This window comes from Pseudomonas laurylsulfatiphila, assembly GCF_002934665.1.
GTDB classification, from domain to species: Bacteria; Pseudomonadota; Gammaproteobacteria; order Pseudomonadales; family Pseudomonadaceae; genus Aquipseudomonas; species Aquipseudomonas laurylsulfatiphila.
The window spans coordinates 229,849-345,191 of record NZ_NIRS01000006.1; the positions used below are offsets into that span (position 1 = coordinate 229,849).

Here is a 115,343-nt window from a genome sequence, read left to right on the forward strand (position 1 = left end):
GACTTCGCCAATGACGGTGCCTCGTTCACCTTCACTACCGGCGTACTCAGCCACGACCCGATTCGCAGTGGCGTCTCGGCGGCGCTGGTCAACGGTGCACTGGACAGCTTCGTTCGCGCTGCCGCCATCGAGCTGCCGCGCGGCCTGCGGGTGAATTCGATCAGCCCCAACGTCCTCGTCGAAGCCATGGGCAAATACGCGCCGTACTTCCGTGGCTTCAAGCCGGTGCCTGCAGTAGATGTGGCCTTAGCCTACGCCAAAAGCGTAGAAGGCCTGCAAACGGGTCAGACCTTTCACGTAGGCTGAGTCGGTTCAAGCTCAATCAACCAACGTGGGCAATAGGTCTTTGGCGATGGCTTTCGGGATGGACACCTGGAACTGCGCGCCCAAGGCCGATTGCACTGTTGCCGTAGAGATCTTCCAGCCATTGATCGACAGCGTCAATTTCTGGCCTATCGACTCATGGGTAATGCGCTGCATATGCTCAGCTGCTTCAGGACTGAGCGTGACATTCATTTCAAATGCCGAATGAAGTCTGTCGTGGTCCTTCAACAGCAACTCCATCCGGGTGAAGTCGGTTGCCGAAGACAAATTGATCTCGGCAGCGTGACTGCCCGTGGCCCCCGTCATCACCATCAGAAACAACCCGATCTTCCAGCCCATTGCCTGTTTCATGTCCGCCCCCTGCAAAAAAGCGGCAGCTTACCTCTGGCATCCTGAGACTCGGCATTGGAATAATTCACAAGATGTTGCCGCAAATCGCCATTCACCGTGCCAGAGACCCACTCCAGCCTTGTGATGAACGGTCAGCCTGAGTAACGTGACGGCACTTGTCAGGAGACCCCAAGATGCGTGTTGCCCGTTCCTTAGTCCTCGTTGCCCTGCTTCCGCTGTTCGCCGCTTGCCAGTTGTTCGAGGGTGAGCGGCAGAACGCCTCCCATGTCGGCCAGACACGCATGCAAGGCCAGTTGATCGCGGCGGACGGCAAACTAGTGTTCCAGCCGTGTAACCAGGTAAACCGCTACGTGGTCAACGACACCGGCGGTACCAGTGTCCTGCAGCAGGCCGCCAGCCTGGCGGACAAGCAAAGCAAGCTGTTTGCCGACGTGCGCGGACGGGTTGTGGCCGGCAGCGGTGGTGACGGCCAGCTCGATCTGGAGCAGTTGTACCGCGTCGAGCGCTCGGGCAACGCGTGTGAGGATCCGAATTTCAAGCTGCTGATCCTGCGCGCCGCCGGCCACACCCCGGAGTGGAGCGTGAAAGTCAGCGGCAAAGGCATGGTCCTCGACCGGGCCGGACAGCCACCCTTGGCCGTACCTTACGTCGAAGAGCAACTGGGCGATGGCCGTTTCAACCTCAGCACCGAAGCCAACAACCAGCACATCGAACTGTGGGTTGCACCGCAACGCTGCGTCGACAGCAGCACCGGCAGCATCCAGCACATGAGCGCCGAGCTGCGCATCGACGGTCAGGTACAACGCGGCTGCGGGTATTTCGGCGGATCGCGCGACGACTGATCGTTTAAGCCTCACGGGCCTGCGCCTTTGAGGCTTATAATCGCGGGTTTCAAACGCCCTGGCGCAGTTGTGCGCCCCGCGAACCGGATCCCGCCATGTTACGAATCACCGAACTCAAGTTGCCGATCGACCATCCCGATGAAGACCTGCGCCCTGCCATCGTGCAGCGCTTAGGGCTCGCCAGCGATGATCTGCTCGACTTCACCTTGTTCAAGCGCAGCTACGATGCGCGTAAAAAGTCCTCCGAGCTGTGCTTCATCTACACCATCGACCTTGAAGTTCGCGACGAGGCGGCGGTGCTGCACACATTCGCCGATGACCGTAACGTCAACGTGGCGCCGGATGTCAGCTATAAAATGGTTGGCCAGGCACCGTCCGACCTGAGCGCACGTCCGATCGTCGTCGGCTTCGGTCCGTGCGGGATTTTCGCCGGGCTGCTGCTGGCGCAAATGGGCTTCAAGCCGATCATCCTCGAACGCGGCACCGAAGTCCGCCAACGCACCAAGGACACCTGGGGCCTGTGGCGCAAAAGTGTGCTCAACCCGGAATCCAACGTGCAATTCGGCGAAGGCGGCGCGGGGACGTTCTCCGACGGCAAGCTCTACAGCCAGATCAAGGACCCGAAGTTCCTCGGTCGCAAGGTCCTGCACGAATTCGTCAAGGCCGGCGCACCGGAAGAAATCCTCTACGTCAGCAAGCCACACATCGGTACGTTCCGTCTGACCGGCGTGGTGGAAAACATGCGTGAGCAGATTCGCGCCCTGGGCGGCGAAGTGCGCTTCCAGCAGCGTGTCACCGACGTGTTGATCGAAGACGGCCAACTGGTCGGCGTCGAGCTCAATGGCGGCGAACAGATCCATTCGAAGCACGTGATTCTGGCCCTCGGCCACAGTGCACGCGATACCTTCCGCATGCTCCACGGCCGTGGCGTGTACATGGAGGCCAAGCCTTTCTCGGTGGGTTTCCGTATCGAGCACCCGCAGTCGCTGATTGACCGCGCACGGCTGGGCAAGTACGCCGGACACCCGAAACTCGGCGCCGCCGACTACAAACTGGTGCACCACGCCAAGAACGGCCGTTCGGTCTACAGCTTCTGCATGTGCCCGGGCGGCACCGTAGTGGCGGCGACGTCCGAGCCGAACCGCGTGGTCACCAATGGCATGAGCCAGTACTCGCGTAACGAGCGCAATGCCAACTCAGGGATCGTTGTCGGCATCACCCCGGAAGTCGATTATCCGGGCGGCCCGCTCGCCGGTATCGAACTGCAGGAACGCCTGGAATCCCACGCCTTTGTGCTGGGCGGCAGCAACTACGAAGCCCCGGCGCAACTGGTCGGCGATTTTATCGCGGGCAAACCGTCCACCGAACTGGGCAGCGTCGAGCCGTCCTACAAGCCAGGCGTTGCCCTGGGTGATCTGGCCCTGGCACTGCCGGCGTTCGCCATCGAAGCGATTCGCGAAGCCTTGCCGGCGTTCGAGAAGCAGATTCGTGGTTATTCGCTACACGACGCGGTGTTGACCGGCATCGAGACCCGCACCTCCTCGCCGCTGCGTATTACCCGCAATGAGTCGATGCAGAGCCTGAACGTGAAAGGCTTGTTCCCGGCCGGCGAAGGTGCCGGTTATGCGGGCGGGATTCTGTCGGCGGGTGTGGACGGGATTCGGATTGCCGAGGCTGTGGCTCGGGATATCCTTGGCCTGGAGGTTTAAGGTTTAAAGCAAAAGATCGCAGCCTCCGGCAGCTCCTACAGGGGATGGTGTAAATCCTGTAGGAGCTGCCGGAGGCTGCGATCTTTTCATTTCTGTCAGATATTGGCGCGCAGCACGCTCGCCGGCAGCGGCTCACCCCGCTCCACCGTCGCCGCGACCGCAGCCATCAAACCACTCAACTCATAGCCCTGGGCCTTGAGCCACTGCAGATCGTAATAGGTCGTGGCGTAGCGTTCGCCGCTGTCACACAGAATCGCCACCATCGACCCCGTCTCCCCTGCCGCTTTCATATGCTGAGCGGCCATCAAGGCGCCGATCAGATTGGTCCCGCTCGACCCGCCCACATGACGCCCCAGGCGTTCCGCCAGGTAGTGCATGGCCGCCAGTGACAGGGCATCCGGCACCTTGACCATGGCGTCGATCACCTTGGGCAGAAACGACGCTTCCACACGCGGCCGGCCGATGCCCTCGATGCGCGAACCGTGGTCCAGTCGCAGGCTGGCATCGCCAGTCTGGTAGTAATCAAAGAACACCGAACGCTCGGCATCGGCACACAGCACGCGGGTGCAATGCTGACGATAACGCACGTAGCGACCCAGTGTGGCCGTGGTGCCTCCGGTACCGGGGCTGGAAATCAGCCAGCTCGGCTCGGGATGCTGCTCGAATCGCATCTGCTGAAAAATCGACTCGGCAATGTTGTTGTTCGCTCGCCAGTCGGTGGCGCGCTCGGCGTAGGTGAACTGATCGATGAAGTGCCCGTCGTGCTCACGAGCCAGGCGCTCGGATTCGGCGTAGATCTGGGTCGGGTCGTCGACCAGATGACTTTGGCCACCGTAGAAGGCGATCTGCGCGATCTTTTCCTTTGAGGTCGTTGCCGGCATCACCGCAATGAACGGCAAGCCCAGCATGCGCGCAAAGTACGCCTCGGAGATCGCCGTGGACCCGCTGGAAGCCTCAATGACCGGCGCACCGGGTTTGAGCCAGCCGTTACACAGCGCATACAGGAACAGCGAACGGGCCAGGCGGTGCTTGAGGCTGCCCGTGGGGTGGCTGGACTCATCCTTGAAATACAACTCGATGCCCGGAAAACCCGGGAGCGGCAAGGGGATCAAGTGGGTGTCGGCGCTGCGCTGGAAATCGGCTTCGATGATCCGGATCGCCTCGCGGGACCACTGTCGATTGTCGCTCATGATGGTTTTCTCGTTGAATCGGGCAGGAGTTGGCCTTTGTACGAGGCCCATCCAACAAGCTTAGGAAAAATCCTGCATCCGGCACAGGTACAGCTGAGATCCAATACGTCCGACAACTGCTAGGCTCAGCTCGCTGGCGACGGATCACTCTGTAACGGGATATAACAAAAAAGAATATAACTTTTGTTTTAACAACTAACGGTACTTGTTAGGGTGTAACACCTTTTGAATTCACAGATGGAGAGCGACCTTGCCTCTGCGTAGCACTTTCACGCGTTTCTTTCAGTTGGAAGCTGCCAGCGGTCTGTTACTGATCGCCGCTGCCGTTCTGGCTCTGATCATCAACAACTCACCGCTGTCGTGGCTGTACAACGGCCTGCTGGACACTCCGGTGGTGGCCCAGATCGGCGCACTGAAAATCGCCAAGCCGTTGCTGCTATGGATCAACGACGGCCTGATGGCGCTGTTCTTCCTGCTGATCGGCCTGGAAGTGAAGCGCGAAGTCCTCGACGGCCAGTTGTCCAAGCCTTCGCAAATCGTCCTGCCTGGCGCGGCGGCCATTGGCGGCATGGTGGTGCCGGCGCTGATCTACTGGTACCTCAACCGCGACACGCCACCGGCCCTCAACGGCTGGGCTATCCCGACCGCGACCGACATTGCCTTTGCCCTTGGCGTGCTGGCGCTGCTTGGCAAACGGGTTCCGGTCTCGCTGAAACTGTTCCTGATGACCCTGGCGATCATCGACGACCTCGGCGCGATCATCATCATTGCGATCTTCTATTCCGGTGCGCTGTCGACCCTGTCCTTGGCGCTGGCCGCAGCCTGTATTGCGGCGCTGATCGGGATGAACCGGCTTGGTGTAGTCAAGCTCGGGCCGTACATGATCATTGGCCTGATCCTCTGGGTCTGCGTGCTCAAGAGCGGTGTCCACGCTACGCTGGCCGGCGTGACCCTAGCCTTCTGCATTCCGCTGCGCACAAAAAATGCCGAGCCTTCGCCACTGCTGAGCCTGGAACACGCCCTGCACCCGTGGGTCGCCTACGGCATCCTGCCGCTGTTCGCCTTCGCCAACGCCGGCCTGTCCCTGAGCGGCGTCACCGTCGAAAGCTTCACTCATCACGTTCCCATGGGCATCGCCATCGGGCTGCTGCTGGGCAAGACTGTCGGTGTCTTCGGCCTGACCTGGCTGGCCGTGAAAACCGGTATCGCCGCCCTGCCCCAAGGCGCCAATTGGGGCCAGATACTGGGCGTAGCGATTCTCTGCGGTATCGGTTTCACCATGAGTCTGTTTGTCGGCTCGCTGGCCTTTGAACCGGGCGTTAGTGATTTCGCCGGAATGGATCGCATGGGGATCCTGACCGGTTCGATTCTTGCCGCGCTGATCGGCTATGCGGTGACGGCGATGGCGAGTCGCAAGAGCTCCGGTCTGGCCCCCTGATAAACCGCGAAAACAAAAAACCCGATCAGTCACCTGATCGGGTTTTTGTTTATCCGGTGTTTGCGCTTAGTGCGAAACGCGGCTGGTGCCATTCACACTGGCGATGCGCACACGCTCGCCAACACGGAACACTTCGTTCGGCTGAACTTCCTGAACGTAGGCGCGCATGCTGCCATCGTCTTCGCGCACGGTGATTTCCACGCCCTGGGTGCGGGTCATGCCCTCTTCTGCGGCCGAACCGATCAGGCCGCCAGCGACTGCGCCGATGACCGCAGCAACGATACTGCCTTTGCCGCCACCGATGGCGCTGCCGCCAACGCCGCCAACCACTGCGCCGGCAGCGCCGCCGATCGGGGTTTTGGTGCCTTCGATTTTCACCGGGCGCAATGCTTCGATGGTACCCATGCGAACGGTCTGCACGCGACGCGCCTCGTCACGGGAGTAGGAGTCACCGGTCAGGCTCGATTGGCAACCAGTGAGCAACATCGCCATCGTGGAAAAGGAAGCAACCAGCAGAACAGACTTACGCATAGCATCAACTCCAAAGAAACAGATGTTCATTAAACCCCGCAGCTTGACGCCTGTCACGGCACCGCCCGGGTAAAATTGCTTTGATTCAGGCTCCGTTAAGGTGCCTCCACGAACTCACACAGTAGCGGCAAAATCGGAAAACTGCCCCACCGGCCAAGGATTTTCATGGACTACTTTATCATTTTCGTTACTACCGTCGCTGGACTGTACTTCCACTGGTGGCTGTACGTGCGGATCAAACGCTGGATGGACCGCGACCTGGCGCTAGCGCTGGCGGGCAAGGACGAGCAGAAAAAGGCCTTCATGCTCGAACAGTTGGCGAGTGCCCAGACGCAGAAAATCAAGCGTCGAGACCTGCCGAAGTGGCTGGAGGCCGCTGAGGCAGGCTATCCCGATCGGTAGACTGCTCAGGGTGCCAGACGTTCAAGAATCCAGTTGGCGCCCTGCTGGCGGTAATTGAGGCGGTCGTGCAGGCGGCTTGGGCGGCCCTGCCAGAACTCGATGCGCTCCGGCAACAGGCGATAACCGCCCCAGTGTTCCGGGCAATGGGGCTGGGTGTCGCTGAAACGTTGCTCGGTGTCCTTGAGCAGCGCTTCGAGCTCGCCACGATCGGCGATCACCCGGCTCTGCGGCGATGCCCAGGCCCCCAGGCGACTGCCCAATGGACGGACCTGATAATAGGCGTCGGACTCCTCGGGCGTCACTTTCACCACCCGCCCTTCGATGCGCACCTGGCGCTCCAGCGCCGGCCAGAAAAACGTCATGGCCGCGAACGGATTCGCGGCCAGGTGCTGGCCCTTGGCGCTTTCGTAGTTGGTGAAAAAGGTGAAGCCCTGCTCGTCCAGGCCCTTGAGCAACAGAATGCGACAGTGCGGTCGACCGTCCTGGTCGACGGTGGCCAGGGTCATGGCGTTGGCTTCTACCGGCGCCTGCTCGGTTTTCACCGCGTCGGCGAACCACTGGTGGAACAGCGCAAACGGCTCGGCCGGGGCTTGTGCCTCGGTCAGGCCGTCACGGGTGTAGTCACGACGCATATCAGCCAGGCCCTGGGTCATGGCGCATTCCTTTTGGTTAACGAATCACTGCTTTGCAGTATCAGTGGCGGCGACTTTCTTGTCAGCCGTGGAGGCTTTGGCTGGCGTGGTTTTCTTCGCCGGCGTTGCGGTTTTCGCAGGTGCTTTCTTGGCCGCCGCTTTTTTCGCCGGGGCTTTTTTCGTCGCTGGAACAGCAGCCTTTTTAGTCGCCGGGGCTGGTGTCACCGGCTTGGCGACCGGTTTGACGTCAGCGGCTGCAACCATGCTCACAGGGGCTGGGGCCGGCATGTTGTACTTGCTCAGCAGCGCGACCATGGTGTTCTGCGGGGTCACCAGCAGTTCCACGCGGCGGTTCAGCGCACGCCCTTGCACGCTGTCGTTGGCGGCACGCGGCGCATCACCACCCAGGCCACGCAGCATCAGGCGATCACGCTGCAAACCACTGAGACGGAAAATCGCCGCAACGGCCTGGGCGCGTTCCTGGCTCAGTTTGACGTTGGCAGGCGCCGCGCCGGACGTATCGCTGTGGCCGAGGATCAACACAGCGGTCTTTGGATCGGCTTCAAGGATCTTGGCAACGCGGGTAAACGGACCGAGCGTGACCGGCAGCAGCATGGCCGGACGATCAGGGTTGAACGAGCCTTCGACCGGCGCCGTCACCACCAGCACGTTTTCGCGGCGCTCGAGTTGCAGGTTGCTGTCCTTGACCGCCTCGCGCAGACGCGGTTCGTAGTCGTCAAGCCAGGCCTGGGTGACCTTCGGGTCGGGCATCGGCACGGCCTTGGCGGCACTCTGCTCGTTACTGCCGAACGGCCACCACCACTTGCTGCCGCTATCGGTTTCGGCCTTGGCCACCGCCACGGGTTTGACTTCAGGTTTCACTTCCGGCTTGGCCACGGGCTTGCCGGCGCTGTCGTCGGAACCGAACGGCCAGTACCAGTGGCTGGCGCTTTCAGTCTTGGCGACAGGTGCCGTCGCGTCTTTCTGTGGAGTCTGTGCGCAACCGGTAATGGCGAAGCACAGGGCCAAAGCGAGGGTTTTATTGGATGACATTGGATATCCACAAAAATGAAGTCGAAAAAATCAGGCCACGTCGGCCCGCACAAACTGACGGTTTGAAACTGAAAAGGCTATCGGGTTCCAGCCCTGGGGACCGACAGCCGCTTTTACAGACAAGTGGCCAGAACCCGCACCAGCTTTTGCGCGCGCGGGTCCATCAAGACGTAGGGGCCCAGGGTATTTGTCACAAATCCGAAGGCTACATCGTGCTCCGGGTCGGCAAAGCCGATGGAGCCGCCGGCACCCGGATGACCAAACGCCCGCGGGCCAAGGCCGAAGGTGGCATTGGCAACGTCCGGTTGATCGAGCATGCAACCCAGGCCGAAACGGGTCCGGGTCAGTAAAGTCTTGTCCTCGCCGAGGCTGTGCTCACGAGTCAACTCATCGAGCATTTCGCTTTCCAGCAGGCTGCCGTCGAGCAGGCCGGCGTAGAAGCCGGCCAGGCTACGGGCATTGCCATGGCCATTGGCGGCCGGCTGCTGCATGCGTCGCCACTCGGGTTTGTTGGTGCTGGTCATGATCGACGGTGGGTTGGTGAACGCCCGGGTCGTCATGGCCGTTGGCTCACGCATGGTCACTTGCAGCAGGCGCTGGGCGGCGGCATCGCCGACATTGCCCTTGCCCCGCGCAATGTGGGCCACGCGATGGAACTCTTCGTCGGCCAGCCCCACATGGAAGTCCAGGCCCAACGGTTTGGCGACCCGCGCGACAATGGATTCCCCCGGTCCACGACCATCGGCACGGCGCAGCAATTCGCCGACCAGCCAGCCATAAGTGATCGCCGCGTACCCGTGGCCTTCGCCCGGCGTCCACCACGGCGTTTCGGCAGCCAGGGCGTCGACCATGGTTTGCCAGTCGTAGAGGGCTTCGGGGGCCAGCAACTCACGCAATGCCGGAAGGCCGGCTTGATGGCAGAGCAGTTGACGCAAGGTGACGGACGCTTTGCCGGCAGCGGCAAATTCGGGCCAGTAGCGCGCCACCGGCGCATCCAGTTGCAGCTTGCCTTCGGCCACCAGTTGCAGCGCGGTGACGGCGGTAAAGGTCTTGGTGCAGGAGAACAGGTTAGCGATGGTATCACTATGCCAGGCCTCGGCCCCGTCCTTGTCGGCGGTGCCTGCCCACAGATCGAGGACGGTTTCGCCACCAATCTGAATGCACAATGCTGCGCCACGCTCCTGGGGATCGTCGAACAGCGCCGCGAAAGCCTCTCGCACCGCTTCGAACTTAAGCTCGTAATGACCCTGAATCTGCACCCGCAACTCTCCGGATTAACGCTCTACAAAGTGGCGGGCATTGTTCCAGCCCTTGAGGGTTTTGGGAACAGGGGCGGGCTGGGCGGTTGTTTCGCCGCGGCCGAAAAATGTAGGAGCGCTGCGCGCTCCAACGGGGGCAAGCCCCCTCGCCACAGGGTTTCAGCTTTTAATGACCTTTGCCGGAATGCCCACCCGCGCCCTTCCCCGGCCCCTTGCCGGCCTCGGCCTTGCGACCGCCCTCCGCATCGTGGCTGGCTTTGTCGGCGTCAGCCGTAGCCTTCCCGGCCTCTTTGCCCAATTGTTCGACCGTCGCCAGGTTGCTCTTGCGCACGCTGTCGACAAAGCCCTGGAACGGCAGATCCGTGATGCCCACCAACCCGAAGTGACCGTTTTCACCGTCAAGCAAGCGCCCGGTGACCGGTTGATCGAGGTACTGGAACCAATGAACACCGACAATCGACGGCTCGCTCATTGCCTGCTTGAGGAAGTTGGTATACGCCGTACCACGGTCCTCCTCTTTCGCCAACGGCGTGACGCCGCCCCAGAACGGCCCACGATCAGTCGAACCGACATTGAACTCGGTGATCAGCACCGGTTTGTCGAGACTGCGCAACTTGGCGAAGTCGTAACCATCCTGGGGTTGCAGGGTGTACATGTTGAAGCTCAGCACGTCGCAATACTGGGCGCAGGACTCCACGGCTTCCGGCGTGCTGATGGCGAAACGGCCACCGAGCAGCAACTGGTTTGGTGCGTGCCACTTGAGTGAGTCGGAGATGGTCTTGAAGTAAGTGTCGGCGAAGACCTTCTGGAAGTATTTGAAGTCGGCTTCGATTTCCGGGTGCTCGGCGCTCGGCAGCGGTGGCACGAATCCCGGATCCTCCATCAGTTCCCAGGCGGGCAGATCAATGCCCCAGGCATTCGACAGGCCCGCCTGATTGCGGTACTTGTCCCGCAGTTGCTTGAGGAATGCACGTTTGGCCGGCACGTCGGTGGTCATTTTCAAGGTGCCGTAGGCCAGGGCATAACGGGCTTTCGGATCATCCCCGGGACCGGCCCAGGCCAGTTCGTTGTCGGCGTAGTAACCGATCAGCCACGGATCGTCACGATGGTCGCGGGCGGCAATCGCCACTGCACGCTCGGTGGCCATGGCAAAACGCGGGTCGAACGGGTCGGGCATGCCGCCCCACCAGTCGGTACCGGTGCTGATGCTGGCGTAGTCGCCGACGATCGACAGCGGCAAGGTGTATGGCACGCGATCGGCGTTGCCCAGTACCGGGGCGCTCCAGTTGCCGATGGTGTTGAAGCCCCAGGCCTGCAGGCGATCAAGGGTGTGGCTGGCCCAGCGTTGCTCGTCGAACAACGCTTTGCACGGTTCGACCGATGTTGGCTGTGCCGCTGTTGCTACCGTCGCTTCAGTCTTGGCGGCTTCGGCGACGCCGGACTCGGCGGTTGCAGGAGCGACGGGTTGCTCCGCAGCCTTGGTCGCTGTCGCTTCAACCGCATCCGCCTTGGCCGCAGCGGCGACGCCCGCTTTGGTTTCGCTGCCCAACGCGCAAGGATCGCCATACAGACGCTGCAGGTTGGCACCGTAGAAGTCGTACCAGCGCCCGGCATTGTAGCCGCGCCCTTGATCGGCACCATTGCCGCCACGATTGTCGCCTTCGCCGTAGTGGCTGGCCAGCACCTCGTCAGCCTTGGGCAGGGATTCGAACATCCACTCGCGACCGGCCACATAGGTCTGGTTGACATCCGGGGCCACGGTATTGACCCCAAGGGAATAGAACGGGTGGCCTTCAGGCGTCACCAGATACCATCGACCGTTGCGCTTCTCCGTGCGGAAAAAGCCGCTGGCCTTGAATGACGGGCCTTTGCTCAAACCACCGAACTTGTCCAGGGAAGACTTCTCGCGCTCAGCCAGCCAGGTTTTCAGTTGTTGCTGTTCCTTGGCGGCGGCGCTTTTGAGCTGCTCGTCGTTGCTGACTTTTTCCGGCCATTTGGCCCGGGTCGACTGGCCGTACGCATCCACCAACCCGCCATACACGGCCTGGCTGACCGACTCACTGTCCTGCACACCAAAGCGCTCCAGCAGGATGCTTTGCGCGGCTTTGGGCTGGTCCATCGACAACGTCACGGACACCACCTGGCTGCGATCCAGCTCACCGGCGCTGCTGGCCAGCAACACACGCTGGCCCTCAACGGTCATCGGCATCGGCGGGCCGGCCTTCATGCCCTGGCTCAACGGCGATGTTGCTTGCAGCGGCACCAACAGGGTTTGCGCAGGCCCGGCCGGCAGATCGACGCGACTGACCAGGGTCTTGCCGTCGTTGCTCTGGATGGTCACATACAGGGTCAGCGCCCAGTTCATCGCGCTCTGGATTCGCAGGCTCATGACGCCCGACTGCGACCAGTCCCAGGCACCGGTTTGCGGGGCCAGGCGCAACGTCGGCCGGGCGACCGGGTTGAAGGTCACCCGGCGCAGCACTTCGCCTTCAGGAGTTTGCTCGGCGTTGGATTGCGGCAGGCTGGCGTCCTGTGTCGCCACCTGGACCACGTCGGCGGGGCGCACGAAGTTGAACAGCGTCTGCTGGCTGGCAGGTGCGGCCAACAGCGGTGTTGCGAACAACAGGGCAAATACGGCAGGCAACGAACGGCAAATCATGAGAACGAAATTCTCCCTAACGACCTTCAATGGGCCAGTGAAAAAGCGGTGGCAGAGAGATAGACAACGCGGTGGGCAAAACTGCCCACCGGTGCTTCAGGAAATTTCTCGACGGAACGGCGGCAACGCGTTGAGGATGGCTTTGCCATAGCGCTGGGTCACCAGGCGCCGGTCGAGCAAGGTGATGGTGCCGCGGTCTTCTTCGGTGCGCAGCAAGCGACCGCAGGCCTGGACCAGTTTCAGCGAGGCGTCCGGTACGGAGATTTCCATGAATGGATTGCCGCCCCGGGCTTCGATCCATTCCGACAGCGCCGCTTCGACGGGATCATCGGGTACCGAGAATGGAATCTTGGCAATGACCACGTGCTCGCAATAGGCACCGGGCAAGTCGACCCCTTCGGCGAAGCTCGCCAGGCCGAACAGCACGCTGGAATCCCCGCCATCGACCCGCGCCTTGTGCTTGTTCAGGGTCTCCTGTTTCGACAGGTTGCCCTGAATGAACACTTGCTTGCGCCAGTCGCGGTCCAGGCCATCGAACACGTCCTGCATCTGTTTGCGCGAGGAAAACAGCACCAACGTGCCCCGCGAGCCCTCGACCAGTTCCGGCAGGTCACGAATGATCGCCGCGGTATGTGCCGCTGCATCACGGGGATCGGCGTTCAGGTTCGGCACCCGCAGCACACCGGCGTCGGCATGATGGAACGGGCTTGGCACCACCGCCGTCACGGCTTTTTTCGGCAGTCCGGCACGCATGCGGAAGCGGTCGAAGGTACCGAGGGCAGTCAAGGTCGCCGACGTCACCAGGCAGCCATACGCCACGTTCCACAGATTACGGCGAAGCATTTCCGCCGCGAGGATGGGACTGGCGTTGACCTCGATGTCGAACAGCGATCCGCTTTCGGCCAGGGTCAGCCAGCGGGCCATGGGTGGGTTGTCTTCCGGGTCTTCGACGGTGAAGGCGGTCCACAGCTCCCAGTTACCGGAAGAACGCGACAACAGGCTGCCGAACAGCGGGTACCACTCTTCAGCCTGGTTGCTGGCGATGCCAATGTTGACCTCGCCGTCCATGCCTTCCTTGAGCAGCTCGGTCAGGCGGGTGAACAAGTCGGTCAGCCGTGCGAAGCCTTTCTTCAGTTCGATGCCCATTTCACGCATGTGCTCGGGAATCACCCCGCCGACAAATCGGTGACGCGGGCGCTCGCGGCCTTCGACGTCTTCGCCGGGTTTGAAATCGGCGATCTGCTCGCACGCGGTGAACATGAACTGCTGCTGGGTCTTGATCTCCCGCGCCAGCTCCGGCACCTGCTCGATCAACTTGCCCAGGTCGCCCGGCAACGGGTGCTGGGCGAGCAATTTGGTGAGGTTCTTGGCGGTGGTTTCCAGCCAGTCGGCGGTGGAGCGCAGGCGCGTGTAATGGGCGAAGTGGCCGATGGCCTTGTCCGGCAGGTGATGGCCTTCGTCGAACACGTAGATGGTGTCGCGCGGGTCCGGCAGTACGGCGCCGCCCCCCAGGGCCAGGTCAGCCAGGACCATGTCGTGGTTGGTGACGATCACGTCGACTTTGCCCATGCCTTCGCGGGCCTTGTAGAAAGCGCACTGGCCGAAGTTCGGGCAATGACGGTTGGTGCACTGGCTGTGATCGGTGGTCAGGCGCGCCCAGTCGGCGTCTTCCAGGGCGGTGGACCAACTGTCGCGGTCGCCGTCCCACTTATTGCCGGCGAGCTTCTCGATCATGCTGGTGAACAGCTTCTGGCTGGCCTCGTCGACCTCGATCTTGAAGCCTTCTTCTTCGAACAGTTGCGCAGTGGCCGTCTGCGCGTGGCCTTCCTGGAGCAACATGTCGAGTTTGGACAGGCACATGTAGCGCCCGCGCCCCTTGGCCAGGGCGAAGCTGAAGTTCAGCCCGCTGTTGCGCATCAGGTCGGGCAAGTCCTTGTAGACGATCTGCTCCTGCAGGGCCACGGTGGCCGTGGCGATCACCAGGCGCTTGCCGGCGGCCTTGGCCGTGGGAATCGCCGCCAGGCTGTAGGCCACGGTCTTGCCGGTACCGGTACCGGCTTCCACCGCGACAATCGCGGGGTCGCCACTGCGCCGGCCTTCGTCGTCGGTGTCGATGTCACCCAGGACCTTGGCGATTTCGGCGATCATCAGGCGTTGGCCGTAGCGCGGCTTGAGGCTCTTGGCTTCGAGAAAACGCGAGTAGGCGCCCTGGATCGTGGTTTTGAGTTCGGTGCTGATCATGGATTGTCGGGCGCAAAAAACGCTGGATAAATTTTCAGTGGTTCGGATCGACGGCTATCATACCCCGCTAATGAATCCTGCGCAGAACGGAGTACCCGAATGACACCTTTTAGCCTCATATATAGCCTGCATGTACTGGCGGCCCTGGTCTGGGTCGGCGGCATGTTTTTCGCCTGGATGGTCCTGCGCCCCGCCGCGATCACGGCACTTGAAGGCCCGGCCCGGCTGAAGTTGTGGGTAGAAGTGTTTCAAGGTTTTTTCCGCTGGGTCTGGGTGGCGGTGGTGCTGTTGCCGGTCACTGGCGTAGGCATGCTGCATATGCACTTCAACGGCTTTGAAGCCGCACCGCGCTATGTGCAAGTGATGATGGGCCTGTATGTGGTGATGACCGCGCTGTTTATCCGCATTCAGGCGCTGATGCTGCCGGAGCTGCGCACCGCCGTGGCCGGACAGGATTGGCCGGCGGGTGCTGCGATACTGGGGCGGATTCGCCGGTTGGTGGGGATCAATCTGTTGGTGGGGTTGGCGGTGGTGGCGATTGCGGCGGCTCGGCCGATGTTTTGAAGTACCTGTGGCCGGAGTTGCTGTTGTGGCGAGGGAACTTGCTCCCGCTGGGTCGCGAAGCGACCCAGATTCGGTATCCGCAATTTCTCTGAAGGTATGCGGTGCCCGGTTTGCGACGGCTTCGCCGCCGAACGGGGGCAAGCCCCCTCGCCACAGGGTTCTCGGCGTTTCTTACAACCGCTGGACCGTCACCGAACCCGCGGCGCCTTCAGACCCCGGCTGCCCGTCGGCGCCAGGTTTACCGCTCTTGCCGCCATCGGCCTTGTAGACCAGGCAGCCCTTGGCCTTGCCGCCCGCCCCCGGCTTGCCGCCCGGGCCGGCCAGGCCACCGGCGCCGCCAGCCACCTGCACCTTGATCCGGTCTGCCGGAAAGTCGTGCGGCACTGCCAACTTGACCAACGCACCCGGCGCGCCGGGTTGACCATTGCTGCCATCACTGCCATCGGCACCGCGACCGGCCTGGCCCCAGGTGCAGCCAGGGTCCTGACCGTTGGCGCCATCCAGGCCGACAAATCCCGGTGCGCCTGCGCCGCCTCGTGCGTCCACCAACAACTGCGGTGCATTCAGTGTCTTGATCTGCAAATCAAGATTGCGCCCGGAGCGGGCGGCCTTCTGATAGGTTCCGGGCGCGCCACGCGCGGTGATCTGGCTGCCTTCGGACAAATCAGCGCGACGGACCTTCAGCGCCAGCGCCTGCTCTCCCGGCACAATGGCGATGCGCGCTTCACGTCCCAGATGCAACTCACCCACGGTGACTTCGGTGACGTTCGAAGGAATCAGCAAAGTGCCGTAATCGGCCACTTCCAGGCGTTCCAGTTGCAGGGTGCTGGCGGTGTTGGGCAAGCGCATCAGCGAGTTGGGTTCGACACTCACCACCTGTGCGCTGGCCAATGGACTGATGAGTGCGGCGAGCAGACAGAGTTTACGCATGGGAAGCCTTCGAAGCGCTGGGGGCTGGAATGGTTTGCAGGTGGAATACACCGAAAATGACGATCCTCAGGCGGTCAAGCCAGGGATGGGCCCGACCTCGCAGGCTGCGATAACACAACAGTGCTTCCAGAAGATGGATGAACCCCAACAGGCCGCCGGCCAGATTGACCAACAGGTGCAGCGGAAAGACAAATGGCGTGAGCTGATTGACCAGCACCACCAACCAGAACAGCAGGGTCAATAACCGCCCCAGCCCCCATAAGACCTTCATACGCTCCCCCGATGAGAATTATTGTTTGGGCGCACAGTAACGGCTTCCGCGCGGGATAAGCCAGAGGGCAATGGAAAAATCTTCATGAAGGCCGCCGAACGGCCGTCGCAGCGCTCACAACTGTCGCTCGACGGCTCTATCTCTTGGCTCAGCGGTTTATATGCAGCTCTACGCGACGGTTTTTCGCACGTCCTTCTTCCGTTTCATTGTCGGCAATCGGCTGACTTTCGCCCCTGCCTTCGCTGGTGACTTTGTTCGGCGCCACACCTTGGCTGATCAGGTATTCCGCCACGCTGCTGGCGCGTCGCTCCGACAAGGCCTGGTTATAGGCATCCGACCCCACGCTGTCGGTATGGCCGACCACCTTGATGCTGACCACATCGGCATCCTCGAACTTGCTCATCAACGCATCCAGTTGACTCTTGGCCGTCGGGGTCAGGTCGGATTGATTGAAGACAAACAGTACATCGCTCAGCGTAATGACTTCGGTTTGCGCAGGCTCGGTCTGGACCCTGTCCGGGTACTGTGGCACCGGGCAACCGTGATGGTCGACCGAGGTATTGGCGGGAGTATCAGCGCAACGGTCGCGTCGGTCGAAAACGCCGTCGCCGTCTTCGTCGCCATCCTGGGCATAGCAGATCAAACCGCCGGACAAGATACCCAGCGCCGCCCCACCCGCGGCCCAGGCGCCACTCTCGATTGCGCCCAGGCCACCGCCGACCAGGCCGCCGATGAGGCTGCAGATTGGCCAGGTGCGTTGATTGAGGGGGGCAGTGCCATCGCTGTGGGTCGCGCAGCCGGTCAAGAGACTGCCAAGTAGCAGAACCGGCAAGACGGTCCTTGTGAGAACGATCATATTGAAAGCTCCTGTGTCACCGGCCCATACCGGTTACACAGGAGTAAAGACCCGCATCCGCGACTGCACAAGGCGCGGATGCGAGGGGGGTTAACGCTGGATTTTGATTTCCGTACGACGGTTCTGTGCGCGACCGTCAGCGGTTTTGTTGTCCGCAACCGGCTGGCTTTCACCGGCACCGACCACCGACACGAAGCTGCTGCGAGGTACGCCTTGCTCGATGAGGTATTCAACCACCGAGTGAGCACGTTTATCCGACAGTTTCTGGTTGTAGGCGTCGCTGCCCACGCTGTCGGTATGACCGGTTACGGTCAGTTGAGCAGTCGGGGCTTCGGCTTTCAGGCGAGTGGCAATCTTGTCGAGGACCTGTTTATCGGACGAGGTAAGCGTGGCTTTATCAAACTGGAAGTGAACATCGCGAATGACGATGGTTTCTTCCTTGACCACAACCGCCTCTTCGACCACAGGCGCTGGTGGTGGGCAACCGTTGGCATCGACATGAACGCCTTTAGGCGTGCCCGGGCACTTGTCGCGACTATCCGGCACACCGTCGCCGTCTTCGTCGCCATCGCCGTGCACCCAGCAATAAGCCGCTGCCGTACCGCCGACGAGCAGAGCACCATACCCTGCCCATGCCGAGCTTTCGGTCGCACCGAGGCCCGCACCCACGACACCACCAACCGCCGCACAGGTCGGCCAGTCGGTTTTCTGCAAACCTGCGCAACCAGTCAACACACTGGTTAGCAGAACCAAGGGTAATGCTGTCCGAACTATGCTCATCTAGTTTTCTCCTGAAGGATCGGCTTAGAACCGATTCAGGTAGTAAAGACCCGAGTATTAAACTCCGCCAGCAATAGGCCATGCTGTTTATTCAGGCATTAACGGCAGCTTGGCGCTTTTGTCGCCAAGCCGCTCTAGGCCCGAACGTCCGGGCAGGCTAGTCTTGGCAGATCTGAATGAGGATCTTCGATGATTGCAGGTATTTCTACACGCACGCCGCAGCAGGCACTGGCCGCGTTACTTGACCGATATGCCCCCGCGCGCCTGTTGTTGATTGGCGCCAGCGAGTTCCCGGCACTGGAAGCATTCAAACTCGCGCACCCGGACAGTTGCGTTGCTTTCGCGGCCCCTGGCCCATTGCCCGACGAGTTGGCGGCCCGCCGATTCGACCTGGCCCTGGTGGTCGATTGCCTGGAGCATTTGCCCAAGCGCGACGGCCTGAACCTGTTGGGCGGCATCCGCAACCTCAACGCCAGTCGCATCGCCGTGCTGGCGGATCTGCCGGCCTGTGGCTGGAAGGAAACGGACTTTTTCTCCCTGGCCCTGCAAGCCAGCGAACGCTTTCAGCGGGACGAACAGGTCTTGACCCTGTTTACCTACGATCTGCTTGAATACAAACAAGTCCCTGACTGGCTTAATTCGCGCTTCTGGGCCAATCCGGAAAACTTCGGGAAATACTGGTGGTAATGTAATGATCGCGGAGCTCCCAGGCACCCGCGAAGTTATGGCGATTTAGTCTTCGTCCGTGAGAAATCAGTGCTCGCCATTAATCTTTCGTGAACATACGCCTCAAATTGTTCGGCTGGCAGTGGCGGGGAAAACAGGAAGCCCTGGAAGGTCTGGCAGCCATGCTTGACCAGAAAGGTGCGCTGAGCTTCTGTCTCCACACCTTCTGCAATCACCGAAAGCCCCAATATCTGGCTCAGGCTCACAATCGCGCAGGCGATGGCGGCGTCGTTGGAATCAACCAGCACATCTCTGATGAAGGACTGGTCGATCTTGAGTTGATCCAGCGGAAGGCTCTTCAGGTATGACAGTGACGAGTAGCCGGTTCCGAAATCATCCAGCGAAAGGCCTATGCCGATCTCTTTCAACTCAATCATTTTGGCGACAGTACTTTCCATATCCTCTATCAGCAGGCCTTCGGTCAGTTCCAGTTTCAATTTCTTCGGATCGGCCCCCGTGTATCTCAGTACTTGCAGTACCTCCTCGACGAAGTCCGGATGGTGAAACTGGCGGGCGCTGACATTCACAGCCATACCCAGTCGGGCGGTTTCCGAATGCCTTGCCCAGGCAACCAGCTGAGTGCAGGCCGCCTGCAGCGCCCAACGACCTAACGGCAGAATCAACCCCGTTTCCTCTGCCAATGGAATGAACTCGCCTGGAAACACGACTCCGCGCTCAGGATTCTGCCATCTCATCAGTGCCTCTGCGCCAATGATACGGCCCTCACTGTTCACCTGCGGCTGGTAATGAAGAAGGAATTCGTTGTCCTGCAAGCCTTGGCGCAAATCGACTTCCAGTCTGGCGCGTGCCGTGGCAACCGCCTGCATTTCCGGATCGAAGAAGCGCATGGTATTGCGACCCGCCGCCTTGGCGCGATACATCGCTAGGTCAGCGCGCTTCATAATATCGTCCACTGTGCTCAGCTGCCCCTGGAACAGCGCAATGCCGAGGCTGGGGGTGCTGTGGTGCTCATATCCATCCAACTGGTAGGAAATGTTCAGAGAGTTGAGAATCTTTTCGCCAATAACCTTGGCCTGGATAGCGGCTTCTCGAGGATTCTCATTAAGGCTATCCATCAGGACGACGAATTCGTCTCCGCCCAGACGAGCCACGGTGTCGCTCTCGCGTATGCAGCCGCAAAGGCGCAGAGCAACTTGCTGCAGCAACATGTCGCCTCTGTCATGCCCCAGCGTGTCGTTCAGTGCCTTGAAGTTATCCAGGTCAATGAGAATTATCGCGCTCGTATGCAGGCTACGGGAGCTGCCCGCCAGCAGATGCTGTAACCGGTCCAACATGAGCCGCCTGTTGGCCAGCCCGGTCAACTGATCGTAGAAGGCCAGACGCTGGACCTCTTGCTCAGCGGTCTTACGGTGGGTGATGTCAGTATTGATCGACAGAACGGATTGCGGCTGGCCATCATCGTCTCGCACCAGGGTTCGATGACTTTCGAGCGTGATGGTGCAGCCATCCCGGCGTCGAAGTGTAACTTCGTCCGCCCAGTCACCCGTTTCTATCAAGCTGTTAGTGGCCACATTGAAAGCGGCGCTACCCTGGTAGATCAACTCCTGTGCCGATTTGCCGAGAGCCTCTTCCTTTGACAGACCGTAGAGACGCTCGGCACTTTTGTTCCAGTACAGGATGCGGTTATCCATCCCGTGAACGACAATGGCGTCCTGGGCCTTGTCCAGCAGCGATGCTTGCTGGCGGGCCTGCTTCTCGCTTTCGCGCAGCACTGCCAGATAACCTTCCCTTTCAGCTGCTTGCGACTCCATTTCGCGCCTGATCTTGCCCCCATAGATCATGGCCGCACTGACCATCAGCAGCACGAACACCATGATCGCGTATTCGACCCGGCGCAGTTCTTCGACCGACTCAAGCTCCTCCTCCAGGAGCTTGCTTTGAATCAGGCCAACGCGATCCCGCACGGTACTGAGTGAGGCGAGCAACAGGGCATACTTCCTGTCCATCGTTGCCATGCGTTTGCCGGCATTATCCGACTGCCCCTCCCTGAAGTAGGAAAAGATCAGCAAGGCCTCGTTCACCATTTCGACCATCGCGGCATCAACTGCACCCACCTCATCCTTCAATGCAAGGGTAAAGGCTTGTATATCTGCACTGTGTTCAGCCTCATGGGCGATCCGTTCTTCCAACTGTTTTTTGGCCATTGCCAAATGCTCGTTGAAGGCGCGCAAAGCTTCATTCATGTTCCGCGATTCGGCTTCAACATGATGTGTATCGAACACATTATTGCCCGGCGCATTGACTGTGGAAGCCAGGCTGCCCAGCGTTGAATAGCTCGACAGCTGTTGGACCCACGACTGGTTTGCCTTTATGGAGCGGTGATAGGTATCGACGATCAGGTGATTCAATAGCACGCTCAGCACAACAACCAGCACGTCGAATCCCGCAAGAAAGAAGTACATGCGGTGCCATTTGGTCGAGCGCGGCTTATTTGAACGGCTGGGTATGGCTTGCTTTGCGGCGCCTTTATTCCTGAAAAAATCCATTTCACAATCTCCAAACATAATCCTTCTAAATTGACCAATAGAAGCGGTATTCGGAAACCAGAGGCTATACGTCTTAAGTGTCACGCCAACCAACTATTCGACACTAAGCAATGCATTTGGCGATGCTAAATTTCATGGTGAAATTTTTTACTCTCGCAAGTGCCCAGCCGCACCGTAGCGAAAGTCGATTCGATCCTGAGTGATCCCGACAGATCCAGTCCAAACCCTGCGCCTGCAGGTGCAGGGTTTGCTGCATGTCTTCCCGAGTGTCGTTGCGGATTTGCGCCCCTGAACTGGATGCTTCACGCAGAATAGTCGGGTGACATAGGGCACGTTGCGGGTCATTTCCGCGCAGCCTGCCGGACTGCCTGATCCGTTTCGACAGCAATTCAAGCATAGCCACTAATTTGCAATTATTCTGTTCGCCAACCGCTCCAGGTCGGTAGCAGCCCTTGATGGTCGGCAGCTTTCGGCCATGAACTGTCGTTCGCTGGCACCCACTTTTTGATAGAGGGCTGGCTGGCCTCCAAAAAGCGGACGCCCCCGCGCTCCGCGACGACTGCCTGATCGTTTCATTTAAAGCGGCAAGCCCGCGCCTTGACGCTGACCGTCATAGACTAATCTCCACCTCTGACGAACGCTCAAATGAAGGGTTGCCATGGGATTGCAATGAGGCAGATTGGCAGTCGCTCACTTGCCCCACGCGTAAAAAACACGTGAAAAAAATTAGATTAGGTAAGTAATTGATTTATTAAAGATAAAATACATATAACTGTTAACAAGGCTCCGGAATAACATGAGTACATCCATTTGCCCTTGCGGCAGCGGCACCCTGCTTGACGCCTGCTGCGGTCACTACCATGCCGGACATCCGGCGCCGTGCGCCGAAGCCTTGATGCGCTCGCGCTACAGCGCCTACGTGTTGGGGTTGGTCGACTATCTGGTGGCCACCACCCTGCCCGCCCAACAGGCCGGCCTGGACCGTCAATCGATCAGTGACTGGAGCGCGCAAAGTACGTGGCTGGGGCTTGAAGTGGAAAGCTCCGAAGTGCTGGGTGGCCAGCCTGAACACGCTTTCGTGACCTTCACCGCGCGGTGGCACGATAGCAGTGGCGAGCACAGTCATCGAGAGCGCTCATCGTTCGTACAGAACACCGGGCGCTGGTATTTCATCGACCCGACCGTGCAACTCAAACTCGGGCGCAATGACCCCTGCCCGTGTGCCAGTGGACAGAAGTTCAAGAAGTGTTGTGCGGGTTACTTCAGCAGCTAATACATGGAATGACCGTCCACCACGCAGGCGCTGTCGAAGGCTGCGATCCTTTGGGTCTAGACTGGAACTCAAGGGGGAAACACCTCGATGATCATCCGCCGCTACGCACGCTGTCTGCTTACCGTATTCCTGACACTGGGACTTGGCGGCTGTGCGTCGTGGTTCGACGACGACTTGCCGGACCCCGAGGTCCATCTAGTGAAGGTCGAGGTGATCAGCGCCAAACTGCTGGAACAGAAATTCCTCCTGCATTTTCGCATCGACAACCCCAACGACAGCGACCTGACGGTGCGCAGTCTGGAGTACCGCGTTCACCTGGGTGACATACTGCTGGCCGACGGCGAGTACGAACACTGGTTCACCATCAGCCCCAGGCACAGTGCCTACTTCAAGGTGCCGATCCGCACCAACCTGTGGTCCAAGGTCCGGGATCTGGCCAAACTGCTGAAAAAATCCGACCAACCCATTCCCTATCGTCTGGAAGGTGAACTGGAAACCGGTATATTCATCGCCCACTACGTGCACCTGGCGCGCAATGGCGTGATAATCGCCGCCGATTTAATTCCGGAGCAACACCGATGACCCAGCAACCCCATGTCCACGGCCCTGACTGCAACCACGATCATGACCATCACCACCATGATCACGACCACGGCCATGTCCACGGTCCGAACTGCGGCCACGCTCACCAGGAACCGGTGCGCAATGCCCTGAAAGACGTCGGCCGCAACGATCCGTGCCCATGCGGCAACGGCAAGAAATTCAAGAAGTGCCACGGCGCTTGATGGTTCGGGCGAAGACTTGCTTCGCCTGTTGAATCGCCATCCTCTCCTGGGGGAGCAAGCTCGCTCCCACAGGGGCTTAGTCGGCTGACAGGATCTGCGCGCTGCTTACAACCGTCGCATACTCGCCGTGCAGATTCCCCAGCGACATCGCATGCACCACTTCGGCGCTATGGGCATGGCCGAAAAAATCAGCCTTGTCGAAGGTAAAGCACGCATCCTCGGCCACCCAGGTATCAAACCCCAGGTTGCCCGCGGTGCGCGCCGTGGACTCCACCGAGTTGTGGGTCGCGACGCCCACGATGATCAACTGCCCGATCCCCGCCTCGCGCAACTGCGTCTCCAGCCCCGTCGAACAAAACGCATCCGGCACCTGCTTCTGGATCAAGCGTTCACCGGCCATTGGCGCGAACCGCTCCTGAAACTCCACTCCCGGCTGCTGCGGCCAGAACACCGAGTCCTCCGAGCGGGACAGGTGCTGCACATGAATCACTGGCCGAGCGGCGCGCCGCCAATGACCGAGCAATTCCAGCATGCGCTCTTCGGCCTGAGGATTATTCCTGCGGCCAAGCCTGGGGTGAAGGATGCCTTTTTGTTGATCGATGATGATCAGTGCCGCGTTTGCCTTGAGCTCCATGCCGGTTTTTCTCCAGGATTGTTGACCGTGTCGCACTTCAACATCACCGGTTACGGCTGACAAGCCACCCTTGAGAGTCAAAAGATCGCAGCCTTCGGCAGCGCCTACTGAGATACGCCGATCTTTGACAAATCCTGAAATAACCTCTTACCCCGCTTGCGCGGCCATCGCCTGCTCACTAACGTAGCGCCTTTATTGCGCCCCACCGCCTCTACCCCCCGCAGGAGCTTTGCCATGGCCTCGCCAGCCCTTACTCATTTTCTACCCCGGTTCGGCGTTGCCGCAGCAGTGGCGGGCGTCTTGAGCCTGACCGGTTGTCAGAACTTCAATGCCCAGGACACCCTCCCGCCGACCTCCGGCGTGCAACCGCTCAAGGGCCTGGCACAGAACGTTTCGGTGCGCCGCAATGCCATGGGCATGCCGCTGATCGAAAGCAACAGCTTCCACGACGCGCTGTTCACCCTCGGTTACGTGCATGCCAGCGACCGCATCACGCAGATGGTCACCCTGCGCCTGCTGGCCCAGGGCCGATTGGCCGAGATGCACGGTGCGGACCTGCTGGATGCCGACCGTTACATGCGGGCGGTCAACCTGAAGAAAAATGCCGGCGAGTTGTACAAGGCCTCTTCGCCGCGCCTCAAGCGTTTCTTCGAAGTCTACGCGCGGGGCGTCAACGCCTACCTGTTCCGCTACCGCGACAAACTGCCGGCGGACCTCGCGGCCACCGGCTACCAGCCGGAATACTGGCAGCCGGAAGATTCGGCGCTGATTTTCTGCCTGTTGAACTTCAGCCAGTCGACCAACCTGCCGGAAGAGATTTCCTCGCTGGTACTGGCCCAGACCGTCACCACCGACAAACTGGCGTGGCTGACGCCGTCCGCCCCCGATGAAAAACTGCCGGTCGCCGAGAGCGAAAAACTCCAGGGCCTCAAGCTCAACGGGCAAGTACCGGGCCTGGCCGAACTCAGCAAAGCCACGGGACAACTGTCGGACCTCAACCTGCTGGGCGCCACCTCGTCGAACAACTGGGCCATCGCCGCGCAACGCAGCCGCAGCGGCAAGAGCCTGTTGGCCAGTGACAGTCACGGCCCGCTGGGCGTGCCTTCATTGTTCAGTTACGTGCAGATTCGCGCGCCGAAGTATCAGGCGTCCGGCGTGACCATCGCGGGCCTGCCGATGGTGCTCGGTGGTTTCAACGGTAAAGTGGCGTGGAGCATGGCGTCCGTGATGGGCGACAACCAGGACCTGTTCCTGGAGAAGATCAAGCGCCAGGGCAACGGGCTTACCTACGAAAACGCCGGGAAGTGGCAGCCGGCGATCGTGCGCAACGAAACCTATTTCGTCAAAGGCCAGCGGCCGATTCGCGAAGCGGTGTACGAAACCCGCCATGGCCCGCTGCTCAACAGCGCCCAGGGCACCACGCTAGCCAATGGTTTCGGCCTGGCCCTGCAGATGCCGAACTTCACCGATGACAAGACCCTGGACGCGTTCTTCGACCTGTCCCGCGCCCAGAGCGCCGAGAGAGCTTCGGATGCCAGCCGCGAAATCCGCGCCATCGCACTGAACCTGGTGTTTGCCGATGCCAGCCACATCGGTTGGCAGGTCACCGGCCGCTATCCGAACCGCCGCGAAGGCGAAGGCCTGCTGCCCTCGCCGGGTTGGGAAGGTCGCTACGACTGGGACGGTTATGCCGACCCGATGTTGCACCCGTACGACCAGGACCCGGCTCAAGGCTGGCTCGGCACCGCCAATCAGCGAGTCATTCCCCATGGCTACGGCATGCAGTTGTCCAATTCCTGGGCCGCACCGGAGCGCGGCGAGCGTCTGGCCGAACTGGCCGGCGCAGGCAAACACGACAGCCGCAGCCTGATCGCCATGCAGTACGACCAGACCACGACCTTCGCTGCCAAGCTGAAGAAAATGTTCGAAGCGCCGGGCATGGCCCAGCCACTCAAACAAGCCATCGACGCCTTGCCGGCGGCCGATCGCGCCAAGGCACACGAAGCTTACAGCCGCTTGATGGCATTCGATGGCAAGCTCAGCCCGACCTCCACCGATGCGGCCATCTACGAACTGTTCCTGCAGGAAAGCACCCGGCAGATCTTCCTCGATGAACTGGGCCCGGAAAGCAGCCCGGCGTGGAAGGCCTTTGTCGCCGACGGCAAGTTGTCCTACGCGGCCCAGGCCGATCACTTGCTCGGGCGTGAGGACAGCCCGTTCTGGGATGACGTGCGCACCGCGCAGAAAGAAGACAAACCGGCCATCCTCGCGCGCAGCCTCGCTGCAGCGATCAGCGCAGGCGACAGTCAATTGGGCGGTGATCACAAGGCCTGGCAGTGGGGCAAACTGCACCGCTATGAGTGGAAGAACAGCAGCGGCCAGACAGTACGCGGTCCGCTGCCGGCCGGTGGCGACCACACCACCCTCAACACCGCCGCGTTCGCCTGGGGCCAGGACTTCAACACCACGCTGGCGCCCGCCATGCGCTTTATCGTCGACTTCGGCCAGTCCGAACCGCTGATGGCGCAGAACGGCACCGGTCAGTCCGGCAACCCGGCCAGTGCGAACTACCTCAACAGCATCGAACCCTGGCTCAAGGGCCAGTACATGAGCCTGCCGATGCAGCCGCAGAACTTCGACAACGCCTATGGCAAGTCGCGGTTGACGCTGACGCCAGGAAAATAACCAGTCCCCCTGCCTGTGGGAGCGAGCCTGCTCGCGAAAGCGGTCTGACATTCAAAATGAATGTTGATTGTTGAATCGCCATCGCGAGCCTGCTCGCTCCTACAGGGGCTGTTATTGGTCCCCCTAAATCAAATAGAACTTCTCGCCCCGCGCCAACCTCATAGCTAACAAGTCTCTCCACTCTGGCAACGCCATGGACCTTGTTATCTCGCGTCCCGAAGGTTTGTACTGCCCCGCCGGCGACTTCTATATCGATCCGTGGCGACCGGTCGAACGCGCCGTGATCACCCACGCCCACGGTGACCATGCCCGCGCCGGCAATCAGCACTACCTGGCAGCAGCGCCCGGCGAGGCCATTCTGCGCGTGCGACTGGGCCAGGACATCAATCTGCAAACCCTGCGCTATGGCGAACGCCTGCTGCATCACGGCGTATTCCTCAGTTTCCATCCCGCCGGCCACGTACTCGGCTCGGCGCAGGTACGACTGGAATACGGTGGAGAAGTCTGGGTGGCTTCCGGGGACTACAAGACCGAGCCCGATGGCACTTGTGCAGCGTTTGAACCCGTACGCTGCGACACCTTCATCACAGATTCGACCTTTGGCCTGCCGATCTACCGCTGGCAACCCCAGGTGCAAGTCTTTGCCGAGATCAATCAATGGTGGCAAGCCAACGCGGCGGTCGAAAAAACCAGCGTGCTGTTCTGTCATTCCCTCGGCAAGGCCCAACGCATTCTCCATGGCATCGACGCACGACTGGGCCCCATTCTCGTGCATGGCGCCGTGGAACCCATCAACCGGATCTACCGCGAAGCGGGAGTTCATTTGCCGGCCACGATTGATGCCGCCGACATCAAAAAGAGCGACCCGATGATGCGCAAGGCGCTGGTGCTCGCACCGCCTTCGGCGGCGAACAGCAGCTGGATGCGTCGCTTTGTCGATTACAGCGATGGTTTAGCCAGTGGCTGGATGCGTTTGCGCGGAACACGTCGGCGGTTCGGTGTAGACCGAGGTTTCGTCCTGTCCGACCACGCCGACTGGCCAGGTTTGCTGTGGGCCATCGAACAGACCGGCGCCGAACGGCTCATGGCGACCCACGGATCGAGCGGCGCACTGGTACGTTATCTGCGCGAACAGAGGCTTGATGCCATGGCGTTCGATACTCGATACGGTGAAGACGAAGAAGAGAACCCTGCCCCCGCCGAGGCCGAACTGGCCGCGGTGCTGCCATGAAGGCATTCGCTGAGCTGTATGCCAGGCTCGACGCCTCGACATCGAACAACGCCAAACTGGCGGCGATGCAAAACTACTTCGCCCAGGCCGCACCGGAAGATGCCGCATGGGCAGTGTACTTTCTGTCGGGAGGACGTCCCCGGCAATTGGTACCCGTGCGGGTACTGCGCGAACTGGCGGTGGCGTTTTCCGGTTTGCCGCAATGGCTGTTCGAAGAGAGTTACCAGGCCGTCGGTGACCTCGCGGAAACCATTTCGTTGGTCTTGCCGCAAGTGCCGTACCGTTCAACCGACGGGCTGGCCACGTGGGTCGAGGACAAGCTGCTGCCATTGCGCGACGAAACACCGCAATCCCTCGCGCAAAGGTTACCGGAGCTGTGGGCGCAACTGGACCGGGTGAGCCTGATGGTCTGCATCAAACTGATCACTGGCAGCTTTCGCGTCGGGGTGTCCAAATTACTGGTCACCCGCGCCCTGGCAGCCATGGCCGGTCTGGACAGCAAACGCGTGGCGCAGCGGCTGGTGGGTTACACCGATCAGGCCCACCGCCCCAGCGCCGCCAGCTACCTGAAACTGATCGCCGCCGAATCCCCGGATGAACATGCCCAGCGTGGCGGCCAGCCCTACCCGTTTTTTCTCGCCCATGCCTTGTCGTCGCCCGTGGAACAATTCGAAGCGCTGCTCGGCCCTGCCCGACACTGGCAGGCGGAATGGAAATGGGATGGCATCCGCGCCCAGGTGATCAAGCGCGGCGGGCGACTGTGGATCTGGTCGCGGGGTGAAGAGTTGGTCACCGAACGCTTCCCTGAACTGGACAGTTTGATTCTGGGCCTTCCCGACGGGACAGTGATCGACGGCGAGATCGTCGCCTGGAAGTCTGCGCCAACCGGCGCCGAAAAGGCTTTTGAACCCGCAGTGCAACCTTTCGCCCTCCTGCAGCAACGAATCGGTCGCAAGAACCTGGACCGGAAAATCCTCGATGAAGTGCCGGTGGTGCTGTTCGCCTTCGATTTGCTCGAATGGCAGGGAGAAGACTGGCGCAACCGGAGTCAGGCCGAGCGTCGTGCACAACTGGAACGGGTGGCCGGTGACTGCGCCAACCCGCGGTTGCGCCTCTCGCCATTGTTGACCGGCGACACCTGGCTCGATTTCGCCCGCCAGCGCGAGGCATCCCGCGTCCTCGGTGTCGAAGGCCTGATGCTCAAGGCGCGCGATGCCCTGTACGGCGTCGGCCGGACCAGGGACATGGGCGTGTGGTGGAAATGGAAAGTCGACCCGTTCAGCGTTGACGCCGTGCTGATCTATGCGCAACAGGGGCAAGGACGCCGGGCCAGCCTCTACAGCGATTATACGTTCGCCGTCTGGGACGGCCCGCCAGAGGCCAGTGAACGCACCCTGGTGCCGTTTGCCAAAGCTTACTCAGGGCTCAGCGATGACGAAATCCGCCAGGTCGACAACATCGTGCGCAAGACCACAGTGGAAAAATTCGGCCCCGTGAGCAGCGTCCAGCCAAGCCTGGTGTTTGAATTGGGCTTTGAGGGAATCGCCCTCTCCCGTCGTCACAAGAGTGGCATTGCCGTGCGCTTTCCGCGTATGTTGCGCTGGCGCAAGGATAAGTCGGTCGACGAAGCCGACAGTTTGACGACCCTGCAAAATCTGCTCAGCTAACCCCTCTATCCGTCCTCAAATATTTTTCTTTTTGAGTCGAACTGGTGCGGCCATTTCCCTGCGCCCGTTTTCGTGCATAAATCTGTCTCCGGCTATTTCCAGACACCTTTTAAAACGCTTGTTCGGCACTCTGGTTCGGAAATTGCTACTTTCAACAGGTCTTACGCTTTCCAGTAACAATAATTCTGCGCCACGAGCGCTCATATTGGTTTTAGGGATTGAATAATGAAAAAAGCATTGCTGACCCTTTCTGCACTGGCGTTGTGCATGGCTGCTGGCTCCGCCATGGCGAAAGAATACAAAGAACTGCGTTTCGGCGTTGACCCTTCCTACGCACCGTTTGAGTCGAAAGCAGCCGATGGCAGCCTGATAGGCTTCGACATCGATCTGGGGAACGCGATCTGCGCCGAACTGAAGGTCAAGTGCAAGTGGGTCGAAAGTGACTTCGATGGCATGATCCCTGGCCTCAAAGCCAACAAATTCGACGGCGTGATCTCGTCGATGACCGTTACCGAAGCCCGTGAAAAAGTCATCGACTTCTCCAGCGAGCTGTTCTCCGGCCCAACCGCCTACGTGTCCAAGAAAGGTTCTGGCGTGACTGAAGACGTCGCCTCGCTCAAGGGCAAGACCGTCGGCTACGAGCAAGGCACCATTCAGGAAGCCTATGCCAAAGCCGTTCTGGACAAGGCCGGCGTGAAAACCCAGGCCTACGCCAACCAGGATCAGGTCTACGCCGATTTGACTTCCGGTCGTCTCGATGCAGGGATTCAGGACATGCTGCAAGCCGAACTGGGCTTCCTGAAGTCGCCACAGGGCGCCGACTACGATGTCAGCAAGCCGGTCGACAACGCTTTGCTGCCAGCCAAGACAGCCATCGGCATTAAGAAAGGTAACACCGAGCTGAAAGCACTTTTGGATAAAGGTATCAAAGCGTTACACGATGATGGCACCTACGCCACCATTCAGAAGAAACACTTTGGCGATCTGAATCTGTACAGCGGCAAATAATGCCCGGCGCCCATCTCGCGATGGGCGCTTTTTTCATCCGATCAGGTTGCTGATTTATGTTCGAAAACCTATTAGAAAATCTGGGGCTCTCTGCCTTCAGCCTCAAGGGCTTCGGTCCACTGCTGATGCAAGGCACCTGGATGACGATCAAGTTGTCGGCGTTGTCGCTGTTGGTGGCCGTGTTGCTCGGGCTGCTCGGCGCCAGTGCCAAGCTGTCAAAAGTCAAACTGATGCGCGTGCCTGCCCAGCTCTACACCACCCTCATTCGCGGCGTTCCGGACCTGGTCCTGATGCTGCTGATCTTCTACAGCCTGCAAACCTGGCTGACCTCCTTTACCGATTACATGGAATGGGAATACATCGAGATCAACCCGTTCAGTGCCGGGGTCATTACCCTGGGCTTCATCTACGGTGCGTATTTCACCGAAACCTTCCGTGGCGCGATCCTCGCCGTCCCACGGGGTCAGGTCGAAGCGGCCACCGCCTATGGCCTCAAGCGCGGCCAGCGCTTCTGGATCGTGGTGTTCCCGCAGATGATGCGTTATGCCCTGCCGGGGATCGGCAACAACTGGATGGTGATGCTCAAGGCCACCGCCCTGGTGTCGATCATCGGCCTCGCCGACCTGGTCAAGGCTGCCCAGGACGCCGGTAAAAGCACCTATCAGCTGTTTTACTTCCTGGTGCTTGCGGCATTGATCTACCTGGTGATCACCAGCGCGTCCAACTTCATTCTGCGCTGGCTTGAGCGTCGTTACTCCGCCGGTACCCGGGAGGCCGTACGATGATCGAACTTCTGCAGGAATACTGGAAACCCTTCCTCTATAGCGACGGCAATAACATCACCGGCCTGGCCATGACGATGTGGCTGCTCAGCGCGTCGATCTTCTTCGGTTTTCTCGTGTCGATCCCGCTGTCCATCGCCCGTGTATCGCCGCACTTCTACATCCGTTGGCCGGTGCAGTTCTATACCTACCTGTTCCGTGGCACGCCGCTCTATATCCAGTTGCTGATCTGTTACACGGGGATCTACAGCCTGGCCGCCATTCGGGCCCAGCCAGTACTGGACGCATTCTTTCGCGATGCGATGAACTGCACGATCCTGGCCTTCGCCCTGAACACCTGCGCCTACACCACGGAGATTTTCGCCGGGGCAATCCGCAGCATGGCCCACGGTGAAGTGGAAGCGGCCAAGGCTTACGGCCTGACAGGCTGGAAGCTGTATGCCTACGTGATCATGCCGTCGGCCCTGCGTCGCTCGTTGCCGTACTACAGCAACGAAGTGATTCTGATGCTGCACTCGACCACCGTGGCCTTCACCGCGACTATCCCGGACATCCTGAAAGTCGCGCGGGACGCCAACTCGGCGACATTCCTGACCTTCCAGTCGTTCGGCATCGCCGCGCTGATCTACCTGACCGTCACTTTTGCGCTGGTCGGCCTGTTCCGCCTTGCCGAACGCCGATGGCTGGCCTTCCTCGGGCCGACCCACTAGGTCTCAACCTGCTTCAGGAACAACAGATGCGCCACCAGAAACATGACCTGCTGGCCCCGCTGCCGGGGACCGCACGACAGATCCACAGTTTTCACTTCGGCCCACAACCGGCCAACGGCAAGATCTACATCCAGGCCTCCCTGCACGCCGACGAAATGCCCGGCATGCTGGTGGCCTGGCACCTCAAGCAACGCCTGGCAGAGCTGGAAGCCGCCGGTCGCCTGCGCAGCGAAATCGTGCTCGTGCCCATCGCCAACCCGGTGGGCCTGGAACAGGTGCTGATGGATGTGCCGCTAGGCCGCTACGAGCTGGAAAGCGGCCAGAACTTCAACCGCTGGTTCGTCGACCTCAGTGAAGAAGTCGGCAACGCGATCGAGGGCAAGCTCGGTGACGATCCGCAGCACAACCAGCAACTGATCCGCAGCAGCCTGCGCGAAGCGCTGGCCCGGCAGACTGCCGACACCCAATTGCAATCCCAGCGCCTGACCCTGCAACGACTGGCCTGCGACGCCGACATGGTGCTTGACCTGCATTGCGACTTCGAAGCGGTCGCGCATCTGTACACCACCCCGGATGCCTGGCCGCAGGTCGAGCCGCTGGCCCGTTACATCGGCGCCGAAGCCAGTCTGCTGGCGACGGACTCTGGCGGTCAGTCGTTCGATGAATGCTTCACCCTGCTGTGGTGGCAGTTGAAAGAGCGCTTCGGCGAACACTTCGACATTCCGCCGGGCAGTTTTTCGGTGACCGTCGAATTGCGCGGTCAGGGCGACGTCAATCATCCGCTGGCGAACCGTGATTGCCAGGCTCTGATTGATTACCTGATCCATTTCGGCGCGATCGCCGGCGAATCCGCACCCCTGCCCGACCTGCCCTATCCGGCGACACCGCTGGCCGGTGTAGAACCAGTAGCCACGCCTGCCGGCGGGCTGCTGGTATTCACCGCGCTACCGGGGCAATACCTGGAAGCCGGGCAACTGATCGCCGAGGTCATTGATCCGATCAACGATCGCGTCACTCCCGTCCACTGCTCCGCCGCCGGGCTGATGTACGCCCGCTCGCTGCGCCGCATGGCCACTGCCGGCATGGTGATCGCCCACGTCGCGGGCACCGAAGCCTATCGCAGCGGCTATCTACTTTCGCCTTGAGGATGCACGCCCCATGTACAAATTGACCATCGAAGGCCTGCATAAAAGCTATGGCGACCATGAAGTCCTCAAAGGTGTTTCGCTCAAGGCCAGTACCGGCGACGTCATCAGCCTGATCGGCGCCAGCGGCTCGGGTAAAAGTACCTTTCTGCGTTGCATCAACTTCCTGGAACAACCCAACGACGGCGCCATGAGCCTCGACGGGCAGAACATCCGCATGATCAAGGATCGTCACGGCATGCACGTGGCCGATGCCAATGAATTGCAGCGGATTCGCACCCGTCTGGCCATGGTGTTCCAGCACTTCAACCTGTGGAGCCACATGACGGTGCTGGAAAACATCACCATGGCGCCGCGCCGGGTACTGGGCTGCGACAGGAAAGAAGCCGAGGACCGCGCCCGACGCTACCTCGACAAGGTGGGGTTGGCCTCCCGTGTGGCGGATCAATACCCGGCATTCCTGTCCGGCGGCCAGCAACAACGGGTGGCGATTGCCCGCGCACTGGCCATGGAACCGGAAGTCATGCTGTTCGACGAACCGACCTCGGCCCTGGATCCGGAACTGGTAGGCGAAGTGCTCAAGGTGATCCAAGGCCTGGCCGAAGAGGGCCGGACCATGATCATGGTGACCCACGAAATGAGCTTTGCCCGCAAAGTATCGAGCCAGGTGCTGTTTCTGCACCAGGGCCTGGTGGAGGAAGAAGGCGCGCCGGAAGACGTGCTGGGCAACCCGAAAAGCGAGCGGTTGAAGCAGTTCCTCAGTGGCAACCTGAAATAACCACCGGCAGGAAGAGTGGAAGCCGGCTGGCCCGGCTTCCACCATCCATCAACCGTTATGCCCCAGCTTCGTTTTCCAACCTGAAACTGCCATTACTCACTTGCAGGCCATTAGCGTCCGTCCCGCTGAAGCGCCCGGCAAACTGCGCGTCACCTCCCACCGTCAACTCGAGCGTTCCCGGATAAAGCTCTGCCTCCGAGTTGCCGCTCACATGGATGACCATGGGAGTTGTCCCGTTGAGCTCCAAGCTGAAGCTGCCACTCTGGATGCCTATCGGCAAGTACACTAAAAACGCTGTCCCCTGACCGTTATCCGCCTCAATGCAATGAATGTTTGACTGCTGGTAAAAATCGAGTCCATCCGTTACGCGAAACTGCATGGAGCCGTCTGTCGTGATGACCTCGGCACTCATATGTCCCGATCGATTTGCACTCATCTGAATGTTCCTTTTCATATTCGTCGTTAACTGACTGGCGCCCCTTTGCCGATGGGCACAGGGCACGCAGCTCACAGATAGAACCACGGCCATACCCGTCGATTGGTTTCGACGACAGACACAGTTACTTCCGAATATGTGCAGGCTGATTCAGATGCTTCGTTCGTGAATGGCAAAACAGGCGCAGACCTGCTTGCTGAAGACAACCAGCGCCGTTCACCGGCCATGAATGGCGGACATCGAAAATCAGGCAACAGGCGCAGGCGGTGGCTCATCCGGCAGAGTAGGCTCACCTGGCTCGTTAGGCTGTTCGTTAGGGGTATCAGGATCAGGCTGGCCGGGAATACCCCCTGCCATGCTGACGGGCGGATGTGCCAACAATGACCAGGCCAGAACGCCAACCTGATTGGGTTCAAGCCTTGCCAGTTCGGCACTGATTCGCGGATCGATCTTCATTCGGCACTCCTGGGCGATGGCCCGACCCGCCTTGCGCAGATCGGAACAGTACACTCCATAGAGTGTACGCCCGCCCAGGAATTCCCGACATTTCTCGGACGGTTGACTCAGGTGCGTGGCAGGGTCACGCCACGCTGGCCCTGATACTTGCCGCCACGGTCCTTGTAGGACACTTCACACTCTTCGTCCGACTCGAGGAACAGCATCTGCGCCACACCTTCGTTGGCGTAGATTTTCGCCGGCAGATTGGTGGTGTTGGAGAACTCCAGGGTCACGTGACCTTCCCACTCAGGCTCGAGCGGCGTGACGTTGACGATGATGCCGCAGCGCGCGTAAGTGCTTTTACCCAGGCAAATGGTCAATACATTGCGCGGAATGCGGAAGTATTCGACGGTGCTGGCCAGGGCGAAGGAGTTCGGCGGAATGATGCACACGTCGCTGTGGATGTCGACGAAGCTGCCGGCATCGAAGTTTTTCGGGTCGACGATGGCCGAATTGATGTTGGTGAACACCTTGAAATGATTGGTGCAACGCACGTCGTAGCCGTAGCTCGACACGCCGTAGGAGATCACACGGCTATCGTCGCTGCCGCGCATCTGGCGCTCGACGAAAGGCTCAATCATGCCGTGTTCCTGCGCCATGCGGCGAATCCACTTGTCCGATTTGATGCTCATGGCGGGTGTCCTGAATTGCGAGGTCGAAAAATTCTGTCCGGCATCTTACCGGGCGCGCCGCCGGGTTCAAAGTCCGGGGTGCAATTCTCGCCGAACAGGCAGGAATTACGCGCGTTGGCGACGAACCGTCACACCGCCGATCCTTAAAACAGAGAAACCTTCGCAAGAAGCATTGGCACGTCTCGGAAAAAGGGTTAAGGTGGCGTCACTGTGCTGCTTGTGTCACTGAGAATCTCTACACGATATGTTGAATTTCGATCCAACCATCTACAAGAATTTTTCCTGCTCTTTGCACTCAGTCTCGGCCAGGGTTCTTCCTGAGTCGCAGTTATCTTTGTTCAAGGAGTTACACCATGTCTAATCGCCAAACCGGTACCGTTAAGTGGTTCAACGATGAAAAAGGCTTCGGCTTCATCACCCCACAATCCGGTGACGACCTGTTCGTTCACTTCAAAGCTATCCAGTCCGACGGCTTCAAAAGCCTGAAAGAAGGCCAACAGGTTTCTTTCATCGCTACCCGCGGTCAGAAAGGCATGCAAGCTGAAGAAGTTCAAGTTATCTAACTTGTACTTGCTTTAGTAAAAAGCCCCGCCCTCAACAGCGGGGCTTTTTTGTGCCTGTGTGTTTTTCACAGGTAAAAAAGATCGCAGCCTGCGGCAGCTCCTACAGAGCTGCCGCAGGCTGCGATCTTTTAGCGTCTTACCAGGTCACGCCAAACCCTGCGGTGTAACGTGTCTTGTCCAGATCCGCATCGTCGGTGCCACTGATGATGTCCCGCTCCGCCTTCAGGTTCAGCGAAGCCCAGTCAGTCACTTTATAGCGCAACCCCATCTCGGCATCGAGTGCGTAGTCGGCCACACCCGACAGCGGCTTGCCGACCTCACCATTGGTGAAGAACTCGACACGCTTGCCGATCAGGTAGCGGTTGTAGTCCCACGTCATGGCCAGGGCGTAGAAATTTTCCTTGCTGCCATCGGCGAACTCATAGTCCGTGCGGTTGATCAGCGAGCCCAGGGAGAACGCCCCGAGTTCGTTATCCCAGAACTGATAGCCGGGGCCCGTACCAACGGTTCGCTGACGGGAAAGGTCTTCGACCTTGTCGCGCTTGTACACCAGGCGTCCCTGCCAGAACCATTGCTCGGTCAGGAACCGGTCGATGGAGTACTCGGCCCGCCAGTTGTCCGTGGTCACCACGCCGTCCTGGAATTCGCGGTTGTATTCGCCTTCGGCGGTATGCCGCCAGCGACCGTGGCGCGCAGTGGTCTTGAAATCGATGTCGTAGTCATCAGTGTCGTTTTCCGCCCGTTGATAATCCAGCGCGACATCGACATTGCCTTTCCACACCAGATCCTCGACCACCGGTTTTGGCTTGAGAATCTGCTGAATGCTCGCCAGTTCGACCGTCTTCGGCGCCTCGCCATTGGCCAGCGTGACCTTGCCGGCGTCTGCCGCTTTCAGCGACTTGGCTTTCTCGCCCTTATAGGCATCCTGCTTGACCAGCAACTCCTGATCGCTGTCCAGGGTCTTGACCTGCTTCCAGTCGATCGTCACCGCACCGGCATAGTCGGTCTGGATCAGCAGCTTGCCGCCATCGAACAGCGTGATCTTGCCACTGAGCTTGTCACCGTTCTTCAACCACACGGTATCGGCTAGCAAGGGAGTGGAGGCGCCAAGAACAGCGAGACATAGCAGGGATCTGGACAACAACATATGCAAAATACAGGCTCGGGATTGCGAAAAAATCGGCATTATCCGTAGGAATAAGGCCCTGACAAGGACTGACCCGACTATTTCTGTTGAGTTCATTTCTCAAGCGCCCGTACAGGAATTACTCTACAGACGGTAAAGCAGACTTCTTCAGGACTGACGGACGTGACCGATCCAACCGATGACCCCGAGAGCGCAGCGCAAATCCGACGCACGGCGCTGTACCTGACTCTGGCGCAAGTTCCCGAGGGCAAAGTCGTCAGCTACGGCCAGTTGGCCGAGCTTGCAGGATTGGGTCGCGCCGCTCGCTGGGTGGGCCGCACACTCAGCCAATTGCCGAGCGACAGCAAGCTGCCCTGGCATCGCGTTCTGGGCGCAAACGGGCGTATCAGCCTGCCGGTCGGCAGCCCTTCAGGCGATGAGCAGCGCGCACGATTACGCATGGAGGGCATCAGTGTCCTGAATAATCGTGTTGATATTCAGCGCCATGGCTGGCGCCCGGTAGAGCACAGCGGTTAGAGTGCGCGCTTTGTTTCCGTATTTCTTGAGGCAGACTCCAGCCCATGCCCCGTAAAACCTGGCGCGCCGCGCTCGCCGCTTATGCCAGCCCCTCGACACTCGTGCTGTTGCTGCTTGGCTTCGCCGCCGGCCTGCCCTACATGCTGGTGTTTTCGACTCTTTCGGTCTGGCTCCGTGAAGCCGGCGTAGCTCGTGAAACCATTGGCTATGCAAGCCTGATCGGCCTGGCCTATGCCTTCAAATGGGTCTGGTCGCCCTTGCTCGACCAATGGCGACTGCCATTGCTCGGCAAACTCGGCCGACGACGATCCTGGCTGGTATTGTCCCAGGCACTGGTCATCCTGGGCCTGATCGGGATGGGTTTCTGCGACCCGCAAAAGCATCTGTCCTGGCTGATCGCCATTGCCGTGGTCGTCGCTTTCGCATCAGCGACACAAGACATTGCAGTGGACGCCTACCGCCTGGAAATCGCCGAAGACAATCGCCAGGCCGCCCTGGCCGCCAGCTACATGTCCGGTTACCGGGTCGCCGCGCTGCTGGCTACCGCAGGCGCGCTGTACTTCGCCGAAGGCTTTGGCTCCACCGGCTTCAACTACAAGCATTCGGCCTGGGCCGGCACTTACATCCTGTTCGGCGCGCTGATGGTCCCGGCACTGCTGACGTCCCTGTTCATGCGCGAGCCACCCGTGCCGTTGCGCACGCAACTGCAGGCCGGGCGCTACAGCTTCATGCATCAACTGGCCTCGGTGTTCGTGCTGATCATTTTGCTGGTGTCCGTGCCCGCCATGTTCACCCAGCTCTACAACACCGACTTCGCCAGCGTACTGTTCGAAGGCGTGAGCCTGCTCGACCTGCTGCTCGAAGACCGCGCATTCCTGCGGGCCATCCTCTACATCACGCTGACCGCCCTGTGCCTCTCGGCCATGGGCCGTCGTGGCTTGGCGCCGGTGCTGACGCCGGTCAACGACTTCATCCTGCGATACCGCTGGCAAGCGCTGCTGTTACTCGGCCTGATCGCCACCTATCGGATGTCCGATACGGTCATGGGCGTGATGGCCAACGTGTTCTACATCGACCAGGGCTTCACCAAGGACCAGATTGCAAGCGTGAGCAAAATCTTCGGCCTGATCATGACCCTGGTCGGCGCCGGCATGGGCGGCCTGCTGATCGTGCGTTTCGGCATCCTGCCAATCCTGTTCATCGGCGGCATCGCATCCGCGGCGACCAACATCCTGTTCCTGATGCTCGCCGACATGGGCCCCAACCTGAACATGCTGGTACTGACCATCTCCCTGGACAACTTCAGTTCAGGCCTGGCCACCTCGGCCTTCGTGGCCTACCTGTCGAGCCTGACCAACCTCAAGTTCTCCGCCACCCAGTACGCCCTGCTCAGCTCGATCATGCTGTTGCTGCCACGCCTGATCGGCGGCTACTCAGGGGTCATGGTGGAGAAGTTCGGTTATCACGACTTCTTCCTGATTACCGCCCTGCTGGGCGTCCCGACCCTGCTATTGATCGCCCTGCACTGGTTCCAGGAGAACCGCCGCGCAGGTCCGACACCCACCCCGGAACCGCTGCAGACCCCGGTCGCCGAAGAATCGTAGGTTTATTACGCAGGAAGAATCGCGGAGGGCCGCGTGAATCGCGCCCTCCTGCCACACCACCGACCGCACGCCTGTACGCCAGCGGATCTCGCCCGTACAATGCTCCGTCATTTCTCGTCATCAGCAATCGATAACGGCCAACCATGCGCACCAGTCAATTTTTGCTCGCCACACAAAAAGAAACGCCTTCCGACGCGGTCGTGATCAGCCATCAGCTGATGCTGCGCGCCGGCATGATCCGCAAACTTGCCTCGGGCCTGTACACCTGGCTGCCGATGGGCTTGCGGGTAATGCGCAAGGTCGAAGCCGTCGTTCGTGAAGAAATGAACGCCGCCGGCTCTCTCGAAGTGTTGATGCCGAGCACGCAACCGGCCGAGCTTTGGCAGGAATCCGGGCGCTGGGAAGAGTACGGCCCTGAATTGCTGCGCTTCAAGGATCGCCACGGCCGCGACTTCTGCGCCGGCCCGACCCACGAAGAAGTCATCACCGATCTGATGCGCAACGAGTTGAGCAGCTACAAGCAGCTGCCGATCAACCTGTACCAGATCCAGACCAAATTCCGTGACGAAATCCGCCCACGCTTCGGCTTGATGCGCGGCCGCGAATTCATCATGAAGGACGCCTACTCGTTCCACGCTGACCAGCCTTCGCTGCAAATCACCTACGACCGCATGCACCAGGCCTACTGCAACGTGTTCACCCGCCTGGGCCTGAAGTTCCGCCCTGTTGAAGCCGACAACGGCTCCATCGGCGGTGCCGGCTCCCACGAGTTCCACGTGCTGGCCGAGTCCGGCGAAGACGATATCGTGTTCAGCAACGGCTCCGACTACGCCGCGAACATCGAGAAAGCCGAAGCCGTGCCACGGGAAACCTCGCGCGCCGCTGCGACCGAACAACTGCGCCTGGTCGACACGCCGAACGCCAAGACCATTGCGCAACTGGTCGAAGGCTTCAACCTGCCGATCGAGAAAACCATCAAGACCCTCGTGGTGCACGCTGAAGAGAAAGGCAAGCTGATCGCCCTGATCATCCGTGGCGACCATGAGCTGAACGAAATCAAGGCCGCCAACCAGCCTGGCGTGGCCAGCCCTCTGGTCATGGCCTCGGAAAGCGAACTGCGCGAAGCCATTGGCGCCGGTGCCGGTTCCCTCGGCCCGCTGAACCTGCCGCTGCCGATCATCATCGACCGCTCGGTCGAACTGATGAGCGACTTCGGCATCGGTGCCAACATCGACGACAAACACTACTTCGGCGTGAACTGGGAGCGCGACCTGCCTGTTCCGACCGTTGCCGACCTGCGCAACGTCGTGGCCGGTGACCCGAGCCCGGACGGCAAAGGCACACTGGAAATCAAGCGCGGCATCGAAGTCGGGCACATCTTCCAGCTAGGCAACAAGTACAGCAAAGCGATGAAGTGCGAAGTACTGGGCGAGAACGGCAAGCCGGTCACCCTGGAAATGGGCTGCTACGGCATTGGCGTGTCCCGCGTGGTGGCGGCTGCCATCGAGCAGAACAACGACGAAAACGGGATCATCTGGAGCGACACGCTCGCGCCGTTCCAGATTGCCCTGGTGCCGCTGCGCTACGAAACCGAGCAGGTTCGCGAAGCCACCGACAAGCTGTACGCGGAACTGACCGCTGCCGGCTTCGAAGTGCTGCTGGACGACCGTGACAAGAAAACCAGCCCGGGCATCAAGTTCGCGGACATGGAACTGATCGGCATTCCACACCGGATCGTGGTCAGCGACCGCGGCCTGGCCGAAGGCAACCTGGAATACAAGAGCCGTACCGAGGCCGACGCACAAGCGCTGCCGGTCGCCGACGTGCTGTCCTTCCTTCAGGCCCGCATCCGCCGCTGATAGCAGATATAGAGACGTCATGTTCAAGCGAAACACCTTAGGCCTCGGTGGCGCCGCCTTGTGCGGCGCCCTGCTGGTCAGCGGCTGTGCCAATCACATGTCACAACGCAGCGAGCACGAGGAACGGGTCGAGCGCAAATTGCTCGATCACAGCCTGCAGATCGATGTCGGTGAGCCCAAGGTGCTTGAGCTGCCGCAACGGCGGGTGAAAATCCACGAGCAGAAGACTTTCGAAGTCACCGAGTACGAAGTCACGCGTCACTATGACCGCTATACGCCGTACCAACCCTGGCGGGAGATCTACGAAATCCCGCTGGGCGCGGTGGCCGTGGTGGCGGGTGTCGGTGCCAACGTGGTCAATGTGTTCGCCCTCGGCAATCTGCCGGACAGCGTGACCAAGGACTGGCTGAGCTACGGTTTCGCCGGGCTCAACCCGTTCATGAACGTGCAGTCCCATGGCCGCGCGCAGCAGAACCTGGCCGGTATTGATGAAGTCCAGCGCGACAAACGCACGGAGTACTCAAGCCTGCCCTGGAGCGAGCGCCCGGTCGAGGTCAAGGCCGGCAAGGAAACCTTCGAACTGACCACCGACAAAAACGGCGTGTTGCGCCTGAATCTGTTGGATAACCCGTTCGCCGAACATGACATCAATCATCTGAGCCGCTTGCTGATCCGTGTTGAGGCTGCCCAGGACAACGTGCACAGCGATTCCACCCTGGCCGTCAGCAGCACCTTGCGCAGCAAGCTCTATGAGGCCCACGGGCTGATTTATGACGATCTCGAAGGCGACGAAGTCAGCCAGTGGGTCCACCGGGTCAAACGCCTGTCGGAGCTGGGTCTTGAAGAAGAAGCCAGTGAGCTGGAACAGAGCCTGATCGAGCTGACGCGCAACGACCCAGAATTGCAGACCGAGTTCCTGAAGTCGCTGGCCCGCAATGGCGAGCGGCTGGTGGCGAATCCGGGGCTGAACTAAGAGCCAAAAAGCTTCGTCGGATCGCCGCCCGGAGCAGGCTCGCTCCCACATTGGATTTGTGAACACTCAAATCCCCTGTGGGAGCGAGCCTGCTCGCGAAGAGGCCCGCAAATTCACCACCCAACTACCGCTCAAACAACTCCATCTGCTCGAACCCGCCCCGCAAGTCCTCCAGCCGCACGCCCACACCCAACAACCGCACCGGTTTACCGCCACGATTGAAGGCCTGGGTCAGCATCAACTGATAACTTCCCAGATCCCGCCCTGCCCCGGCCTGCTCCAATGTCGTCTGCGTGAAGTCGTGAAATTTCACTTTGACGAATGGCTTGCCCGGACGATAACTGCTGTCGATTCGCGCCATGCGACCGGCCAGGGTCTCCAGCAGCTCGGGCAACTTATCCAGGCAACTCCTCAGGTCCGGCAGGTCAACGTCGTAGGTATTTTCGACACTGATTGACTGACGACGACTGTCGTTGTGCACTACACGCTCATCAATCCCACGGGCCAGGCTCCAGAGTCGTTCGCCAAAGCTGCCGAACTCACGCACCAGCGCCAACTTGTCCCACTCGCGCAGTTGCAGGCAATCAGTGATTCCCAGCTTGCCAAGCTTGTCGGCGGTGACTTTGCCGACCCCGTGCAGCTTGCTCACCGGCAAGCCACTGACAAAGTCCTCGACCTGGTCCGGAGTGATGACGAACAGCCCGTTGGGCTTTTTCCAGTCACTGGCGATCTTGGCCAGAAACTTGTTCGGCGCCACGCCCGCCGACACGGTGATGTGCAACTGATTGGAGACCCGACGCCGGATGTCCTGGGCAATTCGCGTTGCACTGCCAGCAAAATGCGCGCTGTCCGACACATCGAGGTAGGCCTCGTCGAGCGAGAGCGGCTCGATGATCTCGGTGTAATCGCGAAAGATCGTGTGGATTTCCCTGGACGCTTCTCGATAGGCATCCATGCGTGGCTTGACGATGGTCAGGTCCGGGCACAGCTTCAAGGCATGCCCTGAAGACATCGCCGAACGCACTCCGTACGCCCGCGCTTCATAATTGCAGGTGGCGATCACCCCGCGCCGGTCCGCCGACCCGCCCACCGCCAATGGCTTGCCGGCCAGACGCGGGTCATCACGCATCTCAATGGCGGCGTAGAAACAGTCACAGTCGACGTGGATGATCTTTCGCTGAGTCATGGCAAAGCAGAGTTCATGGCAAGGAAAAGGCGTGTTGGTGTGACGGACATCCAGTATCTCACCGACACCTGTATATAGCACCAGTAGTCTGAATGTTCTTTTCGAGGGGTGGGAAATGTCGTTGGTAAATTTATTTTTTCAATCAGAAAAACATTCCCGATAGAGCCGCAGGCCTTGCCCCGCCTGCCTCACAGGCTGACAAACCCGCTCATCGGCAAGCTAACCGATTGAAGATGAACAGGTTTTATCTGAATTGAAGGTTGACACCCCGGCGTATCTCTATAGAATGCCGACACACAGACGCGGGATGGAGCAGTCTGGTAGCTCGTCGGGCTCATAACCCGAAGGTCGTCGGTTCAAATCCGGCTCCCGCAACCAAACATCAAAAAAGGCTACTCGAAAGAGTGGCCTTTTTTGTGCGTGCCTGTTTTGTAGCGCCGGCACCGAAACCCGCCATCCCTGCTGGCCCGAGCGATCAGCAGAAATCGTTCTGATTCCGAAACTTAGCCAAAGGCTGCGACCGTTCGCCGCGCTTTAACGTTTATTTGAGCTGGTTCTGGATTAACGGTTGACACCCTGACGATTCTCTATAGAATGCCGCCACACAGACGCGGGATGGAGCAGTCTGGTAGCTCGTCGGGCTCATAACCCGAAGGTCGTCGGTTCAAATCCGGCTCCCGCAACCAAACATCAAAAAAGGCTACTCGAAAGAGTGGCCTTTTTTGTATCTGTTGAAAAAGTCCTTTCGCAACAATGATCTGTCACTGTGCATCAAGCCGTTTGGGGCCACCCATGCGCCGGGTTCAGACTATGCTCTATCGCAGGCTGAAGCCTTCACGACTGATGTCGCGCCGTCCCCGCGCCCGGTGATAGGCGTTAATATTTGTGATTATTTTTTTCTACAGGGATTGGTAACTTGGCTGGATACCCCCATCCTGTCGCGCACAATCCAAGAGGTGATTGATGCGCGCCAACTCGTCTGATTCACAAGACACTGTCACAGCGACACAACCGATCAAGGCTGAGCGTTTGCGCCTGCTTGATCGATTGAGCAAATACCGTCAACCCATTGGCCTGGCGGTCACTCTGCTGTTGTTCGCGATCGCGTTGATTGCCTGTCGCCACCTGCTGAGCGAGCTCGACCTTTACGCGCTGCACGACTCGATCCTCGAAGTTCCGAAACCTGCCTTGTTGGGCGCGCTGGGCGCAACCGTGGTGGGCTTCATCATTCTGCTCGGCTACGAATGGTCGGCCAGCCGCTATGCCGGGGTGAGCCTGGCGCCGCGCACGCTGGCACTGGGCGGTTTCACGGCCTTTGCCATCGGCAACGCCATCGGCCTTTCAATGTTGTCGGGCGGCTCGGTGCGCTATCGCCTCTATGCCCGTCATGGCCTGGGAGCGGCTGAAGTCGCCCGCATGACGCTGTTCGCCAGCCTCTCGCTGGGTTGCGCCCTGCCGCCGCTGGCCGCCCTGGCGACGCTCAGCGACCTGCCGGCCGCGGCCACCGCCCTGGGACTCTCCGAGACCTTGCTTGGCGTAGTGGCGAGCGCCGTGCTCGTGCTGTTTTCGGTGCTGGCCATCGGCATCTACCGTCGCCGACTGCCGGAACAGCCTTACCCGGACAACCTGCTGGTCAGGATCGGGCGCCGCACCCTGCGCCTGCCCGGGACTCGCCTGACGTTCCTGCAATTGATCATCACCGCCCTGGACGTTGCCGCCGCCGCAACGGTGCTCTATCTGCTGCTGCCGGAAACGCCGCCCTTCGGTGCGTTCCTTTTGGTGTACCTGCTGGCTTTGGCCGCCGGTGTGCTCAGCCACGTGCCGGGCGGTGTCGGGGTGTTCGAGGCGATCTTGCTGGCGGCCTTTTCCGACACCCTGGGTGCTGCGCCGCTGGCGGCCGCCCTGCTGCTCTACCGCTTGATCTACGTGGTCCTGCCCTTGCTGGTGGCCTGCCTGCTGTTGCTGGTCAACGAAGGTCAGCGCCTGTTCCAGACGCGCCAGACATTGCGCGCGGCCTCGGGCCTGGCGGCGCCGATACTGGCGGTGCTGGTGTTTCTGTCCGGTGTTGTCCTGCTGTTCTCCGGCGCCACCCCGGAAATCGACACCCGCCTGGAACACATCGGTTTTCTGATCCCCCATCGACTGGTCGATGCTTCGCACTTTGGCGCCAGCCTGGTCGGCGTGCTTTGCCTGTTGCTGGCCCAGGGCCTGCGCCGCCGGTTGTCGGCCGCGTGGATGCTGACCACTATCCTGTTGCTGGTCGGCGCCCTGCTCTCACTGCTCAAGGGTTTCGACTGGGAAGAAGCCAGCCTGATGGTGCTCACGGCGAGCCTGCTCGGGGTATTCCGCCGCTCGTTCTACCGCCCCAGCCGCCTGACCGAAGTACCGTTCTCGCCGCTGTACCTGGTGTCCAGCCTGTGCGTGCTCGGGGCGTCGATCTGGTTGCTGCTGTTTGCCTACCAGGACGTTCCGTACAGCCATCAACTCTGGTGGCAATTCACTCTGGACGCCGATGCCCCTCGTGGCCTGCGCTCGCTGCTCGGGGCTGCCGTGCTGCTGGTCGTGGTCTCGCTGACCTGGTTACTGCGCACCGCGCGCCCGGTCATTCACCTGCCGACACCCGAGGAGTTGGAGCGCGCCAGCAAGATCCTAATGGCCTCCGCGCAACCCGATGGCGGCCTGGCCCTGACCGGTGACAAGGCGCTGCTGTTCCACCCCAACGACGAGGCGTTCCTGATGTACGCCCGTCGCGGCCGCAGCCTGGTGGCGCTGTATGACCCGATCGGGCCGGGCCAGCAGCGAGCGGAAATGATCTGGCAGTTCCGCGACCTATGCGACATCCACCACGCCCGTCCTGTGTTCTATCAGGTGCGCGCAGAGAACCTGCCGTACTACATGGACATCGGCCTGACCGCGATCAAGCTCGGCGAAGAAGCCCGGGTCGACCTCAAGCGTTTTGATCTCGAAGCCAAGGGCAAAGAGATGAAGGACCTGCGCTACACCTGGAACCGTGGCACCCGCGATGGCCTGTCGCTGGAAATCTTCGAGCCGGGCCAGGCACCGATGGATGACCTCAAGGTGATTTCCGATGCCTGGCTGACCGGCAAAAACGTCCGCGAGAAGGGTTTTTCGCTGGGCCGTTTCAGCGATGACTACCTGAAGTATTTCCGCATCGCGGTGATTCGTTTCGAAGGTCGCCCGGTCGCGTTCGCCAACTTGCTCGAGACCTACGGCCATGACCTGGCCAGCCTCGACCTGATGCGCGCGCACCCGGACGCCCCGAAGCTGACCATGGAATTCATGATGGTCGGCCTGATCCAACATTATAAAAACCATGGATACGCGCGTTTCAGTCTGGGCATGGTGCCGTTATCGGGGTTGCAACCCCGTCGCGGCGCGCCATTGACCCAGCGCCTGGGCTCGATGGTATTCCGCCGTGGTGAGCAGCTGTACAACTTCCAAGGCTTGCGCCGCTTCAAAGACAAGTTCCAGCCTGATTGGGAACCCCGTTATATGGCCGTGCCCGCCGGACTCGATCCGCTGGTTGCGCTGGCCGACACTGCTGCCCTGATCGCGGGCGGCTTGACCGGATTGGTGAAACGCTGATGATTCAACGCTCCTTGCGGTATGTATTGGGCACACTGGTGATAGTGGCCCTGATTCTCGGTGGCGGTTTCTGGTACCTGAAACGCCCGGCACCGGAACCGACCCTCGAATCGCTGACCCCGGCCGACGGTGCGGCGATGACCCGCGTCATCCCCGGCACCACGCCACGCGCCCAGGTGCTGGTGGCGGTCAACGAAGACCAGAAACTCAGCGACAAGCAATTGATGACCCTGAGCCGCAGTGGCTCGGCGCAGATTGTCCAGGTGATCCTGCCCAAGGACTGCCTGCTGCAAAGTCGCGCCCTGCAATCGGGCCTCAGAGAACTCAAAGGCCCGGCGACCCTGGTCAGCGGCATCGGCCCGGGTGCAGTGCTGGCCTGGCGCTGGTTATCCGAGCAAAAGGACGACAAGGCTTACGCCGTCTCGGTCGACCTGGCCCTGGAAAAGGGTGGCTGCACTCACCTGCTGCCCAAAAGCGCGGCCCACGGCCACTGGCTGGCAGCGTGGAACGACAACCCGGACGACACCAGTGCCGGCTTCGTGCGTGATCAACCGAACGCCGAAACCAGCATCAGCGACTACGACATCAACCTGCCGCAAGTGCTGAACAACGAACTGCGCAAGATCCTCGTCGGCGGCGACAAAGCCGCTGGCGGCCTGCAGATTCCGGTGGTCGAAGTGCCTGCCGGTCAGGCCAGGGACACCGTGACCCTGTTCCTGTCCGGTGACGGCGGCTGGCGCGACCTCGACCGCGACGTGGCGGGCGAGATGGCCAAGATCGGCTACCCGGTGGTGGGCATCGACACCCTGCGCTACTACTGGCAGCACAAGAGCCCTGAGCAAAGCGCGCTGGACCTGGCCGAACTGATGCAGCACTACCGGCAGAAATGGGGCACCAAGCGCTTCATCCTGACCGGTTACTCGTTCGGTGCCGATGTTCTGCCGGCAATCTATAACCGCCTGGCCGAATCGGAACAGCAACGCGTCGACGCGATCATCCTGCTGGCCTTCGCCCGCACCGGCAGCTTCGAGATCGAAGTCGAAGGCTGGCTCGGCAACGCCGGCAAGGAAGCCGCCACCGGTCCGGAAATGGCCAAGCTGCCAGCCGCCAAAGTGGTGTGCATCTACGGCGAAGAAGAAACCGACGAGAGTGGCTGCACCGACAAGACGGCGGTAGGCGAAGCCATCAAGCTGCCTGGCGGCCACCACTTCGACGAGAACTACCCGGCGCTGGCCAAGCGTCTGGTGGAGGTGATCGAGAAGCGCCAGCCGAAGGAAGCCGAAGCGACCGCTCAGGAATGATCCGGGCCCGCTGAACAGGAGCCCTCGCTACTTCACGGTAGCGGGGGCTTTTTCATTCTTGCGTGCTCCACACATTCCCTGTGGGAGCGAGCCTGCTCGCGATAGCATTCTTTCAGGCACCTTAAATGCTGAATGTCAGTCCGCCTTCGCGAGCAGGCTCGCTCCCACAAGGGTTCTTCACTGGCCTCAGAAATTGCATTGAGCACAAAAAAGCCCCCGCTACCGCAATGGCAACGGGGGCTTTTTGATGAGGCTTACATCTCCACCTGCGTCCCCAACTCAATCACCCGGTTCAGCGGCAGATTGAAGAAACGCAGATTGCCGTTGGCGTTCTGCAACATGAAGGCAAACAGCGCCTCGCGCCAACGAGACATGCCTTCGAGCTTGGAAGCGATGACCGTTTCACGACTGAGGAAGTAAGTCGTGCGCATCGGGCTGAAGTCCAGCTCATCGAGGTGACACAGCTTCAACGCCTTCGGTACGTCCGGCTCGTCGGTGAAGCCGAAGTGCAGGATCACCCGGAAAAAACCTTCGCCATAGGAATCCACCTCGAAGCGCCGCGTCGGCGGAACCCGCGGGATGTCTTCGTACACCACCGTCAGCAGCACCACCTGCTCGTGCAGCACCTGGTTATGCAGCAGGTTGTGCAACAGCGCGTGGGGCACGGCATCCGGCCGCGCCGTGAGGAACACGGCAGTACCCTGAACGCGATGGGGCGGTTGTACCGCGATGCTGCTGATAAAGATCGGCAGCGGCAAACCACCCTCATCGATGCGCTCGACCAGCAACTGCTTGCCGCGTTTCCAGGTGGTCATCAGCACAAACAGCGCGAAACCGGCGATCACCGGAAATGCACCGCCCTGAACGATTTTCGGCACGTTGGCGGCGAAGTACAAACCATCTACCAGCAGGAAACCCAACAGGATCGGCACCACAAGGACCGGTGGCCACTTCCACAGCAGCAGGATCACTGCGGACACCAGGATAGTGGTCATCAGCATGGTGCCCGTCACTGCCACGCCGTAGGCCGAAGCCAGGGCGCCAGAGGATTCGAAACCAATCACCAGCAGAATCACGCCGACCATCAACGCCCAGTTCACCGCACCGATGTAGATCTGGCCCTGTTCGGCACTGGAAGTGTGCCGGATGTGCATGCGCGGAATGTAACCGAGCTGGATCGCCTGACGGGTCAGGGAGAACGCACCGGAAATCACCGCTTGCGAGGCAATCACCGTGGCCAGGGTCGACAGGCCGACCAGCGGGATCAATGCCCAGCTCGGTGCCAACAGGTAGAACGGGTTACGGGCAGCTTCCGGATCGCCCAGCAGGAGCGCACCCTGGCCAAAGTAGTTCAGCACCAGCGCCGGCAGCACGAGGATGAACCAGGCACGAGCGATCGGCTTGCGACCGAAGTGGCCCATGTCCGCGTACAGCGCTTCGGCACCGGTCAGTGCGAGCACCACGGCACCGAGAATCGACAGGCCCATGCCCGGATGGACCATGAAGAAACGCACGCCCCACACCGGGTTCATCGCTTCCAGGACTTCCGGGTGCTGGCTGATGCCATAGACGCCCAGTGCACCCAGCACCAGGAACCAGGTGACCATGATCGGCCCGAACAGAATGCCGATGCGCGCGGTCCCGTGACTCTGAATCAGAAACAGCGCGACCAGCACCACCAGCGACAATGGCACCACCCAATGGTCGATGCCTTCGAATGCCAGCCCCAGGCCTTCGATCGCCGACAAAACCGAGATCGCCGGGGTGATCATGCTGTCACCATAGAACAGCGCCGCGCCGATCAGCCCGCAGACCACCAGAAAGCCGCGTAACTTCGCGTGGCCCGCCGCCGCCCGCCGGGCCAGTGCGGTCAGGGCCATGATCCCGCCTTCGCCCTGGTTGTCAGCGCGCAGTACGAACATCATGTACTTGATCGATACGACCCAGATCAGCGACCAGAAAATGAGTGCCAGAATCCCCAGCACCCCGTCATGGTTGACCGGCACGCCATAGCCTCCGGAAAACACTTCCTTGAGGGTGTACAACGGACTGGTGCCGATATCGCCATAAACCACCCCGACTGCCGCGACCAGCATACCGATCGGCTTCACCGCCGAATGCTCGGCACCGGCAGCCTGACTACTTGCCTGACCCATCCACCACTCCTACTTCTCAGACCCGGGCTTCTTTGAAAGAAGCACTATGCTTTATCGTGCAGCATGCGCTGTTTTACTTCAGGTTACAGACGTTTTGTTGACTGTAAAAAACCAGTAAAGCGTAACGGCGCGAAGCATAGCGCAGCACTCGTCGTATTTCCCTGCATAAAGCTGGTCAAGTGGGCTTACCATCGCTAGAATTGCGCACTTTTTGACCAGAGGCGCCAAATAAGCGCCCGTCCGTCGTCTTGCCGCACTCGGCACGAGGCGTCACAAAATACCGAGGTTAGACATGTCCACCACTCCTGCGTCGGCCAATCCAAAGGTTGGCTTCGTATCCCTGGGCTGCCCCAAAGCACTGGTCGACTCCGAGCGCATCCTTACCCAGCTGCGCATGGAAGGCTATGACGTCGTCTCCACTTACCAGGACGCCGATGTCGTGGTGGTCAACACCTGCGGCTTCATCGATTCGGCCAAGGCCGAGTCTCTGGAAGTGATTGGCGAAGCCATCAAGGAAAACGGCAAGGTCATCGTGACCGGCTGCATGGGCGTCGAAGAAGGCAACATTCGCGACGTACACCCGAGCGTGCTGGCCGTGACCGGTCCGCAGCAGTACGAGCAAGTGGTCAACGCCGTGCACGAAGTCGTACCGCCACGCCAGGACCACAACCCGCTGATCGACCTGGTGCCGCCACAAGGCATCAAGCTGACTCCGCGCCACTACGCCTACCTGAAGATTTCCGAAGGCTGCAACCACAGCTGCAGCTTCTGCATCATCCCGTCGATGCGCGGCAAACTGGTCAGCCGTCCGGTGGGCGACGTGCTCGACGAGGCCCAGCGCCTGGTCAAGTCCGGCGTCAAGGAGCTGTTGGTGATCTCCCAGGACACCAGCGCCTATGGCGTCGACGTGAAATATCGCACCGGTTTCTGGAACGGCGCGCCGGTGAAAACCCGCATGACCGAACTCTGCGAAGCCCTGAGCACCCTCGGCGTCTGGGTTCGCCTGCACTACGTTTACCCGTACCCGCACGTTGACGAGCTGATCCCGCTGATGGCCGCCGGCAAGATCCTGCCGTACCTGGACATCCCGTTCCAGCACGCCAGCCCGAAGGTGTTGAAGTCGATGAAACGCCCGGCCTTCGAAGACAAGACCCTGGCACGCATCAAGAACTGGCGCGAAATCTGCCCGGACCTGATCATCCGTTCGACCTTCATCGTCGGCTTCCCGGGCGAAACCGAAGAGGACTTCCAGTACCTGCTGAACTGGCTGACCGAAGCCCAGCTCGACCGTGTCGGCTGCTTCCAGTACTCGCCGGTTGAAGGCGCACCGGCCAATGATCTGGACCTGGAAGTCGTCCCGGACGACGTCAAACAGGACCGTTGGGAGCGCTTCATGGCGCACCAGCAGGCCATCAGCTCGGCGCGCCTGCAAATGCGCATCGGCCGCGAGATCGAAGTGCTGGTCGATGAAGTCGACGAGCAAGGCGCCGTGGGCCGCTGCTTCTTCGACGCCCCTGAAATCGACGGCAACGTATTCATCGACAACGGCAGCAACCTCAAGCCAGGCGACAAGGTCTGGTGCAAAGTGACCGACGCCGACGAATACGACCTGTGGGCTGAACAGATCTAAACGCAAAAAATACAAAAAGCCCCGCTCTCTTGACGAGATGCGGGGCTTTTTTACGGCTATCGTTTGCACATGGAAGGATTCCTATCAACCACTGCATAAGAGGCAGACGGGCATGCGTCAGCATTCGGTCATCCACACGCCGAAACTCGGCGACTACGAAGAATTGACCCGGGTCTGGGAGGCCTCGGTGCGCGCCACCCACGACTTCCTGCCGGACAGCTACATCGAACTGCTGAAAAACCTGGTGCTGACCCGCTACCTCGACTCGGTGATGCTGATCTGCACCAAGGATTCGAGCCAGCGCATCACCGGATTCGCCGGCGTCGCGGCAGGCAAGATCGAAATGCTCTTCATCGACCCCGACCATCGCGGCCAGGGCCTGGGCAAGAAATTGTTGCGTTATGCCCTGGAACACCTGAACGCCGATGAACTGGACGTCAACGAACAGAACCCGCAAGCCCTCGGCTTTTACTTCAAGCAGGGTTTCGAGGTCATCGGTCGCTCGGAAGTCGATGGCATGGGCCAGCCGTATCCGTTGTTGCACATGCGTATGCGTCAAAACCAGCAACACTCCCGACATGGCTGACACAACATCGACAACTGTAGGAGCTGGCTTGCCAGCGATGGTGGCTAACGATAACGCGCCGTCTCAGGAAAAAAGCGGCGCACTTGAATCCATCGCTGGCAAGCCAGCTCCTACAGTAAAAGCCACACGGTGCAAATGGAACCGGGATTAACCGGCGCCAGGCAGGTACAATGCCCACCCCCTTTTTGTTACGGCCCTGACATGACTGACCCGATTCGTCTCTCCAAACGCCTCATCGAACTCGTCGGCTGTTCCCGTCGGGAGGCTGAGCTGTTCATCGAGGGCGGCTGGGTCACCGTCGACGGCGTGGTCATCGACGAGCCGCAATTCAAGGTCGACACCCAGAAAGTCGAGCTTGACCCAGAAGCCAAGGCCACCGCGCCGGAACCGGTGACCCTGCTGCTCAACGTGCCGGCCGGCATGGACGCAGACACCGCCATGGCCACCCTCGGCGCCGAGACCCTGAGCGAAGAACACCGCTACGGCAAGCGTCCGTTGCGCGGGCACTTCCTGCGCCTGACCGCCAGCACCGACCTGCAGGCCAACGCCAGCGGTCTGCTCGTGTTCACCCAGGACTGGAAAATCCTGCGCAAACTCACCGCCGACTCCAGCAAGATCGAGCAAGAGTATGTGGTCGAGGTTGAAGGCGAGATGGTGGCTCACGGCCTCAACCGTCTGAACCATGGCCTGACCTACAAGGGCAAGGAGTTGCCGGCGGTCAAGGCCAGTTGGCAGAACGAAAACCGCCTGCGCTTTGCCATGAAGAACCCGCAACCGGGCATCATCGCCCTGCTGTGCCAGGCCGTCGGCCTGAAGGTCGTCGCCATCCGCCGCATCCGCATCGGCGGCGTGTCCATCGGCAAAGTGCCCGTGGGGCAATGGCGCTACTTGTCCGGCAAAGAGAAGTTCTAAGGCGTTCCGCGCCGCCACACTTTTCGGTGCTGCTGTTTTCGGCGGCACCCATAGCTGAATTATCAGGACTGAACACATGATTCATAACGACGTACTGCGCAGCGTGCGCTACATGCTCGACATCAGCGACAAAAAAGTCATCGAGATCATCAAGCTCGGTGGCCTGGACGTGACCCTGACAGACCTGGTGACCTATCTCGACAAGAAAGAGGAAGACGAAGAAGGCTTCGTGCGCTGCCCGGACGAAGTCATGGCACATTTCCTCGACGGCCTGGTGATCTTCAAGCGCGGCAAGGACGAAAGCCGTCCGCCGCAGCCGATCGAAGTGCCGGTGACCAACAACATCATCCTGAAAAAGCTGCGGGTCGCATTCGAGCTGAAAGAAGACGACATGCACGCGATCCTCAAGGCCGCCGAGTTCCCGGTGTCCAAGCCTGAGCTGAGCGCGCTGTTCCGCAAGTTCGGCCACACCAACTATCGCCCTTGCGGCGACCAGTTGCTGCGCAATTTCCTCAAGGGCCTGACCCTGCGCGTTCGTCCGCAATAAATCACCCCCCCCTGTAGGAGCTGCCGCAGGCTGCGATCTTTTGATCTTGTTTTTAAAAATCAAAATCAAAAGATCGCAGCCTGCGGCAGCTCCTACACAGGAGGTTCAGGGCTTGGCCGTATGGCCATTCATTCCGCGCAAAAATAGTGGCTCCGTTTCGAACGGCTGACAACTAGGGTGTAAAGACCTCAGCTCTCAGGATTCGCCATGCATCCCTACTTTTCCCTGCAAGGCCGCACCGCCCTGGTGACCGGCGGCACCCGTGGTATCGGCAAGATGATCGCCAAGGCCTACGTCGAGGCGGGCGCCACCGTGTACGTATGCGCCCGCGACGCCGAAGCCTGCCGGCAAACCGCCGACGAACTCGGAGCGCTTGGACACTGCCACGCCATGGTGGCCGACCTCGCCACCGAAGAGGGCGTCCTGCAACTGGCCACACGCCTGGGCGAGCAGATTTCCCATCTGGACATCCTGGTGAACAATGCCGGCACCACCTGGGGTGCACCACTGGAGAGCTACCCGATCAAGGGCTGGGAAAAAGTCATGCAGCTCAACGTGACATCGGTATTCAACTGTATCCAGCAATTCCTGCCCCTGCTGCGCAAGGCCGGTTCAGCGCAGAATCCCGCGCGGATCATCAACATTGGTTCGGTGGCCGGGATTTCATCCTTCGGCGAACAGGCGTATGCCTACGGGCCGAGCAAGGCGGCGCTGCATCAACTGTCGAGGATTCTGGCGCGCGAACTGGTGAGCCAACACATCAACGTCAATGTGATCGCCCCGGGTCGCTTTCCGAGCAAGATGACCCGGCACATTGGCGATGATGAACAGGCACTGGCCGAGGATACGGCGCTGATTCCAATGAAGCGTTGGGGCCGCGAGGAAGAGATGGCGGCGCTGGCGATCAGTCTGGCGAGCACCGCGGGGGCCTACATGACCGGGAATATCATTCCTTTGGATGGCGGATTCAGTCTGTAGATCGGCCGCGCGCCCATCGCGGGCAAGCCACGCTCCCACAGGGCTCTAGAGCGCACACAAAATTTGTGTCCATCACAGAACCTGTGGGAGCGTGGCTTGCCCGCGATGACGGACTGACAGGCGCCATCGGGCTAGAGGTCACGTGGGTTATCATGCCTGCCTTCATTCCGCCTCGACCTCAAACCATGACCTACAGCGTTTCCCCTATCGGCTTCGTGCGCTCCTGCTTCAAGGAGAAATTCGCCATTCCGCGCCAGCCACAACTGGCCCCGGCCGCCCGTGGGGTGCTGGAACTGGTGGCTCCGTTCGATCAAGGGGACGCAGTACAGGGCCTGGAGCAGGTCAGCCATGTGTGGCTGCTGTTCCTGTTCCACCAGGCCCTGGAGGAAAAGCCTCGCCTGAAGGTCCGCCCTCCTCGCCTCGGCGGCAACAAATCCATGGGCGTGTTTGCCACCCGCGCCACCCACCGCCCTAATGGCATCGGGCAATCAGTGGTGAAACTGGACAGGGTCGAAGCCAACCGCCTGTGGATCTCGGGCATCGATCTGCTGGATGGCACGCCGATTCTCGATATCAAGCCTTACGTGCCCTACGCCGACATCATTGATACAGCCGCCAACAGCATCGCCAACGCTGCGCCGCCGCTGATTCCCGTGCAGTGGACGGACTCAGCGCTGCTGCAGGCTCACGAGCACGCCCGGCGCCTTGATGAGCCTTTGGTTGAGCTGATCGAGCAATGCCTGGCGCAAGACCCACGCCCGGCCTATCAAACGCCTGCACCCGAGCGGGAATACGGCGCGCAGTTCTGGGATCTGGATGTGCGTTGGCATTACCCGACACCGGAGCTGATCCGCGTCCTGGAAGTCATTCCTGCAAAGGGCTGAACGCTGGAAACGAATAAGCCCGCATGACCTTCCCAAGTCATGCGGGCTTTTCAGATGCGCTGCAAATCTACTGTAGGAGCGAGCCTGCTCGCGAAAAACCTGAGGACGCCGCTGGGTATCAAGCTTCCCGCGTTATCGTTGACCTCCATCGCGAGCAGGCTCGCTCCTACACGTGACCGGCGGTCACTTCTCGACGAACGCACGCTCGATCAGGTAGTCACCCGGCTCGCGCATCCGCGGCGAAACCTTCAGGCCGAAGCTGTTCAGCACTTCGCTGGTCTCGTCAAGCATGCTCGGGCTGCCGCACAGCATGGCGCGGTCGTCCTGCGGGTTGATCGGTGGCAGACCGATGTCGCTGAACAGCTTGCCGCTGCGCATCAGGTCGGTCAGGCGGCCTTCGTTCTCGAACGGCTCGCGGGTTACGGTCGGGTAGTAGATCAACTTGTCACGCAGGGCCTCGCCGAAGAATTCGTTCTGCGGCAGGTGCTCGGTGATGAACTCCCGGTAAGCGACTTCGTTGACGTAACGCACGCCGTGGCACAGGATCACTTTTTCGAAACGCTCGTAGGTTTCCGGGTCCTGGATGACGCTCATGAACGGCGCCAGACCGGTACCGGTGCTGAGCAGGTACAAATGTTTGCCTGGCTTCAAGTCATCCAGCACCAGTGTGCCGGTAGGCTTCTTGCTGATGATGATCTCGTCGCCTTCCTTCAGATGCTGCAACTGCGAAGTCAGCGGACCATCAGGCACCTTGATGCTGAAGAACTCGAGATGCTCTTCCCAGTTCGGGCTGGCAATCGAGTAAGCGCGCATAAGCGGGCGGCCGTTGGGCTGTTGCAGGCCGATCATCACGAACTGACCGTTCTCGAAGCGCAGGCCCGGATCACGGGTGCACTTGAAGCTGAACAGAGTGTCGTTCCAGTGGTGAACACTGAGGACACGCTCGTGGTTCATGTTGCTCATGTACGTGGGACTCCTGGAGATTGGTCTGCGCGTGTTCGGTGTGCTCTGCAAGAAAGCCAGCTCTGCGCAATTGCATCGCATTCTAAAGGCAGAGACAATATCTGTTAAATGGATTATTAAGATAAGGGTTATCGGTTATATCGATATGCGATTTACTCTCCGTCAACTTCAAGTATTCGTCGCCGTCGCCCAGCAGGAAAGCGTGTCCCGTGCTGCGGGCCTGCTCAACCTCTCGCAATCGGCGGCGAGCACCTCGATCACCGAACTGGAGCGCCAGTGCAGCTGCCAACTGTTCGACCGCGCCGGCAAACGGCTGAGCCTGAACGCCCTCGGTAAACAACTATTGCCGCAAGCGGTCGCCCTGCTGGACCAGGCCAAGGAAATCGAAGACCTGCTCAACGGAAAGTCCGGTTTCGGCTCGCTGGCCGTGGGCGCGACCCTGACCATCGGCAATTACCTGGCCACCCTGCTGATCGGCAGCTTCATGCAGCGCCATCCGGAAAGCCAGGTGAAGCTGCACGTGCAGAATACTGCCAACATTGTGCAGCAGGTGGCCCACTATGAAATTGACCTGGGTCTGATCGAAGGCGACTGCAGTCACCCGGACATCGAAGTGCAAAGCTGGGTCGAGGACGAACTGGTGGTGTTTTGCGCCCCTCAGCATCCGCTGGCCAAGCGCGGCACGGCCACCATGGACGAGTTGAGCCACGAAGCCTGGATCTTGCGCGAACAGGGTTCCGGCACACGGCTGACCTTCGATCAAGCCATGCGCCATCACCGTTCTTCCTTGAATATCCGCCTGGAGCTTGAGCACACCGAAGCGATCAAGCGCGCGGTGGAATCAGGTTTGGGGATTGGCTGCATTTCCCGGCTGGCTTTGCGCGACGCATTCCGCCGCGGCAGCCTGGTGCCTGTCGAGACGCCGGATCTGGATCTGGCGCGACAGTTTTATTTCATCTGGCATAAACAGAAATATCAGACCTCGGCGATGCGCGAATTCCTCGATCTGTGCCGCGCCTTCACCGCCGGGGTTCAGCGCAGCGACGAGATCGTGCTGCCGACGATCGCTTAGAGCAGGATGACCGCCCACACCAGGGCAATCATGCTCAATGCCACGAACTGGGCGGCACTGCCCATGTCCTTGGCATTCTTGGACAGCGGGTGCCGCTCAAGGGAAATGCGGTCGATGGCCGCTTCCACGGCCGAATTGAGCAACTCGACGATCAACGCCAGCAGGCATACCGCGATCAACAACGCCTGTTCGACCCGGCTGACATTCAGGAAGAACGACAATGGAATCAGGATGACGTTGAGCAATACCAGTTGCCGAAAAGCGGCTTCGCCGGTGAAGGCTGCGCGCAGGCCGTCCAGCGAATAACCGGAGGCATTGAGAATACGTTTCAGACCGGTCTGGCCTTTGAAAGGTGACATAGAGTGGGCAACTGACAAAAAAGGAAGTGGGAAAGCTAGTTCAACCAAAGTCAAAAAAGCGTGAAGTTGCCAGCCTTTAATGGCTGGAAGTTGACTCAAGTTGTTGCAGGAGCAGCGCGGCCTGGGTCCGGGTCCGCACATTCAGTTTACGGAAAATCGCGGTCACGTGCGCCTTGATAGTCGCCTCGGAAACACTCAGCTCGTAGGCGATCTGCTTGTTCAGCAAGCCTTCGCAGACCATGGTCAGCACCCGGAATTGCTGCGGTGTCAGACTGGCAAGGCCTTCGCTGGCCGCCTTGGCCTCTGCCGAAACGCTGACCGCTTCGAATGCCTGCGGCGGCCAGAACACATCGCCATCGAGGACCGCACGCACGGCTTTCTGGATCACACCCAAGTCGCTGGATTTGGGAATGAAGCCACTGGCGCCGAACTCACGGGACTTGACCATGATGGTCGGCTCTTCCTGGGCCGAGACCATGACCACCGGAATCTGCGGGTACTGACCGCGCAGCAGGACCAGCCCGGAAAAACCGTAGGCCCCCGGCATGTTCAGGTCCAGCAGTACCAGATCCCAGTCGGATTTTTCCGTCAGGCGGACTTCCAGTTCGGCAATGCTCGCCACCTCCACCAGACGGACATCCGGGCCAAGGCCCAGGGTCAACGCTTGATGCAAGGCACTACGAAACAGCGGATGGTCATCGGCAATCAGGATTTCGTATGTGGCCATTTTTCAAATGATCCTGTTTTTCATGGGACGCCCGATGCATTCGGACCTCGCCAAAGCACCTCAAGGCACAGCCATGGAGTTGCACTCACCAGGCACGTTCAACGCAAGAAACGCCATTGCAAACGCTGGCCGCACCCTGATCGGCGCCAAGCATGCCCAGCGAAGCCGGGGTGGTCAAGCCGCATGCCCGGTACAGTTTATTGCAGTATGAGCGACAATCAGTCCACCAAAGGAGTGACCGACTGGACATAGGGCATCAACTCGGCATGCGCCGGGGTCGAAACGTTCATGTCCAACTGATGTTTGGCGTCGAGGTAATGCTGGCTGAACACATCAAAGTAGGCATCCAGCGCCGAGGCTGCGTCGACATCGCCCGCAAGGTCGAGACACAGCGCCGCCACTTCCGCCGTGCACAGATGCTCGCTGCGGGTCGAGCGGCGCAACCGGTAGCGCGAGAGTTTTTCAGGCAACAGGCTGAGGATCGGCAATCGATCGAAATAGGGGCTCTTGCGAAAGATCTTTCGCGCTTCGGTCCAGGTCGCGTCCAACAGAATGAACAACGGACGCTTCGTGCCATCGACATCCACACTGTTTGTCACCCGCTCAGGCTCGACATATTCACCCGGAAACACCAGGTACGGCAGCCATTGCGGGTCGGACAACAGCGCCAGCAACTTCGGATCGACCTCCGTACGGGACCAGATGAAGGCGTGGTTGTCAGGGACCACGTCGGCGATCAGCCAACCGGTGTTGCTCGGCTTGAACACTTCCTTGTTGGTCATGATCAGGCACACGCCGGAGCGGGTCGCGACCTGCGGACGCCATGCGCACAGGCAGTGGCTCTCGATCACCCGGCAGTCACGGCAACGCGGCGCACGCCAGCCACGGGCCTGAATCGGCTTGATGCCCTCCTCCTCACGCTGATCGCGCAAGCGGGCTACGGCATTCAAGGCAAAGCGCGCGGGGGTGGGGCTCATAGCGGGCAACGCCCACAGAGAAGGAAACTCGACACGAAACACACTCGACAGGGTAAAAAGTGCCAGCAGTTTACCAGACCGCCCGGCGCAAGCCTGTACCGTCCAGCCCGCCTCCCCTATAATTCGCCGCCACTGAACGCACAGTCACGTGACGGGTCAAACCCCCATCACTGAACCAGGAGAGTTTCATGCTGCGCCTTATCGTTCCTACCGCGGCCATTTTGCTGGCGTCGTCCCTCAATGCCCAGGCTGCGTCCTTGAAAGACACGGAACTGAACAAAATGCTGCAAAACGTCGCCACCCAGAGCAGCGTCGGCACTCCACGAGCGATCAACGAAGACATTCTCGATCAAGGCTACACCGTTGAAGGCAAACAACTGATCAACCACCTGAGTGTGCAGAGCAGCCACGCCGACAAGATGCGTGCAGACCCGAAGGCGGTGTACTTCCAGTTGGGCGCTTCTGTCTGCAGGAACGAAGGGTTTCGCAAGCTGATGGCCAAGGGCGCGATCATGCGTTACGACTTCACCGAGGTGAAGACCAACCGTCCGGTCGGCTCCGCCAGCTTCCAGGAATCGGATTGCCTGCAACCGGCCAAGAAGAAAAAGTAATCACCGGGAATTGGCGCGCCGCTGTTCATCTTCGGCGCGCAATTCTGCCAGCAGCGCCTGCAAGTAATGCGAACGGCGTTCGCCGCCACGCAAACGCCGGCAGCACTCCTCTTCGAGGCTCAAATGATTGGCCTCGGCTGATGACTTCAACAATCGATACAGTTGCGTATCGACCTCCAGAACGACTCTGGCCATGGTTTCCCGCCTCCCTGCACTTCACTCATGTTTGAGCGATTAAATCCTTGAACTGCATGTGCCGTGCGCCCTGCCGTTGACGCAAAGTTGTCGTGTGGCACCTGTAACTTAGTAAATCAGAGTGCGGCACAGGCGACGCCTGTTCAGACGAGCGGTGAAACCACCTTGCAAATCGTCAATAAGCGGTTGCCAGCAAAGACGTTGTGGCGCAATGATCAATCAGCGCAAATCATTGTGAAGGTCTAGATTTCAGGTATCCACGTTCACTTTTTCAGGGCTGGAAAGGGGCTGGCCGTCGCTTGCCGTGTTGTGCGATTGTTTCTTTCATCCAAGGGAAAAACAGAACCTGTTTGGATGATCCGATGTCTTTCGGGTCAAGTAGATCGCCCAGGCATGGGCCTGGGCAGACAGCGACACATGAAGTGTCGTGGCACCGGCGTACGTTGTCGGGCCGAGGGTTCTGTGCAGAAGGAGAAGTTGAATGCCTTACCAACCGAATGACCTCCTGAGCCGTCATTTCGAAGAAAGCGGCCACGACCTCCTCAGCAAGGTCGAAGAACAACTCAAGCTGATTTCACCCAACAGCCCGAACATCCCGATCTACCGTGACATGATCCTGACCGTGCTGCGCATGGCCCAGGAAGACCATAACCGCTGGAACGCCAAAATCACCCTGCAAGCCCTGCGCGAACTGGAACAGGCCTTCCGCGTGCTCGAACAATTCAAGGGACGGCGCAAGGTCACTGTTTTCGGCTCGGCCCGTACCCCCATGGAACACCCGCTCTACAGGATGGCCCGGGAACTCGGCGCCGCTCTGGCGCGCTCGGACATGATGGTCATTACCGGCGCCGGTGGCGGCATCATGGCCGCCGCCCACGAGGGCGCCGGCCTGACACACAGCCTGGGGTTCAACATTACCCTGCCCTTCGAGCAGCATGCCAATCCCACTGTCGACGGCACGACCAACCTGCTGCCCTTCCATTTCTTCTTCACCCGCAAGCTGTTCTTCGTCAAGGAAGCCGATGCCCTGGTGCTGTGCCCGGGCGGCTTTGGCACGCTGGATGAAGCCCTGGAAGTGCTGACTCTGATTCAGACCGGCAAGAGTCCATTGGTGCCCGTGGTGCTGCTCGACGCGCCGGGCGGTAAATTCTGGCAAGGCGCACTGGACTTCATTCACCAGCAACTGGAGCAAAACCATTACATCCTGCCCACTGACATGAAGCTAGTGAGACTGGTCTACAACGTCGAAGAAGCGGTAGAGCACATCAACCAGTTCTACAGCAACTTCCACTCCAGTCGCTGGCTCAAGCATCAGTTCCTGATTCGCATGAATCACTCACTCAACGACCAGGCACTTGAGTACATGCAGGAGGCTTTCGCCGACCTGTGCCTGAGCGATCATTTCCATCAGCACGCTTACAGCGGTGAAGAACACGACGAAGCCGAATTCAGCCATCTGGCGCGACTGGTCTTCAACTTCAACGCCCGCAATCATGGCCGGCTGCGCGAACTTGTGGACTACATCAACCTGCCGGAAAACTGGGCACAATCAAAAACCCAGGCACAACAACGCACGCGGGAGCCGTCAAAGGTTACGTGAGGCATAAAAAAACGGCCCGCTATCGAAATAGCGGGCCGTTTCAGTTCAGTCGTCCATCCCTCGACCGCTGAACAGTCGGTTGATCATTTCCATGGAGTATCCCCGATACGCCAGGAATCGGCCTTGTTTGGCTCGCTCCCGGACATCTGCCGGCAATTGCCCGGAGAATTTACGTCGCCAGGTGTCGGCCAACTGCTCCTGCCAGTCGATACCGCTCTCACGCAGGGCGAGTTCAATGTCGATGCGTTGCAGGCCGCGCTGGCTCAACTCTTCACGAATGCGTAAAGGGCCATAACCGGAACGGGCGCGGTAGGAAACGAAACTTTCGAGGTAACGGGTTTCAGACAACAACCCCTCTTCCGTCAACCGGTCGAGTGCTGTTTCGATCATTTCAGGGAGGGCGCCGCGCTGACGCAGTTTACGCGTCAGCTCGACTCGACCGTGCTCGCGTCGTGCGAGCAGGTCCATTGCGGTTCGCCGCACCGCGACGAGTGTATCGAGTACGGCGGTCATCGCTTCGATCAGATATCAGCGTCAACCAGGTCGTCTTCGGTCTCTTTGACCGCAGAAGCTTTGGCGTCTGCTACGGATGCCGGGGACAGGAGCTTGTCACGCAGTTGCTTCTCCAGCTTTGCCGCGACGTCCGGGTTGTCCGCCAGGAACTTAGCCGAGTTGGCCTTGCCCTGACCGATCTTGGTGCCTTCATAGGCATACCAGGCGCCGGACTTCTCAACGAAACCGTGCAGAACACCCAGGTCGATCATCTCACCGTTGAGGTAGATGCCCTTGCCGTAAAGAATCTGGAACTCGGCCTGACGGAATGGCGAAGCCACCTTGTTCTTCACGACCTTGACGCGGGTTTCGCTACCAACGACTTCATCACCTTCCTTCACCGCGCCAGTACGACGGATGTCCAGACGAACCGATGCGTAGAACTTCAGCGCGTTACCACCGGTGGTGGTTTCCGGGCTGCCGAACATCACGCCGATCTTCATGCGGATCTGGTTGATGAAGATCACCAGGCAGTTGGCGTTCTTGATGTTACCGGTGATTTTACGCAGCGCCTGGGACATCAGGCGGGCTTGCAGGCCCACGTGCATGTCACCCATTTCGCCTTCGATTTCAGCCTTTGGCACCAGGGCGGCCACGGAGTCGACGATGATCACGTCAACCGCGTTGGAACGCACCAGCATGTCGGTGATTTCCAGGGCCTGCTCGCCGGTGTCCGGCTGGGAAACCAGCAGGTCGTCGACGTTGACGCCCAGCTTGCCGGCGTACTCAGGGTCGAGGGCGTGTTCGGCGTCGACGAATGCGCAGGTCGCGCCGGCTTTTTGAGCCTGGGCGATCACGGACAAGGTCAGCGTGGTTTTACCGGAAGATTCAGGACCGTAGATTTCAACAATACGGCCTTTTGGCAGGCCGCCGATGCCGAGAGCGATGTCCAGACCCAGAGAGCCAGTGGAAATGGCCGGGATCGCCTGACGGTCCTGATCGCCCATACGCATTACGGCACCCTTGCCGAATTGACGTTCGATCTGACCCAGGGCCGCAGCCAAGGCTTTCTTCTTGTTGTCGTCCATTAAAGTCCTCACGTAATCAATAAGGCCTGACGGCCAACACCTGTATAAGTAGCCAGTATTATTCCACAGCGATTCCGGATCGCCTACCCCTGATTTGAGATTTCTGCCGCGGTATAGCGCAGCAGCCCCTCTAGCGCGGCCTTCACCGTTTGTCGGCGCACCTCGTCGCGGTCACCGGCGAAGTGTTGCAACTCGCTGAACACTCGCTCGCCCACGCCCCAGGCCAGCCAAACCGTCCCCACCGGCTTGCTCGGCGAACCACCGTCCGGCCCGGCTACGCCACTGACCGCCACGGAAAAATACGCGCGACTTTTCTCCTGCGCGCCCCTGGCCATCGCTTCGACTACCTCGCGACTGACCGCCCCCACCGTGGTGAACAACTCCACAGGAACATCCAGTTGCAGGTTCTTCTGCAGATTGGAATAGGTGACATAACCGGCCTCGAACCACGCCGAGCTGCCCGGAATACGGGTGATCGCCTCGGCAATCCCGCCTCCGGTGCAGGACTCGGCCGTGGAAACGTGGGCATTGAGAATCTGCAATTGCCTGCCAAGGTCAGCGGCGAGCTGGGTAATTACTTTCACGGTCATCTCCTGATGGGGCGGGATGGGTTAACCGTACACCAGCAGACCGCACTTGCAAGCGACAGGCCCGATCAAAATGTAAAGAACCAGAGGCTCTGGAAAAGGCCTGCCGAGGGATTCAATCTTCCACGTCACTGGATTGAACATGACCGACACCCATGCGCTTGGCCGCCCAACGCTCATACAACCCTAAAACTACGTCTGTCCCGGCCATCGCCGTTAAACAACCACCCGCACAAGCTGCCCAAATGGAAACATTGGCGGCGTGCAGCAGCATGATGACCGAGGCGCCGCAGATCATGCTGGAGCCAGACCGCAGGCTCAGGCGCCGGACAAGGGGCCAGCCACGAACACCCTCTTTATCGGCACGCCACATTTCACCGGTAACGCCACCAAGTATTGGCAGGCTGATGACCAGCCAAAGAGGCATGTCCAGCAACGCATATTGCTCAGCGGTCATTTCATGCCTCCTTGAGTGAACGGTCATTCCGTGTTCTTGAATAGACAGAAAACAAGACTATGCATTTACGCATAGACAGTCAATGCGCAAACGCATAAACGAAGACCATCCGATGCTTTCAGCAAACGAAAAAAAACCCGCTCAGGAAGCGGGTTTTATCTGAACGCTGAGGGTGTTAGCGGGCGTACATGCCCCACCAGAAGACATGTCCGAGGATAACAATCGGCTCCTCCTGGATGTCCTGAAAGGTGTAATCCTCGTCTGGGTGTTCATCGCGATTAAAGCTGCGCAGGCGTATCCCGGTCGGCAGACGATAAAGCTGCTTCACCCGAAGTTGGCCGTTGTGATTGATTGCATAAAGGTCGCCGTCAACGATATCGCCAATGCCGCACTTGCCGGCATTCACGCCGACCGTGGCGCCATCGCGCAGTACTGGCAGCATGCTGTTGCCCCGCACCGTCACGCATTTCGCCTGATCGAACTGCACACCGTTATGGCGCAGACTCCGCTTTCCAAAGCGCAGGCTAGAGCGCTCGCTTTCCTCGATAACGAATCTTCCCGACCCTGCGGCCAACTCAACCTCACGAAGAAAAGGAACCGACACCTCATCGTCATCGATAGGGGTATCGTCGTCCCACAGACTTATATCCTTGAGTTCCGAATGCACAGGAGCACGCCCGGCATTGGTGGCGGGCGCGACGTCCGCGCGACCTCGCAACTGGTCGGTGCTCACGGAAAAATAGTCGGCAATTTTCGAAATGTGCCGATCCGAAGGATCGACGATCTTCCCGCTGAGAATGCGCGAGAGCGTGGATTGAGGCACGCCGGTACGACGGTGAAGCTCCGTGGGGGAGATCCCGTGCTGATCGAGCAATGCTCTTAATACGGTAGATACGTTGCGTTTTTGCATAACCCGCATAGTGCTTGCTCTACTCGAAGAAGACAATGCCGATTTGCATAATCGATGCATAACACCATTTTGCATCGTAAAAGATGTCACCCGGCCGCGATGCCTGCGTCAGGTAGAGCGCCCATGGTAACCTTGCGCCCATCGCGGAAAAGCCTGGCCATTGCCCCGCTTTTGCCCCACCTCTTTCAACGAGCTTCCTGACAATCCGATGAATAAAGCCGTCTCCGACCTGTCCTCCCACACACCCATGATGCAGCAGTACTGGCGCCTGAAAAACCAGCACCCGGACCAGCTGATGTTCTACCGCATGGGCGACTTCTACGAGATCTTCTATGAAGACGCGAAGAAGGCCGCCAAGTTGCTGGACATCACCCTGACCGCCCGCGGGCAGTCGGCGGGGCAGGCGATTCCGATGTGCGGGATTCCTTACCACGCCGCCGAGGGTTACCTGGCAAAACTGGTGAAGCTTGGCGAGTCGGTGGTGATCTGCGAGCAGGTCGGTGACCCGGCCACCAGCAAAGGACCGGTAGAGCGGCAGGTGGTGCGCATCATCACGCCGGGGACGGTGAGTGACGAGGCGTTGCTCGACGAGCGTCGGGACAACCTGATCGCTGCCGTTCTGGGTGATGAGCGTCTGTTCGGCCTGGCGGTGCTGGACATCACCAGTGGCAACTTCAGCGTGCTGGAAATCAAGGGCTGGGAAAACCTGCTGGCGGAGCTGGAACGGGTCAACCCGGTGGAACTGCTGATCCCGGATGACTGGCCCAAGGACTTGCCGGCGGAAAAGCGCCGCGGTGTACGTCGCCGTGCGCCGTGGGATTTCGAGCGCGATTCGGCGCTCAAAAGCCTGTGCCAGCAATTCTCGACCCAGGATCTCAAGGGCTTTGGCTGCGAAAACCTGACCCTGGCCATCGGTGCCGCCGGTTGCCTGCTGGCCTACGCCAAGGAAACCCAGCGCACCGCCCTGCCTCACTTGCGCAGCTTGCGTCATGAACGCCTGGACGACACCGTGGTGCTCGATGGCGCCAGCCGTCGCAACCTGGAGCTCGACACCAACCTGGCCGGGGGCCGCGACAACACCCTACAATCAGTGGTGGACCGTTGCCAGACCGCCATGGGCAGCCGCCTGCTGACCCGCTGGCTGAATCGCCCGTTACGCGATCTGACAGTGCTGTTGGCGCGTCAGACCTCGATCACGTGCCTGCTCGACGGTTACCGCTTCGAAAGACTGCAACCGCAACTCAAGGAAATCGGCGACATCGAGCGGATTCTTGCGCGGATCGGCCTGCGCAATGCTCGCCCGCGCGACCTCGCCCGCTTGCGTGACGCCCTCGGCGCACTGCCCGAACTGCAAGTGGCGATGACAGAGCTCGAAGCCCCGCACCTACAGCAACTCGCCAGCATCACCAGTACCTACCCGGAACTGGCGGCACTGCTGGAGAAGGCCATCATCGACAACCCGCCGGCGGTCATTCGGGATGGCGGCGTACTGAAAACCGGCTACGACAGCGAACTCGACGAACTGCAGTCGCTCAGCGAAAACGCCGGGCAATTCCTGATCGACCTCGAAGCACGGGAAAAGGCCCGCACCGGCCTGTCCCACCTGAAGGTCGGCTACAACCGCATTCACGGTTACTTCATCGAGCTGCCAAGCAAGCAGGCGGAGTCGGCACCGGCCGACTATATTCGCCGCCAGACGCTCAAAGGTGCCGAGCGTTTCATTACGCCGGAACTCAAAGCGTTCGAAGACAAGGCATTGTCAGCCAAGAGCCGCGCCCTGGCGCGCGAGAAGATGCTGTACGAAGCACTGCTCGAAGACCTGATCGCCCAACTGCCGCCCTTGCAGGACACCGCAGGCGCCCTGGCCGAACTGGACGTCTTGAGCAACCTGGCCGAGCGAGCACTGAACCTCGACCTGAACTGCCCGCGCTTCGTCAGTGAACCATGCATGCGCATCAGCCAGGGACGCCATCCGGTGGTCGAGCAAGTGCTGACCACGCCGTTCGTGGCCAACGACCTGAGCCTGGACGACAACACGCGCATGCTGGTGATCACCGGCCCGAACATGGGCGGTAAATCCACCTACATGCGTCAGACCGCTCTGATTGTGCTGCTGGCGCATATCGGCAGCTTCGTGCCGGCGGCCAGTTGCGAATTGTCCCTGGTCGACCGCATCTTCACCCGAATCGGTTCCAGCGATGACTTGGCTGGCGGGCGCTCAACCTTCATGGTGGAAATGAGCGAAACCGCGAACATTCTGCACAACGCCACCGAGCGCAGCCTGGTGTTGATGGACGAAGTCGGGCGCGGTACCAGCACCTTCGATGGCCTGTCGCTGGCCTGGGCGGCAGCCGAACGCCTGGCGCATCTGCGTGCCTACACGCTGTTCGCCACCCACTACTTCGAACTGACCGTCCTGCCGGAGGCCCAGCCGCTGGTGGCCAACGTGCACCTCAATGCCACCGAGCACAATGAACGCATCGTGTTCCTGCACCACGTGCTGCCGGGACCGGCCAGCCAGAGTTATGGCCTGGCCGTGGCACAGCTGGCAGGCGTACCGACTGAAGTCATTACCCGCGCCCGCGAGCATTTGAGCCGCCTGGAAGACACCGCCCTGCCCCATGAGTCGCCAGCACCTGCCAAAGGTAAACCGGCGGCTCCACAGCAAAGCGACATGTTCGCCAGTCTGCCGCACCCGGTGCTGGATGACCTGGCCAAGCTCGATCTGGACGACATGACGCCACGTCGTGCTCTCGAAATGCTCTATACACTGAAGACACGGATCTAACGCAGCGGCTTGCAAGCTGTTAGAATCTCGCGCGGTTTGGGATGCTGCTGGCTAATAGCCTGGCCAGCAGACTATCGCTCCCGAACCTGGCGACCCCTACGAGAAGGGGCGCAGCAAGCCGCGCCTGAGGAGAAAATTAGAAATGACCTTCGTCGTCACCGACAACTGCATCAAGTGCAAGTACACCGACTGCGTAGAAGTCTGTCCGGTGGACTGCTTTTACGAAGGCCCGAATTTCCTGGTGATTCACCCGGATGAGTGCATCGATTGCGCGCTGTGCGAACCTGAATGCCCTGCCGTGGCTATCTTCTCCGAAGATGAGGTTCCGGCCGGCATGGAGAACTTCATCGAGCTGAACGCTGAGTTGGCCGATATCTGGCCAAACATCACCGAACGCAAGGATCCAATGCCCGATTCCGCAGAATGGGATGGCAAGCCAGGCAAGATCGCAGACCTCGAACGCTGATTACCCCCGCGTTCGCGAAAAAGGCCCCACAAGGGCCTTTTTGCTTTTCTGCGGGCAAAAAAAGGGGCGGTTTGACCCGCCCACATTTTTTCCCTATTCCCTGTGTTCCTTTTCATCATCCTGATGAATCGCGTCCTGCGATTTCCATATCCCTCATCCTTGAAGGACGTGTCTGTCCCTCGACACAACCTCAATACTAGAGTGTTCCCCTGCGGGATCAATCGCCCCTTGGCGCGAAACCCAGTTGTCACACGTCATTAATAATAAAAAATAGCCATATAAATCAAAAAGATAAAAACGAAAGACGTTCAACATGGACGATTGCCAGGGTGTAAAAATAACGAACACTTACGCAAGTGTAAGCCTGGGCTTACAGCACGAAACCGAAATCCCGAGGGGAATCGGTCTTCTGGCCAGGCAATAAAAAACCCCGAGTCAGTCGGGGTTTTTCATGCCATCGCAGTGAGTGTCTTATTGGAACAGCGACTCACTCGACAGACCATTTTTTTCCAGGATCTCGCGCAGTCGCTTCAAGCCTTCCACCTGAATCTGCCGGACCCGCTCACGGGTCAGGCCGATTTCCAGGCCGACGTCTTCAAGGGTGCTGCTTTCATGACCGCGCAGGCCGAAGCGGCGTACAACCACTTCGCGTTGCTTGTCGGTCAGTTCCGAGAGCCATTGATCGATGCTCTGGGACAGGTCGTCATCCTGCAACAGTTCGCATGGATCGGTCGGGCGGTCGTCAGTCAGGGTGTCGAGCAGGGTTTTATCCGAATCCGGACCCAGCGAGACGTCGACGGAGGAAACCCGCTCGTTAAGGCCGAGCATACGCTTGACCTCTCCCACCGGTTTTTCCAGCAGGTTGGCGATTTCTTCGGGTGAGGGTTCATGGTCGAGTTTTTGCGTCAGTTCCCGCGCAGCCCGCAGGTACACATTCAGCTCTTTGACCACATGGATCGGCAGCCGGATGGTCCGGGTCTGATTCATGATTGCGCGTTCGATGGTCTGGCGAATCCACCAAGTCGCGTAGGTCGAGAAGCGGAAGCCGCGTTCCGGATCGAACTTCTCCACCGCCCGGATCAAGCCGAGGTTGCCCTCTTCGATCAGGTCCAGCAGCGACAGCCCACGATTGACGTAGCGTCGGGCGATTTTCACCACCAATCGCAGGTTGCTTTCAATCATGCGCTTGCGCCCGGCCGGATCGCCACTTTGCGACAGGCGCGCAAAATGAACTTCCTCTTCGGGTGATAGCAGGGGAGAGAAACCAATTTCATTGAGATACAACTGCGTGGCATCGAGTGCCCGCGTGTAGTCAATGTACTTGTGTTGTTTCAACGATGCGGAGTGTTTGGATTTGGCACGAACGGAAGGTGGAGCCGCCCCTTCATCATTCGACATCGAATCCGTATCGATGCTGCTCTCCATCAGGAGAACCTCATCGTCGATGTCAAACTCCGGCACTTCTTTACTGAGAGCCATTGTTATAGTCCTTTGGTGAGTTCGACCTCAAGCTCAAGCGGCGCCTTTCTCCCTGGCAACGCTGGAGCCTGTCCCCTCTACGTGAGGAACAGGCTGGTAAGCGATCAACGACGTGGCAGGAATTGCAGCGGATCTACAGGTTTACCTTGGCGGCGAATCTCAAAATGCAGTTTCACCCGGTCTGTACCCGTTGACCCCATTTCGGCAATTGTCTGTCCGACCTTGACCTGCTGCCCCTCCCGAACCAACAACCTGCGGTTATGTCCGTAGGCACTTACGTAGGTTTCACTGTGCTTGATGATCACTAATTCGCCGTAGCCCCTTAAGCCACTCCCGGCGTATACCACCGTCCCATCAGACGCAGCTAAAACAGGCTGTCCCAAATCTCCGGCGATATCAATTCCTTTATTCAAACTACCGTTTGAAGAGAATTTTCCAATCAGAATGCCATTAGATGGCCATCCCCAGCCGGTCGGGGCTGGTCCCGGAGGAGGCAACGGAGCGGGGGCAGGCTTGCTCGCGACGGACGGTACAACCGTCGTTGTGCTGGTGGTCGTACCGTTTGCCGAACGACGGATGACCGTGGTTTTACTCGACGACGAAGGTGTTGAACTGGACGAACTGACCACAGCCGTCGACGTTGAATCGGTTCGACCATCAAAGCGAATCGTCTGACCCGGATGGATGGTGTAGGGCGCTGGAATATTGTTTCGGGCCGCAAGGGCCTTGTAGTCCCAGCCGTAACGGAAGGCAATGGAAAACAGGGTGTCCTTGGGACGCACCACGTATTGCCCGGTGGTCACGGCCGGACGCTGAGCCGCGGCATTGTTGCGATCCACGACACGAACATCGCTGGATTTGTTGCTGGAACAACCGACCAGCAATGTACTCAAGACAAGGCCAGTCACCAGGCGCTGAAAGCTCGTTTTACTCATACGCTGCGCAATGACTGTGAGACTCACCCGCCGCTCCCTCTGTGGTGGCTGAAAATGTGAAATACCGGAGTCCGGTATGAACTGTCGCAAGTATAACGGGCCGTGCACGCTTTACCTTTAATGTGGCGAATCGCTGTCGCGCACACGTTTGCTGCCTGAAGATGAATCCCGTTGAAGCAATCGATGCCGCTGTAAGACAAAGGCAATCGAAGAGAATTCAGCGCGCCGAAACAAATGCTCAGGCCAGTGGCCCATTGAGCAATGGCACGAAGCGCACAGCCCCCAGAACATGCCTGGAAAAACCTTGTTCCTCGCGGATGATCAGCATCAATTGCTGGACTTCGCCGGCCCCGACCGGGATCACCATTCGGCCTCCGGGTGCCAACTGGTCAAGCAATGCCTGGGGCACGTCGGTCGCCACAGCGGTGACGATAATCCCGTTGTACGGCGCCAGTGCCGGCCAGCCTTCCCAACCATCGCCCCAGCGGAACACCACGTTGCGCAGGTTAAGTTCGACCAGGCGTTCCTTTGCCCGATCCTGCAGAACCTTGATGCGCTCGACCGAGAACACTCGCTCGACCAGTTGCGACAGCACCGCCGTCTGATAACCCGACCCGGTGCCGATTTCCAGCACCTTGTCGAGAGGACCGGCCTCCAGCAGCAGCTCGCTCATGCGCGCCACCATATAAGGCTGGGAGATGGTCTGGTTGTTGCCAATCGGCAGCGCGGTGTCTTCATAGGCACGGTGCGCCAGCGCTTCGTCGACGAACAGGTGGCGCGGGGTCCGGCGAATGACCTCCAGCACCTTCGCGTTGGAGATGCCTTCTTCATACAGGCGCTGGATGAGCCGCTCCCGGGTTCGCTGGGAGGTCATGCCGATGCCGCGACGCAGCATATCGTCTTGTTCGCGACCCATCAGCGCAGCCCCTCCAGCCAGCCGTCCAGACTTCTGAAGGCATCATTGAAGGTGCGATCCAGTTGCAACGGCGTGATCGAAACATATCCCTGCATCACCGCATGGAAATCGGTCCCCGGACCACCGTCCTCGGCATCCCCGGCGGCGGCGATCCAGTAACCGGACTTGCCCCGTGGATCTACCACCTTCATCGGTGCTGCGGCTCGGGCGCGATGCCCCAGGCGAGTCAACTGGATACCGCGGATACGGTCCAGCGGCAAATTGGGAATGTTCACATTCAGTACCGTTCGCGGTGGCAGATCCAGCTCGGCATGGGCTTCGACCAGCTTGCGCGCGAAATGGGCAGCTGTGGGAAGGTTCTCTACCTGGCGTGAGACCAGCGAAAAGGCAAACGAAGGGCGTTTCAGGAAACGCCCCTCAAGGGCCGCCGCCACCGTGCCGGAATACAGGACATCGTCCCCCAGGTTCGCGCCCAGGTTGATACCGGAAACCACCATGTCCGCTTCGCGCTCCAGCAGGCCGTTGAGGCCCAGGTGCACACAATCGGTTGGCGTGCCATTGATGCTGATAAAGCCGTTGGCAAGGGTTTGCGGGTGCAACGGACGGTCGAGCGTCAGCGAACTGCTGGCGCCGCTTTTGTCCTGGTCCGGGGCGATAACCACGCAATCGGTGTAATCCGCCAGCGCAGCATAGAGCGCGGCGAGACCGGGTGCTGTTACCCCATCGTCGTTAGAAATCAGAATACGCATGGGCTGTCCGTCTGCCCCACCGGCACCAGATCAACAAGCTCGCGCACCAATACGGTGGCGAAGCATCCGGCCGGCAGGACGAATTCCAGTTGCAGAATGTCAGGCTCGGGATAATGCCACGTCAACCCGCCAATGGGCAGCCGCAGGATGCGACGTTCGTGGCTCATACCGGCGTTGATCAGCCAATCACGCAAATCCGCTTCGCGTGCGGCGATGGCCTGCTCCAGTTCATGGACAGCGCCCGTGGCCGGCGAGTCACCTTCGCCCCACTGCGGACCGGTCGGGTGTAGATCAAGAATCGCCAGGCGCGGGTCGCTGCACTCGGCTTCGCCTGCCGGGAAAAAGCTGCGGCTGTCGGTGAACGCCAGCAGATCGCCCACCTGGGCACGCTGCCAGGTGCCGTCGGCGACACGTGCGGCCAATACCTGGTTGAACAGAAAACTGCGCGCTGTGGAGAGCAGCCGCGAGCGCACGTTGCGCTGCTCGGGCAAGGCCTTGCGCGCGGCCCAGGCACGAGCATCGACGACGTTGCCGCCGTCATGGCCGAAACGCTGGGCGCCGAAATAATTGGGGATGCCTTGTTTGACGATCAGTTGCAGACGCTCTTCAAGCGCAAGCTTGTCACCGACCAATTGCGTCAGGCGCAAGGTGAAGCCGTTGGCAGAGTGCGCGCCACGTTGCAGCTTGCGCTTGTGGCGGGCGGTCTTGAGGATCTTCAGCGTATCGTTTTCGGCGGCTGTCAGATCAGGATCGGCCTTGCCCGGCAACTGCACGCTGAACCACTGGCGAGTCAACGCCTGACGGTCCTTGAGCCCGGCATAACTGACGGTACGCAATGGCACACCCGCAGCCTTCGCAATCCGTCGCGCCGCTTCTTCAGTATTCAGGCCGCGTTTTTCCACCCATATCCACAGGTGCTCACCTTCACCACTCAGTGGAATGTCGAGGACTTCGTCGACCTGGAAATCTTCCGCGATCGCTTTCAGGACGGCCGTGCCGAGGGCCTCGCCGTAAGCCCGCGGGCCGAGCAATTGCAGTTCGTTCATGCGCGCAGCAACAAGGCAACGGAGTGCACGGCAATGCCTTCTTCGCGACCGACAAAGCCGAGCTTTTCGGTGGTGGTAGCTTTCACGTTCACTTGATCCAACTCTACTTGAAGATCCGCGGCAATCAGCGCGCGCATCGATTCGATATGCGGGGCCATTTTCGGCGCCTGGGCAACGATGGTGTTGTCGACGTTGCCGACTTTCCAGCCTTTGGCATGGACCAGCGCGACGACGTGACGCAACAGCGCACGGCTGTCGGCGCCCTTGAATTGCGGGTCGGTATCCGGGAAATGCTTGCCGATGTCGCCCAGCGCCGCGGCGCCGAGCAAGGCATCGCTCAAGGCGTGCAAGAGGACGTCACCGTCAGAGTGGGCGAGCAGCCCAAAGCTGTGTGCAATGCGCACACCGCCCAGAGTGATGAAATCGCCTTCAGCGAAACGGTGCACATCATAGCCGTGGCCAATACGCATAAAAAAACGCCCCGATTTTTGTCAGGGCGTGATTCTACCTGCATTAGCCAACCAGAGCATGCGCGTGATGCCGCAAGTGCTCTTCGATGAAACTGGCGATGAAGAAATAGCTGTGGTCATAGCCCGGTTGCAGGCGCAACGTCAGCGGATGACCGGCCAGTTTGGTCGCCTGTTGCAAGGCTTCAGGCTTGAGCTGGGTGGCGAGAAAATCGTCGCGATCACCCTGGTCGACCAGCAGCGGCAGCTTTTCATCGGCCTCGGCAATCAACGCGCAGGCATCCCATTCACGCCATTTCGAACGGTCCTCTCCCAGATAGCGGGAGAAGGCTTTCTGCCCCCACGGGCAATCCATCGGATTGTTGATGGGCGAGAACGCCGATACTGAACGATAACGCCCCGGGTTGCGCAATGCGCAGACCAGCGCACCGTGGCCGCCCATGGAATGTCCGCTGATGCCGCGCTTGTCCGACGCCGGGAAATGGGCTTCAACCAATGTCGGCAATTCCTGCACAACGTAGTCATGCATCCGATAGTGTCGCGACCAGGGTTCCTGGGTGGCATTCAGGTAAAACCCGGCACCGAGGCCGAAGTCCCAGGCGCCATCCGGATCGCCCGGCACATCAGGACCGCGAGGGCTGGTGTCCGGTGCGACGATGATCAACCCTAACTCGGCGGCCATGCGCATGGCGCCGGCCTTCTGCATGAAGTTCTCGTCGGTGCAGGTCAGGCCGGACAACCAGTACAACACCGGCAGTTTGCCGCCCTGCTCCGCCTGCGGCGGCAGGTAGACGGCGAACACCATGTCGCAGCCAAGCACTTGCGAGCGATGGCGATAGCGTTTGTGCCAGCCACCGAAGCTTTTCTGGCAGGAGATGTTTTCCAGGCTCATGACAGACCTCAGAAATGGATGACGGAGCGGATGCTTTTTCCTTCATGCATCAGGTCAAACGCTTTGTTGATATCTTCCAGGCCCATGGTGTGGGTGATGAAGGTATCCAGCGGAATCTCACCGGTCTCGGCCATCTCTACATAGCTCGGCAACTCGGTACGGCCACGCACACCGCCGAACGCCGAACCGCGCCAGACGCGGCCGGTGACCAGCTGGAACGGACGGGTGGAGATTTCCTGGCCGGCACCGGCAACACCGATGATGACCGACTCGCCCCAACCCTTGTGGCAGCACTCCAGCGCCGCGCGCATCAGTTGCACATTGCCGATGCACTCGAAGGAAAAGTCGACGCCGCCGTCAGTCATGTCGACGATGACTTCCTGGATCGGACGATCGAAGTCTTTCGGATTCACGCAATCGGTTGCACCCAGCTGTTTGGCGATCTCGAACTTCGCCGGGTTGATGTCGATGGCGATGATGCGGGCAGCCTTGGCTTTGACCGCGCCAATCACAGCCGACAGACCGATGCCGCCGAGGCCGAAAATGGCCACGGTATCACCCGGTTTCACCTTGGCGGTGTTGAGCACGGCACCGATACCGGTAGTGACACCGCAGCCCAGCAGGCAGACTTTTTCCAGCGGCGCTTCCTTGGCGATTTTCGCAACGGAAATCTCCGGAAGCACGGTGTACTCGGAGAAGGTTGAAGTGCCCATGTAATGGAAAATCGTTTCGCCCTTGTAGGAAAAACGCGAAGTGCCGTCCGGCATCAAGCCTTTGCCCTGGGTCGCGCGAATCGCCTGGCAGAGGTTGGTCTTGCCCGACAGGCAGAATTTGCACTGGCGACATTCCGGGGTGTACAGCGGGATCACATGGTCGCCTACCGCCACGGAGGTCACACCCTCGCCAATGGCTTCAACGATCGCCCCGCCTTCGTGACCGAGGATCGACGGGAAGATGCCTTCCGGATCAGCGCCGGACAAGGTGTAGGCATCGGTATGGCAGACACCGGAGGCCACCACGCGCAGCAAGACTTCGCCGGCCTTGGGCATGGCGACATCGACTTCAACGATTTCGAGGGGTTTCTTGGCCTCGAAGGCAACGGCGGCGCGCGACTTGATCATGATGGCTCTCCAGTGAATAAAAACGAGACAGGGAGTGTAATACATGGCCAAGCGATGAATAATCGACGCAAATGCAAAATATTATTGCCACACAGGGATAATCATCGATGTCCGAAAACCGCTGGGAAGGGATCGACGAGTTTGTCGCCGTTGCCGAGTGCAACCAGTTCACCGCTGCGGCGGAACGCCTGGGGGTTTCGTCCTCCCATATCAGTCGACAAATCGTACGCCTCGAAGAGCGCCTGCAAACCCGTTTGCTCTACCGCAGCACCCGCCGGGTCGCGCTGACCGAGGCCGGGCAAACTTTCCTGCAACATTGCCAACGCTTGCAGGACGGCCGCGAAGAGGCGCTGCGCGCGGTGGGCGACTTGACCAGCGAGCCCAAAGGTATGCTGCGCATGACGTGCGCCGTGGCTTACGGTGAACGCTTCATCGTGCCCCTGGTGACCCGTTTCATGGGGCTGTATCCGCAATTGCGCATCGATATCGAATTGACCAACCGACAGCTCGACCTGGTACATGATGGCCTCGATCTGGCGATCCGCCTCGGGCGCTTGCAGGATTCACGACTGGTTGCCACCCGCCTCGCGCCACGGCGCATGTTTCTCTGCGCATCACCTTCCTACCTTAAGCGCTACGGCCGGCCGCACAGCCTGTCGGAACTGAGTCGCCACAACTGCCTTATCGGCAGTTCGGATCTCTGGCAACTGGAGCAGAACGGGCGGGAATTTTCCCAGCGAGTCCAGGGAAATTGGCGCTGCAATAGTGGGCAAGCCGTACTGGACGCGGCGCTACAGGGCGTGGGGTTGTGTCAGTTGCCGGACTATTATGTGCTGGAGCATTTGAAGAGCGGCGCATTGATTTCGCTGCTGGAGGCGCATCAACCGCCGAACACCGCGGTTTGGGCTCTTTATCCACAGCAACGGCATTTGTCGCCGAAGGTGCGCAAGTTGGTGGATTTTTTGAAGGAAGGGTTGGCCGAGCGGCCGGAGTATCGGGTTTGAGATCAAAAGATCGCAGCCTTCGGCAGCTCCTACAGAGGGGATCCTTACCCGATCTCTGTAGGAGCTGCCGAAGGCTCGGGCCGCGTTCGGACGATCTTTTAGCGACGATTAGCCCAACGCTGCCTCAACCATTCAAGATCTTCGGGACGTGTCACCTTGAGGTTATCGGACCGCCCTTCGATCAGGCGTGGTGCCGAACCGGCCCACTCCATGGCCGAAGCTTCGTCGGTAATAACGGCATCCGCCACCAGGCTGTCTGCCAACGCCCGATGCAATGCCCCAAGGCGAAACATCTGCGGCGTGTAGGCCTGCCAGATCACACTGCGATCCACGGTTTCGAGCACGCGACCGTGCTTGTCGACCCGCTTGAGCGTATCCCGTGCCGGAACCGCCAGCAGTCCGCCGACAGGGTCGTCAGCCAGCTCAGCCAACAACTTGTCCAGATCGTCACGACTGAGGTTCGGCCGTGCGGCATCGTGAACCAGTACCCAATCCTCATTATCCGCGCCCTGCGCATGCAGGTGCAGCAAGGCATTGAGCACCGATCCGGAACGTTCCGAACCGCCCTCGACCCGGGCGATACGCGGGTCACTGGCACACGCCAGGTTCGGCCAATAAGGATCGTCGACAGCAAGGCTGACCACCAGGCCTTTCAGGCAAGGATGATCAAGGAAACAGCCGAGGCTGTGTTCGAGAATAGTGCGCCCGCCCAGTTGCAAGTATTGCTTGGGACGGTCCGCGGCCATACGGGCACCGACGCCCGCGGCAGGAATCACGGCCCAGAAGGCCGGTAACGTCTGGCTCATTGCGCCAACTGGTAAAGGGTTTCACCGTCCTTGACCATGCCCAGCTCATGGCGAGCCCGTTCTTCAACGGTCTCCATGCCCTTTTTCAACTCACTGACTTCGGCGTCCATTACCCGATTGCGCTCCAGCAATGCCTGGTTCTCAGCTTGCTGATCCGCGATCTGCTGCGTCAACTCAGCCACTTGCGCCAGACTGCCGTTTCCCACCCACAGGCGATACTGCAGGCCAGCCAGCAACAAAAGCAGAATGAGGAACAACCAATTGGGACTGCGCATCGAATATCAGGTATCCAGTGAAAAAAGACAGCCATGCCAAACGTGAAGCTTCTGATAGCACGAAGCCTGGAAGAACCAGGCTTGTGCTTATAAGGCATCAGATTAGTGGCAAAAACGTCGCTGTAGCGATTTTTCCGACACAATCCGGTGTCTTTTTTACCACGTACTTACTCAGCCGCGGAATTCGCCGCGACCGTTGTACTTGGCCTTGCCGTTCAACTGCTCTTCGATACGCAGCAGTTGGTTGTACTTGGAAACGCGATCGGAACGGCACAGGGAGCCGGTCTTGATCTGGCCAGCCGAGGTGCCCACGGCCAGGTCGGCAATGGTCGAATCTTCGGTTTCGCCGGAGCGGTGCGAGATCACGGCAGTGTAACCAGCAGCCTTGGCCATCTGGATGGCTTCCAGGGTTTCGGTCAGGGTGCCGATCTGGTTGAACTTGATCAGGATCGAGTTGGCGATCTTCTTGTCGATGCCTTCTTTCAGGATCTTGGTGTTGGTGACGAACAGGTCGTCGCCTACCAGTTGGGTCTTCTCGCCGATCTTGTCGGTGAGGATCTTCCAGCCAGCCCAGTCGGACTCGTCCAGGCCATCTTCGATGGAGATGATCGGGTAACGTTCGGTCAGGCCTTTGAGGTAGTCAGCGAAACCTTCGGCGGTGAACACCTGGCCTTCGCCGGACAGGTTGTACTTGCCGTCTTCGTAGAATTCGCTGGCCGCGCAGTCCAGGGCCAGGGTCACGTCGGTGCCCAGCTTGTAACCGGCGTTGGCCACAGCTTCGGAGATCACTTTCAAAGCGTCTTCGTTGGAAGCCAGGTTCGGCGCGAAACCACCTTCGTCACCGACAGCAGTGCTCAGGCCACGAGCCTTCAGTACGGCTTTGAGGTGGTGGAAAATCTCGGTGCCCATGCGCAGACCTTCCGAGAAAGACTTGGCGCCAACCGGCTGAACCATGAATTCCTGGATGTCGACGTTGTTATCGGCATGCTCGCCGCCGTTGATGATGTTCATCATCGGAACCGGCATCGAGTAGACACCCGGGGTGCCGTTCAGGTTGGCGATGTGAGCGTACAGCGGCAGGTCCTGGTCCTGTGCTGCGGCCTTGGCGGCAGCCAGGGAAACGGCGAGGATCGCGTTGGCGCCCAGGGAACCTTTGTTTTCAGTACCGTCGAGCTTGATCATTGCCAGATCGAGCGCTTTCTGGTCGCTTGGGTCCATGCCTTTCAACAGGTCTTTGATCGGACCGTTGATGTTGGCTACGGCCTTCAGAACACCCTTGCCCAGGTAACGGCTCTTGTCGCCATCACGCAGCTCGAGCGCTTCACGCGAGCCAGTGGAAGCACCGGACGGCGCGCAGGCGCTGCCGATGATGCCGTTATCGAGAAGCACATCCGCTTCCACGGTGGGATTGCCACGGGAGTCGAGAACTTCACGACCTTTGATGTCGACGATTTTAGCCATTGTTGTAAACACTCCAAAGTTGACGAAAACGACGCAGCTGTAGGAAATCTTTGATCGTCGGCAAGCGAGGTGCAGCGGGCAGTCTTGCAGACGACAAGGCTCAGGCCCGAGGGCCTGAGCGTTAAATCGTGCGGTACTTTACCGGAGAATTGTGGATTACGCGGTTTCTACCGTCGGAAAACTCTTCACCAGTTCGTCCAGGGCTTTGAGCTGGGCCAGGAATGGCTCCAGTTTGTCCAGGCGCAAGGCGCAAGGACCGTCACATTTGGCGTTGTCCGGATCCGGGTGGGCCTCCAGGAACAGGCCGGCCAGCGATTGGCTCATGCCGGCCTTCGCCAGGTCGGTGACCTGGGCGCGACGACCGCCGGCGGAATCGGAGCGACCGCCAGGCATTTGCAGCGCGTGGGTCACGTCGAAGAACACCGGGTATTCGAATTGCTTCATGATGCCGAAGCCGAGCATGTCGACGACCAGGTTGTTGTAGCCGAAGCTCGAACCACGCTCGCAGAGAATCAACTGATCATTACCCGCTTCCACGCACTTGTTCAGGATGTGCTTCATTTCCTGAGGGGCGAGGAACTGGGCTTTCTTGATGTTGATCACGGCGCCCGTTTTGGCCATCGCGACCACGAGGTCGGTCTGGCGCGACAGGAAGGCCGGCAACTGGATGATGTCGCAGACTTCAGCGACGACCGCGGCCTGGTCAGGCTCGTGGACGTCGGTGATGACCGGCACGCCGAAGGCTTGCTTGATGTCCTGGAAGATGCGCATGCCTTCTTCCAGGCCTGGACCGCGATAGGAGGTCACAGAAGACCGGTTGGCCTTGTCGAAACTGGCCTTGAACACGTAAGGGATACCGAGCTTTTCGGTGACCTTCACATACTCTTCGCAAACCTGCATGGCCATGTCACGGCTTTCCAGCACGTTCATGCCGCCGAACAGAACCATGGGTTTGTCGTTGGCAATCTCGATGTCGCCGACGCGGATGATCTTCTGTGCCATCGGGGTTACGCCTTCTTCTGGTGTTGAGCCAACGCGGCCTTGACGAAACCGCTGAACAGCGGATGACCGTCGCGTGGCGTCGAGGTGAACTCAGGGTGGAACTGGCAAGCGACGAACCATGGATGATCCGGAGCTTCAACCACTTCAACCAGTGCGCCATCCCCGGAGCGACCGGAGATTTTCAAACCGGCTTCCATGATTTGCGGCAGCAGGTTGTTGTTCACTTCGTAGCGATGACGATGACGCTCGACGATCACGTCCTTGCCGTAGCAGCCATGAACCAGGGAACCCGGCTCCAGCAGGCAATCCTGTGCACCCAGGCGCATGGTGCCGCCCAGATCGGAAGCTTCGGTACGGGTTTCGACCGCGCCGGTGGCATCTTCCCACTCGGTGATCAAGCCCACTACCGGGTGGCCGCTTGCACGATCGAACTCGGTGGAGTTGGCGTCTTTCCAGCCCATCACGTTACGGGCGAACTCGATAACGGCCACTTGCATGCCCAGGCAGATGCCCAGGTACGGAACCTTGTTTTCGCGAGCGTATTGAACGGCAGTGATCTTGCCTTCAACGCCACGCAGACCGAAGCCGCCAGGCACCAGGATCGCGTCGACGCCTTCCAGCAGCGCGGTGCCCTGGTTCTCGATATCTTCGGAATCGATGTAGCGCAGGTTGACCTTGGTACGGTTGCTGATGCCGGCGTGACTCATCGCTTCGATCAGCGACTTGTAGGCGTCCAGCAGCTCCATGTACTTGCCGACCATGGCGATGGTGACTTCGTGCTCAGGGTTGAGCTTGGCGTCGACCACGGCTTCCCACTCGGACAGATCGGCACCGCCGCATTGCAGGCCGAAGCGCTCGACGACGAAATCGTCCAGGCCCTGGGAGTGCAGGATGCCAGGGATCTTGTAGATGGTATCGGCGTCTTCCAGCGCGATCACCGCACGTTCTTCAACGTTGGTGAACTGCGCGATCTTGCGACGCGACGACACATCGATCGGGTGGTCGGAGCGGCAGACCAGCACGTCTGGTTGCAGGCCGATGGAACGCAGTTCCTTGACCGAGTGCTGGGTTGGCTTGGTTTTGGTTTCACCGGCAGTGGCGATGTACGGCACCAGTGTCAGGTGCATCAGCATCGCGCGCTTGGCGCCGACTTCGAAACGCAGTTGGCGGATCGCCTCGAGGAACGGTTGCGACTCGATGTCACCCACGGTGCCACCGATCTCGACCATGGCCACGTCAGCGTCGCCGGCACCCTTGATGATGCGGCGCTTGATTTCGTCGGTGATGTGCGGGATCACCTGGATGGTTGCACCCAGGTAGTCACCACGGCGCTCTTTGCGCAGCACGTGTTCGTAGACACGGCCGGTGGTGAAGTTGTTATTCTGGGTCATGGTCGTGCGGATGAACCGCTCGTAGTGGCCCAGGTCCAGGTCGGTCTCGGCGCCGTCGTGGGTGACGAACACTTCACCGTGCTGGAACGGGCTCATGGTGCCCGGGTCGACGTTGATGTACGGGTCCAGCTTCAGCATGGTGACCTTAAGTCCCCGCGCCTCCAGGATGGCCGCCAATGATGCCGATGCAATGCCTTTCCCCAATGAAGAAACAACACCGCCCGTGACGAATATGTAGCGCGTCATGAAAAACCCTAGAAGTCTGCGTTAAAGCGGTCCGAGCCGCCGGGGAAAGCGAAGGAAGGCCGAAGCCCCCGATCACCTGCATTAATCACAGTGCACCTTTCAAAAAAACCGCCGCGTTGGGACAGACCGGGAAATGAATCACCGGTTCGTTGCTCGCTACACATTTTTTGGAATCGCCCAGCAAAGACTGCTTGGTAATCGGCAACTCCTGCAATTCAGGCGAATCCACAGAAGTTGTATCAAGAAGGGAGCGTAGTCTACCGGAAAGCCCCTTTCAGCTCAAACCTTGATCTTCGTTCAGTGGCTGCCAATGCAAATGCCAGTTACCGATCGCACCACCATCGAGCCCGTTGAGGTTCGCTACCGCCAGCAGTTGCCCGTCTTTGTAGAGCAGCGGCAATCTGCCGCGCACGAAGGACGGTACAGCGTTTTCATTGAGCAAACGTTTCAGATCCCGATGGCCACGGCCTGGCAAAGCCATGACCTCTCCCCCTTCACGATAGCGGATCTGTAACGGGCCATCGGGGATTTGCCCGGTGAGCGACAGCATGCCATTGTCCGGGATTACCAGCGGTGAACGCGTGTCCTGCCAAGTTCCGGCGACAGGCAAGGTGCGCAACCAGCGGCCCGACAACCACCAGATCCGCCCACCAGCCCGATGCAGCTCGCCATCGGCCAGCCGCCACACCGGGCAGGCATCGCCGCTGGCGTCGCGCAAATCCTCCCAACCCGACCAATGGTCAGTGTCCGGCAGGCGGGTCAGCGGTTCGAGCCAATGACTCAAGGCATTGCGCTGTCGGGCATCGGAGAGTTGCGCAAGCGACGCCAGCTCAAGGGATCGCAAGCCCAGCCAGGCGAACTCACCGACAGAGCTGGCCTCACGCAAATCCATGTCTGCCAGTTCTTCGAGCAACCCCTGCGCTTCAGTCAGATGCGCCGCGCTGCGGGCCATGGTTGCCACCGCTTGTGGCCAGCGCCGGGTCAATGCGGGGAAGACTTGATGCCGCAGGTAGTTGCGCGAGTATTGCCGATCCAGGTTCGAGGGATCTTCGATCCAGCTCAAGCCATGCTCGCTGGCATAGGCCTCCAGTTCAGCCCGCGTGACATCGAGCAATGGTCGCAGCAGATGGCCCTTGCCCAACGGGCGTTGACGCGGCATACCCGACAGCCCGCGCACGCCGGCCCCACGCAACAAACGGAACAGCAAGGTTTCCGCCTGATCGTCGCGGTGCTGGGCGGTCAGCAGCACGTCATCGGGTCGTGTCACTTCGGTGAACGCGTGATAACGCGCGTCCCGGGCCGCCCGCTCCAGACTGGCGCCAGGCTGCACCTGTACACGAACGATCTGCAACGGGACACCCAGCGCAGCACACACGGCACGACAATGCTCCGGCCACGCATCGGCCACGGCTTGAAGGCCGTGATGAACGTGGATGGCGCTCAGCGCCGGCAGGGATTCGGTTGTTGCAGGATGTGCCAGCAGATGCAGCAGGACAGTGGAGTCCAGGCCGCCGGAAAAGGCGATGCGCCAGGTCGCAGCATTGCGCCACGGTTTCAGATTCAGCAAAAGCCTGGAAGGCAAATCAATCGCGGACTGACTCATATCTGCCTCTATGCACAAATCAAATGTGGGAGCGAGCTTGCTCGCGATAGCGGCCTAACATTCAACACATTCGTCGACTGTTACACCCTCATCGCGAGCAAGCTCGCTCCCACATGGGCACTGCGTGTTCGGCTTAGAGACCGTAGCTCATCAGACGATCGTAACGGCGCTTGAGCAGCGCGTCGTTGTCGAACTTCTTCAGCATCGCCAGTTGCGAGCTCAGCTCGGCGCGGATCGATGCAGCGGCAGCAGCCGGGTCACGGTGCGCGCCGCCCAATGGCTCGCCAATCACCTTGTCCACGATGCCCAGGCCTTTGAGGCGCTCGGCGGTGATGCCCATCGCTTCTGCGGCATCCGGTGCCTTCTCGGCGGTTTTCCACAGAATCGAAGCGCAACCTTCCGGCGAAATCACCGCGTAGGTCGAGTATTGCAGCATGTTCAACTGGTCGCAGACACCGATTGCCAGAGCACCACCGGAACCACCCTCACCGATCACGGTGGCGATGATTGGGGTTTTCAGGCGCGCCATGACCCGCAGGTTCCAGGCAATCGCTTCGCTCTGGTTGCGCTCTTCAGCGTCGATGCCAGGGTAGGCGCCCGGGGTGTCGATGAAGGTCAGGATCGGCATCTTGAAGCGTTCGGCCATTTCCATCAGGCGGCAAGCCTTGCGGTAGCCTTCCGGACGCGGCATGCCGAAGTTGCGGCGAACCTTCTCGCGCACTTCACGGCCCTTCTGGTGGCCGATGACCATGACCGGCTTGTCGTCCAGACGGGCGATACCGCCAACGATGGCTGCATCGTCGGAGAAGTGACGATCACCGTGCAGTTCATCGAACTCTGTGAAGATGTGTTCGACGTAGTCCAGGGTATACGGACGTTTCGGGTGACGTGCCAGGCGTGCGATCTGCCAGCTGGTCAGCTTGCCGAAAATGTCTTCGGTCAGCGTTTTGCTCTTGTCCTGCAGGCGGGAGATCTCATCGCCGATATTCAGCGAATTGTCATTACCGACCAAGCGCAACTCTTCGATCTTGGCTTGCAGGTCGGCGATCGGCTGTTCGAAATCTAGAAAATTCGGGTTCATAGGCGTCCGTCTTGGGTCGAGTCCCAAGGAATCTTGGGCCGGCCGGTTGTCTATTCGCGCCCTACCTTAAGGGACAGGCGCGTTGAGGTCGAGATTAAAAATTCAGGTCTGGGCCAGGGCAATCTGATGGCACTGACCGTCAACGGTATTGGAGGAAGACGTTGTCTCGCCCGAACTGGTCACGCAGGGCTTGAATCAACGCATCCGCCGGATCGATCCGCCAGCCCTCGCCGAACTGTAACAAGGCCTTCGCATCAGGGCTGGTGTAGTCCATGGTGATCGGGCACGCACCGCGATGACGCTTCAACAACTCGCCCAACCAGCGTAGCTGATCGCCCTTGAGATCCTTGGCATGCAGCTTCAGGCGCAGGCTTTCGGCCAGGTTGGTGCGCGCATCTTCCATGCTCATCACCCGCTTGACCCGCAACTTCAGGCCACCGGAGAAGTCGTCATTGCTGACCTCGCCTTCGACCACCACCATCGCGTCGGTCTGCAACAGTGACTGCGCCGAATGGAACGCCTCGGAAAACAGCGAGGCCTCGATCCGTCCGGAGCGGTCGTCGAGGGTGATGAACCCCATCTTGTCGCCCTTTTTGTTCTTCATCACTCGCAAGGCGATGATCATGCCCGCGACGGTCTGGGTATCACGCGCCGGTTTCAGATCGATGATGCGCTGACGGGCGAAGCGACGGATTTCACCCTCGTACTCGTCAATCGGGTGACCGGTCAGGTACAGGCCGAGGGTATCTTTTTCCCCTTTCAGGCGCTCCTTGAGGGTCAGCTCCTTGGCCTTGCGGTGATTGGCGTAGACGTCGGCATCTTCTTCGACAAACAGGCCGCCAAACAGGTCCGAGTGACCACTGTCCTGGGTGCGCGCGGTCTGTTCGGCCGCCTTGATCGCTTCTTCCATGGCCGTCAGCAGCACCGCGCGATTGCGGTCGATGTTGGCCTGGTAGGCTTTCTGTTCATCGTGGAAGTACGGCCCGAGGCGATCCAGGGCACCGCTGCGGATCAAACCGTCGAGGGTGCGCTTGTTGATGCGCTTGAGGTCGACCCGGGCGCAGAAATCGAACAGATCCTTGAACGGCCCCGCCAGGCGCGCCTCGGTGATGGCCTCGACCGGCCCCTCACCCACCCCCTTGATGGCCCCCAGGCCGTAGATGATTCGGCCTTCGTCATTCACCGTGAACTTGAACTCGGAGGTGTTTACGTCCGGTGCGTCGAGACGCAGCTTCATGGTCCGCACTTCTTCGATCAAGGTCACGACCTTGTCGGTGTTGTGCATATCCGCCGAGAGTACCGCGGCCATGAACGGCGCCGGGTAGTGCGCCTTCAGCCACGCGGTCTGGTACGACACCAGGCCATAAGCCGCCGAGTGCGACTTGTTGAAGCCGTAACCGGCGAATTTTTCCACCAGGTCGAAAATGTTACCGGCCAGATCCGCATCGATATTGTTGGTGGCGCAACCTTCAATGAAACCGCCGCGCTGCTTGGCCATTTCCTCGGGTTTTTTCTTACCCATGGCGCGACGCAGCATGTCCGCGCCACCGAGGGTGTAGCCGGCCATGACCTGGGCAATCTGCATCACCTGTTCCTGATACAGGATGATGCCGTAAGTCGGCGCCAGTACGGGCTTGAGGCCTTCGTACTGGTAGTCCGAGTGCGGATACGCCAGCTCGGCGCGACCGTGCTTGCGATTGATGAAGTCGTCCACCATGCCCGATTGCAGCGGGCCTGGACGGAACAGTGCCACCAGTGCGATCAAGTCTTCCAGGCAGTCGGGCTTGAGCTTTTTGATCAGCTCTTTCATGCCTCGGGATTCAAGCTGGAACACCGCCGTGGTTTCGGCTTTTTGCAGCAAGGTGTAGGTCGGCTTGTCGTCCAGCGGGATGAACGCGATATCCAGCGGTGGCTCGTTGACCTTGGCGCGGTCGCGGTTGATGGTTTTCAGCGCCCAATCGATGATCGTCAGGGTCCGCAAACCGAGGAAGTCGAACTTCACCAGACCGGCCGCTTCAACGTCGTCCTTGTCGAACTGGGTTACCAGGCCATCGCCCGCTTCGTCGCAATAGATCGGCGAGAAGTCGGTCAGTTTGGTCGGGGCGATCACCACACCACCGGCGTGCTTGCCGACGTTACGCACAACGCCTTCGAGCTTGCGGGCCATCTCCCAGATTTCCGCGGCCTCTTCATCGACCTTGATGAAGTCGCGCAGGATCTCTTCCTGCTCGTAGGCCTTTTCCAGAGTCATGCCGACTTCGAACGGAATCATCTTCGACAGACGGTCCGCCAGGCCGTAGGACTTGCCCTGCACCCGCGCCACGTCGCGGACCACAGCCTTGGCCGCCATGGAACCGAAGGTGATGATCTGGCTTACCGCGTTGCGGCCGTACTTCTCGGCCACGTAGTCGATCACCCGATCGCGACCGTCCATGCAGAAGTCGACGTCGAAGTCGGGCATCGATACCCGTTCCGGATTGAGGAAACGTTCGAACAGCAGGTCGTATTCCAGCGGGTCGAGATCGGTGATCTTCTGCACATAGGCCACCAGCGATCCGGCACCCGACCCACGGCCAGGACCTACCGGCACGCCGTTGTTCTTGGCCCACTGGATAAAGTCCATCACGATCAGGAAGTAACCGGGGAAGCCCATCTGGATGATGATATCCAGTTCGAAATTCAGCCGGTCGACGTAGACCTGACGCTTGGCTTCATAGTCTTCGGTGGTGTCCTTGGGCAGCAGAACGGCAAGACGCTCTTCCAGACCGTCGAACGAGACCTTGCGGAAATACTCGTCGATGGTCATGCCATCGGGAATCGGGAAGTTGGGCAGGAAGTGCGTGCCCAGCTTCACTTCGATGTTGCAGCGTTTAGCGATTTCGACGGTGTTTTCCAGCGCTTCGGGAATATCGCTGAACAGCTCGGCCATTTCCTCGGCGCTTTTGAGGTACTGCTGATCACTGTAATTCTTCGAGCGCCGCGGATCGTCGAGGGCACGGCCCTCACCGATGCAGACGCGGGTTTCGTGGGCGGCGAAGTCTTCCTGCTTGATGAAACGCACGTCATTGGTCGCCACCAGCGGCGCACCGAGCTTCTCGGCCAGGGCCACGGCGCCGTGCAGCTGTTCTTCATCGTTGGGGCGGTTGGTGCGCTGGATCTCCAGGTAGAAACGATCCGGAAACACGTCCATCCATTCGCGGGCCAGGGTTTCAGCCTCGGCGGGGTTGCCGCTGAGCATGGCCTGGCCGATCTCGCCCTCTTTGGCCGCCGACAGCATGATCAAGCCGGCGCTGGCTTCAGCGACCCATTCACGCTCGATGATGATTGCGCCATTGCGCTGACCTTCGATAAAGCCGCGGGAAATCAGCTCGGTGAGGTTGCGATAGCCTTCGGCGTTCATCACCAGCAGGCTGATCCGGCTCAGCGGGTTGTCCGGATCCTTGTTCGACAGCCACAGGTCGGCGCCGCAGATCGGCTTGATCCCGGCACCCATGGCGTTTTTATAGAATTTGACCAGGGAACACATGTTGTTCTGGTCGGTGACCGCCACGGCAGGCATGTTCATGCCGACCAGGGTCTTGACCAGCGGCTTGATCCGCACCAGACCGTCGACCAGGGAGTATTCAGTGTGCAGGCGTAGGTGAACGAATGAAGCCGGCATAGTGATCCTGCGTTAAGTCATGAAAACAACAAGGCCCGGATTGTACCGGGCCTTGGTAAAAAAAATCAGCCTTGCGACTAACTCTCGATCAAACCTTCGCGAGCTTCATACGCCAGCCGCACTGGAGCAAACGAACGTCGGTGAATCGGCGTAGGGCCAAGACGCGCGAGTGCTTCCAGATGAACGGGGGTCGGGTAGCCCTTGTGGCCACCGATGCCGTAGCCGGGGTAGATCAACTCGAACGCGGCCATTTCCCGGTCGCGACTGACCTTGGCCAGAATAGAGGCAGCAGCGATGGCAGGAACCTTGCTATCGCCCTTCACCACAGCCTCGGAACGCATAGGCAGTTTCGGGCAGCGGTTGCCGTCAATCATCGCCAGCTTCGGCTGGATATGCAGCCCGGCGACAGCACGCTGCATGGCCAGCATGGTGGCGTGGAGGATATTCAGTTCGTCGATTTCTTCGACTTCGGCGCGAGCGATGCACCAGCTCAGGGCTTTTTCGCAGATTTCGTCGTAGAGCTTTTCGCGACGGGCTTCGGTGAGTTTCTTCGAGTCGTTCAGGCCGAGGATAGGGCGGTTCGGATCAAGAATCACCGCCGCTGTCACTACCGCGCCACAGAGCGGGCCACGACCGACTTCATCGACGCCGGCAACCAACTCTTCGACTTCAGCGACCAAGGTAAAGTCCAGCCCCATCTGCATGTTCGTTTTACTCATTCTACTTGGCCGATCAGCTTCAGCACTGCGTCCGCAGCCTGGTTGGAGGCATCCAGACGCAGGGTCCGGTGAATTTCATCAAAACCACGGGTCTGCTCTTCCCCACCCTCGATCAAGGGCGACAAGGTCTGGGCCAGCGCTTCGACTGTGGCATCGTCCTGCAACAACTCGGGCACCAACAAACGCTGAGCCAACAAGTTCGGCAACGAAATGTAGGGGCTTTTCACCATGCGCTTGAGAATCCAGAACGTCAGTGGCGCCAGGCGATAGGCGACCACCATCGGCCGCTTGTACAGCAATGCTTCAAGCGTCGCGGTACCGGAGGCAATCAACACCGCATTGCACGCTGCCAAGGCCAGATGCGACTGTCCATCGAGCAGGGTCAGTGGCAGATCGCGACCAGCCAACAGTTCTTCAAGCTGTGCGCGACGTTGCGCACTGGCACAAGGCATGACAAACCGCACACCCGGGCGCAACACCTGCAGGCGCTGCGCGGTATCGAGAAACAACGCACCTAGCCGGCCAACTTCACCGCCACGGCTGCCTGGCATCAACGCCACCAGCGGCCCGTCAGGCAAACCGAGCTCGGCCCGCGCAGCCGCGCGATCGGCTTCGAGTGGAATAGCATCGGCCAGGGTATGGCCGACGAACCGCACCGGCACGCCTTTCTCTTCATAAAACTTGGCTTCGAACGGGAACAGCGTGAGCATCAGGTCGCAGCCTTCGCGAATCTTCAGCACGCGTTTCTGCCGCCAGGCCCACACCGACGGACTGACGTAATGCACGGTCTTGATACCGGCCTGACGCAGTTTGAGTTCGATATTGAGGTTGAAGTCCGGGGCATCGATACCGATGAACACATCGGGTTTCGCGGCGATGAGGTCGGCGACCAGCTTCTTGCGCCGCGCCAGCAACTCGCGCAGGCGACCCAGCACTTCCACCAGGCCCATGACGGACAGACGTTCCATCGGGAAATACGAGGTCAGGCCTTCAGCCTGCATCAACGGACCACCGACACCGATGAACTCGACGGCCGGGTGACGAGCCTTGAGCGCGCGCATGAGGCCCGCACCCAGAATGTCACCGGAAGCCTCACCCGCTACCAGCGCAATACGCAGATTGGCCATGGTTAGCGGGTGATGCCGCGGGTCGATGACTGGATGGAGTCACGGAACACCGCCACTTCCGGATACTGGGCGGACGGTTCTGACAGCTCGACAAGCGCCTGCTCCACGGTCAGGCCCTGGCGGTATACCACCTTGTAGGCACGACGCAGCGCGTGGATCGCATCTTCGCTGAACCCCCGACGGCGCATGCCCTCGAAGTTCATGCTGCGGGCTTCGGCGGGGTTGCCGAACACCGTGACATACGCGGGAACATCTTTGCCGATCGCCGTACCCATGCCGGAGAAGCTGTGGGCGCCGATGTGGCAATACTGGTGAACCAGGGTAAAACCGGAGAGGATCGCCCAGTCTTCCACATGCACATGGCCCGCCAGCGCGGTGTTGTTCACCAGGATGCAGTGGTTGCCAATCACGCTGTCGTGGCCGATGTGGGCATAGGCCATGATCAGGTTATGATCGCCCAGGGTCGTTTCCGAACGATCCTGGATGGTGCCGCGGTGGATCGTCACGCCTTCACGGATGACGTTGTGATCACCAATCACCAGGCGGGTTTCCTCGCCCTTGTACTTCAGGTCAGGTGTGTCCTCACCCACCGAGGAAAACTGGTAGATGCGATTGTGCTTGCCGATTCGGGTCGGGCCCTTGAGGATCACGTGCGGCCCGATGACTGTCCCCTCGCCGATTTCCACACCTGCGCCGATGATCGACCACGGGCCGACCTCGACGCCGTCAGCCAGAATGGCTGTCGGATCGATGATTGCACGAGGGTCAATCAAACTCATAGTTTGCGTTCCGCACAGATGATTTCAGCGGAGCAGACCGGCTTGCCATCGACCGAAGCCTGGCACTCGAATTTCCAGATCTGACGCTTGCAGCTGATGAACTTGGCTTCAAGGATCAACTGATCGCCTGGCAGAACCGGCTGGCGGAAGCGCAGCTTGTCGGAACCGACGAAGTAATAGAGGGTGCCGTCGGCCGGTTTCACGTCGAGCATCTTGAAACCAAGGATCCCGGCAGCCTGAGCCATGGCTTCGATGATCAATACGCCCGGCATGATTGGATGCGCGGGGAAGTGGCCATTGAAGAACGGTTCGTTGATGCTGACATTCTTGTAGGCGCGAATGCGCTTGCCTTCAACATCCAGCTCCACTACCCGATCCACCAGCAGGAACGGGTAACGGTGAGGCAGGTATTCGCGAATCTCGTTGATGTCCATCATTTCGGGGGGAAGCCTATGTAAAGATTGGGAGCGCGCGACTGACGCACGTTCCGCTAGCAAATCAAGGAGCCAGTCTACAGACTGCATGGAAACTACTGCGGGCTACGCGCACAATACTGCGTTAAAAACAGGCTCGGAATGCTCATTTACAGCCAGTAAAGTCGCGTGCGACTCCAACCGTTCCTCGCCTGTTTTTGCCTTGTCTTGTCTTCGCTCGCTACGTTTCCATGCAGTCTGTTTTGCGGCTGTGCACACTTGATATGGAAATGGTATCAGCCATCTGATGAAGCATTACCGTCAGGGGTCACTTCCCCTACTTGCTTTTCCAGCTGTCGCAGACGTCGCGCGATGTCATCGAGCTGACGGATGCGAGCCGCGCTTTTGCGCCATTCGGCTGCTGGCTGCATGGCCGTACCGGAAGAATAGGAACCCTTTTCGGTAATCGAGTGGGTCACCATGGTCATCCCGGTGATGAAAACGTTATCGCAAATTTCGATATGCCCCACCAGCCCTACACCGCCAGCGAGCATGCAATGCTTGCCGATTTTGGTGCTGCCGGAGATCCCGACACAGGCCGCCATGGCGGTGTGATCACCGACCTGAACGTTGTGGGCGATCTGGATCTGGTTGTCGAGCTTCACACCATTGCCGAGAATGGTATCGGCCAATGCACCGCGATCAATAGCGGTATTCACGCCAATCTCGACATCGTCACCGACCAGCACACCACCGATCTGGGCAATTTTCTGCCAGACACCTTTCTCATTGGCAAAACCGAAGCCTTCGCCGCCGAGCACGGCACCCGACTGAATGACCACACGCTTACCGATGCGCACGTCGTGGTACAGCGTGACCCGCGGGGCCAGCCAGCCGCCTTCGCCGATTTCGCAACGGGCACCGATGAAGCAATGCGCACCGATGGTCACGCCGGCAGCAATACGTGCCGCGCTTTCGATCACCGCAAAGGCACCAATACTCGCAGCCGGGTCAACCACCGCGTCCTCCGCTACAACGGCTGTCGGGTGAATACCGGCAGCCGCTTTCGGCTTTGGATCGAACAGGTGGGAAACACGCGCGTAGGCCAGATACGGATCAGGCACCACCAGCGCATTACCGGCAAAACCTTCGGCATCAGCAGCCTTCAGCAACAGTGCTGCGGCCCGGCTGTCTGCCAGGTATTTACGGTATTGAGGGTTTGCGAGAAAGCTCAACTGAGCTGGGCCAGCCTCCTGCAAGGTGGCTAGCCCAGTAATTTCTCTCTCCGGGTCGCCACGTAGCGTGGCGCCGAGGAACTCGGCCAGCTGGCCGAGCTTAATGGTCACGGTCATGGATTACTTCAGCTGATTCATGCGCTCGATAACCTGGCGAGTGATGTCGTACTGAGGCTTGACATCAATCACTGCACCACGCTCGAAGACCAGGTCAAAAGCACCTTTCTTGATGACTTCTTCCACAGCGCTGTCCAGTTTCGGCTTGAGCTGCTTCAGCATTTCACGGTCGGCAACGGCTTTGGCTTCGTTCAGCTCCTTGGACTGGAACTGGAAGTCACGGGCCTTTTGCTTGAATTCAAGCTCCAGACGCTCGCGCTCGCCCTGCTGCATTTTGTCGCCACCGGCCATCAGGCGGTCCTGAATACCCTTGGCGCTGGTTTCCAGCGCCTTGAGCTTGGTCAGCTGAGGACCGAACTTCTTCTCGGCATCCACGGCGTATTTCTTGGCCGCGTCGGACTCCAGCAGAGCCATCTGATAGTTCAGAACTGCAATTTTCATGTCGGCAAATGCCGGACCAGCGACCAGGACGCTGGCCAGGAGAACCAATTGAGTCAACTTACGCACGATGCACTCCTACAAAATTCATTGTCGTTATCTTGGGTCAGACGCTTAGAACGTCTGGCCGAGGGAAAATTGGAACACTTGGGTTTCAGCGTTATCCGGTTCTTTCACCGGCATTGCCAGCGCGAAACTCAGTGGACCCAGCGCAGTTACCCACGTAACACCTACACCCACGGAACTGGCCAAGTTGCTGAGGCTGATATCGTTACACTGCGTATTGGACTTCGACGCAGGATTTGTATTGGTCGTCTGCTGGCATTTGGAGTCGAACACATTACCCACGTCCCAGAATACCGACGTACGTAGGGATCGTTGATCCTTGACGAACGGCAGCGGGAACAGAATCTCGGCACCACCTTGAATCAGGACGTTACCGCCGAACGGCAGTGGATCCTGATCCGGGTCAGCAAGAGTGCCCGGGTTGCCAGTACTGCCTACGCCACGGCTCGGAGTACTGCGTGGACCCAATGTACTGTCCTTGAAGCCACGAACCGAGTTGAAACCACCAGCATAGTAGTTTTCATAGAATGGCAAGCCGTCAGTCGAACCATAACCATCGCCATAACCCAATTCGGTGTGCAGGCGCATGGTGTAGTTTTCAGACAGTGGCTGGAACAACTGGCCACGATAATCGAGTTTGAAGAACGACAGGTCGCTACCCGGTACAGTGACCTCCGCCGTCAAGCTTTGAGAATGACCACGGGTCGCCAATACGCCTTTGTTCAGGGTGGATTCGGACCAGCCGGCCGAAGCCTTGAAGTTCAGGTACTGATCGCCTTCACGGTTAACGAAGTCGAAAATCTCGTCGACGGTGTATTGACCGGTCTTGATCTTGTCCTCTTGCGCAGTCAGGCCGAAGGTCAAACGCGAAGTTTCGCTGATCGGGTAGCCAACGCTCACACCTGCACCCAGGCTGTCCACGGCATAGCTTGCTACATCGACGTCGAGATCTTTGTAGTCGGTGGTGCGGTAGAAGGCGTTGTAACCCAGGCTCACGCCGTCGGCGGTCCAGTAGGGGTCGACGAAACCGAAGTTGTAGCGGGTCTGGTATTCGCTTTTGGTCAAGCCGACGCTGACCTTGTTACCAGTACCCAGGAAGTTGTTCTGGGTGATCGAGCCACCAAGGATCAGACCGGCACTCTGGGCGAAACCGACGCTGGCGGTAATCGAACCGGAGGCTTGTTCTTCAACGCTGTAGTTGACGTCCACCTGGTCATCGACACCCGGTACGGCCGGGGTTTCGACGTTGACTTCCTTGAAGAAGCCCAGACGCTCCAGACGGGTCTTGGATTGATCGATCAGGTAGGTCGAAGCCCAGCCGCCTTCCATCTGACGCATTTCACGACGCAGCACTTCGTCTTCGGACTTGGTGTTGCCGCGGAAGTTGATGCGGTTCACGTAGGCACGCTTGCCCGGATCGACCGCGAACAGGATGTCCACGGTGTGATCTTCATCGTGCGGTTGAGGCACGCCGTTGACGTTGGCGAAGGTGTAGCCTTCGTTACCCAGGCGACGGGTGATCAGCTCGGAGGTGGTGGTCATCAGTTTGCGCGAGAACACCTGGCCTTTTTGCACTAGCAACAGGGACTTGATCTGGTCTTCAGGGACTTTCAGGTCGCCACTGAGCTTGACGTCACGAACGGTGTATTTCTCGCCTTCGTTGACGTTGACGGTGATGTAGACGTGTTTCTTGTCCGGCGTAATGGAAACCTGGGTCGAAGCGATATCCATGTTGATATAGCCACGGTCCAGGTAGTAGGAACGCAGACGCTCCAGGTCACCGGACAGCTTTTCACGGGCGTACTTGTCATCGTTCTTGAAGAACGACAACCAGTTGGTGGTCTTGAGTTCGAAAAGGTCGATCAGGTCTTCATCGGGGAAGACCGTGTTGCCCACCACGTTGATGTGCTGGATGGCCGCAACGGTACCTTCGTTGATGTTGACCTTCAGACCAACGCGGTTACGCGGCTGCGGAACCACTTCGGTGTCGACGGTAGCCGAGTAGCGACCCTGGGCGACGTACTGGCGCTGCAGTTCGTTACGCACACCTTCAAGGGTGGCACGCTGGAAGATCTCGCCTTCGGCCAGACCGGATTGTTTGAGGCCTTTCATCAGGTCTTCGGTAGAGATCGCCTTGTTGCCTTCGATCTCGATACTGGCGACCGACGGACGCTCGACTACCGTGATGACCAGGACGTTGCCATCGCGGCCCAGCTGGATATCTTGAAAGAAACCGGTTTTGAACAACGCACGAGTGGATTCCACCAGGCGACGATCATCCGCCTGTTCACCGACGTTCAACGGCAAAGCACCAAAGACGCTACCCGCGGAGACCCGCTGGAGGCCATTGACGCGAATATCAGAGATAGTGAAGGACTCGGCGTGAACTTCGGCGATCATCAATACGGTGAGAACCGCAGTTAGCAGCAGACGTTTCATGAAGTCCTTTCTTATTCCAACTGGCAATAAACAAACTGCCGCAAAATGCGGCAGATTCGCAATTCAGCGACGTTACAGACGACCCAGATCATTAACCAGAGCGAGCAACATCACTCCGATCACCAAACTGATGCCGATCTGTATCCCCCAACCTTGCACCCGATCCGACAAGGGGCGACCACGCGCCCACTCGATCAGATAAAACAACAAATGCCCCCCATCCAGCACAGGAATGGGCAGCAAATTCAGAACCCCCAGGCTAATACTCAGATAAGCAAGGAAATTCAGGAAATCAGCAACACCCGACTGGGCCGAAGCGCCCGCCACTTTAGCAATGGTTATCGGTCCACTCAAGTTTTTTACCGAGAGCTCGCCGAACAACATTTTCTTCAGTGAATCGAGGGTCAGCACGCTCATGGTCCATGTGCGCCGAGCCCCCTCGCCAATCGCTGCCAATGGTCCATAACTGACCTCGCGGATCATCTCCGGCGGCCAATCGACAGCCTTCACCCCTGCCCCCAGGTAGCCGCTGGGTGACTTGCTCTCGCCGCGAGCGGCAAGTGTCACCGGGACGTCGATTTGAGCACCGTCTCGCTCAACCCGCAGCATGATTTTGGTATCAGGATGCATACGGACGGTATCGACGACCTGCTGCCAATCATCCAGCGTACGACCATCGAGCGCCAGCAACCGGTCACCGGTCTTCAGGCCGGCAGCCTGGGCCGGCCCCTTTGGATCGAGTTCGGCCAGAACAGGCGGCAATGCCGGACGCCACGGACGAATCCCCAACGAATGAATGGGGTCGGGCTCGTCAGCCCCTTTGAGCCATTTATCCAGCGCAAGTTCACGAGGCGAATCGGTCGTCGAGCCTTGCTCGCGAACCATTATCTGCAACGAACCGCTTTCACCCAGGCGACGAACCAGTTGCAGGTTCACCGCCGCCCAGCCGGAAGTCGCCTCGCCATCAATAGCCACGATTTCCTCGCCCGGGTTCAAACCCGCCCTGGCCGCAATACTGCCGGACTCGACAGCCCCGATGACCGGACGCACCTGCTCGCTGCCGAGCATTGCCAGCGCCCAGAAGAACACAAATGCCAGCAGGAAGTTGGCAATCGGCCCCGCCGCCACGATGGCAATGCGCTGACGAACGGATTTGCGATTGAAGGATTGACCAAGCTGGTCGGGCGGCACTTCGCCTTCGCGCTCGTCGAGCATTTTCACGTAGCCGCCCAACGGGATGGCGGCAACGACAAATTCGGTGCCCTGTTTGTCGTGCCAGCGCAGCAAAGGCATGCCGAAGCCTACGGAGAAGCGCAGCACCTTGACCCCACAGCGACGCGCGACCCAGAAATGGCCGAACTCGTGGAAGGTAACCAGCACACCCAGAGCGACCAGGGTGCCGACAATCATATAGAGCGCGCTCATCTACTTTCTCCGCAATCCTATCCGCTGCTGCCTGGGCCAACTATCTGCAGCATTTACCGCCCGTGACGGCTCAACCATTGTCCGGCCAGCAATCGCGCTTTCGCATCTGCCGTGAACACTGCCTCGAGATCATCCACTGCCACGACAGGCTCCAGACTCAGTACTTCCTCGATGATACTCGCGATTTCCGGGTAACGAACCCGCTCGTCGAGAAATGCCGCCACCGCCACTTCATTTGCCGCATTGAGCATGGCCGGCGCGCTATTACCCGCCTCGGCCGCCTGGCGAGCCAGACGCAAACAAGGGAAACGCTCTTCATCGGGCGCCTGGAAGTCCAGCCGTGCAATGGCAAACAGATCCAGCGGCGCCACGCCCGAGTCAATCCGCTCCGGCCAGGCCAGGGCATTGGCGATGGGCGTGCGCATGTCCGGATTACCCAACTGCGCCAGGACTGAACCATCGACGTAGTCGACCAGCGAATGAATCACGCTTTGCGGATGAATCACCACCTCGACCTGCGATGGCCTGGCATCGAACAGCCAGCAGGCCTCGATCAGCTCAAGCCCTTTGTTCATCATGCTGGCCGAGTCAACGGAGATTTTTCGCCCCATGGACCAGTTCGGATGCGCACACGCCTGGTCAGGTGAAACATGCGCCAATTCAGCCATTGGCGTCTGTCGGAACGGACCACCGGATGCCGTCAGCAAAATCCGGCGTACGCCAACTGCCTCGAGGCCACGGGCATAATCGTGCGGCATGCACTGGAAAATGGCGTTGTGCTCGCTATCGATCGGCAGCAATACCGAACCGCTCTTGCGCACCGCCTGCATGAACAGCGCGCCGGACATCACCAGCGCTTCTTTATTGGCCAGGAGGATCTTCTTGCCCGCCTCGACCGCCGCCAGCGTCGGGCGCAATCCCGCCGCACCGACGATCGCCGCCATGACCGCATCGACTTCCGGATCGGAAGCGACCTGACACAAACCTTCCTCACCCACCAGAACACGGGTTGGAAGACCCGCCGCGCGCAAATCATCCTGCAAGGTGCGGGCAGCTGCGACCTCAGGCACTACGGCAAATCGCGGGACATGACGTACACAGAGCGCCAGCAATTCACTCAAGCGAGTGAAGCCACTCAAGGCAAAGACCTGGTAACGATCAGGATGACGAGCGATGACGTCGAGCGTACTCAGGCCAATCGAACCGGTTGCCCCCAGAACGGTAATCTGTTGCGGGCGGCTCATGGGGCCGCCATCCACAACAGCACGGCGAACACCGGAATGGCCGCCGTCAGACTGTCGATACGATCCAGCACGCCACCGTGACCCGGAAGCAGATTGCTGCTGTCCTTGATCCCGGACTGACGCTTGAACATGCTTTCAGTGAGGTCGCCCACCACCGAAATGAACACGATCAGCGCAGCACAGATCAGCCCCTTGAACAGCTGCGCCACCGTCCAGTCGCGCACCAGAGCTACGAGAGTGGTAATGACCAGGCTCAGCGCCAGACCACCGTATACGCCCTCCCAGCTTTTGCCCGGACTGACCTGCGGTGCGAGTTTACGCTTGCCGAAAGCACGACCGGAGAAGTAGGCGCCGATATCGGCCCCCCAGACCAGCACCATCACAGCCATGATCAGCCAGTTACCCAGCGGGTACTGCTTGATCTGCACCAGACCCTGCCAGGCCGGCAGGAGAATCAACAGGCCGATCACCAGCCTGGTCGCCGCATTGGACCAATGCTCGCTCGAACGCGGATAGGTCAGCACCAGGTACGTCGCCACCGCCCACCACAGCACCGAAGCGCCCAATACCCAAGGCGCCAGCCCGGGCAGGATGTACATGACGAACAGCATCAAGGCGACCACAGCGGCATAGCCGACGCGGAACGCTTGACCGGCGAAACCCGCCAGACGCGCCCACTCCCATGCACCAAGGGTAACTACCAGCCCGATAAACAGTGCAAAACCGGAACCTTCAAGCAGGAAAAACCCGCACAGGGCAATCGGCAGCAGGATCAGTGCGGTGATGATTCGTTGTTTAAGCATTAAACCCGGGCTCCAGCCTCGACCTGCTCGCTCGTTTTACCGAAGCGGCGCTGGCGGGAAGCGTAATCGGCCAGCGCATTGCGCATGGCATCGTGTTTGAAGTCCGGCCAGAACAGGTCGGAAAAATACAGCTCGGCATAGGCCAGCTGCCAGAGCAGGAAGTTGCTGATGCGATGCTCGCCACCGGTACGGATACACAAGTCAGGCAACGGCAGATCACCTGTGGCCAGGCAGGTCTGCAGCAGATCAGGCGTGATATCTTCCGGACGCAAGTGTCCGGCCTGAACCTCTCGTGCCAGTCGTTGCGCCGCTTGCGCGATATCCCACTGACCGCCGTAATTGGCGGCGATCTGCAGGACAAAACGATTGGCGCCAGCCGTCATGGCCTCGGCTTCGCGCATGGCAGCCTGCAGCTCGGGATGAAAACGCGAGCGGTCACCAATGATGCGCAGGCTGATGTTGTTGTCGTTGAGGCGCTTGGCCTCACGACGCAGTGCCTTGAAGAACAGATCCATCAAGGCGCTGACCTCATCGACCGGACGCTGCCAGTTCTCGCTGGAAAAGGCGAACAGGGTCAGCACCTCGACCTTGGCCTCGGCACAGACTTCAATGACCGCTCGTACCGCATCCACGCCCGCTTTATGCCCGGCGACACCCGGCATAAAGCGCTTTTTCGCCCAGCGATTATTACCATCCATGATGATCGCGACATGGCGCGGCACCGCGGACGGTGCAGTCTGCTTGGTCTTTTCCATGAAAACGCGACCCTTATACGGCCATCAGGTCTTTTTCTTTCTCCGCCAACTTAGCGTCGATTTCAGCTACGAACTTCTTGGTCAGATCGTCGATCTCGCCAGTGGCGCGACGCTCTTCGTCTTCGCTGATTTCCTTTTCCTTGACCAGATCCTTCAGCGAGCTGTTTGCATCGCGACGGATGTTGCGCACGGCAACACGGGCATCTTCAGCCACATCACGAGCCTGCTTGGTGAAACCGCGACGGGTTTCTTCGGTCAGGGCCGGCATGCTGATCAGCAGCAGCTCACCAAGGTTGGTCGGGTTCAGGTTCAGGCCTGCACTGCCGATCGCCTTGTCGACGGCGCCCAGCATGTTGCGCTCGAAAGCAACGACTTGCAGGGTACGGGCATCTTTGACGGTGATGTTGGCCACTTGCTTGATCGGGGTGTCGGAACCGTAGTACGGCACCATTACGCCTTCCAGGATGCTCGGGTGCGCTTGACCGGTACGAATGCGGCCGAAGTTGTGCGCCAGCGATTCCACGGACTTCTGCATGCGCTCTTTAGCGTCTTTCTTGATTTCGTTGATCATTGTTGGCCTTCCTCGATCAGGGTTCCTTCAGCGCCGCCGTGCACGATGTTCAGCAGGGCGCCGGGCTTGTTCATGTTAAATACGCGTAGCGGCATCTTGTGGTCGCGGCACAGGCAAATGGCCGTCAGATCCATCACACCCAGCTTGCGATCCAGCACTTCATCGTAAGTCAGATGATCGAACTTCTCGGCATGCGGGTCTTTGAACGGGTCAGCGGTGTAGACGCCGTCGACCTTGGTTGCCTTGAGCACGACATCGGCATCGATTTCGATTGCACGCAGGCAGGCCGCCGAATCCGTCGTAAAGAACGGGTTGCCGGTACCGGCCGCGAAAATCACCACGTCCTTGGAGTTCAAGTGGCGCATGGCTTTGCGGCGATCATAGTGATCGGTCACGCCAACCATGGAAATAGCGGACATCACGATGGCCGAGATGTTGGCGCGCTCAAGGGCGTCGCGCATGGCCAGGGCGTTCATCACAGTGGCCAGCATGCCCATGTGGTCGCCGGTGACCCGATCCATGCCAGCCTTGCTCAGCGCTTCACCGCGGAACAGGTTGCCACCACCGATAACCAGACCGACCTGCACACCGATGCCGACCAGTTGGCCAACTTCCAATGCCATGCGATCCAGAACTTTCGGATCGATCCCGAACTCTTCCGAGCCCATCAGGGCCTCGCCGCTGAGCTTGAGTAGAATGCGTTTATAGCGAGCCTGATAACCACTGCCCTGCTGAGCCATTGCGAATCTCTCCTGCGGCGTATTTTAAAAATTCTTTGCGAGCTGTTTACAGCTGGCGTTCACTCTAGCTTGGCGCTGCTTCAGCGCCATCGGAACATGGCTTTGTAAGCCAGTTCCAAATGGAAACCAATAAAAATTGGTGCCCCATCTGAAAAGAGGCTGCGCGCGTGAGCGGGCAGCCTCTTCTGGGCGACAGTTAAAAAACCGTCTTATTGCTTGGCGGCAGCCAGCTGGGCAGCAACTTCTTCTGCGAAGTTGTCCACTGGCTTCTCGATGCCTTCGCCGACTTTGAAGTAGGTGAAGGAAACGATTTCAGCGCCGGCTTTCTTGGCCAGAGCACCAACGGTGACTTCCGGGTTCATCACGAAAGCTTGCTCGACCAGGCTGGCTTCAGCCAGGAACTTGGTGATACGACCAGCGATCATCTTCTCGACGATTTCAGCTGGCTTGCCTTTCATCTTGTCTTCGTTCAGGGTCAGGAAAACGCCCTTCTCGCGCTCGATGGCTTCTGGCGAAACCTGCGATGGCAGCAGGAACTCAGGGTTGCTTGCCGCCACGTGCATGGCGATCTCTTTGGCCAGCTGAACATCGCCGCCTTTGAGAACAACAGCAACACCGATCTTGTTACCGTGCAGGTAGGTGCCGACAACGTCGCCCTCTACGCGCACCAGGCGACGGATGTTGACGTTTTCGCCAACTTTGGCAACCAGTGCTTCACGAGCCGATTCCTGAGCGGCGATCAGCGGAGCTGCGTCGGTCAGTTTTTCGTCGAAGGCTTTCTCTACGCTGGCAGCAACGAAGTTCTTGAAGTCGTCTTGCAGGGCCAGGAAGTCGGTCTGCGAGTTGACTTCCAGCAGCACGGCTGCCTTGTCGTCAGCCTTGATGGCGATAGCGCCTTCAGCGGCAACGTTGCCGGCTTTCTTGGCGGCCTTGATGGCACCCGAAGCACGCATGTCATCAATGGCTTTTTCGATGTCGCCGCCAGCCTTGGTCAAGGCCTTTTTGCAGTCCATCATGCCTTCGCCAGTACGCTCGCGCAGTTCTTTGACCAACGCTGCAGTAATCTCTGCCATTTCAAAATCCTCTTGGATAGGTTTTCAACCATTCCACCCGATCGAACGGGCGATCAATTCTTCCCGAACCACCCTTGTTAGCTGCCGCACGTTACAGATAGAGCGGTGGGCGCCGACAAATGGTTTTCGAGGTGGCAAAAAGGGGGCCAAGCCCCCTTTTTGCTTACTGAGTCAACGCCAAGGCGTCAATTACTCAGCTGCTGCTACCGGAGCTTCTTCAACGAACACTTCGGTGCCGCCGGCAACGTTGTTGCGGCCACGGATCACAGCGTCAGCCATCGAACCCATGTACAGCTGGATAGCGCGGATTGCGTCATCGTTGCCTGGGATGATGTAGTCAACGCCTTCCGGGCTGCTGTTGGTATCGACTACGCCGATAACCGGGATGCCCAGCTTGTTGGCTTCGGTGATCGCGATGCGCTCGTGATCAACGTCGATAACGAACAGAGCGTCTGGCAGACCGCCCATGTCCTTGATACCACCCAGGGAACGATCCAGCTTTTCCAGGTCACGAGTGCGCATCAGCGCTTCTTTCTTGGTCAGCTTGGCGAAAGTACCGTCTTCGGCTTGAACTTCAAGGTCACGCAGACGCTTGATGGAAGCACGGATGGTTTTGAAGTTGGTCAGCATGCCGCCCAACCAGCGGTGATCGACGTACGGCGAACCGCAACGTGCTGCTTCTTCAGCAACGATCTTGCCAGCGGAACGCTTGGTGCCGACGAACAGAATCTTGTTTTTGCCCTGGGCCAGACGCTCTACGAAAGTCAGAGCTTCGTTGAACATTGGCAGGGTTTTTTCAAGGTTGATGATGTGGATCTTGTTACGCGCGCCGAAAATGTACTTGCCCATTTTCGGGTTCCAGTAACGGGTCTGGTGACCGAAGTGCACACCGGCCTTCAGCATATCGCGCATGTTGACTTGGGACATGATAGTTCCTTAATAAGTCGGGTTTGGCCTCCACGTATCCCAATGACCAACCAGCAGCATCAGCTGAAGGCACCCAGGTCATCGTGTCGACACGTGTGTGGATTTAGGCTTTTCGGGACATCCCCGGAAAGCGGCGCATTTTATATCACAAGGCAGGGCAAAACGGAACCCGGATTCTGAAATCCTGGCGAGCGCTTTGCGCCATCCCTTGGAATCCTCCAAGAATGCACCATTCTATAGAGAGAAGCGATGCACACAGGCGCAGATTTGCGCTGATCGTCTGGTAGAATCGTATTTTTCAGGGCTGCGAAGACCCATCGCGCAATGCCCTTTCCGTTCAGAAAGCGCCGCCTGGCGCAGAGAGAGCCTGTATGACCGTCACCCTCAAAACGCCCGAGGATATCGCCAAAATGCGTATCGCCGGCAAACTGGCCGCCGATGTGCTGGAAATGATTGCCGAACATGTCAAGCCGGGCGTTACCACCGATCAATTGAACCAGATCTGCCACGACTTCATCGTCAATGAGCAGAAAGCCATCCCTGCCCCGCTCAACTACAAGGGTTATCCAAAGTCGATCTGCACGTCGATCAACCATGTTGTCTGCCACGGCATCCCGAACGACAAGCCGCTGAAAGACGGCGATACCCTGAACATCGACGTCACCGTCATCAAGGACGGCTACCACGGCGACACCAGCCGCATGTTCCACGTCGGCAGCGTGCCGGTCTGGGCCGAGCGTCTGTCCCAGGTGACCCAGGAATGCATGTACAAGGCGATTGAGATCGTCAAACCCGGCTGCCGCCTGGGCGACATCGGCGAAATCATCCAGAAGCACGCTGAAAAGAACGGATTCTCGGTGGTTCGCGAATTCTGCGGCCACGGTATCGGCAAGGTGTTTCACGAAGAGCCGCAGATCCTGCACTACGGCCGCGCCGGCACCGGCATGGAACTCAAGGCCGGCATGACCTTCACCATCGAGCCGATGATCAACCAGGGTCGTGCCGACACCAAGGTTCTGGGCGACGGCTGGACCGCGATCACCAAGGACCGCAAGCTCTCGGCACAGTGGGAACACACCCTGCTGGTGACCGAAACCGGTTACGAGATCTTCACCCTGCGCAGCGATGACACCATCCCTCGCGTTTCGGCCTGATCTCGCCAGCGTATCTCGCCTATAGAAAGGAAAGCCAATCGATGCCGCAGGTGGATCCCGAACTCTTCGACCGAGGCCAGTTCCAGGCTGAACTGGCCCTGAAGGCAAGCCCGATCGCGGCCTTCAAGAAGGCGATCCGCCAGGCCCGCGAGGTGCTCGACGCACGTTTTCGAAATGGCCGGGACATTCGCCGGCTGATCGAGGATCGCGCCTGGTTCGTCGACAACATCCTGCAAAAGGCCTGGGAGCAGTTCAGCTGGAGCGAGGACGCCGACATCGCGCTGGTCGCGGTCGGCGGCTACGGCCGCGGTGAATTGCACCCTTATTCCGACATCGATTTGCTGATTCTGCTGGACAGCGCGGACCACGAAGTTTTCCGCGACTCCATCGAGCGCTTTCTGACACTGTTGTGGGACATCGGCCTGGAAGTCGGTCAGAGCGTTCGCTCGGTCGAAGAGTGCGCCGTCGAGGCCCGCGCCGACCTGACGGTCGTCACCAACCTGATGGAAAGCCGCACCATCGCCGGCCCCGAGCATTTGCGCCAGCGCATGCTGGACGTCACCAGCACCGGGCACATGTGGCCGAGCAAGGACTTCTTCCTGGCCAAGCGTGCCGAACAAAAGGCTCGCCACCACAAGTACAACGACACCGAATACAACCTGGAACCCAACGTCAAAGGCTCGCCCGGCGGCCTGCGGGATATCCAGACGATTCTGTGGGTGGCCCGTCGCGAGTACGGCACCCTGAACCTGCGGGCACTGGCCGGCGAAGGCTTCCTGGTCGAGAGTGAAAACGCCCTGCTGGCCTCTTCCCAGGAATTCCTGTGGAAAGTTCGCTATGCCCTGCACATGCTCGCCGGTCGCGCCGAAGACCGCCTGCTGTTCGATCACCAGCGCACCATCGCCGGGCTGCTGGGCTTCAAAGGCGACGACGCCAAGCAAGCCATCGAAAATTTCATGCAGCAGTATTACCGGGTGGTGATGAGCATCGCCCAGCTCAGCGACCTGATCATCCAGCACTTCGAGGAAGTCATCCTCGCACCGGAAGACGAGGCACCACCGCAGCCGATCAACTCGCGCTTCCAGCTGCATGATGGCTATATCGAAGCACGCAACCACAACGTTTTCCGCCGCACGCCGTTCGCCATGCTGGAAATTTTCGTATTGATGGCCCAGCAACCGGAAATCAAGGGCGTACGCGCGGACACCATTCGTATGCTGCGGGAAAACCGTCACCTGATCGACGACGACTTCCGCAACGATATTCGCAACACCAGCCTGTTTATCGAGCTGTTCAAGTGCAAGATCGGCATCCACCGCAACCTGCGACGAATGAACCGCTACGGCATCCTGGGTCGTTATCTGCCCGAATTCGGTTTTATCGTCGGGCAGATGCAGCATGACCTGTTCCACATCTATACGGTCGATGCCCATACCCTGAACCTGATCAAGCACCTGCGTAAGTTGCAGTACACCCAGGTGTCGGAAAAATTCCCGCTGGCCAGCAAGCTCATGGGCAAGCTGCCCAAACCCGAGCTGATCTACATGGCCGGCCTGTACCACGATATCGGCAAAGGCCGGCATGGCGACCACTCGGACATCGGCGCGGTCGACGCCGAGGCGTTTTGCCAGCGGCATCAGCTGCCATTGTGGGACAGCCGCCTGATCGTGTGGCTGGTGCAAAACCATCTGGTGATGTCGACCACCGCCCAGCGCAAGGACCTGTCCGACCCGCAGGTGATCCACGACTTCGCACAGATCGTCGGTGACGAAACCCGCCTTGACTACCTGTATGTGCTAACCGTCGCCGACATCAACGCCACCAACCCCACGCTGTGGAATTCCTGGCGCGCCAGCCTGCTGCGCCAGCTCTACACCGAAACCAAGCGTGCCCTGCGTCGTGGGCTTGAGAACCCGGTGGATCGCGAAGAGCAGATCCGCCAGACCCAGAGCGCCGCCCTGGACATTCTGGTGCGCGGCGGCACCGATCCGGACGATGTCGAGCAACTGTGGGCGCAGTTGGGTGATGACTATTTCCTGCGTCACACCGCCGGCGATGTGGCCTGGCACAGCGACGCGATCCTCCAGCAACCGGCTGATGGCGGACCACTGGTGCTGATCAAGGAGACCACCCAGCGCGAGTTCGAAGGCGGGACCCAGATCTTCATCTACGCCCCCGACCAGCACGACTTCTTCGCCGTGACCGTGGCCGCGATGGACCAGCTCAACCTGAACATCCATGACGCCCGGGTCATTACCTCCAGCAGCCAGTTCACCCTCGACACCTACATCGTGCTCGACACCGACGGCGACTCGATCGGCGACAACCCGGCACGGGTCAAACAGATCCGCGACGGCCTGACCGAGGCCCTGCGCAACCCGGACAACTACCCGACCATCATCCAGCGCCGGGTACCGCGCCAGCTCAAGCATTTCGCCTTTGCACCACAGGTGACGATCCACAACGACGCCCAGCGGCCGGTGACGGTGCTGGAACTCACGGCGCCCGACCGCCCGGGCCTGCTGGCGCGGATCGGCACGATTTTCCTGGAGTTTGATCTGTCGCTGCAAAACGCCAAGATCGCCACCCTCGGCGAGCGTGTGGAAGACGTGTTCTTCATCACCGACGCCCACAATCAGCCGCTGTCCGACCCGCTGCTGTGCAGCCGGTTACAAGATGCAATCGTCGAACAGTTGAGCGTCAACCAGGAACCCGATATCAAACTGTCGCGCATCAGCATCTGACTTAACAACGGCCCGCCTTTTGTAGGAGCGAGCTTGCTCGCGATGAACTCAAATACACCGCGTTATTCTGGGAAGAACGCGTTATCGTTGACGACCATCGCGAGCAAGCTCGCTCCTACAGGGACCAGCGCCGCTCCAACACCGAACGAGATTTATCGATGAACAACGCTCTGTCCCAGCTCCAGCCTTACCCGTTCGAAAAACTCCGCGCCTTGCTCGGCAGCGTCACGCCCAACCCGGACAAGCGCCCTATTGCGCTGTCCATTGGCGAGCCTAAACACCGCTCGCCAAGCTTCGTCGCCGAAGCGCTGGCCAGCAATCTCGATCAGATGGCCGTATACCCGACCACCCTCGGCATCCCGGCCCTGCGCGAAGCCATCGCCGCCTGGTGCGAACGTCGCTTCGATGTCCCCAAGGGCTGGATCGATCCCGCGCGCAACGTGCTGCCGGTCAACGGCACCCGCGAGGCGCTGTTCGCCTTCACCCAAACCGTGGTCAACCGTGGCGATGACGCGCTGGTGGTCAGCCCGAACCCGTTCTACCAGATCTACGAAGGCGCGGCGTTCCTCGCCGGGGCCAAGCCGCATTACCTGCCGTGCCTGGACGAAAACGGTTTCAACCCGGATTTCGACGCCGTTTCGCCGGACATCTGGAAACGCTGCCAGATCCTGTTCCTGTGCTCGCCAGGCAACCCGACCGGCGCATTGATTCCGGTTGAAACCCTGAAAAAGCTGATCGCCCTGGCCGATGAGCACGACTTCGTGATTGCCGCGGACGAGTGCTACAGCGAACTCTACTTCGACGAACAAACGCCGCCGCCAGGCCTGCTTAGCGCCTGCGCAGAACTGGGCCGCAAGGACTTCAAGCGCTGCGTGGTGTTCCACAGCCTGTCCAAGCGTTCGAACCTGCCAGGCCTGCGTTCGGGTTTTGTCGCCGGCGACGCCGACATTCTCAAAGGCTTCCTGCTTTATCGCACCTACCACGGCTGCGCGATGCCGGTTCAAACCCAACTGGCCAGCGTTGCTGCATGGAATGACGAAGTGCATGTGCGCGCCAACCGTGCGTTGTATCGCGAGAAATTTGATGCGGTACTGGAAATCCTCAGCCCGGTGCTGGACGTACAGCGCCCAGATGGCAGTTTCTACCTGTGGCCGAATGTGGCCGGTGACGATGCAGCGTTCTGCCGCGACCTGTTCGAGCAGGAGCACGTGACCGTGGTGCCGGGCTCTTACCTGTCACGGGATGTCGATGGCGTCAATCCAGGCGCCGGGCGCGTGCGCATGGCGCTGGTTGCACCATTATCAGAATGCGTTGAAGCGGCAGAACGTATTCGCGACTTTATCACTCGCCGCAACTGACACTAACAAGGCCTGTACTGTGCAACGCAGTACAGGCCGCACATCGGCAACAAGATCTCATATACAGCAACTTTACAGCATGACTCTCATTTAAATACTCTCCAACTCGAAACCAATTAATTGACCGAATTAAAACCTCGAGAAGAAGAGTAAAAATGCCACACCGAGCCCCTTGCAAAGTTATATAAAAGCCTTTATCCCGCAACAAATCTCATTTTCAAAAAACCACAACCGACAAAAGATATGGACGTCACCCCCTATGAAAATTGGAACTTGCAGCTTTCTCGAAAATATTGACCCTATTGCATCCCATGAGGCCGCGATCAGTGAGCGCAGTGATAATGTCGAACCCAACACCTCCAAACGCGCCAAGAGAAGTGTCGCTGCGCATACCAAATTCTGGAAGCCTGGTCGAACCCTCAAAATAGCCATGTACGACGAAGACCAGAAAACCATCGACAAAGTCAAAAGCATTGCGAGCAAATGGATAGAGCATGCCAATTTGAAATTTGAATTTGTTTCAGGAGCAGTGGGCGATATTCGTATAAAAATCGAGCAAACCCAAGACGGCAATTCTTACTCCTTTCTCGGTACAGATGCGCTCCCCCTCCCCCCTGAAGAACACACTATGGAAATAGGGCTGGCTTTAGAAGATGATGAGTTTGAAGAGACCGTATTACATGAGTTTGGTCACGCACTTGGCCTCGACCATGAACATCAGCACCCGGACGCAGATATTCCTTGGGATCTGGAAAAAGTTTACGCATGGTATAAAGAAAAATCCAACATTGAACGCGATCAAGTTGACAGAGACGTTCTCCCACGACCCCGCAATACAAATTACACCTATGGCGATTACGACCCCTTGTCAATCATGCATTACTATATCGATAGCAGACTTACCACAAACAACTGGAGCCACCCAGGAAACGTCACACTAAGCAGGAAAGACCTGGAGGTAATCCGCAAGTTTTATCCTCACGGGACAACATAAATACTACACTCACTAAGTGAGCTACCTAACACAATAAATACGCCACTTATTGGCAACCCTAATTAAAAACACTTTGAAGACACCCTCAAAAAAACTGTCCATTCCTGAGAGCTATTATTTCAATGTATCTTCCATGTACGCCGCACAACGATGGATACATGCACAATATTACTTGACCGTTCCAAGCTTGGCCTCACTCAGATCAAGCTCCCCCAGCACCTCACGCAACACGTCATCGCCAATCTGGTGCTGACGACTGAGTCTGTACAACTCCAGGCGCTGCGCCCGCAGCGCCTTCACCCGCAAGCGCCGCTCCAGCAAATCCATCTGAAAGGCCAGGGCCTGGGCTTCGGCTGAATCGTTGAACACCTCCAACTGGTGTCGGTACTCGGACATGATCCGTGCCTTGAGTTCGGCCGCCAGCGCGGACTGGGCGGCGTCCTGCGGGTTGACCTCTTCTGTCTCAAGCGCATGAATGGCCGCTTCGGCGGTCTTGCGCCAGGCGTCGCGCACTTCATTACGCCGCTTGTCGTCCGGGCTGGCTTCGATGCCGCGCAACAACAGTGGCAGCGCGATGCAGGCCGCAATCAACGACAGCAGAATCACCCCGGCGGCGATGAATATCAGCAGATCGCGCTCGGGAAACGCACTGTCCCCCATGAGCATCGGCACCGACATCACACCCGCCAGCGTCACGGCCCCACGCACACCGCCGACGGTCAGCAACCAGCAGGAACGCGCGCTTGGCACCCGGGTTATCTCAGTCTTGCCACGCCAGCGCCGCACAAAAATGGACAGCCGCCAGATGCTTTGCACCCAGACGAACCGCAAAACCAGCAGCACCAGGAAAATCGCCACCACGTCCAGCCCGCGATACAACAACGTCGGCCATAGCGAGGTTTCGTGACTGGCCACCGCCTTGATGATGTCCGGCAACTGCAGGCCCAACAGCAGGAAAATCAAGCCGTTGAAGGCGAACTCCAGCAATGACCAGACACTGCGATTGAGCAGGCGCGTGTTGGTCTGGCGGGGCAGCAGATCGAGCCAGCTCTGCATCATCCCCGCCGCCACTGCCGAGAGGATGCCCGACACTTCCATGCGCTCGGCCAGCACGTAGGCCGCAAACGGCAGCAACAACATGAACACCACGTGCGTCGCGGGGTCATCCCAGCCGCGCGCGATCATCCACGCCCGCAGACGACCAACCAGCCAGCTCAAGGCCACCCCGACGGCCAGCCCGCCGACGGCGACCAGCACGAACGTCAGGCTGGCATTGGCCAGTGAGAACACACCGGTGACTGCCGCCACCAAGGCAAACTTGAACGTCACCAGGCCCGAAGCGTCGTTCATCAACGCCTCCCCCTGCAAGATGTGCATCAATGGCGTGGGCAGCCGATTGCGGGAGATGGCCGACACCGCCACCGCATCCGTCGGCGACAGCACCGCCGCCAGGGCAAACGCCACCGGCAACGGCACACTTGGCAGCAGCCAATGAATAAAATAGCCAGCACCCACCACGGTAAACAACACCAGGCCCACCGCCAGGGTCAGGATCGGTCCGCGCAGGTGCCAGAATTCGCGCTTGGGCATGCGCCAACCGTCGGAGAACAATAGCGGTGGCAGGAACAGAAACAGGAACAACTCGGGATCAAGGGCCACATGCAACCCTAGAGTCGGCCAGGCAAGCAATGCCCCGGCGGCGATTTGCACCAGCGGCAACGGCAGCGGGATCACCCGCCCGATCAGGCGCGAAACGCCGACCAGCATCAACAGGATCAGGACGGTGTAGGCGGTTTGCATAAAGCGTGGTTCCCGGACAATCAACAGCATAGAAGTGCCATATTAGCTGCTTAGACTGCCTGGGGGCCCTTGCACCAATGTCGCACGCCGGAATACCGCCCTCCTGTAGGAGCGAGCCTGCTCGCGATGGTCGTTAACGATTACGCGGGTTGCCTGATACCCCGCGGCGCTCTCGGGTTCATCGCGAGCAGGCTCGCTCCTACGAGAGATTTATGGCATGACACCCATACAAACCCGACCACAGCCGCCGCGAAACCGTCCGGCCATGGCATAATCCTCCACCTTTTATTTCCAGCACCTGCAAAGGGGGCAATTCCTTGACCGTTTCAAGCAAAACGTTGCACCTTTTCGGCATCAAAGCCTGCGACACCATGAAAAAGGCGCGCACCTGGCTCGATGAACACGCTGTCAGCTATGACTTTCATGATTACAAAGCGGTCGGTATCGACCGTGAACACCTGACCCAATGGTGCAGCGAGCACGGCTGGGAAGTGGTGTTGAACCGTGCAGGCACGACCTTTCGCAAGCTCGACGACGAACGCAAAGCCGATCTCGACCAGACGAAAGCCATCGAACTGATGCTCGCACAACCCTCGATGATCAAGCGCCCGGTGCTCGATCTCGGTGACCGAACCCTGATTGGCTTCAAGCCAGATATCTACGCGGCCGCGCTCAAGTAAGCAGCCCGTTCAATTTTGTTAGAGGTATTCACATGTCCACTACCCTGTTCAGCCTGGCCTTCGGCGTCGGCACTCAAAACCGTCAAGGCGCATGGCTGGAAGTGTTCTACGCCGCCCCGGTTCTCAAGCCATCGGCTGAAGTCGTCGCCGCTATCGCACCGATCCTGGGCTACACCGAAGGCAATCAGGCCATCGCATTCAGCACCGCCCAGGCTTCGCAACTGGCCGAAGCCCTCAAAGGCGTCGACGCTGCCCAGGCTGCCCTGCTGACCCGCCTGGCCGAGAGCCACAAGCCGCTGGTCGCCACCCTGCTGGCTGAAGACGCCCAGCTGTCGTCCACCCCGGAGGCCTACCTCAAGCTGCACCTGCTGAGCCATCGTCTGGTCAAGCCTCACGGCCTGAACCTGGCCGGGATCTTCCCGCTGCTGCCGAACGTGGCCTGGACCAGCCAGGGCGCTGTCGACCTGAGCGAACTGGCCGAGCTGCAACTCGAAGCCCGCCTGCGCGGCGAGCTGCTGGAAGTGTTCTCGGTGGACAAGTTCCCGAAAATGACCGACTACGTGGTTCCGGCCGGCGTGCGCATCGCTGACGCTGCGCGTCTGCGCCTGGGCGCTTACGTGGGCGAAGGCACCACCGTGATGCACGAAGGCTTCATCAACTTCAACGCCGGCACCGAAGGCCCGGGCATGATCGAAGGCCGCGTATCCGCCGGCGTATTCGTCGGCAAGGGTTCGGACCTGGGCGGCGGCTGCTCGACCATGGGCACCCTGTCGGGCGGCGGCAACATCGTGATCAAGGTCGGCGAAGGCTGCCTGATCGGCGCCAACGCCGGTATCGGTATCCCGTTGGGCGACCGCAACACCGTCGAGTCGGGCCTGTACGTGACCGCCGGTACCAAAGTCGCGCTGCTGGACGAAAACAACCAGCTGGTCAAAGTGGTCAAGGCCCGTGAACTGGCCGGCCAGCCGGACCTGCTGTTCCGTCGCAATTCGGAGACTGGTGCCGTGGAATGCAAAACCCACAAATCGGCCATCGAGTTGAACGAAGCGCTGCACGCTCACAACTAAGCGTCACCTGTACCTGTAGGAGCGAGCCTGCTCGCGATGATCAAATGAACGACACGGGCTGTCTGGTACCCCGCGTTATCGTTGAGGTCCATCGCGAGCAGGCTCGCTCCTACAAGGGTCAGGCGTACAGGCGAACACCATGATGATTCTCTCTCCCTGGCGCGCCGATTTTCCGGCCATCGCCGCCCTGCAGCGCCAAGGCCAGACCTATCTGGACAACGCCGCCACCACGCAAAAACCTCAAGCCCTGCTGGACGCCCTGGCGCACTACTACGCCAATGGCGCGGCCAACGTGCATCGGGCGCAACACTTGCCCGGCGCCCACGCCACCCAGGCATTCGAGGACAGCCGTCGCAAAGCCGCGCAATGGCTCAATGCAGGCGATTGCGGGCAGATCATCTTTACCCACGGCGCGACGTCCGCGCTGAATCTCCTGGCCTATGGCCTGGAACATCTTTTCAATCCAGGCGATGAAATTGTCATCAGCGCCCTCGAGCATCACGCCAACCTTTTGCCGTGGCAGCAACTGGCGCACCGTCGCGAGCTGAAGCTGGTGATCCTGCCGCTGGACGCCGACGGCGTGATCGACCTTGAAGCCGCGGCCGGTTTGATCGGCCCACGCACGCGTCTGCTGGCCGTCAGTCAACTGTCCAACGTGATTGGCGCGTGGCAACCGCTGCCTCAATTGCTGGCACTGGCCAAGGGGCACAACGCCCTGACCGTGATCGACGGCGCCCAGGGCGTGGTCCATGGCCGCCACGACGTGCAAGCATTGGGCTGCGATTTTTATGTGTTCTCCAGCCACAAGCTCTACGGCCCCGATGGCCTGGGCGTGCTGTTCGGGCGCAATACAGCGCTGCAACAGCTGCGTCCCTGGCAGTTCGGCGGTGAAATGGTGCTGGATGCCAACTATCACGACGCACGCTTTCGCCAGGCCCCCCTGGGCTTCGAGGCCGGGACGCCGCCGATTGCCAGTGTGATCGGCCTGGGAGCGACCCTGGATTACCTCGCGAGGCTTGATCAGGACGCCGTGTCCGCCCATGAAGCGACGCTGCATGCCTGCCTGCTCAAAGGTCTTGAGGCACGTCACGGCATCCGCTTGCTGGGCAAGCCGCAAGTGGCACTGGCCAGTTTTACCGTCGAGGGTGTACATAACGCCGACCTGGCGCATTTGCTGACTGAGCAAGGGATTGCGGTGCGCGCTGGCCATCACTGCGCCATGCCGTTGCTCAAACGCTTTGAACTGGCGGGGGCGATTCGGGTGTCGTTGG

Annotated in this window: 108 protein-coding genes and 2 tRNA genes (2 of these 110 only partly in view); 48 read left to right on the forward strand and 62 right to left on the reverse strand. The window is 59.6% G+C overall.

Annotated elements, in window-relative coordinates; all coding sequences use genetic code 11:
* Nucleotides 1–306 carry the 3' portion of a short chain dehydrogenase gene (locus tag CD175_RS23310; protein WP_104450622.1) on the forward strand. Its footprint begins 294 nt before the window's first position, so only the last 306 of its 600 coding nucleotides appear in the window; the start codon falls outside the window, past its left edge; its stop codon occupies nt 304–306.
* A gap of 12 nt (nt 307–318) precedes the next feature.
* Here CD175_RS23310 and CD175_RS23315 read toward each other — a convergent pair whose 3' ends face one another.
* On the reverse strand, nt 319–675 hold the full coding sequence (locus CD175_RS23315; RefSeq protein WP_104450813.1) for a hypothetical protein: 357 nt from the start codon (nt 673–675) through the stop codon (nt 319–321).
* A 173-nt stretch (nt 676–848) separates the two neighbouring features.
* On the opposite strand from CD175_RS23315, the gene CD175_RS23320 reads away from it, so the two are divergent.
* A complete protein-coding gene (locus CD175_RS23320; RefSeq protein WP_104450623.1) occupies nt 849–1,517 on the forward strand; it encodes a COG3650 family protein in 669 nt (222 codons plus the stop codon).
* A gap of 95 nt (nt 1,518–1,612) precedes the next feature.
* Nucleotides 1,613–3,226, forward strand: a complete 1,614-nt coding sequence (locus CD175_RS23325) for an NAD(P)/FAD-dependent oxidoreductase (protein WP_104450624.1) — start codon at nt 1,613–1,615, stop codon at nt 3,224–3,226.
* Nucleotides 3,227–3,321: 95 nt separating this feature from the next.
* On the opposite strand, the gene CD175_RS23330 is transcribed toward CD175_RS23325, so the two are convergent.
* Nucleotides 3,322–4,419: a PLP-dependent cysteine synthase family protein gene (locus tag CD175_RS23330; protein ID WP_205886352.1), complete on the reverse strand. Its 1,098-nt coding sequence runs from the start codon at nt 4,417–4,419 to the stop codon at nt 3,322–3,324.
* A 247-nt stretch (nt 4,420–4,666) separates the two neighbouring features.
* Between CD175_RS23330 and nhaA the strand changes: the two genes are divergently transcribed.
* Nucleotides 4,667–5,854 (forward strand): Na+/H+ antiporter NhaA, encoded by a 1,188-nt coding sequence (nhaA, locus tag CD175_RS23335; RefSeq protein WP_104450626.1) that lies wholly within the window; start codon nt 4,667–4,669, stop codon nt 5,852–5,854.
* Nucleotides 5,855–5,920: 66 nt separating this feature from the next.
* Here the strand turns inward: nhaA and CD175_RS23340 are convergent, their stop codons facing one another.
* Nucleotides 5,921–6,385 carry an outer membrane lipoprotein gene (locus tag CD175_RS23340; protein ID WP_007971612.1) on the reverse strand — a complete coding sequence of 155 codons (465 nt, stop codon included), beginning with the start codon at nt 6,383–6,385 and terminating at the stop codon, nt 5,921–5,923.
* A 165-nt stretch (nt 6,386–6,550) separates the two neighbouring features.
* On the opposite strand from CD175_RS23340, the gene CD175_RS23345 reads away from it, so the two are divergent.
* Nucleotides 6,551–6,787 carry a hypothetical protein gene (locus tag CD175_RS23345; protein WP_104450627.1) on the forward strand — a complete coding sequence of 79 codons (237 nt, stop codon included), beginning with the start codon at nt 6,551–6,553 and terminating at the stop codon, nt 6,785–6,787.
* Between the two features lie 5 nt (nt 6,788–6,792).
* Here CD175_RS23345 and pdxH read toward each other — a convergent pair whose 3' ends face one another.
* From pdxH to dinG, 5 genes are all read right to left on the reverse strand, one after another.
* On the reverse strand, nt 6,793–7,440 hold the full coding sequence (gene pdxH, locus CD175_RS23350) for a pyridoxamine 5'-phosphate oxidase (protein WP_104450628.1): 648 nt from the start codon (nt 7,438–7,440) through the stop codon (nt 6,793–6,795).
* Nucleotides 7,441–7,464: 24 nt separating this feature from the next.
* Nucleotides 7,465–8,472: an OmpA family protein gene (locus CD175_RS23355; RefSeq protein ID WP_104450629.1), complete on the reverse strand. Its 1,008-nt coding sequence runs from the start codon at nt 8,470–8,472 to the stop codon at nt 7,465–7,467.
* Between the two features lie 113 nt (nt 8,473–8,585).
* Nucleotides 8,586–9,731, reverse strand: coding sequence for a serine hydrolase domain-containing protein (locus CD175_RS23360; protein ID WP_104450630.1), 1,146 nt, complete (start codon nt 9,729–9,731; stop codon nt 8,586–8,588).
* 166 nt (nt 9,732–9,897) lie between these two features.
* A complete protein-coding gene (locus CD175_RS23365) occupies nt 9,898–12,390 on the reverse strand; it encodes a beta-galactosidase (RefSeq protein WP_104450631.1) in 2,493 nt (830 codons plus the stop codon).
* A 96-nt stretch (nt 12,391–12,486) separates the two neighbouring features.
* Nucleotides 12,487–14,631 carry an ATP-dependent DNA helicase DinG gene (gene dinG, locus CD175_RS23370; RefSeq protein WP_104450632.1) on the reverse strand — a complete coding sequence of 715 codons (2,145 nt, stop codon included), beginning with the start codon at nt 14,629–14,631 and terminating at the stop codon, nt 12,487–12,489.
* Between the two features lie 99 nt (nt 14,632–14,730).
* Here dinG and CD175_RS23375 point away from each other — a divergent pair, with 99 nt between their 5' ends.
* Nucleotides 14,731–15,195, forward strand: a complete 465-nt coding sequence (locus tag CD175_RS23375; protein WP_104450633.1) for a CopD family protein — start codon at nt 14,731–14,733, stop codon at nt 15,193–15,195.
* Nucleotides 15,196–15,366: 171 nt separating this feature from the next.
* Here the strand turns inward: CD175_RS23375 and CD175_RS23380 are convergent, their stop codons facing one another.
* From CD175_RS23380 to CD175_RS23395, 4 genes are all read right to left on the reverse strand, one after another.
* Entirely contained in the window at nt 15,367–16,125 is a 759-nt protein-coding gene (locus tag CD175_RS23380) for a hypothetical protein (protein WP_104450634.1), read from the reverse strand.
* Entirely contained in the window at nt 16,118–16,396 is a 279-nt protein-coding gene (locus tag CD175_RS23385) for a DUF1145 domain-containing protein (RefSeq protein ID WP_104450635.1), read from the reverse strand. Before CD175_RS23385 ends, CD175_RS23380 begins: the two co-directional genes overlap by 8 nt.
* Before the next feature lie 148 nt (nt 16,397–16,544).
* Nucleotides 16,545–17,252, reverse strand: coding sequence for a PA1041 family peptidoglycan-binding anchor lipoprotein (locus CD175_RS23390; protein WP_104450636.1), 708 nt, complete (start codon nt 17,250–17,252; stop codon nt 16,545–16,547).
* 90 nt (nt 17,253–17,342) lie between these two features.
* A complete protein-coding gene (locus CD175_RS23395) occupies nt 17,343–18,032 on the reverse strand; it encodes a PA1041 family peptidoglycan-binding anchor lipoprotein (RefSeq protein ID WP_104450637.1) in 690 nt (229 codons plus the stop codon).
* Nucleotides 18,033–18,221: 189 nt separating this feature from the next.
* Between CD175_RS23395 and CD175_RS23400 the strand changes: the two genes are divergently transcribed.
* Entirely contained in the window at nt 18,222–18,719 is a 498-nt protein-coding gene (locus CD175_RS23400; RefSeq protein ID WP_104450638.1) for a DUF6231 family protein, read from the forward strand.
* Nucleotides 18,720–18,754: 35 nt separating this feature from the next.
* On the opposite strand, the gene CD175_RS23405 is transcribed toward CD175_RS23400, so the two are convergent.
* On the reverse strand, nt 18,755–21,265 hold the full coding sequence (locus CD175_RS23405) for a putative bifunctional diguanylate cyclase/phosphodiesterase (protein ID WP_104450639.1): 2,511 nt from the start codon (nt 21,263–21,265) through the stop codon (nt 18,755–18,757).
* A 796-nt stretch (nt 21,266–22,061) separates the two neighbouring features.
* Between CD175_RS23405 and CD175_RS23410 the strand changes: the two genes are divergently transcribed.
* The 3 genes from CD175_RS23410 (at nt 22,062) to CD175_RS23420 (ending at nt 23,323) form a co-directional block, all read left to right on the forward strand.
* Nucleotides 22,062–22,538 (forward strand): YchJ family protein, encoded by a 477-nt coding sequence (locus CD175_RS23410; protein WP_104450640.1) that lies wholly within the window; start codon nt 22,062–22,064, stop codon nt 22,536–22,538.
* A gap of 87 nt (nt 22,539–22,625) precedes the next feature.
* A complete protein-coding gene (locus tag CD175_RS23415; protein ID WP_104450641.1) occupies nt 22,626–23,120 on the forward strand; it encodes an LEA/WHy family protein in 495 nt (164 codons plus the stop codon).
* Nucleotides 23,117–23,323: an SEC-C metal-binding domain-containing protein gene (locus CD175_RS23420; protein WP_007955014.1), complete on the forward strand. Its 207-nt coding sequence runs from the start codon at nt 23,117–23,119 to the stop codon at nt 23,321–23,323. The genes CD175_RS23415 and CD175_RS23420 overlap by 4 nt, the downstream gene beginning before the upstream one ends.
* A gap of 76 nt (nt 23,324–23,399) precedes the next feature.
* Here the strand turns inward: CD175_RS23420 and CD175_RS23425 are convergent, their stop codons facing one another.
* A complete protein-coding gene (locus CD175_RS23425) occupies nt 23,400–23,957 on the reverse strand; it encodes a cysteine hydrolase family protein (protein ID WP_104450642.1) in 558 nt (185 codons plus the stop codon).
* A gap of 234 nt (nt 23,958–24,191) precedes the next feature.
* On the opposite strand from CD175_RS23425, the gene CD175_RS23430 reads away from it, so the two are divergent.
* From CD175_RS23430 to CD175_RS23465, 8 genes are all read left to right on the forward strand, one after another.
* On the forward strand, nt 24,192–26,642 hold the full coding sequence (locus tag CD175_RS23430) for a penicillin acylase family protein (protein ID WP_104450643.1): 2,451 nt from the start codon (nt 24,192–24,194) through the stop codon (nt 26,640–26,642).
* 193 nt (nt 26,643–26,835) lie between these two features.
* Nucleotides 26,836–27,873 (forward strand): ligase-associated DNA damage response exonuclease, encoded by a 1,038-nt coding sequence (locus CD175_RS23435; RefSeq protein ID WP_104450644.1) that lies wholly within the window; start codon nt 26,836–26,838, stop codon nt 27,871–27,873.
* Complete coding sequence (locus CD175_RS23440; RefSeq protein ID WP_104450645.1) at nt 27,870–29,540, forward strand: ATP-dependent DNA ligase; 1,671 nt, start codon at nt 27,870–27,872, stop codon at nt 29,538–29,540. Before CD175_RS23435 ends, CD175_RS23440 begins: the two co-directional genes overlap by 4 nt.
* Nucleotides 29,541–29,765: 225 nt before the next feature.
* On the forward strand, nt 29,766–30,548 hold the full coding sequence (locus CD175_RS23445; protein WP_104450646.1) for a transporter substrate-binding domain-containing protein: 783 nt from the start codon (nt 29,766–29,768) through the stop codon (nt 30,546–30,548).
* 56 nt (nt 30,549–30,604) lie between these two features.
* The gene (locus CD175_RS23450; RefSeq protein WP_007971646.1) at nt 30,605–31,333 is read left to right on the forward strand and encodes an ABC transporter permease; all 729 of its coding nucleotides are present in this window, start codon (nt 30,605–30,607) and stop codon (nt 31,331–31,333) included.
* Nucleotides 31,330–32,040, forward strand: coding sequence for an ABC transporter permease (locus CD175_RS23455; protein WP_007971647.1), 711 nt, complete (start codon nt 31,330–31,332; stop codon nt 32,038–32,040). The genes CD175_RS23450 and CD175_RS23455 overlap by 4 nt, the downstream gene beginning before the upstream one ends.
* Before the next feature lie 26 nt (nt 32,041–32,066).
* Nucleotides 32,067–33,185 (forward strand): succinylglutamate desuccinylase/aspartoacylase family protein, encoded by a 1,119-nt coding sequence (locus tag CD175_RS23460; protein ID WP_104450647.1) that lies wholly within the window; start codon nt 32,067–32,069, stop codon nt 33,183–33,185.
* Between the two features lie 13 nt (nt 33,186–33,198).
* On the forward strand, nt 33,199–33,963 hold the full coding sequence (locus tag CD175_RS23465; protein WP_104450648.1) for an ABC transporter ATP-binding protein: 765 nt from the start codon (nt 33,199–33,201) through the stop codon (nt 33,961–33,963).
* Nucleotides 33,964–34,018: 55 nt separating this feature from the next.
* Here the strand turns inward: CD175_RS23465 and CD175_RS23470 are convergent, their stop codons facing one another.
* The 3 genes from CD175_RS23470 to dcd all read right to left on the reverse strand — a co-directional run bounded on the left by CD175_RS23470 (nt 34,019) and on the right by dcd (nt 35,529).
* Entirely contained in the window at nt 34,019–34,399 is a 381-nt protein-coding gene (locus tag CD175_RS23470; protein ID WP_240629023.1) for a hypothetical protein, read from the reverse strand.
* A gap of 246 nt (nt 34,400–34,645) precedes the next feature.
* Complete coding sequence (locus tag CD175_RS23475) at nt 34,646–34,855, reverse strand: hypothetical protein (protein WP_033047523.1); 210 nt, start codon at nt 34,853–34,855, stop codon at nt 34,646–34,648.
* 107 nt (nt 34,856–34,962) lie between these two features.
* Nucleotides 34,963–35,529 (reverse strand): dCTP deaminase, encoded by a 567-nt coding sequence (gene dcd / locus CD175_RS23480; protein ID WP_007940589.1) that lies wholly within the window; start codon nt 35,527–35,529, stop codon nt 34,963–34,965.
* Between the two features lie 353 nt (nt 35,530–35,882).
* On the opposite strand from dcd, the gene CD175_RS23485 reads away from it, so the two are divergent.
* Nucleotides 35,883–36,092 (forward strand): cold-shock protein, encoded by a 210-nt coding sequence (locus CD175_RS23485; protein ID WP_002554837.1) that lies wholly within the window; start codon nt 35,883–35,885, stop codon nt 36,090–36,092.
* Nucleotides 36,093–36,228: 136 nt separating this feature from the next.
* Here the strand turns inward: CD175_RS23485 and CD175_RS23490 are convergent, their stop codons facing one another.
* Complete coding sequence (locus CD175_RS23490; protein WP_104450814.1) at nt 36,229–37,236, reverse strand: DUF481 domain-containing protein; 1,008 nt, start codon at nt 37,234–37,236, stop codon at nt 36,229–36,231.
* Nucleotides 37,237–37,401: 165 nt separating this feature from the next.
* Here CD175_RS23490 and CD175_RS23495 point away from each other — a divergent pair, with 165 nt between their 5' ends.
* The 4 genes from CD175_RS23495 to CD175_RS23510 all read left to right on the forward strand — a co-directional run bounded on the left by CD175_RS23495 (nt 37,402) and on the right by CD175_RS23510 (nt 42,191).
* Nucleotides 37,402–37,755 (forward strand): MGMT family protein, encoded by a 354-nt coding sequence (locus CD175_RS23495; RefSeq protein ID WP_095965068.1) that lies wholly within the window; start codon nt 37,402–37,404, stop codon nt 37,753–37,755.
* A gap of 44 nt (nt 37,756–37,799) precedes the next feature.
* Nucleotides 37,800–39,359, forward strand: coding sequence for an AmpG family muropeptide MFS transporter (locus tag CD175_RS23500; protein ID WP_104450650.1), 1,560 nt, complete (start codon nt 37,800–37,802; stop codon nt 39,357–39,359).
* Between the two features lie 143 nt (nt 39,360–39,502).
* Nucleotides 39,503–41,218, forward strand: a complete 1,716-nt coding sequence (locus CD175_RS23505; protein ID WP_102702778.1) for a proline--tRNA ligase — start codon at nt 39,503–39,505, stop codon at nt 41,216–41,218.
* A 19-nt stretch (nt 41,219–41,237) separates the two neighbouring features.
* Nucleotides 41,238–42,191 (forward strand): hypothetical protein, encoded by a 954-nt coding sequence (locus CD175_RS23510; RefSeq protein ID WP_104450651.1) that lies wholly within the window; start codon nt 41,238–41,240, stop codon nt 42,189–42,191.
* 124 nt (nt 42,192–42,315) lie between these two features.
* Here CD175_RS23510 and dinB read toward each other — a convergent pair whose 3' ends face one another.
* Nucleotides 42,316–43,377 carry a DNA polymerase IV gene (dinB, locus tag CD175_RS23515; RefSeq protein ID WP_104450652.1) on the reverse strand — a complete coding sequence of 354 codons (1,062 nt, stop codon included), beginning with the start codon at nt 43,375–43,377 and terminating at the stop codon, nt 42,316–42,318.
* Nucleotides 43,378–43,678: 301 nt separating this feature from the next.
* Here dinB and CD175_RS23520 point away from each other — a divergent pair.
* From CD175_RS23520 to CD175_RS23535, 5 genes are all read left to right on the forward strand, one after another.
* Nucleotides 43,679–43,755 (forward strand) — tRNA-Met (locus CD175_RS23520).
* Nucleotides 43,756–43,986: 231 nt separating this feature from the next.
* Nucleotides 43,987–44,063, forward strand: a tRNA-Met gene (locus tag CD175_RS23525).
* Nucleotides 44,064–44,099: 36 nt separating this feature from the next.
* The gene (locus tag CD175_RS31240; protein WP_158255667.1) at nt 44,100–44,360 is read left to right on the forward strand and encodes a hypothetical protein; all 261 of its coding nucleotides are present in this window, start codon (nt 44,100–44,102) and stop codon (nt 44,358–44,360) included.
* Complete coding sequence (mprF, locus tag CD175_RS23530; RefSeq protein WP_104450653.1) at nt 44,341–46,983, forward strand: bifunctional lysylphosphatidylglycerol flippase/synthetase MprF; 2,643 nt, start codon at nt 44,341–44,343, stop codon at nt 46,981–46,983. The genes CD175_RS31240 and mprF overlap by 20 nt, the downstream gene beginning before the upstream one ends.
* The gene (locus CD175_RS23535) at nt 46,983–48,284 is read left to right on the forward strand and encodes a virulence factor family protein (protein WP_104450654.1); all 1,302 of its coding nucleotides are present in this window, start codon (nt 46,983–46,985) and stop codon (nt 48,282–48,284) included. The genes mprF and CD175_RS23535 overlap by 1 nt, the downstream gene beginning before the upstream one ends.
* A 254-nt stretch (nt 48,285–48,538) precedes the next feature.
* Here CD175_RS23535 and CD175_RS23540 read toward each other — a convergent pair whose 3' ends face one another.
* Nucleotides 48,539–50,440 (reverse strand): potassium transporter Kup, encoded by a 1,902-nt coding sequence (locus CD175_RS23540; RefSeq protein WP_104450655.1) that lies wholly within the window; start codon nt 50,438–50,440, stop codon nt 48,539–48,541.
* 292 nt (nt 50,441–50,732) lie between these two features.
* Between CD175_RS23540 and rimO the strand changes: the two genes are divergently transcribed.
* The 6 genes from rimO to tsaA all read left to right on the forward strand — a co-directional run bounded on the left by rimO (nt 50,733) and on the right by tsaA (nt 55,977).
* A complete protein-coding gene (gene rimO, locus CD175_RS23550) occupies nt 50,733–52,070 on the forward strand; it encodes a 30S ribosomal protein S12 methylthiotransferase RimO (protein WP_007971167.1) in 1,338 nt (445 codons plus the stop codon).
* A 112-nt stretch (nt 52,071–52,182) separates the two neighbouring features.
* Nucleotides 52,183–52,656, forward strand: coding sequence for a GNAT family N-acetyltransferase (locus CD175_RS23555; RefSeq protein WP_104450656.1), 474 nt, complete (start codon nt 52,183–52,185; stop codon nt 52,654–52,656).
* Nucleotides 52,657–52,857: 201 nt separating this feature from the next.
* Nucleotides 52,858–53,568, forward strand: coding sequence for an rRNA pseudouridine synthase (locus CD175_RS23560; protein ID WP_007971163.1), 711 nt, complete (start codon nt 52,858–52,860; stop codon nt 53,566–53,568).
* Between the two features lie 76 nt (nt 53,569–53,644).
* Complete coding sequence (locus CD175_RS23565) at nt 53,645–54,115, forward strand: YehS family protein (RefSeq protein ID WP_104450657.1); 471 nt, start codon at nt 53,645–53,647, stop codon at nt 54,113–54,115.
* 207 nt (nt 54,116–54,322) lie between these two features.
* Nucleotides 54,323–55,093: an SDR family oxidoreductase gene (locus CD175_RS23570; protein WP_104450658.1), complete on the forward strand. Its 771-nt coding sequence runs from the start codon at nt 54,323–54,325 to the stop codon at nt 55,091–55,093.
* 185 nt (nt 55,094–55,278) lie between these two features.
* Entirely contained in the window at nt 55,279–55,977 is a 699-nt protein-coding gene (tsaA, locus tag CD175_RS23575; protein WP_104450659.1) for a tRNA (N6-threonylcarbamoyladenosine(37)-N6)-methyltransferase TrmO, read from the forward strand.
* Nucleotides 55,978–56,160: 183 nt separating this feature from the next.
* On the opposite strand, the gene fpr is transcribed toward tsaA, so the two are convergent.
* Nucleotides 56,161–56,940: a ferredoxin-NADP reductase gene (fpr, locus tag CD175_RS23580; RefSeq protein WP_003443014.1), complete on the reverse strand. Its 780-nt coding sequence runs from the start codon at nt 56,938–56,940 to the stop codon at nt 56,161–56,163.
* 145 nt (nt 56,941–57,085) lie between these two features.
* Here fpr and CD175_RS23585 point away from each other — a divergent pair, with 145 nt between their 5' ends.
* Nucleotides 57,086–58,012 (forward strand): LysR family transcriptional regulator, encoded by a 927-nt coding sequence (locus tag CD175_RS23585; RefSeq protein WP_033047456.1) that lies wholly within the window; start codon nt 57,086–57,088, stop codon nt 58,010–58,012.
* On the opposite strand, the gene CD175_RS23590 is transcribed toward CD175_RS23585, so the two are convergent.
* Nucleotides 58,009–58,371, reverse strand: coding sequence for a diacylglycerol kinase (locus tag CD175_RS23590; protein WP_015093791.1), 363 nt, complete (start codon nt 58,369–58,371; stop codon nt 58,009–58,011). The two genes, CD175_RS23585 and CD175_RS23590, sit on opposite strands and share 4 nt — an antisense overlap.
* A 76-nt stretch (nt 58,372–58,447) precedes the next feature.
* Nucleotides 58,448–59,098 carry a response regulator transcription factor ErdR gene (gene erdR, locus CD175_RS23595; RefSeq protein ID WP_102699344.1) on the reverse strand — a complete coding sequence of 217 codons (651 nt, stop codon included), beginning with the start codon at nt 59,096–59,098 and terminating at the stop codon, nt 58,448–58,450.
* Between erdR and CD175_RS23600 the strand changes: the two genes are divergently transcribed.
* Nucleotides 59,091–59,309 carry a hypothetical protein gene (locus CD175_RS23600; RefSeq protein ID WP_104450660.1) on the forward strand — a complete coding sequence of 73 codons (219 nt, stop codon included), beginning with the start codon at nt 59,091–59,093 and terminating at the stop codon, nt 59,307–59,309. The genes erdR and CD175_RS23600 overlap by 8 nt on opposite strands.
* Before the next feature lie 7 nt (nt 59,310–59,316).
* Here the strand turns inward: CD175_RS23600 and CD175_RS23605 are convergent, their stop codons facing one another.
* Nucleotides 59,317–60,075, reverse strand: a complete 759-nt coding sequence (locus CD175_RS23605) for a tRNA-uridine aminocarboxypropyltransferase (RefSeq protein ID WP_104450661.1) — start codon at nt 60,073–60,075, stop codon at nt 59,317–59,319.
* A gap of 188 nt (nt 60,076–60,263) precedes the next feature.
* On the opposite strand from CD175_RS23605, the gene CD175_RS23610 reads away from it, so the two are divergent.
* Nucleotides 60,264–60,686, forward strand: coding sequence for a quorum-sensing-regulated virulence factor family protein (locus tag CD175_RS23610; RefSeq protein WP_007971154.1), 423 nt, complete (start codon nt 60,264–60,266; stop codon nt 60,684–60,686).
* Here CD175_RS23610 and CD175_RS23615 read toward each other — a convergent pair whose 3' ends face one another.
* Nucleotides 60,687–60,881, reverse strand: coding sequence for a hypothetical protein (locus CD175_RS23615; RefSeq protein ID WP_007971153.1), 195 nt, complete (start codon nt 60,879–60,881; stop codon nt 60,687–60,689). It lies immediately after the preceding gene.
* Between the two features lie 481 nt (nt 60,882–61,362).
* Here CD175_RS23615 and CD175_RS23620 point away from each other — a divergent pair, with 481 nt between their 5' ends.
* A complete protein-coding gene (locus CD175_RS23620; protein WP_104450662.1) occupies nt 61,363–62,481 on the forward strand; it encodes an LOG family protein in 1,119 nt (372 codons plus the stop codon).
* Nucleotides 62,482–62,526: 45 nt separating this feature from the next.
* On the opposite strand, the gene recX is transcribed toward CD175_RS23620, so the two are convergent.
* The 5 genes from recX to CD175_RS23645 all read right to left on the reverse strand — a co-directional run bounded on the left by recX (nt 62,527) and on the right by CD175_RS23645 (nt 66,015).
* Nucleotides 62,527–62,994, reverse strand: a complete 468-nt coding sequence (recX, locus tag CD175_RS23625) for a recombination regulator RecX (RefSeq protein ID WP_007971150.1) — start codon at nt 62,992–62,994, stop codon at nt 62,527–62,529.
* Nucleotides 62,995–63,002: 8 nt separating this feature from the next.
* The gene (recA, locus tag CD175_RS23630) at nt 63,003–64,061 is read right to left on the reverse strand and encodes a recombinase RecA (protein ID WP_104450663.1); all 1,059 of its coding nucleotides are present in this window, start codon (nt 64,059–64,061) and stop codon (nt 63,003–63,005) included.
* A gap of 83 nt (nt 64,062–64,144) precedes the next feature.
* Nucleotides 64,145–64,645 carry a CinA family protein gene (locus CD175_RS23635; protein ID WP_104450815.1) on the reverse strand — a complete coding sequence of 167 codons (501 nt, stop codon included), beginning with the start codon at nt 64,643–64,645 and terminating at the stop codon, nt 64,145–64,147.
* Between the two features lie 118 nt (nt 64,646–64,763).
* The gene (locus CD175_RS23640) at nt 64,764–65,105 is read right to left on the reverse strand and encodes a phage holin family protein (protein ID WP_104450664.1); all 342 of its coding nucleotides are present in this window, start codon (nt 65,103–65,105) and stop codon (nt 64,764–64,766) included.
* A gap of 175 nt (nt 65,106–65,280) precedes the next feature.
* Nucleotides 65,281–66,015: a LexA family transcriptional regulator gene (locus CD175_RS23645; protein ID WP_104450816.1), complete on the reverse strand. Its 735-nt coding sequence runs from the start codon at nt 66,013–66,015 to the stop codon at nt 65,281–65,283.
* A gap of 208 nt (nt 66,016–66,223) precedes the next feature.
* Between CD175_RS23645 and mutS the strand changes: the two genes are divergently transcribed.
* Nucleotides 66,224–68,803, forward strand: a complete 2,580-nt coding sequence (mutS, locus tag CD175_RS23650; protein WP_104450665.1) for a DNA mismatch repair protein MutS — start codon at nt 66,224–66,226, stop codon at nt 68,801–68,803.
* 142 nt (nt 68,804–68,945) lie between these two features.
* Nucleotides 68,946–69,269, forward strand: coding sequence for a ferredoxin FdxA (gene fdxA, locus CD175_RS23655; RefSeq protein WP_007970729.1), 324 nt, complete (start codon nt 68,946–68,948; stop codon nt 69,267–69,269).
* Between the two features lie 471 nt (nt 69,270–69,740).
* On the opposite strand, the gene rpoS is transcribed toward fdxA, so the two are convergent.
* The 8 genes from rpoS to CD175_RS23695 all read right to left on the reverse strand — a co-directional run bounded on the left by rpoS (nt 69,741) and on the right by CD175_RS23695 (nt 76,874).
* Nucleotides 69,741–70,748, reverse strand: a complete 1,008-nt coding sequence (gene rpoS / locus CD175_RS23660) for an RNA polymerase sigma factor RpoS (protein ID WP_007990225.1) — start codon at nt 70,746–70,748, stop codon at nt 69,741–69,743.
* Nucleotides 70,749–70,852: 104 nt separating this feature from the next.
* A complete protein-coding gene (locus CD175_RS23665; protein WP_007970727.1) occupies nt 70,853–71,710 on the reverse strand; it encodes a peptidoglycan DD-metalloendopeptidase family protein in 858 nt (285 codons plus the stop codon).
* A gap of 211 nt (nt 71,711–71,921) precedes the next feature.
* Nucleotides 71,922–72,557, reverse strand: a complete 636-nt coding sequence (locus tag CD175_RS23670) for a protein-L-isoaspartate(D-aspartate) O-methyltransferase (RefSeq protein WP_177323519.1) — start codon at nt 72,555–72,557, stop codon at nt 71,922–71,924.
* A 41-nt stretch (nt 72,558–72,598) separates the two neighbouring features.
* A complete protein-coding gene (gene surE, locus CD175_RS23675; protein WP_104450666.1) occupies nt 72,599–73,348 on the reverse strand; it encodes a 5'/3'-nucleotidase SurE in 750 nt (249 codons plus the stop codon).
* On the reverse strand, nt 73,336–74,394 hold the full coding sequence (gene truD, locus CD175_RS23680) for a tRNA pseudouridine(13) synthase TruD (protein ID WP_104450667.1): 1,059 nt from the start codon (nt 74,392–74,394) through the stop codon (nt 73,336–73,338). The genes surE and truD overlap by 13 nt, the downstream gene beginning before the upstream one ends.
* Complete coding sequence (gene ispF, locus CD175_RS23685) at nt 74,391–74,864, reverse strand: 2-C-methyl-D-erythritol 2,4-cyclodiphosphate synthase (protein ID WP_007970721.1); 474 nt, start codon at nt 74,862–74,864, stop codon at nt 74,391–74,393. The genes truD and ispF overlap by 4 nt, the downstream gene beginning before the upstream one ends.
* A 43-nt stretch (nt 74,865–74,907) precedes the next feature.
* The gene (fghA, locus tag CD175_RS23690; protein WP_104450668.1) at nt 74,908–75,753 is read right to left on the reverse strand and encodes an S-formylglutathione hydrolase; all 846 of its coding nucleotides are present in this window, start codon (nt 75,751–75,753) and stop codon (nt 74,908–74,910) included.
* An 8-nt stretch (nt 75,754–75,761) separates the two neighbouring features.
* Entirely contained in the window at nt 75,762–76,874 is a 1,113-nt protein-coding gene (locus CD175_RS23695) for an S-(hydroxymethyl)glutathione dehydrogenase/class III alcohol dehydrogenase (RefSeq protein WP_015093777.1), read from the reverse strand.
* Nucleotides 76,875–76,981: 107 nt separating this feature from the next.
* Between CD175_RS23695 and CD175_RS23700 the strand changes: the two genes are divergently transcribed.
* Nucleotides 76,982–77,878, forward strand: coding sequence for a LysR family transcriptional regulator (locus CD175_RS23700; RefSeq protein WP_104450669.1), 897 nt, complete (start codon nt 76,982–76,984; stop codon nt 77,876–77,878).
* 98 nt (nt 77,879–77,976) lie between these two features.
* Here CD175_RS23700 and ispD read toward each other — a convergent pair whose 3' ends face one another.
* From ispD to rpsB, 23 genes are all read right to left on the reverse strand, one after another.
* Nucleotides 77,977–78,684 (reverse strand): 2-C-methyl-D-erythritol 4-phosphate cytidylyltransferase, encoded by a 708-nt coding sequence (ispD, locus tag CD175_RS23705; protein WP_104450670.1) that lies wholly within the window; start codon nt 78,682–78,684, stop codon nt 77,977–77,979.
* Nucleotides 78,681–78,959 carry a cell division protein FtsB gene (gene ftsB, locus CD175_RS23710; RefSeq protein WP_007970710.1) on the reverse strand — a complete coding sequence of 93 codons (279 nt, stop codon included), beginning with the start codon at nt 78,957–78,959 and terminating at the stop codon, nt 78,681–78,683. The genes ispD and ftsB overlap by 4 nt, the downstream gene beginning before the upstream one ends.
* A 171-nt stretch (nt 78,960–79,130) precedes the next feature.
* On the reverse strand, nt 79,131–80,420 hold the full coding sequence (gene eno, locus CD175_RS23715; RefSeq protein WP_015093774.1) for a phosphopyruvate hydratase: 1,290 nt from the start codon (nt 80,418–80,420) through the stop codon (nt 79,131–79,133).
* A 156-nt stretch (nt 80,421–80,576) separates the two neighbouring features.
* Nucleotides 80,577–81,422 carry a 3-deoxy-8-phosphooctulonate synthase gene (kdsA, locus tag CD175_RS23720; protein ID WP_007970708.1) on the reverse strand — a complete coding sequence of 282 codons (846 nt, stop codon included), beginning with the start codon at nt 81,420–81,422 and terminating at the stop codon, nt 80,577–80,579.
* A 5-nt stretch (nt 81,423–81,427) separates the two neighbouring features.
* A complete protein-coding gene (locus CD175_RS23725) occupies nt 81,428–83,059 on the reverse strand; it encodes a CTP synthase (RefSeq protein ID WP_007970707.1) in 1,632 nt (543 codons plus the stop codon).
* 274 nt (nt 83,060–83,333) lie between these two features.
* The gene (tilS, locus tag CD175_RS23730; protein ID WP_104450671.1) at nt 83,334–84,662 is read right to left on the reverse strand and encodes a tRNA lysidine(34) synthetase TilS; all 1,329 of its coding nucleotides are present in this window, start codon (nt 84,660–84,662) and stop codon (nt 83,334–83,336) included.
* 133 nt (nt 84,663–84,795) lie between these two features.
* Complete coding sequence (locus CD175_RS23735; protein WP_104450672.1) at nt 84,796–85,743, reverse strand: acetyl-CoA carboxylase carboxyltransferase subunit alpha; 948 nt, start codon at nt 85,741–85,743, stop codon at nt 84,796–84,798.
* 139 nt (nt 85,744–85,882) lie between these two features.
* On the reverse strand, nt 85,883–89,404 hold the full coding sequence (gene dnaE, locus CD175_RS23740) for a DNA polymerase III subunit alpha (protein WP_007978370.1): 3,522 nt from the start codon (nt 89,402–89,404) through the stop codon (nt 85,883–85,885).
* Between the two features lie 77 nt (nt 89,405–89,481).
* Nucleotides 89,482–90,108: a ribonuclease HII gene (gene rnhB, locus CD175_RS23745; protein WP_008019543.1), complete on the reverse strand. Its 627-nt coding sequence runs from the start codon at nt 90,106–90,108 to the stop codon at nt 89,482–89,484.
* Nucleotides 90,109–90,119: 11 nt separating this feature from the next.
* Nucleotides 90,120–91,250, reverse strand: coding sequence for a lipid-A-disaccharide synthase (gene lpxB, locus CD175_RS23750; protein ID WP_104450673.1), 1,131 nt, complete (start codon nt 91,248–91,250; stop codon nt 90,120–90,122).
* A gap of 2 nt (nt 91,251–91,252) precedes the next feature.
* Nucleotides 91,253–92,029, reverse strand: a complete 777-nt coding sequence (gene lpxA / locus CD175_RS23755; RefSeq protein WP_104450674.1) for an acyl-ACP--UDP-N-acetylglucosamine O-acyltransferase — start codon at nt 92,027–92,029, stop codon at nt 91,253–91,255.
* Nucleotides 92,026–92,466, reverse strand: a complete 441-nt coding sequence (gene fabZ / locus CD175_RS23760; protein WP_007978374.1) for a 3-hydroxyacyl-ACP dehydratase FabZ — start codon at nt 92,464–92,466, stop codon at nt 92,026–92,028. Before fabZ ends, lpxA begins: the two co-directional genes overlap by 4 nt.
* 272 nt (nt 92,467–92,738) lie before the next feature.
* On the reverse strand, nt 92,739–93,794 hold the full coding sequence (gene lpxD / locus CD175_RS23765; RefSeq protein ID WP_104450675.1) for a UDP-3-O-(3-hydroxymyristoyl)glucosamine N-acyltransferase: 1,056 nt from the start codon (nt 93,792–93,794) through the stop codon (nt 92,739–92,741).
* A 3-nt stretch (nt 93,795–93,797) separates the two neighbouring features.
* On the reverse strand, nt 93,798–94,301 hold the full coding sequence (locus CD175_RS23770; protein WP_007978376.1) for an OmpH/Skp family outer membrane protein: 504 nt from the start codon (nt 94,299–94,301) through the stop codon (nt 93,798–93,800).
* Between the two features lie 45 nt (nt 94,302–94,346).
* Complete coding sequence (bamA, locus tag CD175_RS23775) at nt 94,347–96,737, reverse strand: outer membrane protein assembly factor BamA (protein ID WP_104450676.1); 2,391 nt, start codon at nt 96,735–96,737, stop codon at nt 94,347–94,349.
* A gap of 72 nt (nt 96,738–96,809) precedes the next feature.
* A complete protein-coding gene (gene rseP / locus CD175_RS23780; protein ID WP_104450677.1) occupies nt 96,810–98,162 on the reverse strand; it encodes a sigma E protease regulator RseP in 1,353 nt (450 codons plus the stop codon).
* Between the two features lie 53 nt (nt 98,163–98,215).
* A complete protein-coding gene (gene ispC / locus CD175_RS23785; protein ID WP_104450678.1) occupies nt 98,216–99,406 on the reverse strand; it encodes a 1-deoxy-D-xylulose-5-phosphate reductoisomerase in 1,191 nt (396 codons plus the stop codon).
* A complete protein-coding gene (locus tag CD175_RS23790) occupies nt 99,403–100,209 on the reverse strand; it encodes a phosphatidate cytidylyltransferase (RefSeq protein WP_104450679.1) in 807 nt (268 codons plus the stop codon). Before CD175_RS23790 ends, ispC begins: the two co-directional genes overlap by 4 nt.
* Nucleotides 100,209–100,964, reverse strand: coding sequence for a polyprenyl diphosphate synthase (uppS, locus tag CD175_RS23795; protein ID WP_104450680.1), 756 nt, complete (start codon nt 100,962–100,964; stop codon nt 100,209–100,211). The genes CD175_RS23790 and uppS overlap by 1 nt, the downstream gene beginning before the upstream one ends.
* Nucleotides 100,965–100,977: 13 nt before the next feature.
* Entirely contained in the window at nt 100,978–101,535 is a 558-nt protein-coding gene (frr, locus tag CD175_RS23800; RefSeq protein ID WP_007978385.1) for a ribosome recycling factor, read from the reverse strand.
* Nucleotides 101,532–102,275, reverse strand: coding sequence for a UMP kinase (gene pyrH, locus CD175_RS23805; protein ID WP_003222124.1), 744 nt, complete (start codon nt 102,273–102,275; stop codon nt 101,532–101,534). Before pyrH ends, frr begins: the two co-directional genes overlap by 4 nt.
* A gap of 209 nt (nt 102,276–102,484) precedes the next feature.
* Nucleotides 102,485–103,348, reverse strand: coding sequence for a translation elongation factor Ts (tsf, locus tag CD175_RS23810; RefSeq protein ID WP_095965037.1), 864 nt, complete (start codon nt 103,346–103,348; stop codon nt 102,485–102,487).
* Nucleotides 103,349–103,537: 189 nt separating this feature from the next.
* Nucleotides 103,538–104,275 (reverse strand): 30S ribosomal protein S2, encoded by a 738-nt coding sequence (gene rpsB / locus CD175_RS23815; RefSeq protein WP_007978390.1) that lies wholly within the window; start codon nt 104,273–104,275, stop codon nt 103,538–103,540.
* A 371-nt stretch (nt 104,276–104,646) separates the two neighbouring features.
* On the opposite strand from rpsB, the gene map reads away from it, so the two are divergent.
* The 4 genes from map (at nt 104,647) to CD175_RS23835 (ending at nt 110,525) form a co-directional block, all read left to right on the forward strand.
* Nucleotides 104,647–105,429 (forward strand): type I methionyl aminopeptidase, encoded by a 783-nt coding sequence (gene map / locus CD175_RS23820; RefSeq protein WP_104450681.1) that lies wholly within the window; start codon nt 104,647–104,649, stop codon nt 105,427–105,429.
* A 41-nt stretch (nt 105,430–105,470) separates the two neighbouring features.
* Nucleotides 105,471–108,173, forward strand: coding sequence for a [protein-PII] uridylyltransferase (locus tag CD175_RS23825; RefSeq protein ID WP_104450682.1), 2,703 nt, complete (start codon nt 105,471–105,473; stop codon nt 108,171–108,173).
* A 158-nt stretch (nt 108,174–108,331) separates the two neighbouring features.
* A complete protein-coding gene (gene dapC, locus CD175_RS23830; RefSeq protein ID WP_104450683.1) occupies nt 108,332–109,531 on the forward strand; it encodes a succinyldiaminopimelate transaminase in 1,200 nt (399 codons plus the stop codon).
* Nucleotides 109,532–109,790: 259 nt separating this feature from the next.
* Complete coding sequence (locus CD175_RS23835; protein ID WP_104450684.1) at nt 109,791–110,525, forward strand: M12 family metallopeptidase; 735 nt, start codon at nt 109,791–109,793, stop codon at nt 110,523–110,525.
* Between the two features lie 168 nt (nt 110,526–110,693).
* Here the strand turns inward: CD175_RS23835 and CD175_RS23840 are convergent, their stop codons facing one another.
* Nucleotides 110,694–112,325 carry a Na+/H+ antiporter gene (locus CD175_RS23840; protein WP_104450817.1) on the reverse strand — a complete coding sequence of 544 codons (1,632 nt, stop codon included), beginning with the start codon at nt 112,323–112,325 and terminating at the stop codon, nt 110,694–110,696.
* Nucleotides 112,326–112,642: 317 nt separating this feature from the next.
* On the opposite strand from CD175_RS23840, the gene CD175_RS23850 reads away from it, so the two are divergent.
* The 3 genes from CD175_RS23850 to CD175_RS23860 all read left to right on the forward strand — a co-directional run.
* Nucleotides 112,643–113,005, forward strand: a complete 363-nt coding sequence (locus CD175_RS23850; RefSeq protein WP_007978403.1) for an ArsC family reductase — start codon at nt 112,643–112,645, stop codon at nt 113,003–113,005.
* A 32-nt stretch (nt 113,006–113,037) separates the two neighbouring features.
* Entirely contained in the window at nt 113,038–114,072 is a 1,035-nt protein-coding gene (gene dapD / locus CD175_RS23855; RefSeq protein ID WP_015093756.1) for a 2,3,4,5-tetrahydropyridine-2,6-dicarboxylate N-succinyltransferase, read from the forward strand.
* 139 nt (nt 114,073–114,211) lie between these two features.
* On the forward strand, nt 114,212–115,343 hold the 5' portion of the coding sequence (locus tag CD175_RS23860; RefSeq protein ID WP_104450686.1) for an aminotransferase class V-fold PLP-dependent enzyme. The gene runs 74 nt beyond the window's last position; only the first 1,132 of its 1,206 coding nucleotides appear in the window; the start codon lies at nt 114,212–114,214; its stop codon lies beyond the right edge, outside the window.

Coding starts and splice junctions, on each gene's coding strand:
- CD175_RS23485 (WP_002554837.1), top strand. CDS start 35,883: ATGTCTAATCGCCAAACCGGTACCGTTAAGTGGTTCAACGATGAAAAA.
- CD175_RS23425 (WP_104450642.1), bottom strand. CDS start 23,957: ATGGAGCTCAAGGCAAACGCGGCACTGATCATCATCGATCAACAAAAA.
- CD175_RS23605 (WP_104450661.1), bottom strand. CDS start 60,075: ATGAGCCCCACCCCCGCGCGCTTTGCCTTGAATGCCGTAGCCCGCTTG.
- CD175_RS23410 (WP_104450640.1), top strand. CDS start 22,062: ATGAGTACATCCATTTGCCCTTGCGGCAGCGGCACCCTGCTTGACGCC.
- dapD (WP_015093756.1), top strand. CDS start 113,038: ATGTCCACTACCCTGTTCAGCCTGGCCTTCGGCGTCGGCACTCAAAAC.
- fabZ (WP_007978374.1), bottom strand. CDS start 92,466: ATGATGGACATCAACGAGATTCGCGAATACCTGCCTCACCGTTACCCG.
- eno (WP_015093774.1), bottom strand. CDS start 80,420: ATGGCTAAAATCGTCGACATCAAAGGTCGTGAAGTTCTCGACTCCCGT.
- CD175_RS23620 (WP_104450662.1), top strand. CDS start 61,363: ATGCCTTACCAACCGAATGACCTCCTGAGCCGTCATTTCGAAGAAAGC.
- ispF (WP_007970721.1), bottom strand. CDS start 74,864: ATGCGTATTGGCCACGGCTATGATGTGCACCGTTTCGCTGAAGGCGAT.
- recX (WP_007971150.1), bottom strand. CDS start 62,994: ATGACCGCCGTACTCGATACACTCGTCGCGGTGCGGCGAACCGCAATG.
- CD175_RS23355 (WP_104450629.1), bottom strand. CDS start 8,472: ATGTCATCCAATAAAACCCTCGCTTTGGCCCTGTGCTTCGCCATTACC.
- CD175_RS23585 (WP_033047456.1), top strand. CDS start 57,086: ATGCGATTTACTCTCCGTCAACTTCAAGTATTCGTCGCCGTCGCCCAG.
- CD175_RS23790 (WP_104450679.1), bottom strand. CDS start 100,209: ATGCTTAAACAACGAATCATCACCGCACTGATCCTGCTGCCGATTGCC.
- CD175_RS23325 (WP_104450624.1), top strand. CDS start 1,613: ATGTTACGAATCACCGAACTCAAGTTGCCGATCGACCATCCCGATGAA.
- rseP (WP_104450677.1), bottom strand. CDS start 98,162: ATGAGCGCGCTCTATATGATTGTCGGCACCCTGGTCGCTCTGGGTGTG.
- rimO (WP_007971167.1), top strand. CDS start 50,733: ATGTCCACCACTCCTGCGTCGGCCAATCCAAAGGTTGGCTTCGTATCC.
- dnaE (WP_007978370.1), bottom strand. CDS start 89,404: ATGCCGGCTTCATTCGTTCACCTACGCCTGCACACTGAATACTCCCTG.
- CD175_RS23540 (WP_104450655.1), bottom strand. CDS start 50,440: ATGGGTCAGGCAAGTAGTCAGGCTGCCGGTGCCGAGCATTCGGCGGTG.
- CD175_RS23450 (WP_007971646.1), top strand. CDS start 30,605: ATGTTCGAAAACCTATTAGAAAATCTGGGGCTCTCTGCCTTCAGCCTC.
- tilS (WP_104450671.1), bottom strand. CDS start 84,662: ATGAGTCAGTCCGCGATTGATTTGCCTTCCAGGCTTTTGCTGAATCTG.
- CD175_RS23315 (WP_104450813.1), bottom strand. CDS start 675: ATGAAACAGGCAATGGGCTGGAAGATCGGGTTGTTTCTGATGGTGATG.
- fpr (WP_003443014.1), bottom strand. CDS start 56,940: ATGAGCAACATGAACCACGAGCGTGTCCTCAGTGTTCACCACTGGAAC.
- CD175_RS23500 (WP_104450650.1), top strand. CDS start 37,800: ATGCCCCGTAAAACCTGGCGCGCCGCGCTCGCCGCTTATGCCAGCCCC.
- CD175_RS23565 (WP_104450657.1), top strand. CDS start 53,645: ATGATTCATAACGACGTACTGCGCAGCGTGCGCTACATGCTCGACATC.
- tsaA (WP_104450659.1), top strand. CDS start 55,279: ATGACCTACAGCGTTTCCCCTATCGGCTTCGTGCGCTCCTGCTTCAAG.
- dcd (WP_007940589.1), bottom strand. CDS start 35,529: ATGAGCATCAAATCGGACAAGTGGATTCGCCGCATGGCGCAGGAACAC.
- tsf (WP_095965037.1), bottom strand. CDS start 103,348: ATGGCAGAGATTACTGCAGCGTTGGTCAAAGAACTGCGCGAGCGTACT.
- CD175_RS23365 (WP_104450631.1), bottom strand. CDS start 12,390: ATGATTTGCCGTTCGTTGCCTGCCGTATTTGCCCTGTTGTTCGCAACA.
- surE (WP_104450666.1), bottom strand. CDS start 73,348: ATGCGTATTCTGATTTCTAACGACGATGGGGTAACAGCACCCGGTCTC.
- CD175_RS23415 (WP_104450641.1), top strand. CDS start 22,626: ATGATCATCCGCCGCTACGCACGCTGTCTGCTTACCGTATTCCTGACA.
- CD175_RS23640 (WP_104450664.1), bottom strand. CDS start 65,105: ATGACCGCTGAGCAATATGCGTTGCTGGACATGCCTCTTTGGCTGGTC.
- dinG (WP_104450632.1), bottom strand. CDS start 14,631: ATGATCAGCACCGAACTCAAAACCACGATCCAGGGCGCCTACTCGCGT.
- truD (WP_104450667.1), bottom strand. CDS start 74,394: ATGAACGAACTGCAATTGCTCGGCCCGCGGGCTTACGGCGAGGCCCTC.
- fghA (WP_104450668.1), bottom strand. CDS start 75,753: ATGAGCCTGGAAAACATCTCCTGCCAGAAAAGCTTCGGTGGCTGGCAC.
- CD175_RS23470 (WP_240629023.1), bottom strand. CDS start 34,399: ATGAGTGCAAATCGATCGGGACATATGAGTGCCGAGGTCATCACGACA.
- CD175_RS23695 (WP_015093777.1), bottom strand. CDS start 76,874: ATGATCAAGTCGCGCGCCGCCGTTGCCTTCGAGGCCAAGAAACCCCTC.
- mprF (WP_104450653.1), top strand. CDS start 44,341: ATGCGCGCCAACTCGTCTGATTCACAAGACACTGTCACAGCGACACAA.
- lpxA (WP_104450674.1), bottom strand. CDS start 92,029: ATGAGTTTGATTGACCCTCGTGCAATCATCGATCCGACAGCCATTCTG.
- CD175_RS23560 (WP_007971163.1), top strand. CDS start 52,858: ATGACTGACCCGATTCGTCTCTCCAAACGCCTCATCGAACTCGTCGGC.
- CD175_RS23440 (WP_104450645.1), top strand. CDS start 27,870: ATGAAGGCATTCGCTGAGCTGTATGCCAGGCTCGACGCCTCGACATCG.
- kdsA (WP_007970708.1), bottom strand. CDS start 81,422: ATGGCACAGAAGATCATCCGCGTCGGCGACATCGAGATTGCCAACGAC.
- uppS (WP_104450680.1), bottom strand. CDS start 100,964: ATGGAAAAGACCAAGCAGACTGCACCGTCCGCGGTGCCGCGCCATGTC.
- CD175_RS23840 (WP_104450817.1), bottom strand. CDS start 112,325: ATGCAAACCGCCTACACCGTCCTGATCCTGTTGATGCTGGTCGGCGTT.
- CD175_RS23725 (WP_007970707.1), bottom strand. CDS start 83,059: ATGACGCGCTACATATTCGTCACGGGCGGTGTTGTTTCTTCATTGGGG.
- CD175_RS23340 (WP_007971612.1), bottom strand. CDS start 6,385: ATGCGTAAGTCTGTTCTGCTGGTTGCTTCCTTTTCCACGATGGCGATG.
- CD175_RS23405 (WP_104450639.1), bottom strand. CDS start 21,265: ATGGATTTTTTCAGGAATAAAGGCGCCGCAAAGCAAGCCATACCCAGC.
- CD175_RS23670 (WP_177323519.1), bottom strand. CDS start 72,557: ATGACCTCCCAGCGAACCCGGGAGCGGCTCATCCAGCGCCTGTATGAA.
- CD175_RS23735 (WP_104450672.1), bottom strand. CDS start 85,743: ATGAACCCGAATTTTCTAGATTTCGAACAGCCGATCGCCGACCTGCAA.
- CD175_RS23700 (WP_104450669.1), top strand. CDS start 76,982: ATGTCCGAAAACCGCTGGGAAGGGATCGACGAGTTTGTCGCCGTTGCC.
- CD175_RS23430 (WP_104450643.1), top strand. CDS start 24,192: ATGGCCTCGCCAGCCCTTACTCATTTTCTACCCCGGTTCGGCGTTGCC.
- CD175_RS23445 (WP_104450646.1), top strand. CDS start 29,766: ATGAAAAAAGCATTGCTGACCCTTTCTGCACTGGCGTTGTGCATGGCT.
- CD175_RS23460 (WP_104450647.1), top strand. CDS start 32,067: ATGCGCCACCAGAAACATGACCTGCTGGCCCCGCTGCCGGGGACCGCA.
- mutS (WP_104450665.1), top strand. CDS start 66,224: ATGAATAAAGCCGTCTCCGACCTGTCCTCCCACACACCCATGATGCAG.
- rpoS (WP_007990225.1), bottom strand. CDS start 70,748: ATGGCTCTCAGTAAAGAAGTGCCGGAGTTTGACATCGACGATGAGGTT.
- CD175_RS23835 (WP_104450684.1), top strand. CDS start 109,791: ATGAAAATTGGAACTTGCAGCTTTCTCGAAAATATTGACCCTATTGCA.
- ispC (WP_104450678.1), bottom strand. CDS start 99,406: ATGAGCCGCCCGCAACAGATTACCGTTCTGGGGGCAACCGGTTCGATT.
- CD175_RS23400 (WP_104450638.1), top strand. CDS start 18,222: ATGATTGCAGGTATTTCTACACGCACGCCGCAGCAGGCACTGGCCGCG.
- ftsB (WP_007970710.1), bottom strand. CDS start 78,959: ATGCGCAGTCCCAATTGGTTGTTCCTCATTCTGCTTTTGTTGCTGGCT.
- ispD (WP_104450670.1), bottom strand. CDS start 78,684: ATGAGCCAGACGTTACCGGCCTTCTGGGCCGTGATTCCTGCCGCGGGC.
- rpsB (WP_007978390.1), bottom strand. CDS start 104,275: ATGTCCCAAGTCAACATGCGCGATATGCTGAAGGCCGGTGTGCACTTC.
- CD175_RS23375 (WP_104450633.1), top strand. CDS start 14,731: ATGACACCTTTTAGCCTCATATATAGCCTGCATGTACTGGCGGCCCTG.
- CD175_RS23590 (WP_015093791.1), bottom strand. CDS start 58,371: ATGTCACCTTTCAAAGGCCAGACCGGTCTGAAACGTATTCTCAATGCC.
- CD175_RS23505 (WP_102702778.1), top strand. CDS start 39,503: ATGCGCACCAGTCAATTTTTGCTCGCCACACAAAAAGAAACGCCTTCC.
- fdxA (WP_007970729.1), top strand. CDS start 68,946: ATGACCTTCGTCGTCACCGACAACTGCATCAAGTGCAAGTACACCGAC.
- pdxH (WP_104450628.1), bottom strand. CDS start 7,440: ATGACCCAGGGCCTGGCTGATATGCGTCGTGACTACACCCGTGACGGC.
- frr (WP_007978385.1), bottom strand. CDS start 101,535: ATGATCAACGAAATCAAGAAAGACGCTAAAGAGCGCATGCAGAAGTCC.
- CD175_RS23455 (WP_007971647.1), top strand. CDS start 31,330: ATGATCGAACTTCTGCAGGAATACTGGAAACCCTTCCTCTATAGCGAC.
- CD175_RS23345 (WP_104450627.1), top strand. CDS start 6,551: ATGGACTACTTTATCATTTTCGTTACTACCGTCGCTGGACTGTACTTC.
- CD175_RS23825 (WP_104450682.1), top strand. CDS start 105,471: ATGCCGCAGGTGGATCCCGAACTCTTCGACCGAGGCCAGTTCCAGGCT.
- CD175_RS23380 (WP_104450634.1), bottom strand. CDS start 16,125: ATGCGTAAACTCTGTCTGCTCGCCGCACTCATCAGTCCATTGGCCAGC.
- map (WP_104450681.1), top strand. CDS start 104,647: ATGACCGTCACCCTCAAAACGCCCGAGGATATCGCCAAAATGCGTATC.
- dinB (WP_104450652.1), bottom strand. CDS start 43,377: ATGACTCAGCGAAAGATCATCCACGTCGACTGTGACTGTTTCTACGCC.
- CD175_RS23475 (WP_033047523.1), bottom strand. CDS start 34,855: ATGAAGATCGATCCGCGAATCAGTGCCGAACTGGCAAGGCTTGAACCC.
- bamA (WP_104450676.1), bottom strand. CDS start 96,737: ATGAAACGTCTGCTGCTAACTGCGGTTCTCACCGTATTGATGATCGCC.
- recA (WP_104450663.1), bottom strand. CDS start 64,061: ATGGACGACAACAAGAAGAAAGCCTTGGCTGCGGCCCTGGGTCAGATC.
- CD175_RS23555 (WP_104450656.1), top strand. CDS start 52,183: ATGCGTCAGCATTCGGTCATCCACACGCCGAAACTCGGCGACTACGAA.
- CD175_RS23465 (WP_104450648.1), top strand. CDS start 33,199: ATGTACAAATTGACCATCGAAGGCCTGCATAAAAGCTATGGCGACCAT.
- CD175_RS23385 (WP_104450635.1), bottom strand. CDS start 16,396: ATGAAGGTCTTATGGGGGCTGGGGCGGTTATTGACCCTGCTGTTCTGG.
- CD175_RS23645 (WP_104450816.1), bottom strand. CDS start 66,015: ATGCAAAAACGCAACGTATCTACCGTATTAAGAGCATTGCTCGATCAG.
- rnhB (WP_008019543.1), bottom strand. CDS start 90,108: ATGCAGATGGGGCTGGACTTTACCTTGGTCGCTGAAGTCGAAGAGTTG.
- erdR (WP_102699344.1), bottom strand. CDS start 59,098: ATGGCCACATACGAAATCCTGATTGCCGATGACCATCCGCTGTTTCGT.
- CD175_RS23320 (WP_104450623.1), top strand. CDS start 849: ATGCGTGTTGCCCGTTCCTTAGTCCTCGTTGCCCTGCTTCCGCTGTTC.
- pyrH (WP_003222124.1), bottom strand. CDS start 102,275: ATGGCTCAGCAGGGCAGTGGTTATCAGGCTCGCTATAAACGCATTCTA.
- CD175_RS23390 (WP_104450636.1), bottom strand. CDS start 17,252: ATGATCGTTCTCACAAGGACCGTCTTGCCGGTTCTGCTACTTGGCAGT.
- lpxB (WP_104450673.1), bottom strand. CDS start 91,250: ATGGCCAATCTGCGTATTGCGCTGGTAGCGGGTGAGGCTTCCGGTGAC.
- dapC (WP_104450683.1), top strand. CDS start 108,332: ATGAACAACGCTCTGTCCCAGCTCCAGCCTTACCCGTTCGAAAAACTC.
- CD175_RS23610 (WP_007971154.1), top strand. CDS start 60,264: ATGCTGCGCCTTATCGTTCCTACCGCGGCCATTTTGCTGGCGTCGTCC.
- CD175_RS23435 (WP_104450644.1), top strand. CDS start 26,836: ATGGACCTTGTTATCTCGCGTCCCGAAGGTTTGTACTGCCCCGCCGGC.
- CD175_RS23420 (WP_007955014.1), top strand. CDS start 23,117: ATGACCCAGCAACCCCATGTCCACGGCCCTGACTGCAACCACGATCAT.
- CD175_RS23395 (WP_104450637.1), bottom strand. CDS start 18,032: ATGAGCATAGTTCGGACAGCATTACCCTTGGTTCTGCTAACCAGTGTG.
- lpxD (WP_104450675.1), bottom strand. CDS start 93,794: ATGACCGTGACCATTAAGCTCGGCCAGCTGGCCGAGTTCCTCGGCGCC.
- CD175_RS23510 (WP_104450651.1), top strand. CDS start 41,238: ATGTTCAAGCGAAACACCTTAGGCCTCGGTGGCGCCGCCTTGTGCGGC.
- CD175_RS23570 (WP_104450658.1), top strand. CDS start 54,323: ATGCATCCCTACTTTTCCCTGCAAGGCCGCACCGCCCTGGTGACCGGC.
- CD175_RS23535 (WP_104450654.1), top strand. CDS start 46,983: ATGATTCAACGCTCCTTGCGGTATGTATTGGGCACACTGGTGATAGTG.
- CD175_RS23615 (WP_007971153.1), bottom strand. CDS start 60,881: ATGGCCAGAGTCGTTCTGGAGGTCGATACGCAACTGTATCGATTGTTG.